The sequence below is a fragment of the Bradyrhizobium sp. in8p8 genome (assembly GCF_000426845.1).
GTDB classification, from domain to species: Bacteria; Pseudomonadota; Alphaproteobacteria; order Rhizobiales; family Xanthobacteraceae; genus Bradyrhizobium; species Bradyrhizobium japonicum_C.
Window position 1 is genome coordinate 1 of sequence record NZ_AUGD01000014.1, and the last position, 114,807, is coordinate 114,807.

107 protein-coding genes and 10 pseudogenes are annotated in these 114,807 nt (G+C 61.1%); 72 read left to right on the top strand and 45 right to left on the bottom strand.

All coding sequences use genetic code 11. From position 1 onward, the window contains the following. Positions 1-920: pseudogene (locus K408_RS0129040) on the bottom strand (IS3 family transposase); the annotation flags it as partial. Between K408_RS0129040 and K408_RS42915 the strand changes: the two are divergent. The 9 genes from K408_RS42915 (at position 828) to K408_RS0129080 (ending at position 8,378) form a co-directional block, all read left to right on the top strand. Beyond that, entirely contained in the window at positions 828-1,385 is a 558-nt protein-coding gene (locus K408_RS42915; protein ID WP_196232422.1) for a hypothetical protein, read from the top strand. The pseudogene K408_RS0129040 and the gene K408_RS42915 overlap by 93 nt on opposite strands. Before the next feature lie 429 nt (positions 1,386-1,814). Then, positions 1,815-2,462, top strand: coding sequence for a LuxR C-terminal-related transcriptional regulator (locus K408_RS0129055; RefSeq protein ID WP_080655030.1), 648 nt, complete (start codon positions 1,815-1,817; stop codon positions 2,460-2,462). A 568-nt stretch (positions 2,463-3,030) separates the two neighbouring features. Beyond that, entirely contained in the window at positions 3,031-3,306 is a 276-nt protein-coding gene (locus K408_RS44365) for a circadian clock KaiB family protein (RefSeq protein WP_433994154.1), read from the top strand. Next, positions 3,303-4,769 carry a circadian clock protein KaiC gene (kaiC, locus tag K408_RS38990; protein WP_024343451.1) on the top strand — a complete coding sequence of 489 codons (1,467 nt, stop codon included), beginning with the start codon at positions 3,303-3,305 and terminating at the stop codon, positions 4,767-4,769. Before K408_RS44365 ends, kaiC begins: the two co-directional genes overlap by 4 nt. A 50-nt stretch (positions 4,770-4,819) precedes the next feature. Continuing rightward, complete coding sequence (locus tag K408_RS41330; protein WP_080655032.1) at positions 4,820-5,272, top strand: PAS domain S-box protein; 453 nt, start codon at positions 4,820-4,822, stop codon at positions 5,270-5,272. After that, positions 5,253-5,411 (top strand): hypothetical protein, encoded by a 159-nt coding sequence (locus K408_RS44370; protein ID WP_433994149.1) that lies wholly within the window; start codon positions 5,253-5,255, stop codon positions 5,409-5,411. The genes K408_RS41330 and K408_RS44370 overlap by 20 nt, the downstream gene beginning before the upstream one ends. 172 nt (positions 5,412-5,583) lie before the next feature. Beyond that, entirely contained in the window at positions 5,584-7,104 is a 1,521-nt protein-coding gene (locus K408_RS0129070; RefSeq protein WP_024343452.1) for a PAS domain S-box protein, read from the top strand. A gap of 96 nt (positions 7,105-7,200) precedes the next feature. Then, the gene (locus K408_RS0129075; protein WP_024343453.1) at positions 7,201-7,380 is read left to right on the top strand and encodes a CsbD family protein; all 180 of its coding nucleotides are present in this window, start codon (positions 7,201-7,203) and stop codon (positions 7,378-7,380) included. Positions 7,381-8,003: 623 nt separating this feature from the next. Next, the gene (locus K408_RS0129080) at positions 8,004-8,378 is read left to right on the top strand and encodes a CHASE3 domain-containing protein (RefSeq protein ID WP_080655034.1); all 375 of its coding nucleotides are present in this window, start codon (positions 8,004-8,006) and stop codon (positions 8,376-8,378) included. Between the two features lie 635 nt (positions 8,379-9,013). Here K408_RS0129080 and K408_RS0129085 read toward each other — a convergent pair. The 3 genes from K408_RS0129085 to K408_RS38995 all read right to left on the bottom strand — a co-directional run bounded on the left by K408_RS0129085 (position 9,014) and on the right by K408_RS38995 (position 10,319). Further along, positions 9,014-9,217, bottom strand: coding sequence for a hypothetical protein (locus K408_RS0129085; RefSeq protein WP_024343400.1), 204 nt, complete (start codon positions 9,215-9,217; stop codon positions 9,014-9,016). Between the two features lie 212 nt (positions 9,218-9,429). After that, on the bottom strand, positions 9,430-10,005 hold the full coding sequence (locus tag K408_RS0129090; RefSeq protein ID WP_024343399.1) for a hypothetical protein: 576 nt from the start codon (positions 10,003-10,005) through the stop codon (positions 9,430-9,432). Then, positions 10,005-10,319, bottom strand: a complete 315-nt coding sequence (locus K408_RS38995; protein WP_063828498.1) for an HNH endonuclease — start codon at positions 10,317-10,319, stop codon at positions 10,005-10,007. The genes K408_RS0129090 and K408_RS38995 overlap by 1 nt, the downstream gene beginning before the upstream one ends. Positions 10,320-10,441: 122 nt before the next feature. On the opposite strand from K408_RS38995, the gene K408_RS0129100 reads away from it, so the two are divergent. Then, positions 10,442-10,714: a helix-turn-helix domain-containing protein gene (locus tag K408_RS0129100; protein WP_080655021.1), complete on the top strand. Its 273-nt coding sequence runs from the start codon at positions 10,442-10,444 to the stop codon at positions 10,712-10,714. Positions 10,715-10,950: 236 nt separating this feature from the next. On the opposite strand, the gene K408_RS0129105 is transcribed toward K408_RS0129100, so the two are convergent. Then, positions 10,951-12,816, bottom strand: a complete 1,866-nt coding sequence (locus K408_RS0129105; protein WP_024343396.1) for a multicopper oxidase domain-containing protein — start codon at positions 12,814-12,816, stop codon at positions 10,951-10,953. A gap of 184 nt (positions 12,817-13,000) precedes the next feature. Here K408_RS0129105 and K408_RS39000 point away from each other — a divergent pair, with 184 nt between their 5' ends. Next, positions 13,001-14,191, top strand: coding sequence for a type II restriction enzyme NmeDI-related protein (locus tag K408_RS39000; protein WP_491018467.1), 1,191 nt, complete (start codon positions 13,001-13,003; stop codon positions 14,189-14,191). A 231-nt stretch (positions 14,192-14,422) separates the two neighbouring features. Here the strand turns inward: K408_RS39000 and K408_RS0129115 are convergent, their stop codons facing one another. Continuing rightward, positions 14,423-14,614 carry a hypothetical protein gene (locus tag K408_RS0129115; RefSeq protein WP_024343395.1) on the bottom strand — a complete coding sequence of 64 codons (192 nt, stop codon included), beginning with the start codon at positions 14,612-14,614 and terminating at the stop codon, positions 14,423-14,425. Between the two features lie 243 nt (positions 14,615-14,857). On the opposite strand from K408_RS0129115, the gene K408_RS0129120 reads away from it, so the two are divergent. Next, positions 14,858-15,199 (top strand): hypothetical protein, encoded by a 342-nt coding sequence (locus tag K408_RS0129120; protein WP_155248808.1) that lies wholly within the window; start codon positions 14,858-14,860, stop codon positions 15,197-15,199. A 46-nt stretch (positions 15,200-15,245) separates the two neighbouring features. On the opposite strand, the gene K408_RS0129125 is transcribed toward K408_RS0129120, so the two are convergent. Further along, complete coding sequence (locus K408_RS0129125) at positions 15,246-17,660, bottom strand: heavy metal translocating P-type ATPase (RefSeq protein WP_433994150.1); 2,415 nt, start codon at positions 17,658-17,660, stop codon at positions 15,246-15,248. A gap of 38 nt (positions 17,661-17,698) precedes the next feature. On the opposite strand from K408_RS0129125, the gene K408_RS0129130 reads away from it, so the two are divergent. The 12 genes and pseudogenes from K408_RS0129130 to K408_RS43570 all read left to right on the top strand — a co-directional run bounded on the left by K408_RS0129130 (position 17,699) and on the right by K408_RS43570 (position 28,391). Then, positions 17,699-17,974 (top strand): metal-sensitive transcriptional regulator, encoded by a 276-nt coding sequence (locus tag K408_RS0129130; protein ID WP_024343392.1) that lies wholly within the window; start codon positions 17,699-17,701, stop codon positions 17,972-17,974. Between the two features lie 128 nt (positions 17,975-18,102). Further along, positions 18,103-18,468 carry a hypothetical protein gene (locus K408_RS0129135; RefSeq protein ID WP_024343391.1) on the top strand — a complete coding sequence of 122 codons (366 nt, stop codon included), beginning with the start codon at positions 18,103-18,105 and terminating at the stop codon, positions 18,466-18,468. 104 nt (positions 18,469-18,572) lie between these two features. Beyond that, on the top strand, positions 18,573-18,968 hold the full coding sequence (locus tag K408_RS0129140) for a FixH family protein (RefSeq protein ID WP_024343390.1): 396 nt from the start codon (positions 18,573-18,575) through the stop codon (positions 18,966-18,968). Positions 18,969-19,047: 79 nt separating this feature from the next. After that, positions 19,048-20,481, top strand: a complete 1,434-nt coding sequence (locus tag K408_RS0129145) for an efflux RND transporter periplasmic adaptor subunit (protein WP_024343389.1) — start codon at positions 19,048-19,050, stop codon at positions 20,479-20,481. Then, the gene (locus tag K408_RS39005) at positions 20,478-23,678 is read left to right on the top strand and encodes an efflux RND transporter permease subunit (protein WP_024343388.1); all 3,201 of its coding nucleotides are present in this window, start codon (positions 20,478-20,480) and stop codon (positions 23,676-23,678) included. Before K408_RS0129145 ends, K408_RS39005 begins: the two co-directional genes overlap by 4 nt. Before the next feature lie 126 nt (positions 23,679-23,804). Beyond that, entirely contained in the window at positions 23,805-25,160 is a 1,356-nt protein-coding gene (locus K408_RS0129155; RefSeq protein WP_051160794.1) for a TolC family outer membrane protein, read from the top strand. Positions 25,161-25,208: 48 nt separating this feature from the next. After that, positions 25,209-25,764 (top strand): annotated as a pseudogene (locus K408_RS39010) (sigma-70 family RNA polymerase sigma factor). Then, positions 25,761-26,401, top strand: a pseudogene (locus K408_RS39015) (NrsF family protein). Before K408_RS39010 ends, K408_RS39015 begins: the two co-directional pseudogenes overlap by 4 nt. A gap of 557 nt (positions 26,402-26,958) precedes the next feature. Further along, on the top strand, positions 26,959-27,213 hold the full coding sequence (locus K408_RS0129170; protein ID WP_024343386.1) for a DUF2933 domain-containing protein: 255 nt from the start codon (positions 26,959-26,961) through the stop codon (positions 27,211-27,213). Then, positions 27,213-27,890, top strand: coding sequence for a methyltransferase family protein (locus tag K408_RS0129175; protein ID WP_029674795.1), 678 nt, complete (start codon positions 27,213-27,215; stop codon positions 27,888-27,890). Before K408_RS0129170 ends, K408_RS0129175 begins: the two co-directional genes overlap by 1 nt. 13 nt (positions 27,891-27,903) lie before the next feature. Next, complete coding sequence (locus K408_RS39020; RefSeq protein WP_245265989.1) at positions 27,904-28,230, top strand: hypothetical protein; 327 nt, start codon at positions 27,904-27,906, stop codon at positions 28,228-28,230. Next, on the top strand, positions 28,230-28,391 hold the full coding sequence (locus K408_RS43570; RefSeq protein ID WP_230646703.1) for a hypothetical protein: 162 nt from the start codon (positions 28,230-28,232) through the stop codon (positions 28,389-28,391). Before K408_RS39020 ends, K408_RS43570 begins: the two co-directional genes overlap by 1 nt. A 56-nt stretch (positions 28,392-28,447) precedes the next feature. Here the strand turns inward: K408_RS43570 and K408_RS39025 are convergent, their stop codons facing one another. Beyond that, complete coding sequence (locus K408_RS39025) at positions 28,448-29,284, bottom strand: LOG family protein (RefSeq protein ID WP_024343384.1); 837 nt, start codon at positions 29,282-29,284, stop codon at positions 28,448-28,450. A gap of 318 nt (positions 29,285-29,602) precedes the next feature. On the opposite strand from K408_RS39025, the gene K408_RS39030 reads away from it, so the two are divergent. The 7 genes from K408_RS39030 to K408_RS0129220 all read left to right on the top strand — a co-directional run bounded on the left by K408_RS39030 (position 29,603) and on the right by K408_RS0129220 (position 35,435). Next, a complete protein-coding gene (locus K408_RS39030) occupies positions 29,603-31,027 on the top strand; it encodes an MBL fold metallo-hydrolase RNA specificity domain-containing protein (RefSeq protein ID WP_024343383.1) in 1,425 nt (474 codons plus the stop codon). 451 nt (positions 31,028-31,478) lie between these two features. Then, positions 31,479-31,697 carry a hypothetical protein gene (locus K408_RS0129195; protein ID WP_024343382.1) on the top strand — a complete coding sequence of 73 codons (219 nt, stop codon included), beginning with the start codon at positions 31,479-31,481 and terminating at the stop codon, positions 31,695-31,697. 130 nt (positions 31,698-31,827) lie between these two features. Continuing rightward, positions 31,828-32,022, top strand: coding sequence for a hypothetical protein (locus K408_RS0129200; RefSeq protein ID WP_024343381.1), 195 nt, complete (start codon positions 31,828-31,830; stop codon positions 32,020-32,022). Positions 32,023-32,403: 381 nt separating this feature from the next. Next, a complete protein-coding gene (locus K408_RS0129205) occupies positions 32,404-32,745 on the top strand; it encodes a hypothetical protein (protein ID WP_028146033.1) in 342 nt (113 codons plus the stop codon). 303 nt (positions 32,746-33,048) lie between these two features. Then, on the top strand, positions 33,049-33,702 hold the full coding sequence (locus K408_RS39035; protein ID WP_162250072.1) for a YqaA family protein: 654 nt from the start codon (positions 33,049-33,051) through the stop codon (positions 33,700-33,702). Between the two features lie 99 nt (positions 33,703-33,801). Then, positions 33,802-34,971 carry an OpgC domain-containing protein gene (locus K408_RS0129215; protein ID WP_433994151.1) on the top strand — a complete coding sequence of 390 codons (1,170 nt, stop codon included), beginning with the start codon at positions 33,802-33,804 and terminating at the stop codon, positions 34,969-34,971. 50 nt (positions 34,972-35,021) lie between these two features. Further along, entirely contained in the window at positions 35,022-35,435 is a 414-nt protein-coding gene (locus K408_RS0129220; protein WP_024343377.1) for a DUF1622 domain-containing protein, read from the top strand. 8 nt (positions 35,436-35,443) lie between these two features. Here K408_RS0129220 and K408_RS0129225 read toward each other — a convergent pair whose 3' ends face one another. Next, positions 35,444-37,198: a DUF3141 domain-containing protein gene (locus tag K408_RS0129225; protein WP_024343376.1), complete on the bottom strand. Its 1,755-nt coding sequence runs from the start codon at positions 37,196-37,198 to the stop codon at positions 35,444-35,446. Between the two features lie 223 nt (positions 37,199-37,421). Between K408_RS0129225 and K408_RS0129230 the strand changes: the two genes are divergently transcribed. From K408_RS0129230 to K408_RS0129255, 6 genes are all read left to right on the top strand, one after another. Next, a complete protein-coding gene (locus tag K408_RS0129230) occupies positions 37,422-38,144 on the top strand; it encodes a Spy/CpxP family protein refolding chaperone (protein WP_024343375.1) in 723 nt (240 codons plus the stop codon). 25 nt (positions 38,145-38,169) lie between these two features. Then, positions 38,170-40,233 (top strand): 2Fe-2S iron-sulfur cluster-binding protein, encoded by a 2,064-nt coding sequence (locus tag K408_RS0129235; RefSeq protein ID WP_024343374.1) that lies wholly within the window; start codon positions 38,170-38,172, stop codon positions 40,231-40,233. A gap of 1 nt (position 40,234) precedes the next feature. Continuing rightward, positions 40,235-40,939 carry an iron reductase gene (locus tag K408_RS0129240; protein ID WP_024343373.1) on the top strand — a complete coding sequence of 235 codons (705 nt, stop codon included), beginning with the start codon at positions 40,235-40,237 and terminating at the stop codon, positions 40,937-40,939. Next, positions 40,936-41,712: a cytochrome c3 family protein gene (locus K408_RS0129245; protein ID WP_024343372.1), complete on the top strand. Its 777-nt coding sequence runs from the start codon at positions 40,936-40,938 to the stop codon at positions 41,710-41,712. Before K408_RS0129240 ends, K408_RS0129245 begins: the two co-directional genes overlap by 4 nt. 11 nt (positions 41,713-41,723) lie before the next feature. After that, the gene (locus tag K408_RS0129250; protein ID WP_028146037.1) at positions 41,724-42,203 is read left to right on the top strand and encodes a DUF411 domain-containing protein; all 480 of its coding nucleotides are present in this window, start codon (positions 41,724-41,726) and stop codon (positions 42,201-42,203) included. Positions 42,204-42,424: 221 nt separating this feature from the next. Continuing rightward, a complete protein-coding gene (locus K408_RS0129255) occupies positions 42,425-42,688 on the top strand; it encodes a hypothetical protein (protein ID WP_155248807.1) in 264 nt (87 codons plus the stop codon). A gap of 165 nt (positions 42,689-42,853) precedes the next feature. On the opposite strand, the gene K408_RS44545 is transcribed toward K408_RS0129255, so the two are convergent. The 3 genes from K408_RS44545 to K408_RS0129265 form a co-directional block, all read right to left on the bottom strand. Next, positions 42,854-43,234, bottom strand: coding sequence for a hypothetical protein (locus K408_RS44545; RefSeq protein ID WP_491018465.1), 381 nt, complete (start codon positions 43,232-43,234; stop codon positions 42,854-42,856). Beyond that, positions 43,201-44,544: an integrase catalytic domain-containing protein gene (locus tag K408_RS39040; protein WP_063830808.1), complete on the bottom strand. Its 1,344-nt coding sequence runs from the start codon at positions 44,542-44,544 to the stop codon at positions 43,201-43,203. The genes K408_RS44545 and K408_RS39040 overlap by 34 nt, the downstream gene beginning before the upstream one ends. Before the next feature lie 298 nt (positions 44,545-44,842). Next, complete coding sequence (locus K408_RS0129265; RefSeq protein WP_024342056.1) at positions 44,843-45,178, bottom strand: hypothetical protein; 336 nt, start codon at positions 45,176-45,178, stop codon at positions 44,843-44,845. A gap of 238 nt (positions 45,179-45,416) precedes the next feature. Between K408_RS0129265 and K408_RS0129270 the strand changes: the two genes are divergently transcribed. The 9 genes and pseudogenes from K408_RS0129270 to K408_RS0129305 all read left to right on the top strand — a co-directional run bounded on the left by K408_RS0129270 (position 45,417) and on the right by K408_RS0129305 (position 53,298). After that, positions 45,417-45,713 (top strand): hypothetical protein, encoded by a 297-nt coding sequence (locus K408_RS0129270; protein ID WP_024342055.1) that lies wholly within the window; start codon positions 45,417-45,419, stop codon positions 45,711-45,713. A gap of 9 nt (positions 45,714-45,722) precedes the next feature. After that, a complete protein-coding gene (locus K408_RS0129275; protein WP_051160734.1) occupies positions 45,723-47,171 on the top strand; it encodes a TolC family protein in 1,449 nt (482 codons plus the stop codon). A gap of 10 nt (positions 47,172-47,181) precedes the next feature. Continuing rightward, complete coding sequence (locus tag K408_RS0129280; protein ID WP_024342053.1) at positions 47,182-48,564, top strand: multicopper oxidase family protein; 1,383 nt, start codon at positions 47,182-47,184, stop codon at positions 48,562-48,564. 35 nt (positions 48,565-48,599) lie between these two features. Continuing rightward, the gene (locus K408_RS0129285; protein ID WP_024342052.1) at positions 48,600-49,091 is read left to right on the top strand and encodes a cupredoxin domain-containing protein; all 492 of its coding nucleotides are present in this window, start codon (positions 48,600-48,602) and stop codon (positions 49,089-49,091) included. Between the two features lie 26 nt (positions 49,092-49,117). Then, positions 49,118-49,423, top strand: a complete 306-nt coding sequence (locus K408_RS0129290; protein ID WP_024342051.1) for a copper-binding protein — start codon at positions 49,118-49,120, stop codon at positions 49,421-49,423. 121 nt (positions 49,424-49,544) lie between these two features. Further along, on the top strand, positions 49,545-50,135 hold the full coding sequence (locus K408_RS41345; RefSeq protein ID WP_230646702.1) for an RNA polymerase sigma factor: 591 nt from the start codon (positions 49,545-49,547) through the stop codon (positions 50,133-50,135). Between the two features lie 172 nt (positions 50,136-50,307). Continuing rightward, positions 50,308-50,586, top strand: a pseudogene (locus tag K408_RS43955) (glycoside hydrolase family 15 protein); the annotation flags it as partial. A 103-nt stretch (positions 50,587-50,689) separates the two neighbouring features. Next, positions 50,690-52,693, top strand: coding sequence for a glycoside hydrolase family 15 protein (locus K408_RS43585; protein WP_245265931.1), 2,004 nt, complete (start codon positions 50,690-50,692; stop codon positions 52,691-52,693). Positions 52,694-52,824: 131 nt separating this feature from the next. Next, the gene (locus tag K408_RS0129305) at positions 52,825-53,298 is read left to right on the top strand and encodes a c-type cytochrome (RefSeq protein WP_230646700.1); all 474 of its coding nucleotides are present in this window, start codon (positions 52,825-52,827) and stop codon (positions 53,296-53,298) included. Between the two features lie 780 nt (positions 53,299-54,078). On the opposite strand, the gene K408_RS0129315 is transcribed toward K408_RS0129305, so the two are convergent. The 7 genes and pseudogenes from K408_RS0129315 to K408_RS0129345 all read right to left on the bottom strand — a co-directional run bounded on the left by K408_RS0129315 (position 54,079) and on the right by K408_RS0129345 (position 62,247). Continuing rightward, the gene (locus K408_RS0129315; RefSeq protein ID WP_024342048.1) at positions 54,079-55,260 is read right to left on the bottom strand and encodes an acyltransferase family protein; all 1,182 of its coding nucleotides are present in this window, start codon (positions 55,258-55,260) and stop codon (positions 54,079-54,081) included. A gap of 292 nt (positions 55,261-55,552) precedes the next feature. Further along, positions 55,553-56,338, bottom strand: a complete 786-nt coding sequence (locus tag K408_RS0129320) for a copper resistance protein B (RefSeq protein WP_024342047.1) — start codon at positions 56,336-56,338, stop codon at positions 55,553-55,555. 9 nt (positions 56,339-56,347) lie between these two features. Then, complete coding sequence (locus K408_RS39050; RefSeq protein ID WP_063828478.1) at positions 56,348-58,393, bottom strand: copper resistance system multicopper oxidase; 2,046 nt, start codon at positions 58,391-58,393, stop codon at positions 56,348-56,350. 35 nt (positions 58,394-58,428) lie between these two features. Continuing rightward, positions 58,429-59,874, bottom strand: coding sequence for a glycogen synthase GlgA (glgA, locus tag K408_RS39055; RefSeq protein WP_035698636.1), 1,446 nt, complete (start codon positions 59,872-59,874; stop codon positions 58,429-58,431). A 269-nt stretch (positions 59,875-60,143) separates the two neighbouring features. Then, positions 60,144-60,763 (bottom strand): annotated as a pseudogene (locus K408_RS39060) (transposase); the annotation flags it as partial. 324 nt (positions 60,764-61,087) lie between these two features. Next, entirely contained in the window at positions 61,088-61,216 is a 129-nt protein-coding gene (locus K408_RS43960; RefSeq protein ID WP_283805288.1) for a hypothetical protein, read from the bottom strand. 455 nt (positions 61,217-61,671) lie between these two features. Further along, complete coding sequence (locus K408_RS0129345; protein WP_230646699.1) at positions 61,672-62,247, bottom strand: MarR family winged helix-turn-helix transcriptional regulator; 576 nt, start codon at positions 62,245-62,247, stop codon at positions 61,672-61,674. Positions 62,248-63,508: 1,261 nt separating this feature from the next. Here K408_RS0129345 and K408_RS39070 point away from each other — a divergent pair. Continuing rightward, entirely contained in the window at positions 63,509-64,810 is a 1,302-nt protein-coding gene (locus K408_RS39070; RefSeq protein ID WP_245269078.1) for a calcium-binding protein, read from the top strand. On the opposite strand, the gene K408_RS0129360 is transcribed toward K408_RS39070, so the two are convergent. Then, a complete protein-coding gene (locus K408_RS0129360; RefSeq protein ID WP_024342041.1) occupies positions 64,811-64,996 on the bottom strand; it encodes a hypothetical protein in 186 nt (61 codons plus the stop codon). A 443-nt stretch (positions 64,997-65,439) separates the two neighbouring features. Here K408_RS0129360 and K408_RS44375 point away from each other — a divergent pair, with 443 nt between their 5' ends. Continuing rightward, entirely contained in the window at positions 65,440-65,820 is a 381-nt protein-coding gene (locus tag K408_RS44375; RefSeq protein ID WP_433994155.1) for a helix-turn-helix domain-containing transcriptional regulator, read from the top strand. A 1,264-nt stretch (positions 65,821-67,084) separates the two neighbouring features. Here K408_RS44375 and K408_RS0129375 read toward each other — a convergent pair. Further along, positions 67,085-67,345, bottom strand: a complete 261-nt coding sequence (locus K408_RS0129375) for a hypothetical protein (protein WP_155248694.1) — start codon at positions 67,343-67,345, stop codon at positions 67,085-67,087. 634 nt (positions 67,346-67,979) lie between these two features. Here K408_RS0129375 and K408_RS39075 point away from each other — a divergent pair. Continuing rightward, positions 67,980-68,417: a hypothetical protein gene (locus tag K408_RS39075; protein ID WP_024342037.1), complete on the top strand. Its 438-nt coding sequence runs from the start codon at positions 67,980-67,982 to the stop codon at positions 68,415-68,417. 1,428 nt (positions 68,418-69,845) lie between these two features. Here K408_RS39075 and K408_RS0129400 read toward each other — a convergent pair. Beyond that, positions 69,846-70,169, bottom strand: coding sequence for a hypothetical protein (locus K408_RS0129400; RefSeq protein WP_155248693.1), 324 nt, complete (start codon positions 70,167-70,169; stop codon positions 69,846-69,848). A 23-nt stretch (positions 70,170-70,192) separates the two neighbouring features. Then, a pseudogene (locus tag K408_RS44380) lies at positions 70,193-70,555 on the bottom strand (ATP-binding protein). A gap of 65 nt (positions 70,556-70,620) precedes the next feature. On the opposite strand from K408_RS44380, the gene K408_RS44385 reads away from it, so the two are divergent. From K408_RS44385 to K408_RS0129445, 6 genes are all read left to right on the top strand, one after another. Continuing rightward, positions 70,621-71,046, top strand: a complete 426-nt coding sequence (locus tag K408_RS44385) for a hypothetical protein (RefSeq protein WP_024342035.1) — start codon at positions 70,621-70,623, stop codon at positions 71,044-71,046. A 1,759-nt stretch (positions 71,047-72,805) separates the two neighbouring features. Then, the gene (locus tag K408_RS44390) at positions 72,806-72,967 is read left to right on the top strand and encodes a DUF3768 domain-containing protein (RefSeq protein ID WP_422866749.1); all 162 of its coding nucleotides are present in this window, start codon (positions 72,806-72,808) and stop codon (positions 72,965-72,967) included. A gap of 4 nt (positions 72,968-72,971) precedes the next feature. Further along, the gene (locus K408_RS44395; RefSeq protein ID WP_155248696.1) at positions 72,972-73,052 is read left to right on the top strand and encodes a DUF3768 domain-containing protein; all 81 of its coding nucleotides are present in this window, start codon (positions 72,972-72,974) and stop codon (positions 73,050-73,052) included. A 383-nt stretch (positions 73,053-73,435) separates the two neighbouring features. Further along, positions 73,436-74,515, top strand: coding sequence for an alpha/beta fold hydrolase (locus K408_RS43965; protein ID WP_024342032.1), 1,080 nt, complete (start codon positions 73,436-73,438; stop codon positions 74,513-74,515). A 156-nt stretch (positions 74,516-74,671) separates the two neighbouring features. Next, a complete protein-coding gene (locus K408_RS41355; protein WP_162250068.1) occupies positions 74,672-75,478 on the top strand; it encodes a class I SAM-dependent methyltransferase in 807 nt (268 codons plus the stop codon). A gap of 12 nt (positions 75,479-75,490) precedes the next feature. After that, positions 75,491-76,816: an adenylate/guanylate cyclase domain-containing protein gene (locus K408_RS0129445; RefSeq protein WP_024342030.1), complete on the top strand. Its 1,326-nt coding sequence runs from the start codon at positions 75,491-75,493 to the stop codon at positions 76,814-76,816. A 753-nt stretch (positions 76,817-77,569) separates the two neighbouring features. Here K408_RS0129445 and K408_RS41360 read toward each other — a convergent pair. Then, a pseudogene (locus tag K408_RS41360) lies at positions 77,570-77,988 on the bottom strand (sensor histidine kinase). A gap of 19 nt (positions 77,989-78,007) precedes the next feature. Between K408_RS41360 and K408_RS39085 the strand changes: the two are divergent. Continuing rightward, positions 78,008-79,190: pseudogene (locus K408_RS39085) on the top strand (OpgC domain-containing protein). A 1,029-nt stretch (positions 79,191-80,219) separates the two neighbouring features. Here the strand turns inward: K408_RS39085 and K408_RS0129465 are convergent. The 4 genes from K408_RS0129465 to K408_RS0129480 all read right to left on the bottom strand — a co-directional run bounded on the left by K408_RS0129465 (position 80,220) and on the right by K408_RS0129480 (position 84,832). Further along, on the bottom strand, positions 80,220-82,334 hold the full coding sequence (locus K408_RS0129465; RefSeq protein WP_245269079.1) for an ABC transporter permease: 2,115 nt from the start codon (positions 82,332-82,334) through the stop codon (positions 80,220-80,222). Positions 82,335-82,848: 514 nt separating this feature from the next. Beyond that, the gene (locus K408_RS0129470) at positions 82,849-83,538 is read right to left on the bottom strand and encodes an ABC transporter ATP-binding protein (RefSeq protein ID WP_024342028.1); all 690 of its coding nucleotides are present in this window, start codon (positions 83,536-83,538) and stop codon (positions 82,849-82,851) included. After that, positions 83,531-84,193, bottom strand: a complete 663-nt coding sequence (locus K408_RS0129475; protein WP_024342027.1) for an ABC transporter ATP-binding protein — start codon at positions 84,191-84,193, stop codon at positions 83,531-83,533. Before K408_RS0129475 ends, K408_RS0129470 begins: the two co-directional genes overlap by 8 nt. Continuing rightward, positions 84,194-84,832, bottom strand: a complete 639-nt coding sequence (locus K408_RS0129480) for a hypothetical protein (protein WP_155248691.1) — start codon at positions 84,830-84,832, stop codon at positions 84,194-84,196. It lies immediately after the preceding gene. Between the two features lie 153 nt (positions 84,833-84,985). Here K408_RS0129480 and K408_RS44405 point away from each other — a divergent pair, with 153 nt between their 5' ends. Then, positions 84,986-85,234, top strand: a complete 249-nt coding sequence (locus tag K408_RS44405; RefSeq protein WP_080654946.1) for a DUF1344 domain-containing protein — start codon at positions 84,986-84,988, stop codon at positions 85,232-85,234. 457 nt (positions 85,235-85,691) lie between these two features. Here K408_RS44405 and K408_RS0129485 read toward each other — a convergent pair whose 3' ends face one another. Beyond that, the gene (locus K408_RS0129485; RefSeq protein ID WP_051160731.1) at positions 85,692-86,297 is read right to left on the bottom strand and encodes a tyrosine-protein phosphatase; all 606 of its coding nucleotides are present in this window, start codon (positions 86,295-86,297) and stop codon (positions 85,692-85,694) included. 440 nt (positions 86,298-86,737) lie between these two features. On the opposite strand from K408_RS0129485, the gene K408_RS0129490 reads away from it, so the two are divergent. From K408_RS0129490 to K408_RS0129500, 4 genes are all read left to right on the top strand, one after another. Next, on the top strand, positions 86,738-87,511 hold the full coding sequence (locus tag K408_RS0129490; RefSeq protein ID WP_028146045.1) for a COG4280 domain-containing protein: 774 nt from the start codon (positions 86,738-86,740) through the stop codon (positions 87,509-87,511). Positions 87,512-87,800: 289 nt separating this feature from the next. Beyond that, entirely contained in the window at positions 87,801-87,965 is a 165-nt protein-coding gene (locus tag K408_RS43150) for a hypothetical protein (RefSeq protein WP_210163714.1), read from the top strand. Between the two features lie 23 nt (positions 87,966-87,988). After that, complete coding sequence (locus tag K408_RS43155) at positions 87,989-88,294, top strand: DUF2127 domain-containing protein (protein WP_210163713.1); 306 nt, start codon at positions 87,989-87,991, stop codon at positions 88,292-88,294. Between the two features lie 192 nt (positions 88,295-88,486). Beyond that, positions 88,487-88,702 carry a hypothetical protein gene (locus K408_RS0129500; protein ID WP_024342023.1) on the top strand — a complete coding sequence of 72 codons (216 nt, stop codon included), beginning with the start codon at positions 88,487-88,489 and terminating at the stop codon, positions 88,700-88,702. 337 nt (positions 88,703-89,039) lie between these two features. Here the strand turns inward: K408_RS0129500 and K408_RS0129505 are convergent, their stop codons facing one another. Genes K408_RS0129505 through K408_RS0129515 form a run of 3 tightly spaced genes read right to left on the bottom strand, consistent with a single transcriptional unit; the run spans position 89,040 to position 93,794 of the window. Next, positions 89,040-92,279 carry an efflux RND transporter permease subunit gene (locus tag K408_RS0129505; RefSeq protein WP_024342022.1) on the bottom strand — a complete coding sequence of 1,080 codons (3,240 nt, stop codon included), beginning with the start codon at positions 92,277-92,279 and terminating at the stop codon, positions 89,040-89,042. Position 92,280: 1 nt separating this feature from the next. Further along, complete coding sequence (locus K408_RS0129510) at positions 92,281-93,498, bottom strand: efflux RND transporter periplasmic adaptor subunit (protein WP_024342021.1); 1,218 nt, start codon at positions 93,496-93,498, stop codon at positions 92,281-92,283. Between the two features lie 14 nt (positions 93,499-93,512). Continuing rightward, positions 93,513-93,794: a metal-sensing transcriptional repressor gene (locus K408_RS0129515; protein ID WP_024342020.1), complete on the bottom strand. Its 282-nt coding sequence runs from the start codon at positions 93,792-93,794 to the stop codon at positions 93,513-93,515. A 106-nt stretch (positions 93,795-93,900) separates the two neighbouring features. On the opposite strand from K408_RS0129515, the gene K408_RS0129520 reads away from it, so the two are divergent. Together K408_RS0129520 and K408_RS39095 are read left to right on the top strand one after the other, a co-directional pair. Next, positions 93,901-94,179, top strand: coding sequence for a metal/formaldehyde-sensitive transcriptional repressor (locus tag K408_RS0129520; protein ID WP_024342019.1), 279 nt, complete (start codon positions 93,901-93,903; stop codon positions 94,177-94,179). Positions 94,180-94,186: 7 nt separating this feature from the next. After that, positions 94,187-95,246 (top strand): annotated as a pseudogene (locus K408_RS39095) (HoxN/HupN/NixA family nickel/cobalt transporter). Positions 95,247-95,681: 435 nt separating this feature from the next. Here K408_RS39095 and K408_RS39100 read toward each other — a convergent pair. The 6 genes from K408_RS39100 to K408_RS0129565 all read right to left on the bottom strand — a co-directional run bounded on the left by K408_RS39100 (position 95,682) and on the right by K408_RS0129565 (position 100,112). Continuing rightward, complete coding sequence (locus K408_RS39100) at positions 95,682-97,106, bottom strand: HAMP domain-containing sensor histidine kinase (protein WP_155248690.1); 1,425 nt, start codon at positions 97,104-97,106, stop codon at positions 95,682-95,684. Continuing rightward, a complete protein-coding gene (locus tag K408_RS0129545; RefSeq protein WP_024342016.1) occupies positions 97,093-97,770 on the bottom strand; it encodes a winged helix-turn-helix domain-containing protein in 678 nt (225 codons plus the stop codon). The genes K408_RS39100 and K408_RS0129545 overlap by 14 nt, the downstream gene beginning before the upstream one ends. Before the next feature lie 70 nt (positions 97,771-97,840). Continuing rightward, positions 97,841-98,629, bottom strand: coding sequence for a COG4705 family protein (locus tag K408_RS39105; protein ID WP_024342015.1), 789 nt, complete (start codon positions 98,627-98,629; stop codon positions 97,841-97,843). Positions 98,630-98,773: 144 nt separating this feature from the next. Then, positions 98,774-99,133, bottom strand: a complete 360-nt coding sequence (locus tag K408_RS0129555; RefSeq protein WP_028146047.1) for a PepSY domain-containing protein — start codon at positions 99,131-99,133, stop codon at positions 98,774-98,776. A 167-nt stretch (positions 99,134-99,300) separates the two neighbouring features. Continuing rightward, positions 99,301-99,855, bottom strand: a complete 555-nt coding sequence (locus K408_RS39110; protein WP_051160729.1) for a phosphatase PAP2 family protein — start codon at positions 99,853-99,855, stop codon at positions 99,301-99,303. Between the two features lie 8 nt (positions 99,856-99,863). Continuing rightward, the gene (locus K408_RS0129565) at positions 99,864-100,112 is read right to left on the bottom strand and encodes a PilZ domain-containing protein (RefSeq protein WP_024342012.1); all 249 of its coding nucleotides are present in this window, start codon (positions 100,110-100,112) and stop codon (positions 99,864-99,866) included. 436 nt (positions 100,113-100,548) lie between these two features. Between K408_RS0129565 and K408_RS0129570 the strand changes: the two genes are divergently transcribed. Together K408_RS0129570 and K408_RS0129575 are read left to right on the top strand one after the other, a co-directional pair. Beyond that, on the top strand, positions 100,549-101,271 hold the full coding sequence (locus K408_RS0129570) for a COG4705 family protein (protein ID WP_245265929.1): 723 nt from the start codon (positions 100,549-100,551) through the stop codon (positions 101,269-101,271). Positions 101,272-101,344: 73 nt separating this feature from the next. Continuing rightward, a complete protein-coding gene (locus K408_RS0129575; protein WP_024342010.1) occupies positions 101,345-101,878 on the top strand; it encodes a cytochrome b in 534 nt (177 codons plus the stop codon). 216 nt (positions 101,879-102,094) lie between these two features. Here the strand turns inward: K408_RS0129575 and K408_RS39115 are convergent. The 3 genes and pseudogenes from K408_RS39115 to K408_RS39120 all read right to left on the bottom strand — a co-directional run bounded on the left by K408_RS39115 (position 102,095) and on the right by K408_RS39120 (position 103,802). Next, positions 102,095-102,873 (bottom strand): annotated as a pseudogene (locus tag K408_RS39115) (sulfite exporter TauE/SafE family protein). A 119-nt stretch (positions 102,874-102,992) separates the two neighbouring features. Then, positions 102,993-103,439, bottom strand: coding sequence for a rhodanese-like domain-containing protein (locus tag K408_RS41370; RefSeq protein ID WP_245265928.1), 447 nt, complete (start codon positions 103,437-103,439; stop codon positions 102,993-102,995). A gap of 18 nt (positions 103,440-103,457) precedes the next feature. Next, the gene (locus K408_RS39120) at positions 103,458-103,802 is read right to left on the bottom strand and encodes an ArsR/SmtB family transcription factor (protein WP_024342008.1); all 345 of its coding nucleotides are present in this window, start codon (positions 103,800-103,802) and stop codon (positions 103,458-103,460) included. Between the two features lie 75 nt (positions 103,803-103,877). On the opposite strand from K408_RS39120, the gene K408_RS39125 reads away from it, so the two are divergent. After that, positions 103,878-104,762 carry an MBL fold metallo-hydrolase gene (locus K408_RS39125; RefSeq protein ID WP_024342007.1) on the top strand — a complete coding sequence of 295 codons (885 nt, stop codon included), beginning with the start codon at positions 103,878-103,880 and terminating at the stop codon, positions 104,760-104,762. A 43-nt stretch (positions 104,763-104,805) separates the two neighbouring features. On the opposite strand, the gene K408_RS0129600 is transcribed toward K408_RS39125, so the two are convergent. After that, the gene (locus tag K408_RS0129600; RefSeq protein ID WP_024342006.1) at positions 104,806-106,119 is read right to left on the bottom strand and encodes an ATP-binding protein; all 1,314 of its coding nucleotides are present in this window, start codon (positions 106,117-106,119) and stop codon (positions 104,806-104,808) included. Continuing rightward, on the bottom strand, positions 106,116-106,778 hold the full coding sequence (locus K408_RS0129605; RefSeq protein ID WP_024342005.1) for a response regulator: 663 nt from the start codon (positions 106,776-106,778) through the stop codon (positions 106,116-106,118). The genes K408_RS0129600 and K408_RS0129605 overlap by 4 nt, the downstream gene beginning before the upstream one ends. Before the next feature lie 104 nt (positions 106,779-106,882). On the opposite strand from K408_RS0129605, the gene dsbD reads away from it, so the two are divergent. From dsbD to K408_RS0129625, 4 genes are all read left to right on the top strand, one after another. Next, the gene (dsbD, locus tag K408_RS39130; RefSeq protein WP_029674426.1) at positions 106,883-108,706 is read left to right on the top strand and encodes a protein-disulfide reductase DsbD; all 1,824 of its coding nucleotides are present in this window, start codon (positions 106,883-106,885) and stop codon (positions 108,704-108,706) included. 29 nt (positions 108,707-108,735) lie between these two features. After that, positions 108,736-109,380: a DsbA family protein gene (locus K408_RS0129615; RefSeq protein WP_024342003.1), complete on the top strand. Its 645-nt coding sequence runs from the start codon at positions 108,736-108,738 to the stop codon at positions 109,378-109,380. Positions 109,381-109,694: 314 nt separating this feature from the next. Further along, a complete protein-coding gene (locus K408_RS40445; protein WP_024342002.1) occupies positions 109,695-109,922 on the top strand; it encodes a hypothetical protein in 228 nt (75 codons plus the stop codon). Then, positions 109,919-110,614 carry a L,D-transpeptidase gene (locus K408_RS0129625; RefSeq protein ID WP_028146050.1) on the top strand — a complete coding sequence of 232 codons (696 nt, stop codon included), beginning with the start codon at positions 109,919-109,921 and terminating at the stop codon, positions 110,612-110,614. Before K408_RS40445 ends, K408_RS0129625 begins: the two co-directional genes overlap by 4 nt. 150 nt (positions 110,615-110,764) lie before the next feature. On the opposite strand, the gene K408_RS0129630 is transcribed toward K408_RS0129625, so the two are convergent. After that, positions 110,765-111,148 (bottom strand): DUF302 domain-containing protein, encoded by a 384-nt coding sequence (locus K408_RS0129630; RefSeq protein WP_024342001.1) that lies wholly within the window; start codon positions 111,146-111,148, stop codon positions 110,765-110,767. A gap of 30 nt (positions 111,149-111,178) precedes the next feature. Then, positions 111,179-111,637: a DUF2892 domain-containing protein gene (locus tag K408_RS0129635; RefSeq protein WP_024342000.1), complete on the bottom strand. Its 459-nt coding sequence runs from the start codon at positions 111,635-111,637 to the stop codon at positions 111,179-111,181. 401 nt (positions 111,638-112,038) lie between these two features. On the opposite strand from K408_RS0129635, the gene K408_RS43610 reads away from it, so the two are divergent. Both K408_RS43610 and K408_RS0129645 read left to right on the top strand, forming a co-directional pair. Next, positions 112,039-112,365 carry a hypothetical protein gene (locus K408_RS43610; protein WP_024341999.1) on the top strand — a complete coding sequence of 109 codons (327 nt, stop codon included), beginning with the start codon at positions 112,039-112,041 and terminating at the stop codon, positions 112,363-112,365. Between the two features lie 384 nt (positions 112,366-112,749). Beyond that, on the top strand, positions 112,750-114,267 hold the full coding sequence (locus K408_RS0129645) for a multicopper oxidase family protein (RefSeq protein WP_024341998.1): 1,518 nt from the start codon (positions 112,750-112,752) through the stop codon (positions 114,265-114,267). The last annotated feature ends 540 nt before the right edge of the window (positions 114,268-114,807 follow it).

The following is a 114,807-nucleotide window of genomic DNA, read 5'->3' on the forward strand; positions in this document are numbered from 1 at the left end:
AAGCTCTCGATGAAGGCGTTCTGCGTTGGCTTGCCGGGCGCAATGTAGTGCCACTCGATCCGGATCTCCTGGCACCAGCGCAGAACCGCCATACCGGTGAACTCGGTGCCGTTGTCTGAGACACACATGGCCGGACGGCCACGCCGGGCGACGATCGCCTCGAGCTCGCGCACGACACGCAAGCCGGGTAAGGAAGTGTCGGCGACCAGCGCCAGGCATTCGCGGGTAAAGTCGTCGACGACCGAGAGAATGCGGAAGCGCCGACCATCGACGAAGGCATCCGACAGAAAGTCGAGGCTCCAGCGCTGGTTCGGCCGCTGCGGGATCGTCAGCGGCGCCCGTGTGCCAAGTGCCCGTTTACGTCCGCCTCGTCGGCGCACCTGCAGCCGTTCCTCACGATAGAGGCGGCGGAACTTCTTGTGGTTCATGGTCAGACCCTCGCGACGCATCAGCACGAGCAGGCGGCGATAGCCGAACCGTCGGCGGACTGCCGCCAGCTCGCGAAGGCGGGCACGCACGGCGGCATCGGCCGGCCGGCTGCTTCGATAACGGAACGAGGTGCGATCCACCCCGAGCACCGCACACGCCCGTCGCTCGCTCACCTCGAACGCACTCTGCAGGTGAGCGACGGCCTCTCGCCTGGCGGCGGGCGTCACCATTTTTTTGAAGCGACGTCCTTGAGCATGGCATTGTCGAGCATCGCTTCAGCCAAAAGCTTCTTTAGCTTCGCATTCTCGTCCTCCAGCGCCTTCAGCCGCTTGGCGTCGGACACTTCCAGGCCGCCGTACTTCGCCTTCCACTTGTAGAAAGGTCGCACTGCTGATCCCATGCTTGCGGCAGACGTCAGCCGTCGCAGCCCCTGCCTCCTGCTCTCGCAAAATCCCGATGATTTGTTCTTCGGTGAACCGGCTCTTCTTCATCGTCCATCCCCCAATCCGGGTTATGGACTCTACCCATTTTTGGAGGAAATGCCGGGGCTCAGGTCAGCACCTTTGAGGTGCGCCTGGACCGGCGCGATCGAGAAGGAGTGGACGGAGGCGCTGTTGCGCGAGCAGCCGCTTCTGGGTGGTCCGGACAGCGACGTCGACCTCGCGGTCGTTCTCAAGTCCATCAGGGAGGACCGCAACCGGCTCGCCGACATCGCTTACGAAGCCATCGTCGCAACAAGCAGCGACCTGCACGCCGCTGGCGGTCTCCGAGGACTAATGGGGGCGATCCCAGCACACCGGAATGCCGCCCTGATCCAAGCGATCAGGCGCAACGGCAAAAACTCTTTGGCAGAGCCCGTGAGGAGCAACTTGGGCAACAGGCAAATTGATCGTCTCGCATCTTGCACGTCTGCGGATCAAATTGTGGCTCGCACACGGTCACAGGTCGCCGCTTGAGAGATTTCGAAAGAAGACAGGGTGCCGCGACCGGCCTTCACAAGGTGCGCCGGCTCGGCGGCAGCATTGTCCACGACATACCGCCCGGCACGTTGGCCGAGATGCTCGGCCGCATTTCGGTGCTGTGGGCTTGCGCAAGAACGAACTGTTGAAACAATGCGCGCCGGCATTCCGCGCCGGCAGATCTTCAGTTGCGAACCCTCCGCTGTTCCAAGAGCAAGCTCAGCCTGTGGACGTTCGCTGGGCGCGGACTGCTCGGAACGTCCACTCAGAGGGTTCCGCTGATAAAATATCTTAACGGGCAACAAATCTTCCTCGGCGGTTGGTTGCGCCGCACTACTGAATTAGTATTTCGGAACCAGTACGCGCGGTTCCGCGTTGTTCCGACATCTCGAAGTTAGTCATTCACGCCAACACAGGGAGCCAGCAATGGACCAACTTGTGAGCGATGATGCTCGGCAAAGCGATCGATGGAGACGGTTGATATCTGCTCTAAAGGGCGGACTGATTGTCGTGGATAGTGATGGAAAGATCGTATGGGCGGACGACAATGTGCGACGGCGGATGAATGGAAGGCTGAGCGAGCTAAAGCTCCCGCCTCCCGACGAGGAATCGTGCAGTGCCGATTGTCGGATCTGCGTTGAAACGATCACCGTTCAGGGCCACCCGTTCGGCGTCTGCACAATTCGGGAGATCGACGGGCATGACCGCGAGACTATGTCCACGATTGATTCGGTGTTAGCCGAGACCTCTTCGTTCGCTCGGACGATCATGGACCGTCTAAAGGGGCTGCGTATTGCTCAGTTCAACCCGCCGACCTCTGACCTGGATATTCTCACCGAGCGGGAACGTGAAATCCTGGGCCTCATTTGCCGCGGGAAAAGCGATCTACAGATGAGTGAGGAGCTCAAATTGTCGCACAACACGGTTCGCAATCACGTGGCGTCCCTGTACCGCAAACTAGGCGTCAATCGGCGGAGCGCCGCGATTATTTGGGCGCGCGAGCGCGGGCTTACGGATGATGACATGGGTATCCGCCGTCGACGCCGGCGCTCCGCGTCGAATGCCAACCGTTGAGCGTTTGCGGATCGGTACTTCTTATCATCAAGTGGTTCTGCATGTGCCCCAGGAGCCTGCTCCTGGGGCGCCTCCATCAAAGTGAACCGTTGGATCGCAGGCGGTGCTTAGTGTCTCGGGTTCACCGCCAAGATCCTTGCCGTGCAATCACCGTGGATTCCAGGCGATCAGCCAATTGCCCGATTAGCGCCGAACGAAATGGAGGAGAGACATATAGCTGATCTTCGCCACGGCTGAGCTGCACTGGTACGCGGCGGCGTGGGATCGCAGGAATGGGCAGCTATGCTCCCCTCACAAGCGGCAACGCCAGAATCGCCGGCGGAGCGGACCTCCGCCTTCCGACGGGAAACGTGCGAGCGAGCGGAAATCCATGTTCTGGCCCGGAATTAGTAATTTCGTCGGGGAAGGTTGGTAGTTTTATCTCTCTTGCACACGCAGGAACCTTGTTGTTCCTTTGGGGGAGGCTCGCCCGCGTCGAGGGCCCTAAATCCAATCGCCTAGGGGCGCGAACTTCCGATGGTGCTCGGCCGTCGGCAATGAAATCAAGGCAACGCCGGTGGTCCCGTTCGTGCTTCGACTTTACATCGCCGGGAATTCACCCAGTTCGCGCCGTGCGGAGCAGAACCTTGAACGGCTACGCACGTCCCTCACCAGCAAGGGATGGGATATCGATATTATCGACGTGCTTACGCGGCCGGATCTCGCTGAGAGTGCCGGCATCATAGCCACCCCGACGCTCTCATATGAGCATGGGGAGCACCGTCGGCGGATTGTCGGTGATCTCGGCGATACAAAGCGCGTTCTTGAGTTTCTCGGAATCGAGGCGGAAGGAAATAAGGCATGACCGCAGAGGAAGTAGGCACTCCCAGCGTTTTGGATCGCGTGAAAACGGGGGTGGAGGCCTTCGATGAACTCGTGATGGGCGGTCTTCCGCGCGCCCGCACGACCGTTGTTGGTGGCACGCCTGGTAGCGGCAAAACAGTGTTTGCTACGCAGTTTCTAGCGCACGGCATTACCAATTTCGATGAGAACGGAGTCTTGGTAACATTTGAGGAGCCTCCCGCGGATATTGAATCCAATATGGAGGGCTTCGGGTGGGAGCTCGCGAAATGGCGGAAGGAGGGACGGTTGGCATTCGTCGATGCCAGTCCAGCCATCACTGATGAACTAGTCCTTGGCGATTTCGATCTTGCGGGACTGCTGTCCCGGATTCAGCATGCCGTAAAGGGCGTGAATGCCAAGCGAGTTGTCTTGGATTCGTTGACGCAGCTGTTTGATCATTTTATCGGTGATCCCAAAGTGTTGCGTCGCGAATTGTTTCGTATCAGCACCGCGCTAAAAAAGGCGGGTCTCACTGTTTTGATGACAGCGGAGCGAAACAGCGAATATGGCGAAATTACTCGTCATCGGCTGGAGGAGTTTGTCGCAGACAACGTAGTCATTTTGAGAAACGTCCTGTTCCGTGAGAAACGCCGACGCACAATCGAAGTACTTAAGATGCGTGGCAGTCACCACGCAGAGGGTGAAGCCCCGTTTACGATGATGGCCGGGCAGGGCGTGGTCGCCATTCCGTTGTCGTCGCTCCGGCTCGAACAACACTCCAGCACGGTACGGGTCACGAGCGGAAACTCGGACATCGACGATATGTGCGGAGGTGGCTTCTTTCGCGACAGCGTGACTCTCGTGAGCGGCGCCACGGGGACCGGCAAAACCCTCCTGGTGACCAACTTCCTTGCCGGCGGCGTAGCTGCCGGAGAGAAGGCCATCATGTTCGGCTATGAGGAGAGCAGGGGACAATTGTTCCGCAATGCAGCAGGTTGGGGAGCCGATTTTTCGCGCATGGAGGCCGACGGCAAGCTCAAGGTCGTGGCCCTCTATCCCGAGGCACAGGGACTCCCCGACCACTTACTGACCATTCAAGGGCTGGTGGATGAGTTCAGGCCCAATCGAATCGCTGTCGATAGCCTCTCCGCCTTAGAACGAATCGCACCGGACACTGGATTTCGGGAATTCCTCATCAGTCTGACTTCGTTCATCAAGAAGCGGGAGATTGCCGGTCTTTGTACGGCTACCAGCAAATCACTCGTCGGCGGTGAAAGCGCGAGCGAGCAGCACATTTCAACGATGACCGACTCGATCATTCTGTTGCGCTACATCCAGCAGAAGGAGATCATGAATCGCGGGTTAATGGTCCTGAAAATGCGCGGCAGCGAGCACGCGAAGGATATCAGGCGGTTCACGATCGACGGTTCCGGAATGCACCTCGGCAGCGCATTCGAAGATCCCCCAAATGTATTCGAGGAATAAGTGGCCCGAGCGGACCTTTGCGATCAGGCTTCAAGACGTGTGAGCGCAGCATGACCGGCGCCTCTATCGAAGCAAACATAGACCAGTCTGAAACGAGATTTCTGATCGAGAAGAATGCCGATGGCATTATCGTGGTCGACGATCTTGGCACGGTTTTGTTTGCAAATCCGGCTGCAGAACGGATTTTTGGTAGATCAGCAGAGGCTTTGACCAACTCGCCTTTAGGGCTGCCGTTCATCACTGGTGACATGACCGAAATAGCCATTCCCCAACCCAGCGGCGACTTAGTCGAGGCCGAAATTCGGACGGTTGAGACGACATGGGGCCATCGATCCGCACGTCTCGTGAGTATTCGGGATGTCTCAGCTCGTCGAGCCATCGAAGAAAAGCTAAGGCACACGGCTAAAATGGAAGCGGTCGGAAGGCTTGCCCGACAGACCGGGCGACGAACTCATTGGAGAGCTGAGGTCGCATCATCCGGACTTGCCAATCGTGCTCGCTAGCGGCTATTCAGACGAGGACTTGCGCAGCAGGGTTGCGACGCTGGATCGCCTTCATATTCTCACCAAGCCGTTCAGTCCCGAGGAGCTAACATCTGCCCTTCGAAAGGCCGGAGTGAAAGCTCAACCTGGAAAAGAATAGGTGCGGTGCCTGTCGAATGCATTCTTACGATATTGCGTCGGGAAATCGGCGCCATGGCTCGGGTTAGCGACCGCAAAAGCGGGCTCCAATCCCTATTGAAAGGCAGTGAGAAGTGACGTCGGTAACCGCCCGCGCGCCCAAGGTGGCCGCCTGCAATGTCTAGGATTGACTAATGCAGGGCCTCTTGAAAAAGCCGAGCCGCGATTACAAGCACCTGCAACAGATTATAGTCGGGCTTGTCGACGGCGTTATCCTGATCGGCACGGATCAGAAGATCCTGTGGGCAAATGATGCTGCACTCGCAATGCACGGCGTGCGAGAAATCGCGGAGCTCGGAGCGACAGTCAGCGAATATCGAACTCGATTTCAGCTTCGATATCGCAACAATCAGCCGATCGATCGGGGCAAGACGCCTATCGAACGGGTCGTTGCTGGCGAGAGCTTTAGCGATGTAGTGGTGGAAGTTAGTAGCTCGTCCAATCCGGACCAGACGTGGATCCACTCGATCCGAAGCCTCGTTCTCACGGACGATGCAAATGAGCCAGACTACCTCGTTCTCATTATCAAGGATGAAACTGAACGATTCAAGGCGGAGGAGCGGTTCGAGAGCGCATTCAATGCGAATCCTGCGCCTGCGATCATCTGCAGGGTAGCCGAGCTTGACTACGTCAGGGTCAATCAAGGTTTCCTGGAAATGACAGGATACAATCGACGGGATTTGATTGGAGCGTCATTCCGTGATGTTGATGTTCTGACGGATGCGTCTCGTCGCGAACTTGCGCTAGCCAGGCTGAAGGAAGGCGAAACCATTCCGCAGATGGAGGCGTTCGTACCCCTACCAGACGGTAGCTCGAAGTTTGTCATCGTCGCCGGCGAGCCCATCGAAATTGCGGAAGCACATTGCATCCTTTTCACCTTCGCCGATCTGGAGCCGAGACTTAAAGCCGAGAGGGCGTTGCGGGAGAGCGAAGAAAGGTTCGTAAAGTCGTTTCGCCGTTCACCCGTGCCACTCATGATCTGCATTCGAAATGACTTCAGGTTGGTGGAAGTCAACGAGGCATTCAAGGCATTGACCGGCTATTCAGAGGAGGAATTGATAGGGCGAAGCCCGACAGATGTGCGACTTTGGAATGATAAATCCGCGCAGCAAGGTCTGGAACACATCCTCGAGCAGGGTGGCGGCGTTCGCAGCATCGATATTCGGCTGCGCGCGAAAGACGACACATTCTTTGACTGCCTCGTCTCGGCGGACACTGTGACGATAAGCAACGAGCCCTGCGTGCTTTGTGTGATTCAGGACATCACTGAACGCAAGCGCTCGGAAGATGAACTGATCGTGGCGATCGAAAGTGTCATGGCCGATACCTCATGGTTCAGTCGGAGCATCGTCGAAAAGCTCGCGGCTCTGCGGCAGACGTCGCGTCCGACAAATGTCGGGGCGCATCTGGAAGATTTAACTGACCGCGAGCGGGAAGTCCTTGGGCTAATCTGCGAAGGCCAGAGTGATAAGGAAATGAGCCGCGCCTTGAAGCTTTCGCCTAACACCATCCGGAACCATGTGTTTTCTCTTTACCAAAAGATCGGAGTTAACCGGCGCGCCGCTGCAATCATTTGGGCACGAGAGCGGGGGGTCACCGGTAAACAGTTGGGAGTGTCCAAGCGACCGAGATCATATCCTCGGAGGAACGGATAGCACGTCTTTCCGTTTGTCCGTGGGGCCACCTTTAGGAGGGTTCCCGGGCCGGTTTTCACGCCGGCTATCGTCGCACGGCATGCTGAGAGGTGAGCGATGGACAATGATCGGGTCCGAGGCACCGCGAAACAGATCAAAGGTTCGGTTAAGGAAGCTATCGGGAAGATTACCGGAAATCGAAAACTGGAAGCTGAAGGGGCCGCCGAACAGCAACTGGATAAGCATCAGGCGGCATCTGCCGACAATAGTTCCGAGCGGGATATGCTTCAGAACTAGGCGATTCACGGCCGCGGAGTAGCGCTGACCTGCAGCGCACAACGTCTACGGCAGCAATGTGCAGTGGTCCACGAGGGGCGGCTATTCGCGCAAAATAGGCTCGCTAGCCTGAAGTAGGAAAAACTCCGCCAGCGACCGAGGCGTTTTTCGGCTGGATGACCATCTGCTCGGACCCTGTCTCAATCCATCCTCTGCGAGCGCCGCTTCATCCTCTCCGACGCCGTTGCCGTTCAGCATTCTGCGGTTCGGCTGAGCCCACCGATCCGTTCGCCTGTCTTTCCCGGGTTGAGGACGAGACGCTGGTCTCGGCGATTCGCCTGCTAGGCTTGTCGGCGAGGCGCCGCCTGAGCAAAGCAGAAACTCTGCCTATTGGTGCAGCCCTCCATTCCCTGCTTCAGCGCAACCCGCCTGTCGATCGACTAGAATAAATATACCAGACGTCTGGTATGAGTGAGTAGCTACCTTGCAACTTTCGTTGTCATACTCGTTCTGTGCGTCGCAAGGTACCGATCAAAAGGCACCTGGTCACATGAGACAACCTGTCAGAAGTGTCAGTTGGGGAGAGCACGGCCGCGGTTGATGACCATCCTTTTGTTCATCCCCACTCGTCTGCAAACATATCAATGAAAATTGCATCAAAAACCAGCGAATCGGCGGCCGACCGAAGCTCTCGCTTTGAACTCGTCATGCTAGGAGCAGGATTTGCGGCTCTTCTCATGATGGTCATGATCGCGGCTTGGATCTCCCGACGAGCCGAAGCGGAGGCTCGGTGGGTAAATCAAACGCTTGAGGTCACAAACAAGCTCTCTGAATTGAAGGCACTGCCCGCTCGTGCAGAAGCTGGACAGCGTGGCTATCTCCTTACGGCCGGCGAAGCGGGGTATTTGGCCAACTATAGCGCCGCTGTTGCCCAGCTGCCGATCACCTTTGGACAGCTTGAAGCCACTACTCGCGATAGCCCGGTGCGCCAGGAGGGCTGGCCGAACTCAAGCCGTTGATCAATGACAGGTTAATCGTCACCGAATTGGTGCTCAATGCTCTGAAATACGCTTATCTGGACGGGAATGGCCCGATCAGAATCAAGCTAAGCGAGAGCAATGAATCGCAGCTGCTCCGTCGAAGATGATGGCGTTGGTCAGCCTAATGCCGATTCTGGAATGGAGGGATTAGGCACGCAAATAATAAGAGCAATGACGTCCAAACTTGGTGCCAAGCTGACCTACGATAAGTCACATCGAGGGACGCGGGTGTCCTTAGAGTGTAAGCCCCCGGTGACCGCCGCCTTGCGTCAGCAGTGAGGCTTCGCGAATGTCATTCGGCCTGCAATACTGACCCCCCGTATTGCCTCACTTGCAGATGTTACCCGAGTGGCGCCGGAGCCGATGACGATCCGACGTCGACTGATGGGCCGCGCCAAGTAGCTTTCCCGCTTGCTCGGCGAGAGGGGCTGTGGGCGGGTCGGGCCCTACATAGCCCGAGCCGTCCACAACCCCGGGCAACGGAGTAACAGTCGCGGCGTCGCCAAGCAGCTTCTCCGCGATCAACTGCTTAGCAGTCTTCCGTCGAAGCACCCTCAGCAGACGCTGCACAATAGAATGCTGTCTCGGCCCGAACTTCTCAGGGCATTTATCGCTCAGCCGCCGTCGGCGGCGTCGCGCCACGTCGGCTCACCCGGGATGAACACGTTTGCGATGGAAGCGCGCAGGGCCCCGGCGGCGGCCACGTTGAAGTGGTCCGCGCGAATGGTGCGCCACCACAACAGGGGTCCAATCGGTGGCGGCTCGCATCGCCGGCGACCGCGTCCGACGGGAGCCTTCTTGGTCTTGTGGGTCTTCATCTCTTTCTGCCTCGTAACGACAATGCTCCGCCGTCGCGCGGAAGCTGTCGCGCGGCCGAAGCTTCATCTGTTGGAGATTGTGGAGACGTCGGTTCAGCCGACGTCTCCACGGCCTGGAAACGACGACCAGCGCCGTCGTTTCACCCCTACCTCACCTCGCCAGACCGGGCCGTGCCATGCCTCACCGGACCACGCCCCAGCACGGGAGCTCGCTATTCTATCTGCTTCACTTCGAACGTGCCGTTCTGCGGCCGCCAGTCGCCCAAGCCGCGACGCACACCCGCCTGCGCGAGCGCCTGGATCACGTGCTCGCGGTCGATGACGGAGGGAAGGTAGCTCGCCGTGAATTCGGCGGACCAATCCTTGAAGCACGGGCGGGTGCGCATGGTCTTCGCGTTCGCTCCGACCTTCACTCCGCAGCGGAAGAGGAAGTCGCCGTTCTCCCAAAGCTCGTCGACGTCGGTGGGGCCGTCGTAGACGAGGACGGCATCCTCCTCGATCGCGAGGCCGGCGGCGGCCTGGGGGCCGCGCTTCAGCACCTTCGCACCGCCGATCGCGCACGCCAGGAGCGCTTCGGCCGGAAGGCAAGGCGCTCCGTCATGCAGCCAGAGGCTTCCGAACCACTCCACCTTGCTGATCATCTTGTGGTCGGCGATCGTCTTCGGCCTCTTCGAGGTGAGCCGCGCCAGATCCTGCGTGATCGGATCGAGCGGATCCGCCAGACGCCCGCAGTGCATCAGCAGGCGTTTGGTGCCGACGATGCGGAAACGGATGGTCTCGCGCTGCATCAGTAGCCTCCCGCGGTCGGATCGCCGAGGAGAATGCGGGCGTCGTGAAGGCGCTCGACGTCCGCGCGCTTCGGCTTGACCGCCGCATAACGACGCTCGCGCAGGATGCTCGTCACGTCGCGATGGCAGTCGGAGCACAGCGCGATCAGATCATTGTCGCGTTCGCGTCCGAGACGCTTGTAGGTCGAGTGATGAACTTCCAGACTTCCGTCAGCGTGGCACAGGCGGCAGTGTCCATCGGCGTCGGACAGCGCCTTCAGGCGCGCGGGATTCCGCCGCCATGCGTCGCTTCCCATGTAACTTGCGTAGTGCATCGATAGCTCCGTTGAATTCGTGCTACCATAGCATAAAAGCCCGAACTGGCAACAACATTCGTGCTGCCGTAGCCCGATCTCTGTGTTAACCTTAACTGGAACTGAAGGGGCGAATCGGGCGGATGACAACGGAGACGGACGAGATGCTGACGCCTGCGCTCATCCGCGCGGCAAGAGGCCTGCTGGGTCTCGATCAGGCCGAGGTGGCCGAACGGGCCGGCCTGAAACAAAGGACGATTTCGAAGCTGGAGGGGGAGACCGATTTCTCTCTGAAGGATCTTCGCCGCAGGAAGGCCCTGAAAGCGATCAGGGACGCCTTCGAGAAGGCAGGCATAGAGTTCATGTTTCCAAGCGAGACGTCGGGCGAAGGGGTACGGAAGAAGAGCCCTGGTTGACGCGCGCTTCGGCGCTTGCTGCAGCGGTGGCAAGCGCCCCTCGGCGTCAACGACGCTGGCTTGAGAACAGGGAGGTCGGCAATTGAGCGATCTCGGCGAACTTCAGCAGTTCGACGGGGGCTCGAATCGCTAACCGGCTGGAGCGAAATCGTTTGCCGCGCCTAACGGATTCGATCCGTCGTCGATGCGTGGTCGGGGAGAGCTCATCCGCTAAGACAAGCCGATTCTACCGCTGATCATTGAACGTTCAGGACCAACATCAGTCCGCCTCCGCCGTCTTGCTCGACGTTGTTGTTGGCCGTGTGGTGTGGAATATGGCAATGCACCAGCCATTTCCCGGGTTTGCGAGCGGTCCAGATCACGTCGTATCTTTGTCCCGGGCCCACGTTGACTGTATCCGCCTGATAGCGTGCGCGTTCGGCGAGAGTGATGCCGTCCACCGCGACGACCTCGAAAGGCCCGCCGTGCACGTGCATCGGATGAACGAAATTGTTGTGGGTCCCAATGAACCGCAGCATTATGGCCTGCCCCACCTTCATCGGCACGACGTCTGTCGCGGGGAAGGCTTTCCCGTTGATGGTGAAGTAATTGGGGAGGGCGCCCTCCATCAGCATCGCGGGATAGGTAAGCCACTCGCGTTTCAGCCATTCCTGGAGCTGAATCGTGTAGTCGAGATCGGCGTTCAATTCCGCCGCCGGATCCTTCGGCGCGATGATCAGCGCGCCGTATAGGCCCAGCGCCTGCTGACGGTCGGGATGGTCATGGCTGTGGTAGAAGTACGTCCCGTGCTGTCCGACCGTATACTCGTAGATGTAGGAACCACCGGGCGGAATCGGCTGTTGCGTCACCTTTGCCGGGCCATCCATCTCGTTGGGCACGATCAATCCGTGCCAATGAACGGTCGTGCTCTCGGGCAGGGCGTTGTGAAAGTTGATCCTGACATGATCGCCTTCGGTCAATACCAGGCGCGGACCGGGAATTTGACGATTGTATGCGTAAGCGTCAACGCTCACGTCTGGTAGTATATTCCAGCGGATTGCGGACACTTCGATCTCGAAAACCTTCACGCCACCTTCGACGCGCGGCTGCAGCACTTGGTCGCCGCGTGCGGTAATCGGCGCTACATAGCTAACCTGTCGCGGCTTCACCGCTGCCATTTCCCGCATCGCGGCGCCCGGAAGATCGAACGTATTGATCATGCCTGGCGGCATGATCGCTCCCTCGACGTCCCGCGCACTGAGCCGCAGATTGACGTAAAAGCCAGGCCAGATCATGCCGGTCATGAGTATAAAACCCGTGACGCCAGCCATGGCAGCAAGCTGAGGCCCCGTCGCCTGGCTCTTCATCCCGTGCCCGCCACCGTGTCCATTACCGCCGCCATGGCTCGCGTGCCGCTGCCCCTTTTTGTCGTGCTCGCTGGCTTGCGAGCTTCCGGTGCGCCTTTCCGTCATCAGTCCGTGTTTGATGCCGGCACCGACCATCCACACGTTGAACGGATAGGCCGCGGTGAATCCGACCATCACCCCCAACGACATCACGCCCCAGAACACCAGTTCAAGGGGGTCCATCGCCCGCATGTCACGCCCCATCATCAGGAGGCTCATTGTCGGGGCCATTCCGGCCATCATGGCGTTCATGCTGATGAATTCCGGCATGAAGCTCATCTTGACGTTCTGCCAATACGAGCCGCCCATCATGCGCATCATGAAGAGGGACTGGAATATTAGGAGACCAAACGAGAATCCCGCTAGGTAATCTACGACGAGATCGATCCACATCGGTAACCCAAGCAGGGCGGTCGTCGCCGCAGCCAGGATGATGCCGGTAGCGTCTCCGGCGACGCAGTGGATGGTGCTGCCGACCCCCTGCTTCCAAAGTGGGGAGGTGAACCGCTCGTGCTCTCCAGGCCGCGGCTCTTTGTCGGCAAGCACGTAGAGCAGGAGACCCACTGGTCCCATGTACAGCGTGACCAGGATGAAAGCCCACTTCATCACGGTCGGCTCAGGATTGCCAGCGAACTGGTCATAGGCCACATAGGCCGTCGAGATCAGCGCGATTGCAAACCACGCAATCAGGAAATAGTCGTAAGGCAGGGCAATCACGGCCGCTCCAACCGGTTGTTTGTCACGCAACAGTCGCGCGGGGCCTTTGTTCCGGTTTGATGACGATCTGGCAGAGTGAGATTCCGGTGCCTGGCTGTAATATTCGCGACCCCAGCCGTCGCACGGCGCGTTGACGTGTGCCAAAATCTGGGCGGGAAATGCACATGATGAGGGGAGGCTGAGTTTGACTGATCTGCTGCGCGTGTTGATTGAACGATGGCGCGAGGACTCAGGATCGACCTATCGCACATGGTTCTTGTGGGACGAGCGGCTCAAGAATTTCCGGTCCATTCGTCGCGGCATTGCTCAGGTAGTCGAGGAGATCGAAGCAGGAACGTTCGGCAACGTCTACAAGGGCTCTTCCCTCGAAACGATCGTGGGATCGATCGCGGAGCAGAGGCAGATCTTCAAAGGTGCCGATCACGCCTTCCTGTGGAAGCCGAAGCTTCGGATCCCCGACATTTACGAGAATCCCGAGAATCAGCGAGCGTTCGGCAGACTCCTGCATCACTGTTCCTGCTGCAGCACCGAGCAGGAGCTGGTCGAAGGAATCGAGTCCATCGATCGCCTGTCCATCAAGGGTCTCGGGCCCGCTGTCGCCAATCTCCTGTACTTCCTGCACCCGACCCTGATGCCGCCGTTCAATACAGCGATCGTCAACGGCTTCAATGCGATCACGGGCGCCAAGGTGAAACTCGGTCGCTGGGATCAGTATCTTGGGATGCGACGGGGCATCCTGGAGCTGAACCGCAGCTATCGCGATCTCCTCTCCAACGATCTCGGCGCAATCGCAGGATTTCTGTTCGATGTCGGTACCGGACGCTTCAGTGCGCCTCCCGTCGGCAGTGGCGACACCGCAAGAGACGCGTGGCTATCCGAGCTCTCGAAGGCGCGAGAGACCGCGAAACGGCTCGAAGGTCCCATCGCTGCCGCGCGCGAGAACGATCTTACCCATACGGAAGTCCAAGCTTGGCTCCGCGACTTGGGCTTGGCGCTCGGCTATCGGATCTGGATCGCTTCGAACGATCGAGGACGCCCGTATAACGGTGCGATGTTGGCGGCCGGCTGCCTCGACCGTCTACCCTCATCCATCGAAAACGCCGCCGGCGCAGAATCGATCCGGCTCATCGACGTCCTTTGGATAGACTCCGCGAGCGATTGTGTTGCCGCGGCTTTCGATGTCGAGCACACGACGTCGATCTACTCCGGCATCGTTCGTATGCTCGATCTCGCGCTGAGCAGCGATTTGCACGCGACGGGCGGACTGTTTCTGGTCGCTCCGGACGGCAGGGAGGACGAGGTGCGCAGCCAGCTTCGTCGACCCCGCCTTCAGTCGCGTAGCGGACCTCAAGGTGCGTTTCTTGCCTTACGGTGAACTGGAGTGCAACAAGGAAGCGATCGCCCGGTTCGGGACAGGAATGAAGGGCATTCAGGCGATCGCGCGCCTGCTCTGAACGGCGCGTGTGTACGACGTCACGGCGTCCGGCGCGGCTACTGCCACGGCATCAGGTTCTCGCAACCGCCGAAGATCTATTGGCTATCCGGACTGTCGTGTTGGAGTGCTCACGAGCCTGATCCGTTTAACCGTGTAGATTTCCGCCGAGAATCACGCCCCCTTGGCATCGTCTTCGATTGCTATCTCATCGAGCGCCCTAACAATCTGGTGCATTCTCTCCACATCTGTGATCTGCAATCGGATTAGCTCATTTATGTAAGTCTCAACCTGTTTTCCTTCGCGCGATGCCGCTGCGGCCGCGCGTGCGTACAGGTCGGCGTCAATTTGAACCGGCTTTGGCATAACTAGATCCTCGAGCACACGAAGCGGGAGAAGGCGGCTGCGCCACGTCAGAGAATACCAGACGACAATCCGAGTTGCACGACCGCTGGATCACCACGTTTCCAACACGATAATCCGGATAGCCGATCTATTGACCCTCCGGCAGGTGCGACGCGCACAGCCAAAGCTCTATGGGTAGCGACACCGCGCGGACCGGAGGGCTGCAGCGGCAAGAGCCGTGTGGGAGCTCAGGAACCTCTGGGGGTGGTCCAGCTTTACAAACGATTGTTGCTTTGGGGAGAACAGCAGATGTCGTCAGAGCAATCCGGACCCGACATTCGCGATTTCGAGATAGCGGCGGCCGGCTACACGATCCTCGTGACCTGGCCCGAAGTCCGCGATGGGAAGCACGCACAGGAAGTCTGGTACGTGCACCTCGGCGATCAACTCGAAGCCGTCAAAGCCGTACAGGCAGCCTGCGGAGCGCTAAACGACGCCAAGGTCGAGCTTCTTGGAAGCCTTTCGGAGTCCAGGTTGCTCGCGCACGGCGTCCCCGATGGAAACGCGAAGCGGGCTGCCGATTCGTCGATCACATCGTCGCCTTGACGCGAATTCCGATGGCCAGCGACGATGGCCGGCGATTTCGCGCGCGTCAGACCCGCACTGTTCGTAGCCGCAGCGCGTTGCCGACCACGCTGACGGACGACAGCGCCATTGCGGCCGCGGCGACGATCGGCGACAGCAACAAGCCGAAGGTCGGGTAGAGCAGCCCGGCGGCGATCGGAATGCCGGCCGCGTTGTAGGCGAAGGCAAAGAACAAGTTCTGGCGGATGTTGCGCATCGTTGCGCGCGACAGTCGCCGCGCCCGTACGATACCCGTGAGATCCCCCTTGAGTAGCGTCACACCGGCACTCTCCATCGCTACGTCCGTTCCGGTCCCCATCGCGATACCGACTTCGGCGGCCGCCAACGCCGGCGCGTCATTGACGCCATCGCCAGCCATCGCGACTATTCGACCTTGCTCGTGTAGCTTCGCGACGACCGCACTCTTCTGGTCGGGCAGAACCTCGGCTTCGACGTCCGCGATACCGAGCCTCCGAGCGACGGCCCGGGCCGTCGTACGGTTGTCGCCCGTCAGCATGATCACCCTGACCCCTTCGGCGGCGAGCTCGCGCAGCGCCTCGGGCGTGGACTGCTTCACCGGGTCGGCGATGGCCAAGATGCCGACGAGCGTGCCGTCGACCGCCATGTTGATGACGGTCGCGCCTTCGCCCCGCTGACGTTCGGCTTCGGATTCGAGGGAGGACGTATCGACGCCTTCCGAGCTCAGGAACGTCGCGTTCCCGAGGAGCACCTTCTTGCCCTCGACGGTTCCGAGCGCGCCCTTGCCGACCGGCGAGTCGAAGTCCTGCACGTCGGTAGTCAGTATATCGCGCTCCCTGGCTGCATTAACGATCGCATCCGCCAATGGATGCTCGCTGGCGCGCTCGACGCTGGCGGCGAGCCGAAGCACGTCCGACTCCGAGTACCCGTTCGTCGGGACTACCGCGACGACCTTGGGCTTGCCTTCCGTCAGTGTGCCGGTCTTGTCGACTACGAGCGTATCGACTCTCTCCATGCGCTCAAGCGCCTCGGCGTTCTTGATGAGCACGCCCGCATGTGCTCCGCGTCCGACGCCCACCATGATCGACATCGGCGTCGCGAGGCCGAGCGCGCACGGGCAGGCGATGATGAGAACGCTGACCGCCGCCACCAGCCCGAAAGCGAAGCGCGGCTCGGGCCCGTAAACAGCCCAGGCGGCGAAAGCTGCGATCGCGACCACGATGACCGCCGGAACGAACCACCCCGCGACCTGGTCGGCGAGGCGCTGGATGGGAGCGCGGGACCGCTGCGCCTGCGCGACCATTTGCACGATCTGGGACAGCATCGTGTCGCTACCGACCTTCTCGGCACGCATGACGAAGCCGCCGGACCGGTTCAGGGTGCCTGCGATGACCTTGCTGCCGACCTCCTTACTGACCGGCATGGACTCTCCGGTGACCATCGACTCGTCGAGCGACGAGCGACCCTCGATGATCTCGCCGTCCACGGGTACTTTTTCGCCGGGACGGACGCGCAGGCGGTCCTGCGGCTGCAGCACCGCGATCTGCACCTCCTCGTCGGCGCCGTCCGCACGGATGCGTCGCGCGGTTTTCGGCGCGAGATCCAGCAGTGCCTTGATCGCCCCGGAGGTCGCCTCGCGCGCGCGCAATTCGAGCACCTGCCCCAGAAGCACCAGGACCGTGATGACGGCAGCCGCCTCGAAGTAGACCGCGACCGCGCCGTCGTGGCCGCGGAAAGTGGAAGGAAACGCGGCTGGCAGAACCGTCGCGACGACGCTGTAGATCCAGGCGACGCCGGTACCCATCGCGATCAGGGTGAACATGTTCAGATTGCGCGTCAGCACCGACTGCCAACCGCGGACGAAGAACGGCCAGCCGGCCCAAAGCACCACGGGTGTCGCAAGAACCAGCTGGATCCAGTTCGAGAACGCCTGATCAATCCAGCGATGAGCTCCGACCAAGTGAGCGCCCATCTCGAGGATCACGACCGGGACGGAGAGCGCGAGACCCACCCAAAATCGGCGGGTCATATCGACCAGCTCGGGATTTGGTCCCGCGTCCGCTGTTGCGAATTCCGGTTCGAGCGCCATGCCGCATATCGGACAATTGCCAGGCCCGATCTGCCGGATCTGCGGATGCATTGGACAGGTGTAGACCGTACCTTCGGGTACGTCGGCTCGGGGTTCATGCTGCACCTTGCCGTGAACGTATTTTGCCGGCGCTTCCGCGAATTTGGTCCTGCAACGATCAGAGCAGAAATAGAAGGTCCGGCCGCCATGCTCGACCTTATGGGAGGCCGTCGCCGGATCCACGGTCATTCCGCAGACGGGGTCGACCGCGGTGCCGTGCCCGGAACCATGGTCATGGTGAACGTGGGGCTCGCGCGAGGTGGAGTGAGAGTGTTCGCAGCAGCTTCCGCGCGCCTTTTCGGAATTTGGGGCATCCTTAGACATTATGTGCTCCATCTCTTGCGGAAGGTACCCTAGGGGGGTATATACGGCCCATGAGGACCGACATCAAGGCTTCCTGTCAGAAACGCCTGAACCGCATCGAAGGCCAAGTCCGCGGACTCGCGAAGATGGTGGACGAGGACCGGTACTGCATCGACATCGTCACGCAGATTTCGGCGGTCAGAGTCGCGCTCCGCCGCGTCGAGGAAGAAATCCTCAAGGATCACGTAGCCCATTGCGTGGAACACGCTATTCGTAGCGGGGATAAGGCCGACCAGCGGCGCAAGATCGCGGAACTGATGGAAGTGGTCGGGCGGGCGGACAGGTGAAGAAGGCGGTCACGAATGCTTGACGAGGATCAAAGACGCCGCTCGGAGCAGGACTATGTTATGGAAGGAAACTGCTACCGCGCCGGACCGGTGCGGTAAGCGGGACAAGTATAGGTAGACAAAGCGCGATGCGGCTCGTCCGTACCATTCTGGCATTCGCGATCGCCGCCTCCTTGGCGTTGTTGCCGGTCGGCGCGTCCGCGGCCGGCTTCGGCGTGATGGCCGACGATGCGCAGTCCGGAATGCAGATGGGCACCTCGGCCGACATGTCGATGGACTGTTGCCCGGACGACATGAACGGCGCCCCCTTTCACGCCGCCGGCCATAACTGCAGCATGGGTTTCTGCTGCGCGGGCGGATTCGTCGCGCTGGGCGACGTCCGAAGCATCGGCTTCCGCTTCGTGCCCGCAGCCGAGAGCAAAGTCGCCATCCCTGCGGACCAGTTCGTTCCCGTGCGCGGAGCGAGCCCTCCCTTCCGACCTCCTCGGGTCTGATCTCACCCGGTTCGACGCGCGTAGCACGTGCCCGCGCGCGATGACGACTGCCGTGTGTGCTCCTTCGGAGCCGCGGTCGAGACAGACCCATCGAGGAGAAAATCATGACTTCCAAATTCAGCAGTGCTGCCGCACTGACCGTCGTCGTCACTCTCGTCGCCACGGCTGCGTCGGCGGGGGCAGGCGACTACGTGTTCGAGCCCGTCAATGCGGAGATGAAGAAGGGCGACGACGTCACCGTCGCGGTCCGCTTGACCAACAAGACGACCGGGAAACCGGTCTCCGACGCCGTGATCTTCAGGACGCGCGTGGACATGGCGCCCGACGGAATGGCCGAAATGGAATCCCCGGTGGCTCCGCTGCCGTCCAGCGAGTCCGGCGTGTACGCCTTCAAGACGGATCTTCCGATGGCGGGTCGCTATCAGGTCACGCTCTCCGCAAAGGTCCAGGGCGAGTCTGAGACCATCAACGGCAAGGTCATCGTCAAGGCTAACAAGTGAGCCTGCGGGCGTTCTCAGGGAACGCCCGGCATTCTCAAACCCATATATGCGCGCTGTAGGGCGCGCCCTGGTGCACACCATGAACACCTCGCGCTTGCTTACAATCATCGCGCTCGGCGCCGGAATCGGACTGACCGGCTACTGGTCGGTGGAACGATCTATCTGGCCCGTTCACGCCCGCTTGACCGACGCTGCCGCGGCCGCGGACAAGACACCGCTGTACTACCGCGACCCCGCTGGGGCCCCCCTCTGGTCGGCCGTTCCGAAAAAGGATCAGCAGGGACGCGATTACCTGCCGGTCTACGATGAGGACGAGCCCTCGACCGAGTCCGCGAAGCCGAAGCGGCAACAGGCGGATTCCTCCCGCAGGATCCTGTACTATCGCAATCCGATGGGCCTGCCGGATACCTCGCCGGTCCCCAAGAAGGACCCGATGGGGATGGACTACGTTCCCGTCTACGAAGGGGACGATCAGGAGGACGGGTCGGTCAAGCTCTCGCCCGGCAAGATCCAGAGGACGGGCGTGAAGTCCGAGCCCGTCGAGCGCCGTTCGATCCGGATCTTGGTCAAGTCGCCCGGTACGATCCAACTGGATGAACGCCGCGTCTCGGTCATCGCAATGCGCGCCGTAAGCTTCGTGCAGAAGGTCGCCGACGTGACCACCGGTACGCGCGTGAAGGCAGGCCAGCCGCTGATGCAGATCTACAGTTCGGCTGTGGCGTCCGCCGCCGCGGAGTATTTCTCGACGATCACTTCCAAGACCACCGGCGGGATTGAGGCCTACGGCCGCGGCTCGCGGCAGCGGCTGATCAATCTCGACGTTCCCGAGCAGGTCATCGTGGACATGGAGAAGTCCCACGTCGCGCCCGTCACCGTGCAATGGTCGGCGCCGCGCGACGGAATCGTGCTTGAACGCAACGCCATCGAAGGCATGAGAGCCAATCCGGGCGACGTACTGTTCCGGATTGCCGATATCTCGGTGGTCTGGGCCCTGGTCGACGTCGCCGAACGCGATCTTGGCAACATCGCAGTGGGTCAGCCGGTCACGGTTCGCGCCCGCAGCTATCCGACTCGCACCTTCAGCGGCAGGATCGCCGTCGTCTATCCGCAGGTTAACCGCGAAACTCGGACGGCGCGTGTCCGAATCGAACTCGCCAACCCGGATGTGGCGCTGCTGCCGGATATGTACGTCGATGCGGACATCGACACCGCGGACTCCAAATCCGAATTGGCGGTCCCTGACAGTTCGGTGCTCGACACTGGCAGCCGGCAGGCCGTTCTCGTCGACAAGGGCGAAGGACGCTACGAGCCGCGCGAAGTCAAGCTTGGCCGGCGCGGCGGCGGTTACATCGAGGTGCGGGAGGGCCTTGCGGATGGCGAGGCGGTGGTCACCGCGGCCAATTTCTTGATCGATGCCGAAAGCAACCTGAAGGCGGCGCTCAAAGGCTTCGCGGAGGCTGCGCCCAATCCTTCCGGCACCGGCGCCGCCCACTCGACGGGAGAGCACAAATGATCGCTCGCATCATCGCCTGGTCCGCACGCAATCTACTGCTGGTGCTGTTCGGCACCGGTTTTGCGGCCGCCGCTGGCCTCTACGCACTAGTGCATCTGCCACTCGATGCGATTCCGGATCTCTCCGACACGCAGGTCATCGTCTACACGGAATATCCCGGCCAGGCGCCGCAGGTGATCGAGGACCAAGTTACATATCCCTTGACGACGGCCATGCTGACCGTGCCGAAATCCAAGGTGGTGCGCGGTTTCTCGTTCTTCGGCGTGTCCTTCGTGTACGTGATCTTCGAAGACGGAACCGACATCTACTGGGCCCGCTCGCGCGTCATGGAATTCCTGAATAGCGCGACGTCCAGGTTGCCGGCGGGCGTCACGCCGAGCATCGGGCCGGATGCCACGGGCGTCGGCTGGGTCTACCAATACGCCGTCATCTCGAAGGAATTGAATCTGGCGGACACGCGCACGATCCAGGACTGGAATCTGAGATTCGCGCTGGCCAAGGCCGAAGGAGTGGCCGAGGTCGCGAGCATCGGCGGTTTCGTCAAACAGTACAACGTGGTCCTTGACCCGCAGCGCATGCGCGACCGCGGAATCAGCATGCAGAAGATCCGGGACGCCATCCGCGCATCGAACGCGGACGTCGGCGGCCGGACGGTCGAACTCGCGGAGTTCGAGTACGTGATCCGGGGCAGGGGCTACATCAAGAGCATCAACGATCTCGGCAACATCGTGCTGAAGACGAACAACGGCACGCCCGTGTTGCTGCGTGACGTCGCGCGAGTCGAGCTCGGCCCGGACGAAAGACGGGGTATCGCCGAATTGAACGGCGAGGGGGAGGTCGCAAGCGGCATCGTGCTGCAGCGCTTTGGCGTCAATGCGCTCAGCGTCATCGAGAACGTCAAGAAGCGATTCAAGGAGATTGCGAGCAGTCTGCCGAAATCGGTCGAGATCGTCCCGGTCTACGACCGCTCCAACCTGATCTACGCCGCCATCGACACGCTGAAGCAAACACTTCTCGAGGAGAGCATCGTCGTGGCGCTCGTCTGCATCGTCTTCCTGCTGCACGTGCGCAGCGCGCTGGTCGCGATCCTGATGCTGCCAGTGGGCGTGCTGATGGCGTTCGGAGCCATGAAACTGCTGGGGCTCGGGTCGAACATCATGAGCCTCGGCGGTATTGCGATTGCGATCGGCGCCATGGTGGATGCCGCCATCGTCATGATCGAGAACGCGCACAAGCACCTGGAGCGGGCGAAGCCGGGGCAATCGCGCGTTCAAATCCTGATCGAGGCGGCCTCCGAAGTGGGCCCCGCATTGTTCTTCAGCCTCTTGATCATCACCGTTTCGTTCATGCCGATCTTCACGCTGGAATCGCAGGAGGGGCGGCTGTTCAGCCCGCTGGCGTACACGAAGACCTTCGCGATGGCCGCCGCAGCTCTGCTTTCGGTGACGTTGGTCCCGGCGCTGATGGTGGTCTTCGTGCGCGGGAAGATCGTTCCCGAACACAAGAATTTCATTAATCGCTTCCTGATCTGGGTATATCGCCCCGTCATCAAGGGGGTGCTGCGCGCAAAGACCCTAGTCATCCTCGCCTCCGTGGCGGTCCTCGCGGTCACGATCTGGCCGGCCCGACAGCTTGGAACCGAGTTCATGCCGACGCTGAACGAGGGCACGCTGCTCTATATGCCCACGACCCTGCCCGGCATCTCGGTGACCAAGGCGGCGGAACTGATGCAGATGCAGGATCGCATTATCAAATCCTTCCCGGAGGTCGCTTCCGTCTACGGCAAGGCGGGGCGGGCCGCGACCGCCACCGATCCGGCCCCGACCGAAATGTTCGAAACGGTCGTCAACCTCAAGCCGAAAGCGCAATGGCGTCCCGGAGTGACGATCGACACTTTGATCGCGGAGATGGACAAGGCGCTGCAATTTCCGGGCGTCTCCAATGCTTGGACCATGCCGATCAAGGCACGCATCGACATGCTGTCGACAGGCATCCGCACGCCGATCGGCATCAAGGTCATGGGCACGGATCTCGTGGAGATCGATCGGTTGGCAAAGCAGATCGAACGGGTCATCAAGACAGTCCCCGGTACATCATCGGCCTATGCCGAGCGGGGCATCGGCGGGTACTATCTCGAGATCGCTCCGGACCGGGAGGCGCTCGCCCGTTACGGCGTCCTGATCCAGGACGTCCAGGACACCATCGCGGCCGCATTGGGAGGTCAGACGGTCACCACGACCGTCGAGGGCCGGCAGCGGTTCACGGTGAACATGCGCTACCCGCGCGATCTCCGGGACAATCCCAAGGCCATCACGAGCGATATCCTGGTGCCGATGCCGGCCGGCGGCGCCGTTCCGCTTGGCGAAGTGGCGAAGGTCGAACCCGCCCGCGGGCCGACTTCGATCCGTACCGAGAACGGACAGCTCGCGACCTACATCTATGTCGACATCCGGGACAGGGACATCGGGAGCTACGTCGCCGACGCACAGCGAGCGGTCAGCGAGAGCATACAGTTTCCGGCGGGTTACTATGTCGTCTGGAGCGGCCAGTACGAGTACCTGCAGCGCGCCGCTGCGCGTCTGAAGATCGTGGTACCGGTCACGCTCACGATCATCTTCCTGCTGCTCTACCTGAACTTCAGGTCGATTACGGAGACCTTGATCGTCATGCTCTCGCTGCCCTTCGCGCTGGTCGGCGGCCTCTGGATGATGTGGTGGCTCGGCTTCAACATGTCGGTCGCCGTCGCGGTAGGGTTCATCGCACTCGCCGGCGTCGCCGCCGAGACCGGCGTGGTGATGCTGATCTATCTCGACCACGCGTTGGCGGAAACGAGCGAGCGGATAAAGGCGGAAGGTCGCGCGCTGACGCGAAGCGATCTTTACGACGCCATCATGCAAGGCGCCGTCGAGCGGGTCCGGCCCAAGATGATGACGGTGGTTGCCATCATGGCCGGCCTCCTGCCCATCATGTGGAGTTCGGGTACCGGATCCGAAATCATGCAGCGCATCGCTGTGCCGATGATCGGCGGAATGGTCTCCTCCACGCTGCTGACGCTCATCGTCATTCCGGCGATCTTCGGACTGATCAAGGGCTTCCGGTTGCCTTCGACGTCCCATCGAGGCGACCGCGATCCACAGTCTCCCGCACATCAAGAAGCGCCTGCAAAGAGGCCGCGCATTATGGAGCCGGCCCAATGAGCCGGAAGAGGGGCCAGCTGTGAGCACATCCGTGTGCGACGCTTCGCGAAGGACGAGGAAGAGATGGCTAAGTACGGACCGAGAGTCGATGCTTCTGGTTCGATCGTCGGGAGGTGGGCCGGACCCATGTTCGGGTCGGTGTTGTTGCTTCACGGCGGAGCGCCCGCCAGGGCGGAGACCCTCGTGGAAGCCATAGTGAAAGCCTATCAGTCAAATCCGCAGCTGAGCGCGGCACGGGCGCGCCAACGGGCGACCGACGAAAACGTGCCGCAGGCGTTGTCGGGCTATCGCCCGCAGATTGTGGCAAGCCTGAGCGCCGGCCTGCAGCAGGTTCGCAACCTGTTGCCGGACAACGTCGTCCAGACGGTCACGCTAAAGCCGTGGACCGTTGGGCTCACGGTGACCCAGACGCTGTTCAACGGCTTCAAGACCGCCAACAATGTCCGGGTGGCGGAGGCGCAGGTCAGGTCCGGCCGCGAAGCCCTGCGCAACGTAGGGCAGGGGACCCTGCTCAATGCCGTCACCGTGTACATGAACGTACTTGCCAATGGAGCGCTGGTCGACGCGCAGCGCGCCAATATCGCCTTCCTACGGCAGACGCTCTCCAACACTCGCAGTCGTCTCAATGCCGGCGACGTCACGCCCACCGACGCGGCCCAGGCCGAAGCGCGCCTGAACCGCGGCCTTGCCGACCTCAACGCCGCAGAAGTGGCCCTTGCCGTGAGCAAGGCGACCTACACCCAAGTGGTGGGCGGGCCTCCCGCGCAGCTCGTGGCGGCGACGCCGGCGGACCGGTTCTCGCCGCCTACTCTTGCGGATGCGACGAATGTGGCGCGTCAAGAGAACCCGGCCGTCCTTGCCGCGCAGCTCGATGTGGATGTCGCCCAATCTTCGATCGCAGTGGCGGAAAGCGGGCTGCTTCCGACCGTTTCCGTGCAGGCCAGCGTCAGCCGCGCCGTGCAGAATGATCCTACCCTCGCGACTTCGCGCATGGATCAGACTTCGGTTTTGGGCCAGGTCGGCGTTCCCCTCTACGATGCAGGCATGGCCGCCGCCCAGACCCGCCAGGCCAAGGAGGTCACTTCGCAAAGCCGGCTAGTCCTGGAGCAGGTGCGCAATCAGACGCGCACTGCGGCAACCGGCGCTTGGGTCGCCAATGAAGGAGCAAAAGTCGCGGTCACTGCCGCAGAATCCGAGGTGCGTGCCGCGAACGTGGCACTATTGGGGGTGCAGCGGGAGGCGCAGGCAGGACAGCGCACGACGGTCGACGTACTCAACGCCCTGCAGGATCTGACCAATGCCCGAGCTCGGCTGATCCTCGCTCAGCGCGACCGCGTGATCGCATCCTACACGCTCCTCGGCGCCGTAGGGCGCCTCGACGTGAAGACGCTCGGGTTGAACACGCCCGACTATCTGCCAGAGGTCCACTACTACCAAGTCCGGGATGCCTGGCATGGTTTGCGGACGCCTGCAGGACAATAAGTTCATCGAGATCTTCCCTGATCGAGAGAGGTAGTCGGGACCGCGAACATGACGACCTCGGAAGCGGATCTGAAGAAACTCATGCTCGCAAGCCTGGACGGCGATGCGGCTTCGCATCGGGCATTGCTTGAAGCGCTGAGCAGGCGATTACGTGCGTACTACAAAAGAAAACTCGCAAGCACTGGCCGTAGCGCGTCGGAGGCCGAAGACCTAGTTCAGGAAGCGGTCTTGGCCATTCACATCAAGAGACATACCTACGACGCCACCGACCTGCTGACACCATGGGTCCATGCGATCGCGCGCCACAAATTGATCGACTTTCTGCGTCGGACCCGCGCGTCGTTGGCCGATGTGCCTCCGGATGAGGCTGACGAGGCCATGGCATCGGACGAACATGTCGGTGCGGAGAGTTCCTACGACGTCGGGCGGCTCTTGCGACGGCTGCCGCCAAACGTCAAATGTTCCATGGAAGCCGTGAAACTCGACGGGTTGAGCATCGCCGAAGCGGCGCAGCGGTGCGGACTTTCGGAATCCGGGATTAAGGTGAATTCACCGCGGGCTAAAAACCCTGGCCGCGCTGATTGCCCGGGAAGCGAGATCATGAAGACGGATGATTTGATCGCGGCACTCAGTGCCCACGTCGAGCCGGTCGATGCCGATCGGTCGGTCGGACAGTGGGCCTCGCCCTTGCGGCCGCAACGGTTCTGACGTTGGACGGCATATTGGTCGGCCTGGGTACCCGGTCCGATCTGACGACCGGTCACGCCGTCGTTTCCGTGCTCCTGAAGATTGTGTTCGCGGTCGGAATCGTCGTGTTGGCATCGGCCTACCTGATGCGCCTGGCGCGGCCGGGCGGAGAACGTAGGTCCTCTTCGGGGTGGGCCGTCCTCCCATTCGCAGGCATCTTGTTGCTTGCCGCAATCAGCCTCGGGCTGGCGCCCAGTACGCATTGGGCCAAGATGGTCATGGGTGACGAGTGGCTAGAGTGCATTATCTCGATCCCGATCATCGCGATCGTACCTTTCACCGTCGTTATCGCGGCGGTGCGAACGGCGGCGCCGACCAATCTCGTCCGGACAGGTGCCTTTGCGGGTCTTGTTTCGGGCGGCATCAGCGCCATGGGTTACGCGCTTCATTGCACCGACGATTCCTTGCCATTTGTCGCAATCTGGTACGGCGGGACGATTGTGCTCTGCACCCTGGCAGGGGCGATGCTGGGCCCCAGGTTGCTGCGTTGGTAGCGTGACTGAACCGTTTTCACGTCGGCGTGAGCCCTGTAACCGAACGGCGATTTCTTCCGAACTCATCGATGAGAGGGCCTCAAATCCTTCCTTCAAGTGAGCAGGAGCCGGGTCATGTTCAAGCAGACCTTCAGAACTATGTTGCTGGTGCTGCCGTTGGTTGCAGTGTCGGCGAGTGCCTTTGCAGGGGCCACGATTTCGGATCGGCGGTATTGGCCAAACGAGGCCAGGCGGGGCGCGCAAGTGATGTCGAACCCACAAGGTGGCTGGAGCTCTGCGTTCGGCTCGGTTCCCGCGACACCGGGCCACTACTTCGCGCCACCTGTTGATTCGAGCAGGCGGGTTTGGAGATATCAGGGAGGCCCGAAGTCCCCGATGATACAGAACTAGACCAAGTCGACGCCCTGTCAGTCGGCGAGCGCATCGAGCAACGTGCTTAGGCAGCGGTCGCCGCAAGCGCCTTGTTTGCGGGCGTTTCCGGTCCGATCTGCTTGATCTCGATCAAGAAGAAGGTTTCGGCAAGTTGTTTACTTACTATTGGGTAGCAGGAGTTCACGATGTCGGTGCAAGATCGTTCCGGTCACCAAGGACATGCGCCTGAGGGTTTGTCGCTCAAATCGCGTGCCGGGCTGGTTCTGATCGGATTTCTGATCATCGCAGGTGCCCTGCTGTTCACTGAGCATAGAGCGCACGTGCTCGGATTGCTTGTCTGGCTCCCAATCCTCGCCTGCCCGCTGATGCATTTGTTCATGCATCACGGACACAGGCATCATCACGCCGACAATCAACAGAACGATCCAAGGAGCGTGTGATGCATGATTCTACGCCCGCTTACGGCCTCTGGAGCCTTGTCATCGTCAACTCCGCGGTCTTCATCCTGTTCGCATACAGCTTCTTCAAGCCGCAGACCTCCCGGGACTGGCGTTCGTTCGGCGCATTCAGTGCGTTTCTGGTGGCGCTATTCGTGGAGATGTACGGCTTCCCGCTCACCATTTACTTCCTCTCGGGCTGGCTGCAGTCGCGGTTTCCTGACGTGGACTGGTTCTCGCACGACGCCGGTCATCTGCTCGAGATGGTGTTCGGTTGGAAGGCCAATCCGCACGCCGGACCGTTCCACATCCTGAGCTTCATCTTCATCGCCGCCGGGTTCATTCTGATCTCCGCCGCCTGGAAGGTGTTGTACGACGCGCAGCAGACGCGCAGTCTCGCCACGGCCGGTCCCTACAGCTATGTGCGCCATCCGCAATATGTCGGCTTCATCCTCGTCATGTTCGGCTTCCTGTTGCAGTGGCCGACAATTCTCACGCTCGCAATGTTTCCGGTGCTGACGATCATGTACGTGAAGCTCGCGAGAAACGAGGAGTTGGACGCCGAGTCGGAGTTCGGCGAGGCCTATACGAAATACGCTGCGGAAGTCCCAGGCTTCATACCGCGCCTGAGCCGAATTCTCGGGCAGGGCTCGACCGGCCGCACCTATCGTCACGGTTGATCCGGCTGCCACGATGCGCGACGCACCGTATCGCTGGCGTCTGTCCTCGATGCTGTTGGCGGCCTCCGGTATCCTGTTGATCGGGGTCGGCGTCTACTTCCTCCTCCTTCGGCCTCCCCTGCTGCCGGAGGACATCCGGTACATGAGCCTTACTTCGATCGAATTGCAGTTGATCGGGCCCAGACTGACATCATGGCCCACCCATGTCTTCCGCGTGATGGGCGGCTACGTGACGGCTACGGGAATGCTCGCGCTCACCCTGGCGTTGACGTCCTTCCGAGACCATCGCGCTGTAGCTGCGGTCGGCGCCGGGGTCGCCGGCGGGCTTCGATCGGGTTGATGGCCGCCGTCAACTTCATGATCCATTCCGATTTCAAGTGGGTTCTGCTCGGCATCGCCCTCGTTTGGGGGGTGAGCATTGTCATGTTCGTCCGAGAAGCCGTCGTTTCTCCGAAGGCGGCCGAGCCGGCCGGTTCGAAGCACCAGCGCCGAGCGCGATAACGGCAAGCGGACGTCTGTCACGCTCATTCAGACATGTTGCGGATAGAGTGAGAGGTCTAACTCGCGTTCGAGGACGTAGTGCGGCTGAATTGCGAGGCCGGACAGGAGAGACCGGGTGCGCCGAGACCGCACGAAAGTAGTTCGGACCAAATATCTTCCGACGTTTCCGCGAACCGGAAGAGATCGCAGTCGGATCGATCGATCGTGCCGCTGTCGATCAGCGCCTCGAAGTTGACGGCAGACCGCCAGTATTGTTCGTCAAACAGAACGATCGGAATGGCCGGCGCCTTCTTCGTCTGCCGCAGCGTCAGGATTTCGAACAACTCGTCGAAAGTCCCGAAGCCTCCCGGGAACGCAACGAGCGCATTGGCGCGCATGGCCAAGTGCATTTTCCGCATTGCGAAATAGTGGAATTGAAAGGTCAGCGCTGGCGTGGAGTAAGGGTTTGGTTGTTGCTCCTCCGGAAGCGTGATGTTGAAGCCGATGGAAGGCGCTCCCGCGTCGCCGGCTCCTCGGTTTGCAGCTTCCATGATTCCCGGGCCACCGCCGGTCGCGATGACGTTGTCTCGAAGGCCGCCGTTCGAAGTCAGGGCGCCACCGCGTTCGGAGGCCAAGCGCGCGAACGCGCGTGCTTCCCGATACCATCGGGAGTGCGATTCAGGCCCATCCTCCCGAACTCGTGCCGACCCGAAAACGACGATAGTGGATCGGACGCCCCACGATCTCAGGCATTCCTCGGCCTTTGCGTACTCCAGCAGGAATCGTACCCCACGCATGGAATCGCCAAGCAGAAAGCCTTGATCGAGGGCAGCTAAAGTGTAGGCGGGCGAGTCCAGTTGCTCGATGTTCGAGGGACGAAAGGTCTCCTTGGACGTCTGTGGGGTGTCGTCCATTACAACTTCCGCATCAAAATATATCGCCTTTACTATTCCTTCTGCCAACTACACTGTCTCACTAGATCAATAAAGCGCAACCGAAATCTAGCTTCTGCTTGACCGGTTGCCGAAGCCTCCGATCTTCCGATCTCCGTTCGGCCACTCGCCAGCGGAGCGAACGGTCTGGTCCGCAATTCAGAGGGACTGAATGAGTTTGAAGTTGTCTTTCTTGGGGGGGCGGGGACGGTTACGGGCTCCAAATATCTTCTCGAATCCCCGTCCCATCGGATTCTCATCGATTGCGGTCTCTTTCAAGGCGGTCGGTCTCTTCGCTAGATGAATTGGGAGAGATTCCCGGTCCAGCCGGCCGGCATCTCCGCTGTCGTCCTAACCCACGCCCATCTCGATCATTCCGGCGGGCTTCCCCTTCTGGTGAAGCAGGGATTCGCCGGAGCGATCATCTGTTCCGAAGCGACAGCCGCCCTATGCGAGGTGCTGCTGCGCGACTCTGGGCATCTGCAGGAGCAGGATGCGCGATTTGCCAACAAGCGCGGCTTCTCCAAACATAAGCCTGCTCTTCCGCTCTACACGGTAAAGGATGCCGAAGCGGCCCTGCGTCTGCTGAAGCCAACATCTTTTCACGATGACCACAGCCTGCCGGGCGGCGCAAATCTGGTGCTCCGACGCGCCGGCCACATCCTGGGGGCTTCCTGGATTGAGATCGGGTGGGAGCGAACCTCGATCGCATTTTCCGGCGACCTTGGTCGGCACGACGATCCGATCATGCTGCAGCCCGAGCCGTTGGCAAAAACCGATTACCTCGTCGTCGAATCGAACTATGGCGACCGCTCGCACCCGAAGATCGATCCTCAACGTACGATCGAGGAGATCGTCGGCACGACGGCGAAACGCGGCGGCACGGTGGTCATTCCGGCGTTTGCGGTTGGCCGTGTTCAGGCGCTGCTTTACTACTTCGCACGCATCAAATTGGCCGGTGGCCTGCGCAACGTGCCGATCTTCCTCGACAGTCCGATGGCCGTCGATGCGAGCGAAATCTTCTGCAAATTCAGGTCCGATCAAAAGTTGTCGCACGAGGAATGCAAGAGAACGTGCGCTGTCGCGACTTATATCCGTTCCGTCGAGGATTCGAAGCGCCTGAGCGACAGCCCAGTTCCGAAGGTCATTATTTCCGCGAGCGGAATGGCGACCGGCGGCCGGGTGCTCCATCATCTGAAACGCTTCGCGTCGGATCAGAAGAGTACGGTCTTGTTTGCAGGCTATCAGGCCGAGGGGACGCGAGGGGCGGCGATGATATCAGGTGCAAGGACGATCCGGATCCACGGCGAGGATGTCCCGGTCGCCGCCGAGGTTCGCAACATCGATGCCCTTTCTGCACACGCGGATGCCGACGAAACAATCGAATGGCTCAAGAGCGCCGGGGCAGCGCCGAGGAGGACGTTCGTTACTCATGGCGAGCCGCGAGCCGCCCGGGCGCTGCAGACTCGCATCGCGAAGGAACTGGGATGGACCTGCATCCTGCCTGAACGAACTCAGGAGACTCGGTTGAACGAAGCAGTGATCCCACAAGCCAGTTCGTGGATCACCGCGCTCCGATCATTGATCCTTCTTAGGCCCGATATGATGCGGCAAATCGGACTTGGGTCCGCCGCCATAGTGATGGCTGCCGCCGGAGGACTTCTTCTTCGGGGCCGTACTCTCTTTCTTTCCCATGTGGTGCGGCTCGGCCCTTGGTCCACCTGAATAGTGATGTCCGCCATCGCTCGGGGAAGGGGCGGTCTGCGCGATTGCCGGCAGCGTAACGAAGGAGGCAATGGTTGCGGCCAAAAACAACTTGCGGGCGTTCATTTTCTTTCTCCTGTTTCGACGAAGTTCTTTCAAGGGCAATCAAACCAGATGTCTGATTCAGAAACAATCAAGCTGAACCTCGAGCGGAACAGTTGAGCCAGATCAAGAGTCGCTCCCATCGAAGCAGTCTGCAATGCACAAATTGGGGGCAGCGATTCGCGACGCGCGAGCCTCGGATTTCTTACAGGCTCATTAGATTTATTTTTGAGTCAGTTCGGGTCACCAACAACTAACAGAGTAGGATCCTTCGGCCACCGCGGTTACGGCTTGGGCTGTCGCCTAATCGGTTCGGTCAACGCGCACCGCGAAATCGTCGCGCGCCTGAAATGAGGACGCGACATTCGCTATGCCGTTCTGCGATGCCTACTGGAGTAGGCTCCTCAACCGCAGCTACGACTACGAAGAAGAGATCAACGCTCTCCCGCACTGCGGGCGCGATGAGAGGTATGAGTTCGTCGATTGCTGCGCAAACTTCGGATACTGGTCGGTCCTCGCCTCGAGCAAGCCCTTCGGCGCGCAACACGCGCTTGCGATCGAGGTGGGTGGCTTGAACGTGAACGTCTGAATCGGAATGCTGAGCTTAATGGGAATCGCTTCCGTTGCCGTCACGCCGCGATCGCAGGTGCAGCCGGCGAGGCGCGGGGACAAGTCACGAGAAGCTCGAAACCGTGCCTGGCTCCGATAGGAAGCATTCCGTGTCGCGCTATCTCATGGAAGAGAACTCGCTTTCGCTGATGGTGTTCGATCCTGCCGTCCGGAGGTTCGTCAGGCTCGACGATCTTCGCCTGCTCGACCGCATGAAGCGACACCGATGGGTCGGATACAACGTCTTCGCCAGGTCCGGTCGTTCCTGGAAGGAGCGCCTACTTTCGGCTTGCAGCCACCAATGAACGTTGACGTCGTGGAATGGGCGAGAAGGCAGAGCTAACAGGAGCCGGTCGAGGCCTTCGGTTTTGGCACATGCGGGAGAGGCGCGCTCGGCTCCAACCGACTCCGCCACAATCCGATGGTCAACGGCCTGGGCGATCGGCCCTTCTTTCAATGCCGGCTGCAGTTGCTATCGAGGTCCCCCGCTGTTGAAAGCTGGAAAACTAACAGCCACCAATTAGTGACGACGGGCGCCTCGATCTATTACACCGAACTGACGCAAAAAGATTGCTTGGCCGCACGGCTTCCATTTGACATTGGTCAATGTGAGCTCGGCGAGCGGCCATAGCGTCCCGACACCAGTGCCGAAACTGGCCGCCAAAAATCACGAATTGGAGATCACGATGAAGTTCATCAGTCAAGGAAGGCTTGCGGCAGCTATCGCGCTCGCAGCGATCTTGGGCGTGTCCGGGGCTGCGTCTGCCCAGCAGCAGACGCCGGACAATCAGAATCAGCAGAATGCCCCGCAACAGAATCCGTCCACTCAGCCGAGGTCCGGCATGGGCCACGAGATGATGCGGGATGGGATGGGCAAGATGGGGGACCAAATGCACCGAAAAGGAATGGAAGGCGACCATGGTCGGATGGGGTCGGGAATGAAGCAGGACGGCTCAGCTCCGTCGAGAGATTCTACCGGGACCACCGGCGCGAATCCTTCCGCTGCGCCGTCGACTGGCTCCAAGTAGTCTACCAAGGGAACGGTTGCCCGACAGATCAGAATAGCCCCGGACTGTCGGGCACACTCTGTTGTCGCCACAGGGAGACTTCCCTCAAGCGGCAACAGAGTTCGAAGATGGATCGAACTGCTATCATCGCCTCGACGATCATAAGACGATGATGCGCCTTGAAGGCCGGTGCAGGTCGACCATTGGGCGAGTTTCGAACCAGAAAATGGCGAACCTACACCGATCGATCTCGGCGGGTCGACTGAGGCTTTCAAGACAGAACGACAGTGAGAACGGCTGCGAATGGCGGGCAACGGAGAGCCAATGATCGGTCACGCCACGACGCACAAATTCTTCGAGATAGTCCTCGGTCAGGCCGAGCGCAGCTCGTTTCCGCCGTTGGTTGGAGCGATCGCCTTCCTTTCCACGCTGACGATGAGCGTTCCCGTGGAGTGGTTGGTAGTCGTGGCGTCCCTGGCCTGCCGACGCCGATGGACGATGATCGCCTTGATGGCGGCCGTCGGAAGCGCGACCGCGTCCCTCGGCCTGTACCTCACCTTTCACCATTTCGGCTGGAGCATATTGCTTGCGCGTTACCCCGAGCTTGCGGACTCGCAAGCTTGGTCGCAGGCGACGGATTGGCTGTCGAAATACGGTATCCTCGCCATATTCGCAATGATGGCCTTGCCGCTGCCCGTTCCCAAAGTGCCGATGCTCGCGGTAGCTGGAATCTATCGACTGCAGACCGCTGACGTCTTCGTCGCCATTCTTGCCGGGAAGATCATCAAGTACTTGGCATATGCATATCTAGCCGTTCGCTTTCCCGAGGCCCTGCGCTTCCTCACCCAACGCGGTTCGCGCGCCCACCGCGTTCCTTATCGAGTGCGAAGCCTGATGGTTGCCCGTATGACAACGAGCCGTAAGATACGAACTTTCGTCACCCCTGCCGGTGGCGCGGAAACCCATCATCAGGAATGAAGGGGAGCAGGCTTGCCTCACGAAACGACTGGCCGCGGGACCGGCCGGACGCTGAAGATAGCGATCTTCGTACGAGAGCGGCTTTGGGACACGATCACCGTGAGATCTGTGCTGCCGAAGTCTCAGCGCGATCTCCGCCTCGATCTATTTCGCGGACTGGCGAACTGGCTGATCTTCCTGGGTCACATCCCGGACTCGGCGCTCGCCTGGTTCACCACCCGGAACTACGGCTTCAGCGATGGAGCCGACCTGTTCGTGTTGATCTCCGGATACACCGCGACCCTCGTATTCGGTAAGATTATGATGGATCGCGGCTTTGTAGTCGGAGCGACGAGGCTGTTACGCCGAGTGTGGCAACTCTATGCCGCCCATTTGCTGCTTTTCTTGTTTTACCTCACTTCGGTGCATTACCTTTCGCACAGGTTCGATGATCCGCATCTTATGGATCAATTCAACGTCGCGCACCTTATGAATTTTCCCGTCGAGACGCTTTCGCAGGGATTGGCGCTGAAATTCAAGCCGCTCAATCTCGACGTCCTGCCACTCTACATCGTGTTGATGGCGGCATTCCCGATCGTACTTTGGTTCATGCTGCGATGGCGCAACGCCGTCGTGGTCGGATCGATCGGGCTATACCTGGCCGCTCGCCACTACGGCTGGAACTTCCAATCCTATCCTGCGGGAGTGTGGTACTTCAATCCCTATGCCTGGCAGTTGCTCTTCGTTCTTGGAGCCTGGCTCGCGCTCGGGGGCGCCGAGGCCAGTCGAAGGCTGCTCCGTTTTCGGATTCTCTATGCGCTTAGTGCCGGCGTCTTGCTGTTTGCTCTCGTGATCACCCTGGCGGAGCGGATTCCGGAGCTACGACAGCTCATTCCCGATTCGATCGATGAAATGTTCATCCCCAACGACAAGACCAATCTCGCGCCTTACCGAGTGATCCATTTGGCCAGCCTGGTATTCATCGTCGTCGCTCTCATTCCCATCGACTGGCCCGGATTGCAGTGGCCCATCTTCAAGCCGCTGATCAGGTGCGGCCAGCAATCGTTGCCGGTCTTTTGCGTGGGTCTCTTTCTTTCTTTCGTGGTCCATTTTGTGCTGGAATTCGGTTCGAAGGGGATTTTGGTCCAGCTCCTGGTCGGCGCCGCCGGCCTGTGCATCCTGACGATCATCGCTTACTATCGCACTTGGTCGAAGCAGCTCGACAAGAGTTTGTCTTCCGGGGGAAATAGATCGACGCCGGCAGGCGCAGGTGGCGAGCCGCAAATCTAGCCGACGGACCAAGATCGTCCGTCGGGTGGGGGAGCGTATGGTGGACGCGGATGATAACCTCGGAGCGGATCTTCAACGAGCAAACGCAAGGCGCGATTCTGCACGGACTTCACTGGACCGCGTCGGCCATCGAACTGCTCGGTGTGGTGGTGATCGTCTGCGGCGTGGTAGCCGCAACCGTCTGGTCGCTTCGCGAATTGCGGCACGGGGGATTTGCCGATGCATTTCGCTCTTATCGGGCGAACCTCGGTCGAGGCATTTTGCTCGGGTTGGAGTTCCTGATTGCCGCCGATATCATCGGTATGGTCGCGATAGTGCCGTCATTCGATCGACTGGGAATCCTTGCCCTTATTATCGTGATCCGCACCTTCTTGAGCTTCTCGCTTCAGATTGAAATCGAGGGCCGGTTGCCTTGGCAGCGGCGCACGTCGCTTGCCGACGAGGCTGATCGCGCCGAACTCTAAACGGGCGATCAGACCCCGCGAGAGGACGTACGGCCGTACAGGAACTCGAACATGCGTTCCAGCGCGGCGTCGCGATTTATTCGGGTCGCCTCGATCAGCGAGGCGGTCAGGCCGATGAACGTCCGTTCGGCGCCAAGGTACGGATTGTCTCCTGCAAGCGGGACATGGGTATCGCGGATCGAGCTGGCAAGTTCCGGGAGTCCGCGGAGCCACGGCGAAAAGGATGACGAGAGCAGATAACGGCTCATCCGCATCGGGTGAAACCATTTGGCTGCTTCCGCCGTCAAGGGATTCGAGGTGGCCTGGACGAAGGGACTGAACAAGGTCCTGTAGATGGCTTCAGCCGCCTCCGAAAAATCCCTAATTCGCTCGAAAGCAGGATCCGGCGGCAGGAATTTGAGCTCTTCGACACGTCGGGATTCGAACCGAACCGCAAAAGGCAGATTGGACGCGCCCGAAGAGTCTGCCTCTTCGATCTTCATCTCGTATAGGCCCGGTGCCAGCCCTTCGATTTCCGAGAGGCTGGCAAGAATGGCCCGGTGCTCGCGTTGGGCAATCTTAGCAGAGACGAAAATTCCCAAATGGCCTACGTGGGGGTTCGTCAAATAGACGATGCGTTGGCCAGCCTGGATCAGCTGTTCCGTGGTCTTGTACACGACGGGAATCCAGCCGAGCGCCTGGTGCGGCGGCGTGATGTTGTCGCCGTAGGAGGCAAATATCACGAGCGGGTTGCTGATGCGGCGAAGGTCGGCGAAGCAGTGTTCACAGATTCGGAAGCGGCCGCCCTCGAGCTGATTGCCGATGAACAGGTTCTCGACGATCGCCAGGATTTCCTCACGGCTGAGGAAGAAGAAGCTCCCCCACCAGCGCTCGAAGTCCAGAAAGCGTTCGCGTTCCCGATCGATATGCGTGAACAGATCGGCGTATTTCTCCCACTGTGCCTCGGGCTTGAGATTCTCGAAGTTCTGGGCGAGCCAGGCGCCATCGAACCGGCCGTCGCTGAGATCGGACACGAGGTGTACAAGCCAGGCTCCCCCGTTGAACCCGGCGGCGAGGCGCATGGGGTTGATCCCTGCTTCTCCCGACCAATAGGAGAGGGGCGACCCGTTGAGTACCGCCGGACCGACGAGGCCACTGCAATCCGCCGAAAGCAGGGTGACCGCCCAACCGGCCTGACAATTGCCGTAAAGGATAGGCGGTCGATCTGGGTGGCGGTGGGCTACGGCTTCCACGAAGCGCCGGAGCGCGTGCAACACATCGGCGAGGGTTTGTCCATGACAAGGTTGCGGAAAAAACGAGACGAAATAGACCGGATTGCCGTTGGCGAGGGCGATGCCCACTTCGGAGTCCTGCTTGAATCCGCCGATGCCCGGCCCATGTCCCGCCCGCGGGTCCAGGATCAATATCGGCGGCTTCTTCTCGCTGCCTGGACCGCTGGCAGATTCGTGCTCGGGTAGGATGCGCAGCAAGACGTAATTGACCGGACGCTCGAACTGGCGCGCGTCGAGAATCGTCTCGAAGCGGAAGTCCAGGAGAGGCGGCAGCCCCCGGCGCTCATGCTCGATCAGATCGTCGGCTCGTTGTCGAAGCGTGTCCCAGAAGAGGATCGAACGTTCCCAAAAATCGCGACTGTATGCCCATAATGCGCCCTGATCCGTTGCCGGGTTCAGGAGGCGGTCGCGTGCCTCTTCGAAGCCGCCGTCAGCACGACCGTCACGATTGGTTTCTTGCGGCACGCATTGCGTGCAGGTGGAAGCTTGCATTGGGCCTGCCTCATGCCTCACCGCTGTCGGAAGAGGAAGCTGGTAGCGAAACTGGCGGCGCGAGACCACTGTAATTTTTCAGCGGACTCTCCGTCTATATTAATTGGTGCGCCCAATCTGCCGTCTGGCTCGACTTGCGCTGTTGATCTGGCTCAACTTGATCCGGTCCTGAGTTGGTAGGCAAGCTGGGGGCATCCATCAGCGTCACGATAGGAGATAGGCCATGGATAATATCAAGAGGTTCGTTGCGATAACGGCGGTTGCCGTCCTGGGCCTGGCTGCTGGGTCGCCGGCGGGCAAGCTTGTGGCGGCGGAACGCGCGCAGCTTGCCATGATGGACGAGATGAAGAAGAAACCCGATTCGTCCAGCGGCACCACGAACAACATGGGGAACATGGGGCAGCCCGGCAGCCAGTCGCAGAGCACTGGCGGCGGTCGCATGGACGACAAGATGAAGATGCCCATGCCGGGTCAGATGCAGGACTGTCAGGGCGCCGGCTGTCAGCCGCGCGACTCCAACATGATGCCGATGATGCAAATGATGGAGCGAATGCATGGCCGCATGAATCAGCAGATGAACGGCATGGGTTCCGGTGCCGGTGCAAGCGCGAGCGGCCCCGCCGACGTCACCGAGCGACTGGAGGGGCGCATCGCGTTCCTCAAGACCGAGTTGCAGATCACCGACAAGCAGACGGCCGATTGGAACGTTCTGGCGGACGCGCTGCGCTCCAGCCGTCAGCACCTGCTGGAAGCGCGCAAGCTGCTGGTGATGGATGACAAAGCGGCCGGCCCCGAGCGCCTTGACCGCTACGAGCATCATTTGGGTGAGCGCTTGGAAGCGATCAAATCGGCGCGCTCTGCATTCGCTCGGTTGTACGGGACCCTTAGCGACGGGCAGAAGCAGACGGCTGATGCCATCCTGCTGCCTTTAATCGCGACGTTCTGACGACCTCTTCGTGAAGGCAGAGGCCATGTCGATATTCGAGCTGGTGTTTCGAAATCGCGGTGGTCTTTGGGTGGCGGGCCTCTGCACCCTATTTCTCGCAGGGGCCTCCATCGCTGCAACCGCGCAGCTCTCGGCAGAGCAGCTACGGGATCGCGATAGCCCCAAGCGTCTCGATGCGGAGTTCGGATGGCCGGCCGATTTGCGGTTGGCGCAGGCCGAGGACAATCACTCGGCGCATCATCCCGGCGCTCCCGGCTCCGGAGGCGCGAGCGCTCCTCAATCGAACAGTCCGGCAGCTCCAAGTGGCGGCTCGCCGGCACCTTCGTCGAGCGGCTCCAATCCGGGCATGATGGGCGAAACCGGGATTATGGGCGAGATGATGGGCCGCCCACGCAAGGAGTTCTATCCATCGTTGATGGAAATGCCTGCCCTCTCCGCTGAGCGGCGGCGCGACCTTGAATCCGAGGCCCGTGCCCGCATCAACTCCGGAATCGATGGTCTTTCTGCCGCGGAAGCGAACCTGCGCCATGCCATGGCGGGAGGCGACATCGCCGCCGCCGATCAGGCTTCCGGTCGAATTCGCGGGTCTCTCGATCAGGTGCAAAGCGGCGTGACCGTGCTGCGTTCGTTGAGCGAAGGAAAATCTCCGCAGCAGATCGCGCAAAATTGGTTCAAGGCGCAGATGAATCTCCTGCCGCCGCCGGCGACCTTCACTGCCGAGGGAGTCCTGGGCATTTCCTGGTTTCATGTCGTAACGATGGGACTGCTCGCGGCCTTCTCGTCGGGGATGCTTGCGGTCTATGTGGCGCGAATGCGCCGAGCCAACGCTCTGGTCGATAGGCTGACAAAGGCGCCGGCGCTCGCACCGACGCCACCGGTTGCCTCGCCGGCGTTTCAGCGGCAGGGCGGGTCGAGCGATGGCCCTGCGGTCAAGCCATCGTTTACGCGCAGCGACTCTCCGGAAGGAACTGCGACGGTTTCGACGATGCGCGCAACCGGCGGTTCGACGACGCCGGGGCAGCTCTGGAAAGGCAAACTCAAGGTCTGCGCAATCTTCAAGGAAACTCCGAGCGTGAAGACGTTTCGTCTCCGGGATCCGGAAGGCGGCTCGATTCCTTTCACGTTTCTTCCCGGCCAGTTTCTGACCTACTCCGCCCAGATCGACGGGAAGACCGTCAGGCGATCCTACACTATCGCGTCATCCGCCGCCCAGACGGCTTACGTCGAGACCACCATCAAGCGCGAGGACGGCGGAGTCTTCTCCGACTACATGCACGACAAGATCAAAGAAGGAGACCTGCTCGACGTGATGGCTCCCTCCGGCGCCTTCACTTTCAGTGGAAAGGAGGCCGACAGCGTCGTGTTGATCGGCGGGGGGGTCGGTATCACGCCGTTGATGGCTGCGATAAGGTATCTGTTCGACATCGCTTGGCCGGGCCAAGTCCACCTGGTGTACGGTGCGCAGACGACCGAACAGTTCATCTTCAGGGACGACCTGGAATACCTGCAGCGGCGGATGAACAATCTCCACGTCGCAGCCACTATGGCGCGCGCGGCCGGCACGTCGTGGATGGGAAGCGAGGGCCAGATCACGGCCGATTTCCTGACGCGGGCCGTCCCCGATCTGGCCCGACGCCGTGTGCATCTGTGCGGCCCTCCCGGAATGATGCAGGCGATCAAGAAGACCCTCGGCGAGCTTGGAGTCCCGTCCGAACAGATCAAGACTGAGGCGTTCGGCCCCGCGCTCGGGGCCGTTCCGCCTCCCGGCAGGACCGTCACCGAGAGCACGAAATCCGAGAACGGTGGCGCCGCAGCCATCGGTCCGGCCACGGCGTCCGTCCGCTTCGCCAGATCAGGCAAGGTCGCGCAGTTGCCTCCGGACAAGAGCGTGCTCGAAGTCGCCGAGTCTGTCGGCGTGCCGATCGACTATTCCTGCCGCGCGGGCATCTGCGGCATCTGCAAGACGCACCTGCTGGAAGGCAGCGTCACGATGGAAGTCCAGGATGCGCTCACCGAGGAGGACAGAGCCAAGGGCATGATCCTGGCTTGCCAGGCGAAATCCATCGGAAACCTGGTCGTCGAGGCCTGAGATGGGTGACAGAGAGCGGCTGATCGTCGATGTCGTCCTCGCCAGCCTGCTGTTGCTGATTCCGGCATTCTTGCTTCATTCCGATGAGAGGTTCGCCGGAAGCCTCGCTGGATTTGCTCTCGGCGCGTCGGCCGCCGGCCTGATGCTTCTCCTCCTCGTCTATCCACTCGCGAAGTACGGCCGAAACTTCAAGACCATCGTCACCAGCGTCGTCTCGATGCGCGCGCTACTTGGTTTTCACGTCTACGCCGGCATTGCGGCATCGTTTCTCGCGCTCCTGCATACCGGACACAAATATCAAAGCCCGCTTGGAATCGCGCTCGTAGCCAGCCTGCTGGTTGTTGTCGTCACCGGATTCGTGGGGCGGTACTACTTGCCGCAGACCGCCGCCGAAATACGGGAGCGGCAGTCTCGCCTTGCAACGTTGCGGTCTACCTACGACCGGACCGCGCTCATCCTGTCCGCGCGCGAAGCATCCGCTGACGACGATCCTCCCACGAGTGCTTCAGCGCTGCAGGAAGTGCCGATCCTGCAGCTCGTCGAGGGCATTTCGGATCTCGAGTATGCGATCGGATCCCAAGAGGCCGTCAAGAAGGTCTTCACGCAGTGGATCGGATTCCACGTGCTTGCGGCGATCGCGATGTACGCGCTGTTGGCGCTCCATATCGCAGGCGAGGTCTATTACGGGCTTCGGTGGCTCACGTGAGCGTTCGGGCGCTCATCTACGCGATCTTCGCGACGCTTGCCATCGCGGGCGTGGCGGCGGTATCCGCCGGATTGTACAGGGATGGTTCTATGGCTGTCTCGGGTTGGACGGACGCAGTGCTTCCCGGGCCGCTCTCGGAGAAGCATGCCTTCCTATCCAATAAATGCGAAAGTTGTCATACGCCGACCAAAGGCGTTGAAGCCGCGGCCTGTGTCGCCTGTCACACGACGGCCGCTGCGGATCTCGGGAAGCAAGCGACGGCATTCCACGCGACGAGCAAGGAGTGCCGCGGCTGCCATCTCGAGCATGCGGGCGGCGTGCGGCCGACGAGGATGGATCACGCCGCGCTATTGCGCATTGGGGCGTTTCCACATGAAGCAAACACGTCTGCGCGCGCAATCACGGGACAGATGGTCGCCGATCTGAAGAAATTCCTGCGCGTACCGAATTCCGACGAAGCGGAGAAGGCCAGCCTCGACTGTGTCAGCTGTCACAGCAATCGAGAACCGCACCGCGGACTGTTCGGGCGCGAATGCGCGAGCTGTCACGCAATCGATACATGGAGAATTGCGAAGTTCCTCCATCCTTCGCCCACCTCCAAGGAATGTGCGCAATGCCACCAGGCGCCGCCGAGCCACTACATGCACCACTTCGTGATGATGGACCAGATGATCACGGGGCAACACCATGCGCGTGTAAACCAGTGCTTTCTTTGTCACCGCACCGATTCTTTCAACGACATAAAGGATATCGGTTGGTTCAAACACCATTGAGGGATAGGGACATGACGCCAAATTCGTCTGCGAAGCTTCGACTTTCACGCCGGATGGTTTGCGGTTGCATTCTAGGGATCGCGCTGGCGCCCCTTCCGCTCCGCGCGGCCGCGGCCGTCTTGGTCCACAAGGACCCCAGCTGCGGCTGCTGCGGCGCTTGGGCGAAGCACCTCGACGAGGCGGGGTTCTCCGTCAAGGTTGAAGAAACGAGCGGTCTGAACGCGATCCGCAACCGTCTGGGCGTCCCCTCGGACCTGGCTGCCTGTCATACGGCTGAAATCGTAGGCTACGTCGTGGAAGGGCATGTGCCTGTGGCCGCGATAAACAGGCTGCTTGCTGAACGACCCGAGGCCGCGGGCATCGCAGTGCCCGGGATGCCCCAGGGATCTCCGGGCATGAGCGGCAAACCTCAGAAGTATTCGGTCGTTTTGTTCGGCCCGCACGGACGCCGCACCTACATGGAGTTCATCGGCTCCGACGAAGTCGGCTGAAAACGATGATGGGCAGCAAGAACCCGGGATGTCCGAGCCGGCGCAACCGCGCAAACGAGCCGGCCTATGTGCTCTTTGCAAGCACATTCGCGCGCGAGTTCTACGCGGTCGTGCCGACCTACAATCCGATTCCAAATCTGCTGCTGAGCCCGGGTTGGCGCTTCGTGCGCATCTTGAAGGGCAGGAACGCGCGTCAGCCGTGTCTGCGGGGAAAGTCCGCGATGACGGCTTTCGCCCGGGACGGCTACTACCTGTTTACGAACCGGCAGTTTGCTCCCAAGCTTCCCAAGCCTGCCTCTGGAAGTCCCGAAAACCCTGGCGCGAGCTCGTCGGCGGCCGGCCACATGCTTGATCGCAGCGAACTGTCGGCAGCGTCGCCCGATGAAGGCGCCCTGCGTGGCAGTGTGATCAGCGGCGACGATAACAGGCCGGATGCCGGGGGCACCTGCGGCCCGCGGCACACGTTTGACCTCGATCAACAATGACGAGCCCGTTCGCTCCTATGATAAAATTGAACATGAGCACCCGCTGCGCTGAGAGCTTGAGGCGAGGCATGTCGACGAGGACAAGACTCCTATGTCTTCTGGTCCCGGTGCTCGCCTCAATCTCCACGTTCGACGCCCAGGCGGGCGTGACCATCTCGTATTGCCTCACTTGCAGATGTTACCCGAGTGGCGCCGGAGCCGATGACGATCCGACGTCGACTGATGGGCCGCGCCAAGTAGCTTTCCCGCTTGCTCGGCGAGAGGGGCTGTGGGCGGGTCGGGCCCTACATAGCCCGAGCCGTCCACAACCCCGGGCAACGGAGTAACAGTCGCGGCGTCGCCAAGCAGCTTCTCCGCGATCAACTGCTTAGCAGTCTTCCGTCGAAGCACCCTCAGCAGACGCTGCACAATAGAATGCTGTCTCGGCCCGAACTTCTCAGGGCATTTATCGCTCAGCCGGCCGACAATGGCGAGCGCAGTTAGCTGCGGCTCCTCAGCGAGCCAACCCTCGATCACAGCAACATGCCGGTCGAGCTTGGACGGCATGCGCACCCTGGTTTTATAGGGCCGACGGGTGCGACGGTGCGTGGCTCGCCAACCGACGCCGTCCTGCCAAGCGTCTTCGCAAAAGTCGCTGCGGTCGCCGACGCGGTGCTCGTGTAAGCGGGTTGCGGGCCGCGCGCCTGTCCGGGGCGACGATCGACGCGATTGCCGAGTTCGTCCTGGGTCGCGCGAATCTCGGACAACAGCGCGACTGGATCGAGCGAGCGATACTGATCGCGCAGCCGCTTCTTCACGGCCGCGGTCACCTTGGGATGCGCCAATGCACGCTCATAGGGCGTCGATGGAAGATGATAGCGTTTGATCACTTTAGCCCCTTCGCGACGCTTCTCCTTCAGCTTGAATGACGGCTGGAAGAAGTTGACGTAGAGCCGTGCCGCCGCATAGAGGCGGCCCATCACACGGGCCGTATCGACGCCATCGAAGCGCCCGTAGCCCATCAGGCGACGGACGACCGCACCATTCTTCTGCTCGACGAACGCCTGATCGTTCTTCTTGTAGGCGCGCGAGCGTGTGACTTCGAGCTTTTGTTCGCGACACCATGGCACGACGACATCGTTCATGAAGGCGCTGTCGTTGTCGAAGTCCACGCCGCGCAACAGCCAGGGGAACAGGCTCTGTGCGCGGTTGATCGCCTCGACGACCAGCGAACCTTCCCGCGTCAGCAATGGCAGGCACTCCGTCCAGCCGGTGGCAACATCGACCATGGTCAGGGTCTGGATGAACGAGCCAGCCACCGACGTGCCGCCATGGGCGACCATGTCGACCTCGCAGAAGCCGGGCACCGGGCTGTTCCAGTCATTGAACGTGCGGATCGGGACCTCGCGCCGGATCGCCGAATAGAATCCGGCACGGCGCCGCCTGCCTCCGCTCGCCGCGATCTTCACATCGACGAGCAGGCGATCGATGGTGGCGGCGCTGATAGCCAGGACACGATCACGATCCGACTGGCCAAGCTGCAATCGGCCATGTTGCTCAAGGGCAGGTAGCAAGGTCGGGATCATCACCTTGAGCCGCTTGCCGCACACCCGATCCGACGCCTCCCACAGCGCCGTCAGCGCGTCCTTGATCGTCGCGCCATATCTGCGTCTTCGCTTTCTTGTTGCCTCGACCTCGCCCGGTCCAACCGTCTCGCGTCGCCGGAGCGCGCGCACCGCATGCTTGCGATGCCAGCCCGTCGTCGCGCACAGCTCGTCGAGAATCCGCCCCTTCTCCGCTCGTTTGGCCGACCGGTAGCGCTCCGTTACCGCCCACACCACCTCGCGCCGCGCGCCCATGCTGATCTTTCCCGCCATAGACGCCACCGAACCAATTCGATGGCACCGACCCAATCATCGGCGAGAAGTTGTCCAGTAACATTCTGGATGAGGCAATGCGCATCTCCGACCGGCGCTACTGGCCTAACGAGGCTCGAAGTAGCCCAGGGCAGGCGATCGAAATCCTGCCCCCTTCATACGCGTATCCTGGGGCCGGCCCCGACGCCAAGCCGATGGTGGTTCCGCGACGGAAGGCAAAGCGGGCTCGTTGAGCGCCCAAAAGGGTAGTTGACCGGGCGTTTCTTCTATTGGCGTCGTGCCCAACAGTGGCTATATTTTAGTCTTCGGAATGGCGGTAAATGGGATGATTGGCTTCAGAAAGCCTGCGCGCAGATGGTGGGGGTGGATCGTCGCGATCACGTATCTGCTCGGGTCGTTGACGCCGTCCATCGCCGCGCCGTTTCCGGCCGGCCTCGCCGAAGTAGTGGCTCAGCGCGCCCACGAAACCCTGCCGGCTCATGAGCACGCCCAGAAGCATCAGCACAGCCACGACCACCAGCATAGCCATGACGGGCATAAGCACAGTCACGGCGATGCCAAGGTCGCGGTTCACTCGCATGATGGGACCTCGCCCGCGGCGGGTCATGCTGACCAGGACCGCCCCGACCAGCATGGCAATTGCTGCGGGTCGGTGCTGTGCCTTAACGCCGTGTCCCCTCAAGGGCCTTCGCTCCTGCAGTTCGCACCTCTGCCGTCGCGGTGCGACGCCCGGCCGGATTTGGTTCTTGCCGGCAGAGCGCTGGGTCCGCTGTACCGACCCCCGATAGCCTGAAAGCACGTGAATTGATGGGCTGCCGCGCTCCGGCTTGGGGCGCGAGTACTCGTACGTCGGTGCTTTTCAGGGGATTTACATGCTGGCGCAAATGGCGGCGAACGACGCCGCCGCATTCAATGCATTCACGAGAACGGGATCCAGACGCGCGGTCATCCGGCGCACGATTCTGATTGTTCTGGTCGGCCCGTTTCTTGCCGGCTGTTCGACGACCGTGCCTTTGGTGGGTGCCGATCCCGCAGATCCGGGAGTAAAGGTCCGGCGGGTCGGATACAGGCCCACGGTCGCCCCCTACGTCAGCCTGCGCCCGATCTCGCCGGCCGGATGGCGCGAACAGAATCAGCGCGTGGCGCCCACGCCGAAGAACGAGCGGTAGGGGATGGACATGACGCTCACGGCTCGAAACACGATTTCGCTCACGACCGCTTCGAGAACAGGCATCCTTGCGCTGTCGGTCTCGGTCCTGCTCGGCGGTTGTGCCGCCTTCTCTCCCGATGCCGGGATGTCCGGCGTCGCGGACGTCGCGGCGAACACCATAAGGAAAGATGTGATCGCGATCCGATCGGCCGACGATGCCGATCTGGCCAATACGCTGATCGCCCAGCTCCTGCGCCGAACCCTGACGGTCGACACCGCGGTGCAGATCGCGCTGCTGAACAACCGTGGACTTCAGGCCGCCTACAGCGAACTCGCGTTGGCTGAAGCGGACGCGATCGAGCAGAGCCTGCCTCCGAACCCGACCTTTTCCATTTCCCGGATCTCCGGAAACGGCGGATACGAACTCGAACGTCAGGTCGTCGGCGACATCCTTGCACTGGCAACGCTTCCCTTTCGTTCCGACATCGCGCGACGACGATTTCGCGAAGCCCAGCTGCGGGCAGCCTTGGAGACGCTGCGCCTCGCTGCCGACGTGAGACGGGCGTACTACCAGGCGGTCGGCGCCAACGAGCTGGTCGTACTTCTGACGGAGACGAAGACCACGGCCGAGACGATCGCTCAGCTCGCGGAAAAGCTCGGCCACAGCGGTTCGATGAACAAACTCGATCAGGCGCGCGAGCAGGTCTTCTACGCGGAGATCACGGCCGATCTCGCGTCCGTGCGGCAGCAGGCAACGTCCTTGCGGGAGCGCCTCGCAAGACTGCTCGGCGTATGGGATGGCCGGCTCGACTTCAAGCTTCCCAAAGCGCTGCCGTCTCTGCCGCGCGCCCCGAAGTCGCTGCCCAACATCGAAGTGGAGGCCGTCAGCCACCGCATCGATCTTCAGATAGCCCGCATCGAGCTGGAAGTTCTGGCGAAGGCTCTGAACCTGACCGAGGCGACCCGCTTCGTCACCTTGCTCGATCTCGCGGGGATCTATCGAAAGACCAAAGACCCCGAAAGCCCGCCGTTCCGCGAACGCGGCTTCGACCTTCAGTTTCAGGTCCCGATATTCGACGGGGGCGAGGTCCGCGTCCGTCAGGCGACGGAAAGCTACAACATTGCCTTCAACAGGCTGACGGAAAAGGCCGTCAACGTGCGCTCGGAGGCGCGCGACGCATATCGCGTCTATCGCTCGAGCTACGATATCGCCGGTCACTACCAGCGTGAGGTCGTGCCGCTGCGCAACATCATCTCGGATGAAGCTCAACTGCGCTACGGCAGCATGCAGATCGACGTGTTCGCGTTGCTGGCGGAAGCGAAGCTGCGGATTGCGGCCCAGCGCGCGTCGATCGACGCCAGACGCGATTTCTGGCTGGCGCAGTCGGAGCTGCAGACGGCAGTCAACGGCGGAGGCCGTGCCGATAGTCAACAGGAGAGCCGTTCACCGACCAACTCATTGGCGAGCGGCGGATAAGGAGATGGAAATGTTGTCTCGACGAAGTTTTCTCGGTACCGCGACCGCGCTTGCGAGCGCCAGCCTCGTTTCTGGACGGGTTCAGGCCGCGGGCATTCCCGAAGCGCCTACCATGGACAAGGTGGCCACCCAGCCGCCGCTGCACCCGAGCAGCGGACCCGAATATCGGCCGGTGGTCACTCTCAACGGCTGGTCCCTGCCTTGGCGCATGAACGGCGATTGGAAGGAATTCCATCTGGTTGCCGAACCCGTGGTGCGCGAATTCGCCGAAGGCATGAAGGCCCACCTGTGGGGCTACAACGGACAAACGCCGGGCCCCACGATCGAGGCGGTCGAAGGTGACAAGGTGCGCATCTTCGTCACCAACAAGCTGCCGGAGTACACCACCGTCCACTGGCACGGCATGATCCTGCCTAGCGGCATGGACGGCGTCGGTGGCCTGACGCAGCCTCACATCAATCCGGGCAAGACCTTCGTCTACGAATTCCAAGTCAAGCACAGCGGCACCTTCATGTACCACCCCCACGCGGACGAAATGGTCCAGATGGCGATGGGAATGATGGGAATGTTCGTGGTGCATCCCAAGGACCCCGGCTTTCGTCCCGTCGATCGCGACTTTGTCTTCGTGATGAGCAGTTATGACATGGATCCGGGGACCTACCTGCCGAAGGTCACGGAGATGACCAACTTCAACATGTGGTCCTGGAACGCGCGCGTCTTTCCCGGCATCGATCCGCTGCCCGTAAGACTGGGCGACCGCGTGCGCGTGCGGATCGGCAATCTGACGATGACCAATCACCCGATTCATCTCCACGGGCATAGCTTTTCGGTCAGCGGCACGGACGGCGGCTGGGTGCCGGAGAGCGCGCAGTGGCCAGAGACTACGATCGACGTTCCGGTCGGAGCGATCCGTGCCTTCGACGTGTTGGCCGACAATCCGGGTGACTGGGCGTTTCACTGTCACAAATCGCATCACACGATGAATGCGATGGGGCACGACCTCAGAACCTTGATCGGGGTCTCGAAGAAGGACATCGCCAAGGCGGTGAAGCGGCTGGCGCCGGACTCGATGGCGATGGGTTCGACCGGCATGGCGATGGGCGAAATGGAGATGCCGCTGCCGGACAACACGCTGCCGATGATGACGGGCTCGGGGCAATTCGGCCCGATCGAAATGGGCGGCATGTTCACCGTGATGAAGATCCGCGAGGGACTAGGTCGCGACGATTACAGCGATCCGGGGCCTTACAGGTTTCCGAAGGGAACGGTTGCTTATGAGATCGAAACACCTGCTGCGGAGCCGCCGCGCCAGGACACTCAGCCGAATGCGGGGGAACGCAAGGGAGCGAAGGGAACTAAGGGAATGAAAGGCATGAAGATGAAGGGAGCATGATCGTGAGACTGCAATCGAGGAAAGGAAGATACGAGATGAACTACACCAGCGCGCTCGCCGCTGCCGCGATGGCTTGGTCCCTTTCGACCGTGACATGGGCTGATCCTGGCCACCATCAAGGAGGGCACCACAACAAGGATGAGACGTATTCCGCGGGTGAACCGGGAGATCCAAAGAAGCCCGCCCGAGTCGTTCAGGTCACGATGAACGAGACCGACGGCAAAATGGTGTTCGTTCCGGAAAAAGTCGACGTGAAGAAGGGCGAGCAGGTCAAGTTCGTGCTTCGCAACAACGGCGAGCTGGACCACGAATTTATCCTCGCGACCACGGCTGAGAATCTCAAGCACGCCGAGGCGATGAAGAAGAATCCCGACATGGAGCACGACGATCCGAACGGCAAGCGGCTGGCACCGAAGAAGACGGGGGAAATCCTCTGGAAGTTCGATACGGCCGGCGAGTTTGAATATGCGTGTCTTATCCCGGGTCACCGTGAGGGTGGCATGGTCGGGAAGGTCGTCGTGAAGTAAGCCGCAAAATCAATGAGGAAATCAAAATGATGAAGTCTGCTGTCAAATCCGCGCTGTTCGCCATCGCACTCGCCGTCGCTCCGAGCGTCGCCTTCGCCCAAGGGAACCTCGCTGCCGGGGAAGTAAAGAAGGTCGACGAAAGCGCCGGCAAGATCACGCTCAAGCACGGTCCCATCAAGAACCTGAACATGGACGAGGAGGAGATGACCATGGTGTTCCGGGTCTCCGATCCCTCCATGCTCAAGCAGGTCAAGGTGGGAGACAAGGTTCAGTTCGAGGCCGAGCGGCAGACGGGCGGAATCACGATCACCAAGATTCAGAAGTCGAGGTAGAGCGTCGGCGGGGCGCTCTCGCGAGAGGCGCCCCGCCGCGAGCCGAAGAGCAACCCGTCAGCATAGTGTCGAGACAAGCGTCATGAGGTCGTCGCGGAATATGGGAGCCAGTCCGGCAAGGATGCGCGCAGTACGGCCATCCGCGGCTTCTGACGGCGCGGTTCGGGCGGCGATCGTAGGAAGCTACGAGCGTCTACGGAATTATCTGCAGAAGCGCTTCAGCTCGCCGTCGGACGCGGAAGAGGTATTGCAGGCGTTCGTATTGAGGGCTCTTGAGCGTTCTTCCGACATTCGAGATGCGGATTCGGTCCGCGGGTGGCTCAGCAAGGTTCTGGCCACGACGGTCGCCGATTTCCATCGTCAGACCACGAAGAACAAGACGAGGGAAGTCCCGCTGCCCGCCGAACTGAGCGACCGCGTTGCCGCGGATCAAGACGCCGATTTTGAGAATGCGGTCTGCGAATGTTTGTATGCTCATCTGCCTTTGCTGAAGACGGAACACGCCGAGGTCATTCGGCGAATAGACCTTGCGGGCGAGCCGAGGGAAACGGTCGCAGCCGATCTCGGTGTGACGGTCAATAATCTCACAGTGCGACTGTTCCGCGCCCGTCAGGCCCTGAAAGATCGCCTCGAAGACAAATGCGTGATTTGTCGTGAGGATAGTTTTTTGGAGTGCCGATGCGGCGAAGCCCGAGGAAGGGGCCCTTCCTGACGCGCCAACCGGCGCCGGCGGGGGGCTCGTGGCCATGAGGTCTCTTGCGGGACAATCGGACAGAAGTCGGCATGCCGCGACGTGGAGCAGGTGAGCGACCATGAAGCTGATGACACGGTTCGCCCAGACCGAGGCCTTGTTTGCCGCAGACCGGCAAGAGGACCAATCGAACATGTCCGAGCTAAACGATGCTCCGGGGGTGCCGGGCATCGCACCTACCTGGACCAGCAGCGCGAAGGACGCGGTAGGCTGTTCGTTGGGGCCGGCGCGTCTTTGGTTCACGATCGGCTACGGCATTCTGAACGAGGTGTACTGGCCGCGCGTCGATCTCCCGCAGATCAGGGACCTCGGTTTCGTCGTGTCCGACGGCAAAGGCTTCTGGTCGGAGGTGAAGCGCTGCGGCAAGTACTCGCTTCGGTCGCTCGCATCCGGAACGCCGGCCTATGAGATCGTCCATCCGCACGACCGATATCGTCTCACCCTGAGGATCTCGCCCGATCCGCGCCGGGACGTGCTGGCTTGTCGAGGTCGTGCTGGAGAGCAGCGCGCCGGAAATGCAGGTATATGCCCTACTTGCCCCGCACCTCGGGGCGAGCGGAAACAACAACCGAGCCGGCATCGCGAAGCACAACGAACGAACCGTGCTTTGGGCCGATCGGGCGCCGTTTTCCCTCGCACTCGTCGCCGTCGATCAGGCCCAAAAGGATGCGGTGCTGCGCGCGAGCGCCGGTTACGTTGGCTTCAGCGACGGTTGGCAGGATTTTGCGCGCAACGGCGCAATGACGTGGTCATATCCGTCGGCCGGACCTGGTAATGTCGCTCTTATGGCCGAACTCGGCAGACGCTGCGTGCTGGCGCTCGGCTTCGGCAGCAATGTGGAAGCCGCCGCCACGCTTGCGCTGTCCAGTCTGATGCAGCCATTCGATCGGCTGCTGGACGGGCAATTGTCCGATTGGGCGAGGTGGCATCGGTGCTGCGACGAACGTTGCGACTGCGTGCTTGCCGTGCCGGCCGATCTCCGCAACCAGCTCGCGGTGTCGAAAGCCGTGCTGCGCAGCCATCTGGACAAGACTTACCCGGGAGCCATGGTGGCGAGCCTCAGCGTGCCGTGGGGGGACTGCGGGGAAGAGCGCGGCGGCTACTTTCTGGTGTGGCCGCGGGACCTCGTCCAATGCGCCACCGCATTGCTTGCGATCGGCGGCGAAGCCGAGGCGCGCGACACGCTTCGTTACCTGATCGCCACGCAGAACGCCGATGGACACTGGAATCAGAACCAGTGGCTGGACGGGCGCTCGTTCTGGCGCGGCGTCCAGCTCGATGAGGCCGCCCTTCCGGTACTTCTGGCTGCCGCGCTTGCCGAACGAAACGCATTGGCGGGCACCGAAGTCGCGGACATGGTGGGCCGGGCCCTTGCCTTCGTAGCGCGTCAAGGGCCCGCCACCGACCAGGACCGGTGGGAGGAAAACGCGGGTATCAATGCGTTCACGCTTGCGGTCTGCATCGCGGCCCTCGTCTCCGGCAGCGCCTTTCTGAACATGAAGGCGGCCGATTGGGCACTGGAGCTCGCCGATTTCTGGAACGAAAACGTCGAACGGTGGACCTCCGCGCGAGCCACGGAAATCGGTCGCCGGGCCGGCGCTGCAAGCCATTACATCCGAACGGCGCCTCCCAGCGTGCTACGATCGGGCCAAGCTGCCATGGACCAACCCGTCGCGATCCGCAATCGGGCCGATGGTCTCCAACTCGCCGCCCGAGAGCAGGTCAGCACCGACTTTCTCCAGTTGGTCCGGTTCGGCTTGCGCCGGCCGCGGGACCCGCTGATCCAGTCCACGATTGCCGTGATCGATCGTCTGTTGAAGGTGGAAACTCCGGCTGGAGCGGTATGGCGACGTTACAACGAGGATGGCTACGGTGAACACGAGAACGGTGGTCCCTACGACGGGACCGGTTGCGGACGACCCTGGCCGTTGCTGACCGGTGAGCGGGGACATATCGAATTGACCGCCGGCCGCGACGCTCTGCCTTTCCTGCGTACCATGGCGTCGTGCGCCAGTCCCGGCGGCATGATTCCCGAGCAGGTCTGGGATGCCGCCCCCATTCCCCAACGTCGTCTTGCTCCGGGGCGACCGACCGGCTCGGCGATGCCCTTGGCCTGGGCGCATGCCGAGTTCGTCAAGCTCCTGATGTCGCGCGCACTAGGCCAGCCGTTCGACCGGCCGCACTTGGTCTGGAATCGGTATCAGGGCATTCGACCTCTCGCCCGCAGCGCATTCTGGTGGCCGCACGCCCAGATCGGAAGCATCCGCGAGGGGGCGGAACTGGTCGTCGCATCGAGGGACGAGGCGGCCATTCGCGTCGGGATAGATGGCTGGCGCCTGGTGGATGAAGTGCCGGCCAAGGACACGGGTCTCGGCTTCTTCGCGGCGAGGCTCGATACGGCCGGGCTGAAGGCCGGGCAGCAGCTGGAATTCACGATCCGATGGAATACCGGAGAGTGGATCGGACGAAATTTCTCGGTTGCGATCGAGCCGCCTGCGCCCCGCGAGCCAGTCTCATAGCGGCGCGTAAGCTGCCAGGTACGGCACCGGCGCGTCCGGTCATCGCGGTTTCATGATCGCGAGCCAGCCGCCGGCGATCGCCGACGAATTGCGCTGCAAGCCGATGGCTCGTCGATTTTCTGGACCCGTAGGTGGAGAAGTTCATGGCGGACTCGAACAAAAGCAAGTACCCGACCGGTGGCGGCTACGGCCGATTCTTCCTGGGCGCTGTGGCAGTGTTCGCGGCAGCGGCTCTGTTCTGGATGACATTCTCCTCTGGACCCGCACCGCGATCGCTCTCCGCGGAGGTCGCTGAGCCGGAACTGTCGTCGTTGGCCGCGACGGGCAAGGTTCTGTACGAAGCGAATTGTGCGATTTGTCATGGTATCCGTGCCTCGGGCACGGATACCGGGCCTCCGCTCGTTCACGACATCTACAATCCGGGACACCACGCCGATCACGCCTTCTTTGCAGCGGCCAAGTTTGGCGTAAGGCAACATCACTGGCGTTACGGCAATATGCCGCCGCAACCGCAGGCCCGTGAGGATCAGGTCGCGGCGATTGTGCGCTACGTTCGAGAGCTCCAGATCGCAAACGGCATCCGGTATAAACCGCGTCGCATGTAGGAATATCCATCGGAAAAGCGGAACGTCGCGCGGGCGATTCAAATTGTGCGGCGAAGCGTCCGTGAGAACGGTCGCCGCCCTTATTTATCGTGCTCGAGATCGCCTGTGCGATAATCCGCGCCGAGCCTGCCGAGCGAGAGCGTATAATCTCGCACCTTACCTTCGACATCGCTACCTCTCCGGTGGCATCAAGCCTCTTCCTTTCAGGCAAACGCGGGCAATTTGCGCAGCGCCGGCCTTCCCGCCGGATCCGTGGCCCCAGGGGCGGTATTTCCCTCGAACTGACCAGCTCTTGACGCTTGCGTCCCACTGCCGATGTTTCGGCTCGCCTGTCCGATCGACAAGGAGCTTATCGATCTCATGATGATCCATTTCGTCGCGCGGGCGCGTCGTCAGAAAACGGTTTGTCAATGACTTTCGGGACTGGCAATCGGCGCCCACCGAACGGATTCAAGAATGCCCTTCAATGCGGTTCTGTCTAAACCATCGCGTAAGCTGCAGCATCGCCGCCCCACCTACCGTGGTCTTGCGAGTGTGAGGCGGCACCAAAGGCGATTAGCGCCCGGATAGGTGAAATCAGCATGACAGCGACCGCGTACCCGAGCAACTCGCTTCGTGTAGCGCCAGCCTCATCGATCGGCGAAACGCCGGGCAAGCTCTTCCATCGAGATCAACGGCGACGAAGAAACGCTAACATTGCGACACGGCGGGGCGCCGCGCTTCGAGGCTCGGGCCAAAGTCCCTTCCGACCAGGGCGGCCAGGCATCGAAAGCGGGATGGCTACAGTACCCGCGCAGCGCCCGGGATAGCACGCAATGCCGCCGCCGCGCCCCAGCTGAACAGAACGGTGAGCACGAACGTTATCAGCGCTTTGGTAAAGGCGGGTGCGTCGAAATCATACAGCCAGTATTGAATCCAGAGCGCGATCGGATAGTGCACTAGAAACATGCCGTAGCCATCTGTTCGGATAGTATCGAGCAGGGTGAAGCCAGATCGGTTGAACCTCAGAAAATAGCCGAGAATGGCAAGCATAGTGGCCGCGCTGAAGGCGACAAAGAACAATCCGTAGCTCGCTTCATACCAGTTCGGCAGCCATACCGGATTGCCGAGCATCTCGCGCTTGACGTAAATCAGCATCCACAGCAGGCAATAGGAAAGCAGGGCGACGACCACCCAATGCCAGCGGCTTTTGGCTAGATGTCCATCCGTACCGAGCAGGCCGCGATCGAAATTCGCCATACCCACGCCCGCGCCGACGAAGAAGTACGTCGGATAGAGCAGTACGCGGCTCGCCTGTAGCGAAAAGGGGCCGAACTCGAACCAACGACCCGCGCCGAAATAGACCCGTGCCGGAACGTACAGGAGCGCGGTGGCGAGAAGCAGGAACAGGAAGAATATGGCCGGCCGCGAGTGGCTGCTTAGCGAGATCCGGTTGATTGGATCGAGGAGGAGAGGCGTGAATCGATAGAAAAGGAAGGCGGTAAGATCTAGCGCCAACAAAACCCAGACAAACCAGACGGGTCCGCTCGGCCACGGACCCACCGTGACCATCTTCCACCAGAACACGGCAAGATTGGTGTTCGGCGACTGCCGCAGTTCGATCGCGTAATAGGCGAGCGGAATGATGGTGAGAGTAGCGATTGCGAAGGGAAGTCCTAGCCGGAGCAAACGATCGCACAAAAAGACCCCCGGCTTCTTGTGAGCCAGGCTGGGCCAGACAAACAGCCCCGATAGAAAGAAGAACATCGCCATGAAGAAGCTGTCATTGGCGAGCACCATCATGTCGAAGCCGATCCACCCCTCGGGGTCGGTATGGCCGAAATAAGTATACGGAATAATGGCGTGATGCAGGAGCACGACCAGCATCAAGAATGTGCGCGCGCGGTCGACCGCGGCGTTGCGTGCGATGCTTGGTGCGGCTTCGATATTCTCGGATACGACCGATTGCGAGATCGTTGTCATTTATTGGGTGCCGACCGATGATGCTCAACAAGTTCCCGCGCTGTCCCGTGGGGCGGCGCCAGGGCCAATTCGGCGTTCCTCAAACTGTGGCTCAACAAATCAGCCCGCTCCGATTGCTTACGAGCGCTGCGGCACGCCCATCCATCACGGCGTCCGCCACCGGAGCTCTTCGTTGAAGGTTTCGAAACAAGCCCTCGCCGCGATCGAGTGCAAAGCTCTGCCGAATCGAGCTGCGACTGCTGATCTCGATAGGGGGCCGATCGGGTGGTCGAACAAGATGCGCTCACCGATGCTACCAAAACAGCCGCGCACCCGCGACAAAGGATACGGCAGATACGGACTCCCTGTTATTCTTGGCGATGGTCGCCGTCTGGCCGACCTTGCGATCCCAATTCACACCGACATAGGGCGCAAAGTTGCGCGTGAACTCGTAGCGCAAACGCGCACCTAGCTCGAAATCGGTGAGGCCGGCACCGAGCTCCAGGTCGGGTACCGACTGCATCTGAAACTTGACGTCGATGCGCGGTTGCAGGATCAGCCGATTCGTGATCAGCAGGTCGTGGAATGCCGTCACCTGGGCCGAAACTTCCCCTTTCTGACTGACGTACGCGGCGGCGTCGATTTCGATGAAGCCGGGTGCGAGCCCTTCGATGCCGATCACCGCATAGGTTCGATGCGACTTCTTCGAGAAGTCCTGCCGGACGCCGAACTGAGCGTCGAAGTAATAGCTGATCAGTCGCGAGTAGAGCACTTGCAGTTGGCCTTCCTCGGTGGTCCTGGTCTTTCCGTCGTAGAGGCCTTCCGACTTGAAGAACAGTTTGTCGTAGTCGGTTCCGACGAAAGTCTCCATGTCCCAGCGCGCGCTCCTGCTCATCTCAGGGCCGACCCATTCGAGCTTGTCGAAGCGCAGGGCGCTGAAGGCCTGCTGATCGGGGAAGTTCCCTGGCCCTGGCCTGCGCAGATTCCACCATTGCGTTTCCTCGACATAGGGCGGCGCAGTCTGGGCTCGAGCGGTACCCAGGCAAACGCTTGCAAGAATGCAAATCGCGAGCCTCGCAAGGCGAGAGGTCCCTGTCATGTTCGCCTCCTATCGAACCGAAGCCGTCTGTCTGACGACTTCGATCTTGCGCATCATGCCGGTTTCCATGTGATAGAGCTGGTGGCAATGGAATGCCCAAGGACCCTCGGCGTCGGCCGGCACGTCCACATCTACGGTGCTGCCGGGCTTGACGTTGACGGTATGCTTCTTGGGATTGCGAGCGCCGTTGCCGACGTCGGGCAGCAACCATGTCCCGTGTATGTGCATCGGGTGATTCATCATCGTCTCGTTGATGATGCGGAATCGGACGCGTTCGCCGTATCGCAGCACGATCGGCTCCGCTTCGCTGAACTTTCGGCCGTTGATCGACCAGAAGTATCTTTGCATGTTGCCCGTCAGGCGCATCTCGACGATGCGGTCGTACGGCTTGTAGGGATAAGGGCGGAGCGCCCTGAGATCGCGATACGAAAGGACTTTTGTGCCTACAGGTGCTCCCGTATCGTTCAGGAGCGGGTCGGGCGCTCCATGTCCGCCCGCCAGCGGAACGCTCTCCATGTCTTCGCCCCCTTGGAGGACGTACGCCTGCGGTCCTTCCTGAACGCGCTCGGGCTGCACGATCGGAGCGGACCGGCGGCCACCACCCATTCCAGGCATGGCGGTATGGCCTGGCGCCTGTTGCATTTGGGCAAATGAATCCGACCTCTCGGGGAGAGCGTCGCTCATGCCGGGCATCTTTCCGTGGTCCACTCCGGGCATGCCCGGGCTCTTGCTGCGTGGGGTCGGTTTCGGCGGCTGCTTCGACTGTTTCGGCGTCATCGACATTCCGGACATCGGCTGCTTCGTCCCACCGCCGTGTTGCATTCCGGGCATCTTGGAGCTGCCCTCGCCCGACATTCCGCTCGTGTCGCCCATCCCGATCGCCATTGCGACAGGATCCTCGGGCGCGACATGGCCCGGCATGTCCCGCTCCGGATGCGGAGTTCCGCGGTCGCCGCCCTTCGGGCCGAGATTCATGCCCATCTCCGCCATCGAAACGAGGGGCCGTAGGCGATGGGGCGGCAGTTCGCCGACCATTCCGGGTCTGGTCGCGAGCGTGGCGCGAGCGAAGCCCGTGCGGTCGAGCGACTCTCCGACGATCGTGTAGGCCCGGTCTTCGGTGGGCTGCACGATCACGTCGTAGGTTTCGGCGTTGGCGATCCGGAATTCATCCACCACGACCGGCTGAACGTTGTTGCCGTCGGCCTGAACGACCCTCATCTTCAGTCCGGGAATCCGCACGTCGAAATACGTCATCGCGGATCCGTTGATGAAGCGCAGACGGATGCGCTCGCCCGGTCTAAAGAGAGCGGTGAAGTTCTGCTCCGGTGTCCGGCCGTTGACCAGGAAGGTATAGGCCGACACGTCCGAGATGTCGGTAGGGTCCATCCGCATCAGCGACCACGCGATACGGTCGTTGATGATGGCCCGGCGAGCCTCCTCGGAAGGCGCCTTGTTCAGCTCCTGGAAGAGGCTCACCAGCGTGCGCCTGTTGAAATTGTACCAGCTGCTGTCGGCCTTCAGGTTCTTGATGACGCTTTTCGCGTCGTCGCTCCAGTCCGACAGCATGATGATGTAGTCGCGGTCGTACCTAAACGGCTCGTGGTCGCGAGGTTCGACGATCATAGGACCGTAGATGCCCAACTGCTCCTGCTCTCCGGAAGAATGACTGTGATACCAGTAGGTGCCGGATTGCTTTAACTTGAAACGATAGGTGAAGGTCTGGCCCGGCGGTATGCCGTCGCCATAGCCTGGGGAGATACCGGGCACCCCGTCCATCTCGGGCGGGACGATCAAACCGTGCCAATGGATGGAGGCGTTTTCGTCGAGGCGGTTGGTCACGTTGATCACCACGCTCTCGCCTTCCCTGAACCGGAGAACGGGGCCAGGCAGCTGTCCGTTGATCAGAAGTGCCTCGGTGTTGCGCCCCGTGATGTTGACCGCATGCCGCTCGAGCACGAGATCGTACGCACCTGCGTAGGCCGGAGCTGCAATCGAACACGCCAGCCAGACGGCGACCGTGATCGGCAATAACGTATCCCGGAATTCCCGTCTCATGCGATCCCCCTCGCTATCGTCCCGAGCCACGGCCTTCAGTGACTGCGCGCGGCATGCTCGTAGACTTCGGTGTATTTCTTCGCTGATCGTTGCCAGCCGAAATGTCGCTTCATGGCTGCCCGCCGCATGGCGCCGAGTCGCCTGGCTGAGCTGAACACGTCGAAGGACCGATAGATCGCGTTGAGCATCGGCGCCAACGACGCGTCCTGAAAGAGAAAACCGGTCACGCCGTCCTGGATGGTGTCGGCCAAACCTCCGGTTTGATGGGCGATCGGAAGCGACCCGAAGCGCTGCGCGTACATCTGCGTGAGGCCGCAAGGCTCGAATCGCGACGGCATCAGTAGGAAATCGCTTCCGGCATACATGCGGCGGGCCAGCCCGTCTTCATAACCGATTTTGACGCCCACCTTGCCGCGGTACTTCACGGCAAGCTTCGCGAGTTCGGATTCCAGACCCGGATCTCCGCGACCTGCGACGACGATCTGTCCGCCCTGCCGGACGATGCTCTCCGTGGCCTGGATCGTGAGATCGACGCCCTTCTGATGAACGAGCCGGGAGATGACGGCGAACAACGGTCCTTCAGAAACGGCCAGACCGAATGCCTTGCGCAGGGCCTTGGCGTTCGCCTGTCGGCTACCCCAATCGCCGATTTCGAAAGGTCTATCCAGGTGCGGATCGCGTCGGGGGTCCCAGCTCCGGTCGATCCCATTGACGATGCCGGTAAGCCGACCGTCCTCGGCTTTGAGCCTCAGAACGCCGTCGAGACCGCAACCGAACTCTGGTCTCGTGATCTCGTCCGCATAAGTGGAGCTCACGGTCGTCACGTGCGAGCAATAGGAAATCCCAGCCTTCAGAAAGGACGCCCGGCCATAGAATTCCATGCCGTCGACCGTAAAGGCGCTCTCCGGCACGCCGAGTGGTCCCAGTCGTTCCCGATCGAAGACGCCGGCATAGGCGGCATTATGGATCGTCAAGATGCTTGGAATGGAGCACCCGCGCCAAGCGAGGTAGGCCGGCGCAAGCGCCGAGGTCCAGTCGTTCACATGGATGAGATCGGGACGCCATCCCGGATCGGCGCCGCCAATAGCGATCTCGGCGGCCGCCGACGCGAGGCGCCCGAACCGGATGTCGTTGTCTTTCCAATCTGCACCACTTGGATCGCAGTAAGGCGTTCCATCGCGTTCGTAGAGGCTGGGACAGACAAGTGCATATACCGTCAGGCCATCGATCGTCTCGAACTGGCCGATTTCGCAGTAAGGAAGGCCGGCGAAAGCGTCAAGTCGTCCAACGATCCGCAGCTGCGGAGCCGCTTGGAGCAGCTCGCTGTAGCCAGGAACGAGCACCCTGACGTCGTGAAATCGCTTGAGAGCACGTGGTAGAGCGGCGGAAACGTCCCCGAGCCCCCCAACTTTTGCATAGTCGCCGAACTCGGAACTAACGAACAAAATCCGCTTTCGCGAACTGTTGACTGTGACGCGCATGCGATCCCCGCAGATGCTCCCAATACATAGACGTCTACCTCGTCAAATTATTACGGGTGCAACGCCAAGCTCGTTTCGTTTTGAACGCCAGCGCTTCCAGGTCGCGCCCGATGCTGAACAGAATTTGGTATGGATCGTTTGATATGCATCAAGCATTCAGGTCTTCTTCGCAGGTGGATTCGGAAGAAGAAACCGAGCGGGTCGTGTCCCTTGGCGTGATGTAGCTGAGCGCGGGTCACCGCATTCGCTGGCATTGGCCGGATCGGTGGGCTGGCGACTGCCGGGAAGCTGACGGCGGGATCATCGCCCAACGGGCGATGGTTTCCTGCGTCATGTCGCGACCGCGCTGAACGGCCCACTCGTCGTTCTGCTCGAGCAGGATGGCGCCGACCAAGCGGGTGATGGCGTCTTCGTTGGGGAGATGCCGACCGCTTCGGTTCGCCGCTTGACCTGACCGTTGAGGCGTTCGAGCGGATTGGTCGAGTACAGTTTGGCCCGATGCGCGGCGGGAAAGCTCATGTAGCCCAGCGCGTCGGTCTCGGCCTCATCGAGGAAGACCGCGAGCTTGGGCACTTTGGGGCGCAGCTGATCGGCGATGCGCCGCCATTGCGTCCGTGCCGCGTCGGTGTCGTCCTGGGTATAGGCGGTGGCGATGAAGGCGGCGACGACGCGCCGCCCACTCTTGCCGGCATGCGCCAGAGCGTCGCGCATAAGTGCAGGGGGCAGCGCTGACAGGAGGCCTTGAGAACCTTTGCGACCGTAGCCTTGATCCCTTCATGCGCGTCAGAGACGACGAGCTTGACGCAGCGCAGGCCGCGCTTGCGTAGGAACGCCGTCCAGAACGTCTCGGACCAATATCCGTGCCGAGAACCTCGCGCCGGCCATCGCGTTGTCTGAGACGGCGCAGCCAGAAGAGCTGACGCATGAGCTGGCCGGAGTTCGAGACCCTGACGGAACGCTTCCGGCTGCCAACTCCACGCATCACTCGCACTGGGCGCAGGCGCGGACATGTCGCGGGTTACCCTCAGGAAGAATCGGATGCGGGAAAGCCGCCTGCCCGGATCTGTGAGGGCGAAAGCCGAATGGCTGAGCTACTCGACCACGACTGGCGAGTGCAGCTTAGCTGTTCAATATGACGGCCAAAACGGTTGCCAAATGGTCCAGCGGCTCGGCGCAGAAGGTGTGAATGGGTGCTCGACCGAGGGTCGCGACCTCATTCATCGCCGAGCCAAACCCCGCCAGCCACGTGCATCGCCATCGAGGCCTTACGCCGGCAGCGCCACACCAGGAAGCAGATCGCGGCCGAGGTCGAGGTGTCACCCGCCACCGTCAGCCCCGTCATTCGCCGCCTGGAATTGAACCGGATACGGGACGTTAGCCCGGCCGAGCCGGAGCCGCCATGAACGGGAGCGCCCAAGCGAGATCATCCCCAAATCGACATCAAGAAGCACGGGCGTTTCCAGCCTGTAGGACCCGTATCACCAGCGACCCCAGTACTCCGAACAGGAGCCCCGGCGCTGGTTGGGAGTTCGTCCAAGTCTGCATTGATGATCATTCCGGCGGCGCCGCGATGCTACGGTGGGTGATCTCCATCGAGGAGGCAAATGAAGGTCACGACTGAGGTGCTGGCGTGTCGTCGGCGTGTTCGGCGAGGCCCCCGGGACATTGTATCTGGATCACACATGGGATTTGCCCAAGGTACCAGGCCTGGGTGAGGAGGAGCTTTGAGCGGTGCGTCGAAGCCGCCGCCGCTCACGCGCGCCTAGAAATCACATCACAGGCGGTTGCCCGATGGATCTAAAGATCAGCGGCGAATTTCACGCAGGCCCTTTCCAATCGCCTCTTAAGGGCGGCGAGGTCGTCGATCAGATCATCCAGCTTGCGCGCACCGAATTCAGCGGAGATATACTCGTTCAGGCGTTCCTGCCGAAGCGCCAAAGTTGCTAAATGCTTGCGGGTCATGTCCGTCAGCGACATCCGCACTATCCGACGGTCTTCTGGCGAAGGCTTTCGCTGCACGAATCCCCTTTTCTCGAGCAGTTTCGATTGGGTCGTGACAAATGACGGATCAACATGCAGCATTTTGGAAACTGCGTTGACTGGCACCCCGGCACCGCGGTCGAGGTCATACAAGGCTGCAATCATCCTCCATTGCGGGACGCTGATGCTGAGCGACTTCGCCCAAAGATAATGGATTTCCTGCAGGTGCACGCTGATCGAATTGATCTCCCAGGCGAAGCGCTGAATGGTGTCCTGCTTCCTCTTGCCGGACGCCTTCATTTGCACGGTGCTGGGCTTTCCGCCATGCTGGAAAGGGGATTCGCCATCATCCCTGGCCGCGTCACAACGTGCGCCCGAGCGCAACCCGGCCAATCCAGCGGCCCTCCGACGATGCAGCAGGCGGACTTCGAAAACGACGAGCGATCTCCGCCTTCACTGTCAACTCACCGCGAGCCATATGGCCAAGACCTCTGCAAGACAATCCTTTTAATAGACGTATTGCCGCCAAAATATTACTTCTTGTTGGCTTCGTTTATGTGAATCATGGCCGGCCAACCCAGCTTCGCGAATGGTTGTCTCTCTCGTCTCCAGAGGGGGAGGGGTTAGCTATAAGCTTGGCCTTCGTTCGACGCGCCGCTGGGAGGAGATGCTCCACGCGCGCAGGCGTAAAGCTGCACCCTACGGTTGACTGAACGACCCCTGCGGATGTCAATGCCGCTTGTAGAGCGTGACGACGCTGGTGCCGCCAGGGGACAACCCGAAATCAGGCTGTTTGGGCCTGCCCGTTAAGCCATCCAAGCAACAGAACCGCCATGGAATGATCGCGGCTGCGGTGCACCGCGACTCAACGCGAGGTGATACAAACCGCTCGGTCAACCGTTTGAGGCTGGGCGGCTGTGGTCGGTGACGCTGACCCGCATGATCGACGCGAGCCTACACATCAGAATTCCACTCGAGTCGCCAGCAGCCGTCTCTAGATCGATCCGGAAACTAGGGCCGCAACCCGATTAAAATCATTGCAGTATCCGATCGAGATTTACTGCCGTTCTTCGTATCGGTCGCAGTCGATGATCGCCACGTCGCACCCGGACAATTTCCCGAAACGGTGGATCACAACGAAGAACCGTGTATTCGTCCTGGGAAAAGGGCGGTGGGACGCGCCAGCAAAGGGTCTCCCCCGCAGGCACTGCGTAGGTATGCCCATCCTTCAGCTCGTAACGGCACGAATCGGCTCTCTTGATGTTGTCTTGAGCGTGAGCATGGGCCAAGGCAGCCAACGCAAGAACCACCGTGAGAAGCGCGCGCATACTCTATTCTCCCTGGAGTCACGAACGGGCCTGCAGCTAAAGGGGGAGAGAATGCAGCGCGCCGTCTGCGAGATAGACGGGGCAGGGTTCGGAATATTACGCGGTCGCAATCCAGCATTTTTCCGAGCGATCTAGGAACGCAGGGAAAGGCGAGAGATTAGCGCGCGGGTGGGCGATCAAACCGACCACCTTTCAATCGGGAGCGAGCGATGCACAAGCAAGACCATTCAGGTTCTCCGCACGGAAGTATTTCTCCATTCGGATTCGGCGACTACTTCTTCTTCATGGGCGATAGGGCGAACAACGGCTACCCCGGCTCTGACGGCATGGACGTCGCATTCGGCAGAGGAGGAAATGATCGTCTCACCGGCGGGCCGGCCGACGACGATCTGATCGGCGGAATTGGAAATGATCGTTTGTCCGGCGGATCGGGAGCTGATCATCTGGACGGGGGCGCAGGAAACGACGTCCTTGCCGGCGGCGATGCCGACGACATGCTGGTGGGTGGCACCGGCAACGACTACCTGAACGAGGGAGCGGGACACGGCGATCTCGAAGGAGGGCCTGGCAACGACATTCTCGTGGGTGGGCCCGGTGCGGACGCCTTCGTGGTCGAACCCGACAGCGGACACGATGTCATCAAGGATTTCCGGGCAGGGCCCGGTATGTTCGATCACCTGGCTCTTCAGGACATCAGCCCGAACGAGCTCTCGTTCCAGGACACCCCGGACGGCGTCCTGATCAGCTGGAACCGGGGAACGAGTTCGGTCTTACTCGAAGGTGTCGCGAAAAGCGAGCTCGCCCAAGATGACTTCATGTTTGCCGACAGCAAGGAGCTTCTTCCCGTCGGTGTTCCTGAAAGCGCATCGGTCGCGGCGTCTTCAAACGCATTTTGGTGGTCTTCTCACGGTTCGCAGGCCGCGACGGAGACGTTTCAATTCGACGACGTCAATCTGAAGACCGGCACGTCCGCAGACGACGTATTCCAGGCAACAGCGGATCGCGACTTCTATTTCGGCGGAGGTGGCAACGACCGCCTCTCTGGAGGTGCAGGGGCCGATCATCTCGCCGGAGACGCCGGAAACGATGCCTTGTACGGCGGCAACGGCGAAAACGACCTTCGCGGCGGCGACGGAAATGATCAGCTGTTCGGCGGAAAGGATGCCGATATGCTGATGGGCGGGAACGGCAGCGACAGGCTGAGCGCCGGAGCCGGGCACGATATGCTCGACGGAGGTCCGGGCGACGACATCTTGGACGGCGGGCCCGGTGCGGACGCCTTCGTGGTCACGCCGACGAGCGGAAACGACGTCATCGTCGGCGGATTCACTCCGGGCCCGGGTGCGTTCGACCACATCGCGTTCGAGGACATCCTGCCGAATCAGGTGAGCGTGAACGATACGCTCCAAGGCGTTCTGGTGAGCTGGGGATCCGGATCCATTCTGCTCGAGGGGATTCAGAAAGATCAGCTGGCGCAGGACGACTTCATGTTCGACAGCGTGGAAGGCGGCGCCTTCGTGCCGGATCCCTCGATCACATCGGAAGGGTCCGCGCTGCTGTTCCCCGAGAACGAGCAGGACTTGGTCCATGCGAATCCAGTGAGCGACAACTGGACCATCATCGCCTGATCAGGCATCGGACCGGCCGAGTTTGCACAAGAGGGCCGGCACGATCCAAGGTGCGGCGGCGAGCCGGAGCAGCTGCTGTTTGTCATCGACGACCGCAAGGAGAATGTTCGATGTCGCTTCTATCTCGCCGTCGCCATAAAATCCATCGGGTGAACGAGGCGATGGCGGCTGCGCACCGCTATCCATCTGAATATCGACGGCGAAAAGGCAGGTTATTACAGCGGCTTGCGCATACCAGTATCCACACCCGATCGCTGCAGATGCTTGCCGTGCGCCGACGCCGATGTGATATCGAAAAGGTCCTTCTGGTTCGGCTACAGGACGTCGATAGACAGGTCGGGAAGCTTTGAATATGGAAGGCGCATCTGATGGGTGCTCACGGAGTTGGGATACGACGATCTAGGAAGGCCGGCGGCGTTCTTAGGATTTCCTGACTCGATGTTCGGGGGACTGCAAGCAAATCTCTCCGCATACAAGACGCCCGTGGAGCTACTCCTTGTCCGTGCCCGCGGCCAGCAATGTGCATTGGGCGAGCGACATTGGATCGGCTCGCCGATACCTTCCTGACCAACCCGATGGCGGCGACGGAGGTTGGCGCGCCCATTGTGAGCATGTACATGTTGACCCCGATGCCTTTGACAGCATCGTCCAAGCGGACCAACCAAGCCGCTCTCGCTGCGGCGTTCGCGATGAGTGATTTGCGCTCGATCTGCAGGGCGGTCGACGCGGCGGTGGTCGCAGGCGGGATCGCCAAGGTTGCTCGAGCTGCGAAGGTAGACAGAACGACTGTGTACTGCGCCTTTCGCTGCGAGAGCGGACCCGCGTTGGACACGATGGTCAGAGTGCTACGCGTTTTGGGATTGCGTCTGATCGTGAAGATCGAGCCATACCTCCCCGGAGGCATCTCGGCTGGTCCCGAAGACGACGGCTCGGTCGCTCGCGGCGGCATTCAGAGGCGACGATTTGGACCTGGCCATCGAAGCGTTGGCGCAAGCCGTACGCTCTCATGACAATGTTTCGGAACTGGCGCGAGCGACGACTCTCTCGCGCGAGAATCTCTATCACTCGTTCGCTTTTCCTCGCATACCGCGATTTCCTGAACGCGCTGGTACTGCGGTTGGAAATTGAGCGGCTGCCTTCGAAAGAGAGCGGCGCCGCATCGTAACCATCGGCCGGGCGGCAAGTTCCGCGGAAAGGTCGCCGACCCACGCGAAGGACCGTCTCGGTCTCGGAAGCAAAGCTTCTCGTAGGAGGCTCAAGCATTGCGCGCCCTAGGCCCCAGCCGAAGGTCGGTTCACCGAAGGACATGGAACATGCGCCGACGTTCGGACAAGTTCGCACTGGTCCTACCTCGCATCTTGTGCGCCGCTGGAGCGGTCCTGTTCGGATGAATTTCAGGTCGAGCTGGTTCGGGTACTCGAGCGGGGAATTTTTAATGCCAGCACCGGAAACCGGCCGATCGCTCAAAGTAGCCTTGGCGCGGTCGCAAACGTCCGGAACGCCTCTCTCGTTCAGAGCACGACCACCATTCCTGCGCGCAAGTCACTACGATTCGGGCTGCGGTATCTGATCGAGGGCGCTCCCGCCTGCGCGCGCGTGGAGTATACCATTCGCGGCACGATCGGCGCTCAGGCCTACCGCGAGTTCATCTTTGACCACACGTAGGAGATCGTAGCCGGTGAGTGGGTCTTCGAATTTTTGGCAAGACGGTCGAAAGGTCGGAAGCGAGACGTTTTGCGTGTTGGACGCGGATTCCGCGCCCCATCGGTCGGACCCGTCGAAGGCAAATTGCGGCTTCTTGATCGGACGAATGGAGTTCTGGAGACGGGCCGTTGCGGTAGGTCCGGGAAGTAGCTCATGAGAGGTCGCGCGCCTTCGGTTCGCGGCGATGATTCCAATACCGTCTATAGCGGCCTGCATCGCTCCGCAGCGGCCGCGTGAAGGCCGAATTCGCAGCGCCGCGAACGTGAGCTGTGGCCCCACTGCCGCCGGTCGACCCGGTGCGACGCGCAATCGCGAGGCTGGACCGGATCCCTAGGGAGGCTTCGTGAACTTATGCCACTTCAATGAGGATTGCTGCCCAATGCCCCAAGCGACGATTTGCTCGCCGGATCGGCTGGTCTGGCTGGACGGCTTCTCCGCATTCCGTGGATAAATCTGGAGGCGATGGGGCTCAGCCGAAGTCGAGGCTTCGAATGCTACCGGCACGCTCGGCAATGAACCGGGAAAGGAACTCTGCCGCGTTCTGCGGCCAGAACTCGTATCCCACCTTGGTCAGAAGCTGGAGATGGGCGCGTTCATCTCACGTCCGACCCAAAGCTCATGAAAGGCCGCAACGAGATCGGCGTCTGTGATATCGATCGTGCCGATCAACATCTTGAAACGGATTGCCGCTTCGCGGCTTCGAATGTCGCTGCCGTCGATCAGCATCTCGGCATTGCTCCGGATCGCAGCATTCTCGAAGATTTCCTTCAAGACCGCGCGAATATGGCTGACGTCCGATCCCGTGCCCACTCGGCCAACTATCCCGGTCATCTCGTTTCCAGCCCTTTCGATCAGCAATTGAGCCAACCGGCATCAGGGGATGTCATTCGCCTTGTGCGGACATCGAACGGGCGATCCTGCCTCGTGTCAAGGAACGCTTCGCCCGTGTCGTTTACACCGCTGCTCGCGCGCGACGGTCGCCAAGCGACGCGATGGCGCGGGCATACAACCAGCTTTCTACAGACGCTGAGCTCGGCGAAAAATTACAGCGAGTGGCATAGCTGATCACCGGAGTCCGCCCTTGGAGACATATGGATCGCACACCCCGGCGGCGACATGATATCGGAATTGCGGTCGCTTGCGGTTCACCGACGCCCTATGCGGTGCAAGCTCGGCGACCCCACACTATCGACCGGAAAAGCGAATGCCACGAACATCTCCGGCGGCGAGCCGATGCTCCGACGCGGCGACTTCAAGCGACAATTCTCCCATTCGGTGCGAGCGTTCCGCGGGAGCGCCCCGCGACCCGACACGTTTCGCCGTTCCTGACCGCGGTGCGTTTCCGGATCGTATGACTGTTTGGCTTTGTCTCATCGGAGCTGGCGCCGGACTCGCGCTTCTCGATGTTAATACGTCGGCCGCTTGTCGTGGCGAGGCGATCTTTTCGGGAGTTCCCGGGTGGGCGATGGCCGCCGCCGCAGGCTCCTCCCTGCGCCTACACATTCAACGCCGATTGAGGCCGTTCTTCGGTCCGTACCCGTTGCTGATGATGGTCACTTGGGCAGATAAGATCGGCTTAATCAAAGGAAATGGAGAAGCGCTCGCGCTCCTCGAAAGGCTGCGTCGAGCGGCGATCGAGGGAGAGCTCGAGTTCTATGGACAACTGGTCACGACGACGGGCGTGGAGCGCGAATTGACCAAAGTGCCTCCTGGCCACCTCCAGGTGTGCGCGATAGGTCTGGGCACCTCGCGTGCGCAGGGGAGGAACGAGGATGCATTCACCTACGATCCGAAGCGACCGGCTTCAAAGGCCTCGCGGCAGGTGGGTCACTTCCGCAATCTCCATGTGAGCAGGAGCGTGCTGGGGATCATCCGGCGGATCTGGGAAGACGCGCACGGGTGAGTCGGCCGCCGACAGGGACCGGCGCACTGGCCGGCAAAGTGACGAACCGGAAAATGGTTCGGTTACGATCTCGTCGAGGGTGGAGCCCATGCCGACCGAGGGAACCGGTCTTTCGCGAACAATCCGGCAGCGCCCGCGCGACGTCAACGCGACGGCGGTGGAAAGCGTTTACCACCTGGAGCAATCCGGTGTGAGCCGGGTGCCGGTACACGCAACCCACCGCGGTAGTAGTCCGGAAACGCCGATTTCCCACAGTTTTCGACGCATTGGGATCCTGGCAGAGAATCCCATGCTCGCCGACTCCCTCAACGTCAACCTCGCTTCTCCGCCATAATCCAGCCTCGGCACAGCGCGTTTCCGATCAATTCGCCGCCATCGCGACTCTGACCGCCGGCGAGTTTCTTCTATGGAAGCGACGAGGAGATATCCTTGGGAAGCGAAGGGGTCGATAGGTATACAGGTCGTTCGGGCTCCGTCCGGACCTACAAGCTTGCTATTGGACGGGCGGCGCCCAATCGTTCCATGTGCCTGGCGACGTATAAGGCATGGAGCCCGGCTCGAACCTCGTGTGACGGCAGAAGCATGGAGACAAAATAGTGCTTCTGGTGAGCGCGTGCCAATTAAGATCGCGACAGCGTCCACGTCGTCCGCAGACACCGACCGAGCTCGATCCCGAAGATCACGTGCTGAGCCCGGTCGGCAACGAGGAGTGGCTGCGTTCCTACTGGAATGGGATCGCCGGCCGGCTGACCCGGGGCATGCTGGCTGCCGATGCGTCGCCGGGACATCGGTGATTATCTTGGACTGACGCTGAGAACCATTCACCGCGCGGTCTCAACTCGACACCCAAAGGTGCTCCAGGGGACAGATCCTGTGCAGTCCCAAGCCGGAATTCCCAGCGCGAGCGCCACCCATCCCTCAATGAAGGCGCTTCGCGACGATCTGACGGAGATCGTTCGCATACTCCTCAAAGATCCAGAGCGCCTCGTCCTGCCGCCCCGCTATGGGCTTTGATGCGGACTTTGGCATCTTGTCCGGCTTCGAATGAAAAATCTGTTCTGACCGATTCATGCCCCGACCATTGGTCGATGGCGACGCAGGGGAGTTGATCCAAGTCAACGGATCCAGTCCCATCCGGATTTTCTTAAGCGTGCTCCTCCTCTTTGTATTGCCTAGACTAGGAGCAGGCACTAAAAGATGGTCGTTTACTCGCGCTTCCGACCCTTTACCCGGAGAGGAGACGCCCAGTATCTCTCCTCTGAGAGAGCGACACCGTACAGCCTCACCAACATCAAGATTTCTTTGAGCCCCCTAGGAGGCTTGAGCGTGCTCGCGACACAGCCTCGGAGGTCAATGAGCGGCGCTCTATCCATAACGTGCTTCTCGGCAGGAGCTCCAAAGCCTGGGGGCGACGTTCACACGCTACTCTCACATCGTCTCTGCATTTTGCGAGGGAAGACGCCGGCTAAGTTGGAACTGGAGGATTAAAGCCCCTGCGGCTCGCTGTTCTGCACCTTCATTGACAAGCAATAGTGGACATTCGAAGTGGGGGCTGGATTGACGCTTGTTGGCAACGCCGCTCATCAGGACAGGCTGTTGAAGCCCGTCCGCTATCGGGTTGCGCGACAGCTTCCTTTGCTGCAATGCATCAAGATCGCCAAGGTGCTGCAGCACCAGATCGCCCAGCGCTGTTCGCACTGTGGGCGGGAGGACAGCCGCAAGAGTATTGCACCACTCGATACGGAGCCGCAAGACTTCGCTCCGGCTCATCGGAGTCAAGCCCCAGCCAGCGCATTCCGACGAGTGGGCCGTGGATTCCGAGCCAAGTCGGCCGCCTGTACCGATTGAAGCCGGCCAAGGATTGCGATGATCCCGACCGTCTCCGACGACGTCATCAGGTCAGTTGGCGGGCTCGTCGTCAAGCGTCTGACGTTTGGCGGCGGCTTTGCGTAGGCACTCGCCCTTGTGAGCCTGTGGGCGTTGTGCACGAGGCGATCGAGGATAGCGTCGGCAATGGTTGGGTTGCCGATGAGTTCGTGCCAATGCTCGACCGGGAGCTAGCTTGTCACGACCGTCGAGCCGCGGCTATGGCGATCCTCCGTCATCTCCAACAGGTCGCGTTGCTGCTCGGCAGTCATCGGGGCAAGTCCCCAGTCGTCGAGGACCAGAAGCTCGACGCGCGCCAGGTCCTGAGGAGGCGAACATGGCGGCCGTCGCCCCGCGCGAGGGTGAGCGCCTCGAACAGCCGAAGCAGCAGTTGATAGAGCACGGAGCGGTTGTCTCGGCAGACCTTGCTGCCCAAGGCGCAAGCAATTCAGCTCTTGCCGTCGCCGGTCGGGCCGATGATGAGCAGATTCTGATGCCTGTCGATCCACTCGTCGGCGACGAGTTTTTGGAACAGCGGCTTGTCGAGCCACGCGGTGCCTTCACGTCGATATCCTGGCGACGGCGTTCTGCCGGAGGCTGGCGAACCGCAATCCGAGCGACCAGCCGCTTGTTCTCGCGCTCGGTCGCCTCTTGGTCGACCAGCAGTGCGAGGCGCTCGTCGCGAACCACGTTATTGCGAGACCAAGGCTTGCGAGAGCACAATCGCCAGCAGTCCGACCGCTGCGGCTTCGGTCTCGGCTAAGACCAACCTGCAACAAGGACGCCCCACGTATCCGGAGCAATGCCTGCTCCTGGCGGCGGCGATCAGAGCCGGACGCCGTGGCCGCAAGCGTAACCAGGAGAGCAAGGACGATGCCGGGAACTCCGAGAAAGAGAAACAGCACCCGGGCATAGAGCGCGCCAGGACGCACGCCGTCGAGCCGTGTGGTAAGATTGTTGGCGATGACGGCGCTGCGGCAACTCTGGCTTTGAGATTATTTGCCATCCGAAGTGCGGTAAGCCGATGATTGGTTGCTTGCGCCGGATGGGGAAGCGCCAATCGAACCAACGCGTCTCGATTGCGACAAGATCGATCCTCTGCGCTCGCCCGAGCTGGATAGATGGACGCACAGTCAATCGCTCAAACCAGCGACCAACGAGAACGCCCGGGACTAAAATCGACGCCCTTGGTGAGCATCACGCAAGAACAATGACGTACGACGCGCCCGCCGCGAGAAGAAGAAAACCAGACAATAGACAAATTAAATATAGTTGGTCGCGGGTCATCGCTGCGCCTCGTATCTCCTAAATAAGGAGCGCGGACTTGACTACCTTGACCTATGTCAAGCCGAGAAGGGTAGCGGGCCGACGCTTATCTACACCAGCTTGAACCGCACGTGCGCTATGCGGTTCTGGGCAATGCGGCAGCCACTATCGCCTTCCGAGTAGGCAATAAGGACGCGCCATACCTTGCTCGCGAATTTCATGGGAGGTTCGACGAGATTGGTCTTCTGCAGCTGCCGAATTACCGCATTTATCTCAAGCTAATGATCGATGGAACGCCGTCAACGCCGTCACGCTTGATCCGCACGCCTATCAGACGCCGCCTATTTTGCTGATTGCGGAGATGGGTGTGGATTTGGCGTTCGGTTGGAAGCGGTGGCTTGCCAATCGTCGCGCACAGCTCTGAGCAGAACCACCATCGCTTGTTTCCATCTCGCGTCCAAACGACGAGCCGTCCGTTGACGACAATCCATTGATCCTATGGCAACACTGACACTTGTGAGTGAGATGCGGAGGAAGGAGGTGGCGATCGAGCCACATGACATTTTCCCTAGGCCGTTCCAGGAGAGGGCGCCAATAGGCCTTGTCAATTTGCCACAATCTCACGCCTCCTTCTTTCACGACCCCAAGGCAATATTGCGGTCGGGCCTGTACCTTCTCCGGATTCCGGGTCGGTAGCGAGGCGGAGTTATTCTGCAGCTGCGCGAGCCATGCGCGCAGTAGCTCCGCTTTGATATCTCGGGCGGTCGGCAGTGAGGAGAAACGAGACGTCCACCATTGCTCATTCTACGAGGCTATAAAGCCGGTGAAACTTTGTGACGTTGAGGGATTCGATAGCCTCGATGATCTGCTCATCGCAGAAATCACCGACGCCGTGCGTCCTGCCATCTGCATGACGGAAAGATGCGACCACACGGCAAGGATAGAGCCCGACCAGGACCAGGGATACTGCGAAGCGTGTGGCGGTAACACCTTCGTATCAGTGCTCGTGCTCGCCGACCTAATCTAAGAGGCCGGCCATGCAAATCCGAAACTTCTAGCACTGCGCGAACGCGGCCGTGAGTGGACCGATGTGTGGTCTGCACAGTATGACGTGATTGTCCCTACTGCGGGGCCCGCCACATGTCTCCTTACAAGAGCGGGACGCTGATGACGCAGAGGAGAGCGATGACGAATAGGATCGCTCTTCTCATGAAGTCTTCATAAGCGCATTCCGCGGCGGCAAGGTGATGCTGCCGATGGCGGGGGTGCGACACTGCCTGACTGCGAAGGCACAGCCGCTGCTTTTGGTGACGAGCTTCTCGGAATTTTCCACCGAGAATGACTCGCATGGCGAGCACGACTTAGGCCGCTTTAGCTTGGTGGGCCGCACGTTCTTCTGGAAGATAGACAATCGATAAGGGCATGCGGCACGACTCCGAATACCCGAGCGATCCCGAACGGACGCTGCGTGTGCTCACGTTGATGCTCGCCAGTGAGTACTGAACAGAGCAAGAAGTGACCGCCTCCCATCTAGACGCGAGGGGCGAATGCTCCAGCAGGAGGAGCACAGTTGTGGGGACCATCGGATGGCCTGCCAGACCCTACGGGTTCGGTGCCCGATCAGGGCGGATTTTCCCTGGACATTCTTGTCCACCAACCCTTGCTTCAACGCGAGGGTCTTTTTTTCTCGATCGAAATGACCCCTTCCAATTCAATGGCAGGGAAAGGCGCATTTAATCATACTGCTGACATTGCATCACTTTAGTCATTGAAATATCTTCAAAAAATCGGCCAGTGCAGCGGTGATAGGGTAACGGGCACCGGCGGCTTGGTCGAGCTGCCTCCCTTGAACCTTACAATGACCTAGACCATTCGAAACCTTTGACATGACTCAGATCCGGTTCTGCAAATCCTCAGACGGCGTCCGTATCGCTTATACTCAGGGCGGCCAAGGTCCGGCGATGATCGAGGTAGCGACTTGGCTCAATCATGTGGAATACGATTGGAAGAGCCCAATCTGGAATGCGCGACTTGCCGAGCTGACAAGGAACTACACGCTTACGCGCTATGATGGTCGCGGCTGCGGACTCTCCGAACAAAATCCCCCGCACCTGACATTCGATGATCTTGTTGCCGACCTCGAGGCGGTCGTCGACGCGTCAGGGCTGAAGCGATTCATACTCCTCGGCTGCTGCCAGGGAGCGCCGGTGGCGATGGCTTACGCGGCACGTCATCCGGAGCGCGTGAGCCACTTGGTTCTTTATGGCGCCTATGCACGCGGAAAGCTCACTCACAATCCGTTGCCGCAGGACGTTGACGAAGCCGAGACGATGCTCAAGCTGGTCGAACTCGGGTGGGGGCGTGACAATCCGGCGTTCCGCCAGGTGTTTTCTGCCCTCCTGATACCCGATAGCAGGCCGGAGCAATACAGCTGGTTCATGGATATGCAGCGCATGACGATCTCGCCACAAAACGTGGTGCATCTGATGCGGACGCATAACCGCATCGATGTTAGCGACATGCTGTCCGATATCCGCAGTCCGACGCTTGTCATGCACGCGCGCAATGACAGGCGAGTGCCGTTCGCCGACGGCCATATGGTCGCCCATTCAATCCCGAATGCCGAATTCGTGCCCTTGGAAAGCAATAACCATCTTCTGCTCGAACATCAGCCTGCGTGGCGTCAGTTCCTTGACGAGACGGCACGATTTGTCCGCGCTGATCGGCGCGCGGAATCCGGAGAAACCCCGTTTCTCGAGCTGACTGCACGCGAACGCGAGGTGCTCGACCTGATCGCCCGCGGTTTAGGCAATTTGCAGATCGCTAAGTCGTTGACGCTGAGCGAGAAAACCGTCCGCAATCACATCAACAGCATTTTCGGCAAGCTCGGCACGCTAAACCGCGCGCAGGCGATCGTCCGTGCGCGCGAGGCGGGGCTTGGATCTCGGGGCTTCTCCAGGAACTGACCGAATCTGGGTCCTGGGCCCCAAACTCTTTCATTGATCTCGTCAAAATTGTGCAGCCGTCTGGGTCCGGCGGCTCATGACGAATGCTCAGTATTCTTGATGAATTGGCAAACCTGGAGCGATCGCGCCACCAGCCAAGTTTGGAGGGAGAAGGCAATGACCGTGACAAAAACCGCACCTGCTGGATCTGCTTCGGTGCAAGGGGACTTGTGGGGCTCGCGTCCCCGTGACTATGCCGAGGTACAGGAGCCGACGTTCCTTCCCCTTTATGAGAGCGTGCTGGCGCGTCCGGAAGTCGCGAAGGCTGGGTCAATCCTCGATATTGGGTGTGGAGCTGGGCTCGCAGCGCAGGTTTTCTCAAGAGCAATCGGCCGTGTTGCAGGCGTCGATGCTACTGCGCCCTTCATCGAGATTGCGCTGCGTCGCGTCCCCGGTGGAGAGTTCCACGTCGTCGAAATGGAAGCCCTCCCCTACGAGGACGACTCTTTCGACGTCGTGACAGGCTTCAACGCATTTCAGTATGCCGCTTCACCGGTGAACGCCCTGCGTGAGGCGCGACGCGTCGTGAAGACCAACGGCATCATCATCATCGCAGTCTGGGGCTTGCCGGAGACCTGCGAGGCTGCCGGGCACCTGAAGGCTTTGGGATCGCTGATGCCGCCACCACCCCACGGCGCTCCAGGCCCGTTTGCGCTCTCGGATGAAAGCAAGCTCAAAACGCTCGCGAGCGAAGCGGGCCTGACACCGGGCGTAGTCGTGGATGTCTCATGTCCCTGGATTTATCCCGATTTGGAGACCGCACTCAGGGGCATGCTGTCCGCGGGACCAGCCGAGCGCGCGGTCCGGGCCTCCAGCTTTGAACGCGCCCGCGACGCAGTCGCCGCTGCGATCGAGCGCTACCGCACTGCGTCCAGCGGCTATCGTCTGAACAACACGTTCCGATACCTAGTCGCTCGCTCATAGAGACGAGACTCAATGTCCGACATAGATTTGCCCCCGACGCATTACGCGCTTTCAGGTGAGGTCAGTATTGCCTACCAGGTGATGGGCAACGGAGCGATCGACATCATCATGGTCCCTGGCCTGTTTTCGCACGTCGAGTTCATGCATGAGCTCCCAGGCTACACGGCGTTCTTGCGGCGGCTATCCCGATTTGCCCGGATTGTGAGCTTCGACAAACGAGGCCAGGGGTTGTCGGACAGAATGTCCGGCGCGCCCTCACTCGAGCAACGCATGGACGATGTCCGCGCCGTCATGGACGAGATTGGATCCCGCTGCGCCATTATTTTCGGCTTCTCTGAGGGTTGTCCTATGAGCATTTTGTTCGCGGCAACCTATCCCGACCGGGTCTCGCACCTTATTCTCGTGGGAGGGTTTTCCCGCGCTGCGGATCGGATGTCTGACGACTTGTGGCAGCCTCGTTTGGAACAGATCATCAAGTCGTTCGGTAGCGGAGCCATGATCAAAACGGTCATCCCGAGTCAATTGCACAGCGCCGCCGCCGTTAGCCAGTTCGCTAAGCTAGAGCGGTTATCCAGCAGTCCCGGCGCGTTGCGGACGCTCTTGGCACTCAACCGGCAGATCGACGTCTCCTCGATCCTCCCCACATTGCAGATCCCCACTTTAGTGGTGCACCGCAAAACAGATGCTCAGGTCCCCGTCGCCCTGGGTCGAAAACTGGGTCAGAAAATTCCGGGGGCAAAGTACGTCGAATATGCCGAGGGCGATCACTGTTACTGGCTCGGTGAAGTTGAGGCGCTCTATGGAGACATTGAGGAGTTTGTTACCGGCCGACGGGAAGCTGCATCAATGGACCTGGAGCGAGTATTGGCGACCGTGCTTTTCACGGACATCGTCGGTTCGACCCGGAATGCCGCCGAGATGGGCGACCAAACGTGGCGTCGATTGCTGGATTGTCACGATGAATTGGCGAAGCAGATGGTCGCAAAGCATCGCGGCACTTTGATCAAGAACACTGGCGATGGTATTCTCGCGACATTCGACGGACCTGGTCGGGCAGTTCGATGCGCGATTGCCGTCGTGTCCGCTTCAAAGAGAATCGGTTTAACATTGCGCGCCGGCCTTCACACTGGCGAGATCGAAATCAGAGGGCGGGATGTCGGCGGTATTGCCGTGCACGTCGCGGCTCGCGTCATGGCCAATTCCAAAGCTGATGAGGTACTTGTTTCAAGAGTCGTGACCGATCTCGTGGCCGGAGCAGGTTTGAAATTCTCCGATCGCGGGTCGCACGAGCTTAAGGGCATTCCGGACCGGTGGGATCTCTTTGCTGCAAGCATCTAGTCTCTGGTCCACGACGTCATCTGTTGCGGTTTGCACAAGAGAGGTCGTTATCGGAGCGAAGCGCCCGTCGCTGAAGTTTATGAGTGTGCGCCCTAATAGCCTTCGGCCTCCCCTATCTGAACGGCCGCGACATTCGGAAGCTACCCCACCTCGAGCGAAAGGCCGAGCTCAAGAAGATCATCGCGGGAACGGACGACGTACAGTATAGCAAAAGCTTCGAGAGCGAAGGGCAGCTTTAGCGACTTCACCATCTTCTCCACGGTCGTCTTGTACTTTTAAATGATCCGATCCGAGATGAGCGTCGTAGCGCTCCTATCCCGGTAGATCTCGAAGACTTCTAGCGCTGCCGTTGGCCGTCGGTGTTTCATCGTTCTGGATGCACCCGCGACCCTTCGCAATCTTACATACCCGAAACTTCCTCAATCACGCTCCGGATAGTTCTTTCCCAAGCGATGACAGCGCCATACTCTTCCGATGGGTTTGGTCCTCTGGGTGTCCGCCTCAACGCCGGCACGTCGTGCCGGGGCCCTAGCCGCCGCCCTCGGGCTCTGCGTAGGCTGGGCCCGGGTCTACCTCGCCGCCCATTTCCCTTTGGACATTGTCGGCCGATAGACGCCCCGGGTCCTTACAACCCGGTACTTTTTGCGGTGATAACCGATGAAGAGTCGCAGACAGTCGCCTGTGCACTCGATAAGTTCGCCAATTACGCTTGGGACTTGATGTCCGGGACCGCGGGTAAGCTGGCGCTGGCAATTAGCCGTGCTCGCCGGGCGGCCTCGTGTTCTCGAGTCGGATCGAACCGTGACACCGTTCGGCTACACGACGCACAATCGAAAGGCCGAGGCCGGTTCCATCACCTCGCGAGCGACTTCCACGAAAGAACGGTTCGAGATGCGGTCGATTTCCGAAGCAGGGATGCCCGGGCCGGTATCGGCGACCTCCAGGATGACAGCATCGTTTTGCCGCAACAGGCTTAGGTCCACCCGACCGCCTGGCGGGGTGTGCCGAAGTGCGTTATCGATCAGGTTTCGAGAAGTATCGCAAAGGCGACGGGTTCGCCACGCACCCGGTTCGTCTCGATCCGCGCGAAACCCAGGTCGATCGAGCGGTTCTGGGCCGCCGGGCGCAGATCGGCGACCCTTGAGGATGCGATCGAGTGCGCTTAGCGGCATTTCTACTCATCATTAAGAAATGGAGAAAGAGACGTTGGTTGATGAGACCTTTGCCGGTACGGCCGGTTGGGCCATAAGGCCTGTATGGCGCCGGATTCGAGATGTAATCGCCGTCCGATCCGTGCTGCCCAAGTCCCAGCGCGACGCCCGCCTGGACCTATTTCGAGGCCTGGCAAATTGGCTGATCTTCCTAGGGCACATTCCGGACAGCGTACTCGCATGGTTCACAATGCGGAACTACGGCTTTAGCGATGGAGCCGATCTCTTCGTGCTGATTTCCGGCTACACGGCGACGCTTGTTTTCGGCAAGATGATGATGGAACGGGGCTTCTTCATCGGTGCTACGAGGGTGTTGCGCCGGGTCTGGCAGCTCTACGTTGCCCATTTGCTGATCTTCATTTTTTACCTCACTTCGGTTCACTATCTTTCGCATAAGTTCGACGATCCGCATCTGATGGATCAATTCAAGTCACGTCCCTCCGTCGAGACTCTCTTGCAAGGTCTCATGCTCAAGTTCAAGCCTTTGGTTCATGTTGCGATGGCACAATGCGGTGATGATCGGATCTATCGGCCTGTATCTGGCAGCTCGCCATTACGGCTGGAATTTTGCCTCCTATCCTGCGGGCGTTTGGTACTTCAATCCGCTTACCTGGCAGTTGCTCTTTGTTTTCGGAGCTTGGCTGGCACTCGGGGGAGCTGCGGCGAATCGAGGGCTTCTGCAATTTCGCAGCCTTTACGTCCTGAGTATCGGCTTCGTCCTGTTTGCTGTCGCCATCACGCTGGCTGAGCGGATTCCCGAATTGCGGCAGACCGTTCTCGACGCGATCGCAGAGACATTCATTCCGAACGACAAGACGAATCTGGCGCCTTACCGGGTGATCCATTTGGTGAGCCTGATGTTCATCGTCGTCTCGCTCATTCCGGTCGATTGGCCAGGGCTGAAATGGCCGATCTTCAGGCCGATGATTAGATGCGGTCAGCAGTCGCTGCCTGTATTTTGCGTTGGCCTGTTCCTGTCCTTCATCGCGCACTTCGTGCTGGAGTTCGCGTCAGTGGGAGTAGCGGCCCAGCTCCTGGTCGGTGCCGCAGGTCTTTGGATCATGACCATGGTCGCGTACTATCGGGCTTGGTCGAAGGAGGTCGACAAGGGTCTGCCTTCGGGCGGCAAGTTGCCGAAAGGAGAGGCTGGGGCTGAGCCATAAGCCATTCTGAAGTATGGAAGCGTTCCCACATCGAGCCAAGATTTCGGAGCTTCAGCACGAGATTGTCCAGCGCTGTTCGCACTGTGCGTGGCGGGAGGGAAGCGGCAAGAGTAGCGCACCACTCGACGCGGCGCCGCAACACTTCGCTCACGCTCATCGGAGGCACCTCCCGTTGATTTCGAGCTGTTGCACCTGCAGAACTTTTCTGGATTCCTAGCCAACACGGTTTGCGGAATGCGAACAATTACTACAGGACCGCTACAGGAGAGGAAGGACGGCTTCAGCCGCTTGCCGCGGCTGAGGCCGCTTTCGTGCCGAAGCCGCTACCTTGTAGCACGTGCCATGCTCGTTATGGTCCAGCGAGCAAAGACATGGCAGATTTGGTGTGTCTGGATCTCTCTTCGGCCGGAGCGGTGGTCCTGCAGCTGGGCCGCCTTGGTGAAAATCCCATTCCTCCATTGCATATGGCTTTGATGTCTGGGCGCGCGGTCAGTACAGCGCATTCTTTTGTCGACGCCCCTGTCAACGCGCAGGACAGTCGCCGCCCAACTCGAGTTCGATGATTCCAGCCCTTGCATGCTGCGCGGGCGGGAAACGCCGATGTGGCGCGTCGCCCGAGATCGGAGCCGCCAGTGTGATCTCGACGCGAACGAGAGCTGGCACGCGAATCTCCGCCCAATCGACCCCGGCGGGCTCAGTGAACCGCAGGCTGTGAGCCGCTCCGTGCCGACGCGACGCAGCAAACCCTCTTACCAGTCGTAACTCCACGCCGCCAGCGCTCGGTGCCCGACACATGACCTGCGTTCGCTACGTAACCTTAAAGCTAGACTTAAAGTCAAATCCTCAGGCCGCCTATCAAGCTATGCAAGGCGGCCGACGAAGGATCCAGCGGAATCGCGGATACCGACGCAATTCCATCTAGCCAGAAGAGAAATGGCTGCGCCAACGTGCCGGAAAAGCGTCCGAACGGTCAGCTCTGAGAAGGTGAGGTCGATGGGCGCTGATGCTCCTTCAAGCCTGACCTCAGCCTCAGCCGCCACGCAGGGCTTCAAGGTCGGGCTTCCTGGAGAGTGCCTGCGCGCCGCCTATGGCGGCGGCACCGCAGGCGAGTGCCATCGCAACAGCGAGCGCCAAGTAAAGCCAGGGAATGGAAAGAGCTTCCGGAGCCGGATCGAATACGCCGGTCAGGATCGTGACCAGCGCCTCGGCAAGGCCAAAACCGGCCACGATGCCTAATATCGCGCCTCCGATGACGACCAAGAGCCCTTCGCTCCATAGAAAGACGCCAAGCTGACCCGGCCGCGCACCCAGCGCCGAGAGAATCGTAAAATTACGTCGCCGCTCAGCGAGACCCAGCGCCATGATCAGCCCCGTGACGCCCACGATCATCAAGACAGAAAATCCGAGCTCGAGGGTGGTGAGGCCCTGAAGATTGATTGCCGTCAGGCTCGAACTGATGAGGGCCTGGGTCTCTCGGAGGGTTGTGACCTTCATGCCCGGCAGTGACGCAGCGGTCTGGCGCGCTGCCGCCGCAACACTCTCGGCATTCGCTGAGGTCCGGATTAGGACCACTTCGGCAACATCTGATCCGGTCTTCTCTGCGATGTAGTTCGCGTTGGCCACGAGAAACGAGTCCTTCGGGGCCGTCGGAAACTCCCGGGCTACGCCGATAAACCGGAATGGCATGACGTGATATTGATGATCGGCGGCACTTTGCAGCCTCAGGTTCAATCGATCTCCGGGCTGCAGTTGGAAATCGTTGACGGTCTCCTGCGAGACGAGGACGCCATCGGGCGTCCCGGCCAAAAGGGCGAGAGTCTCGGCGGCGTTTCCGCCCGCAAAATATGCGTTCGAAATCGTGGTCGCCTTCCCGATATGGGCGGGGTTGATTCCGAATAGGTCCTGCAGGTCGGAGCCGACATAGGCAAAGCGGTGCATCATCGGCTCGGCCGTGACGACTCGGGGAATGGCTTGCAGTTCCTTCAGCAAGGTGCCGGCCGGATGTGTCGACGTTCCGGTAACCGTGACGTCGGCGCCATTGGTCAGTTCCGCATCGACGCGCGATTGGGCGTTATAGGTGGTGTTGAAAATCGCGGTGGCCGTGGCGAACGCGAATGCAAGCGCGACCAGTGCGCTTCCGCGCGCAATGCGCAGGCGCTGGCGGGATAACGAGGCAGCGACCAGCGGAGAGAGGTCGTACGACATTGACGCTATCGCAACTGCAACAGCACGCCGGCCGGGTCCAAGCATCAGCCTGTATAATCGTACCGACAAGAGACCGAGGCCGAGCCACAAGCACAGTGGCGCGAGAAACGCCTCGTAGTGCACCGAGGTCTGCGCAACACCTTCAGGCGCCAAGACGATCTCATAGCCGCTCTTCGCCGTGCTCCAGAAGGCGATGGCACCCAGCATGATGAAGGCAAGGTCCAGATAAAGTCGCTGCCAGAGCGGGAACTGTTGATTAGCGTCGACGCGCGCCGCCGATACCGTCAAGAGCTTCGCGTCGCGCCAAGCGGGCACCAGAAAGGCTGCCATGGCGAGAACAAAGCCAACGCCAGCGGCCAACGCGAACCACGGGATTGCGAGACGAAGGTCTGCGAGATGCAACCAGGCAATTGCCGTTGTGCCGGCAAGAGCAAGACCTAGCACGATCGCCAGCAGTCCGATCGCTGCGGCTTCGGTCCCGGCTAAGCCCAAGACCTGCAACAAGGATGCCCCACGTATCCGGAGCAATGCCTGCTCGCGGCGGCGGCGATCCGAGCCGGACGCCGCGACCGCAAGCGTAACCAGGAGAGCAAGGACGATGCCGGGAACTCCGAGAAAGAGAAACAGCACCCGGGCATAGAGCGCGTCAGCACGCACGCCGTCGAGCCGTGCGGCAAGATTGTTGGCGATGACCGCGCTGCCGGCGACTCTGGCTTCAAGATTATTGGCCAGCCGCTGTGCCTGGATGAACGCCGCGCTCGGGTCGGGTGGCAAAGCATTGCGTGCGAGCTGAACATGAATTTCGGTCTTCACCGTGTCCGGCCGAGCCGCCTTTTGTGGATCAAAGATGGCCTGCCACTCGGCCATGGGCATGAGCAGGACGTTATCCGGCGGCGCCTGAGGAGCAATGCCCTTGGGAAGGCCGATCGCCTGGAACATCGAGTCGGCGTTCGGTAGTGCGACGACGCCGGCGATCTTGACGTCGACCGGCGCCGCACCGATCCGGTCGATCGTGACGGTATCGCCAGGAGCGACGTGAAGATTGGCGGCGGTTTGTGAGGCGATCAGCACGCCGTCCGCTGAGCCGAGAATGGAACGAATTTGATCTGGAAAATGATTGCGATAGCCCGCCTCAAGACCGAGCACCTTGCCCGGTCCCGTCATTTGCGAGGTATCGCCGGTCGTGGCCGCGAAGCCGGCGCTGTCGGCATAGCCGACAGGTGCGAGCGCCGTTGTGGTCGCAGCCTCGCCGACCGCCTTGGTGACGGCTGCGACGTCGGCTCCCGGAGCGATCAGGACCTGCCAATCGACGGGCACGCCGGCCACCGCACGCCGCGCCATGCTCTCCGAGGAGGCGACGATGAACGCCCCCAGCGCGCCCAGCAGCCCCACGGTCAGCGCCACTCCCGCAACCGCTGCCACAAGACGGCCCGATCGCGCGGCGACAAGCCCCTTAAGCCACAGCTTGATCATTTGCACACCCTATTTGCGGTGCCCGAAGGGTCCCGTGGTCCATGAGCCAGGTGACTTTCATCCGTTCCGCAACCATGGGATCGTGGGTTGCGATGACTAATGCGGCATCGCTCCCATCGATTGAATTGAGCAAGGTCTCGATGGTTTGGCGTGCGGTCGGCTGATCCAATTGGCCGGTCGGCTCGTCGGCCAGGACGAGCCGAGGTTTGAGGACGACCGCCCTCGCAAGTGCCGCGCGCTGCGCCTGGCCACCCGACAATTCGTCGGGCAGCTTGTCGGCGACTGCTGCAAGTCCAAGCACCTCCAGTATGTGCATGGCCACCTCCCTTGGTCTCGATACGCCTCCGACCAGACGCAAGGGGACCTCGACATTCTCAGCCGCACTCAGGGTCGGGATGAGACTCGGGGCCTGGAAAACCATGCCGATATGCTTGGGGCGCAGTGCACCACTTGGGCCGAGGGCCGGCCACGCCAGTTGGCCGGTGCTCGGGCGATCGAGGTCCGCCATGAGGTGAAGGAGGGTGGATTTTCCGCTTCCCGAAGGCCCCAGAAGCGCAATCCGATCGCCTGAACGAACCTGGAAGGATGCGGGCCGTAGGGCGTAGACATCCATATCTCCTTGCTGGAAGCGACGCGTCACGGCGGCCCCTTCGATCAGAAGGTCAGGCATCGACGACCCTCCCATCCCGAAGTTGGACAATTCGATCGGCGCGGTCGGCGAGCGGTCGGCTGTGCGTTGCGACCAGAATGCCTGTCCCCGCCTGTCGTTGTTCGTTCAAGAAATCGAGAATGAACCCTTCGGTGGCGGCATCGACCTCTCCCGTCGGTTCGTCCGCCAGGAGCATGCGCGGGCGAGCTGCCAGGGCGACGGCAAGGCCGGCGCGCGCCAGTTCGCCCCCCGATAATTGCCCGGGACGCGCGCCTCGTCGCTCCGCGATGCCAACACTCCGCAACAGCGTTTCTGCCCACGCAGGATCTTTCCTGCGTGCCAGCAGCATCGGCAATTTGACATTGTCGCCAATGGACAGGGTTGGGAACAGGTTACCTGACTGCATCAACACGCCAACACTTGCGGCTCGTCGCTTCGCTCGCTCTGCTTCGGGAAGCCGCGTCAGACGCTCACCGAGCAGCTCGACGTGACCGCCATCAGGTTCATCGAGGCCCGCGAGGCAAGCAAGCAGGGTCGATTTGCCGCTGCCCGACGGCCCCATCAGCGCCACCATCTCGCCGGCATCAACCCACAGGCTGACACCGCGCAGAGCGAGGGTCTCGGACTCGCGGGTATGGAAGAAGCGGTAGAGGTCGATGGCTTCGAGAACAGTCATCTAGCGCCACCTGAAGCTCTTGGCCATGAGCAGCCACTGATCGGCATTGTCCGCTCCGAAAGGAGCCGACAGCGTCAAGGTGACGAGCTTGCCGTCCTTCCAGAAGAAGTAGCGCTCGTTCTCAAGGCGGACCGCCTTGTTGGTCACCGCGTTCGGCTCGGAATTCGACCCGTAGGAAACGACGATCGCACTGCCTGATGGCAGTGAGGTCGGCTTGACGCTCGAGACACGAACCGCCTTGCCGGATCGCTCCAGGTCCGCGACCTCCTTCTGCTTCACATTGTTCAAATCGATCGATCCGGCGCGCTGTGCGACGGTGAGTTCAATGGTGTTGTATTTGTCGCTGAAAACAACGCTATCGGATGCTTCACGCCGCGCCCACCCTTCCGGAACCTTGATCGTGAACCCAAGCGGTGACTGATAGTCGATGAAGACTTGATTGTCGGGAATGTCGCCTGGTGGGTTCTTCTCCGGCTTAATCGGGTTCTCGCGTGCCGGCAGGGGCGTCGCTCCCTGCGCCAATCCCGGCATGGGTGCAACTCCGATGGGACTCGAAACCAAGCCTATCGCGAGCCACGCAGCTACCTTCTTCATTGATATCTCCCGCCGACCATCGGTTGGTAAGCCATGATCGAGCATAGAGAACGCGAGCTCTCCGGGATTTCGCCGGGACTATACGAATTTGTAATCTCAGATCGCTACCCGGGTGAGGTTCGGTCGTGTGAACGAGCACAAATCTGTCTTATTCTGGTTCGTGTGTTGATCGGGGGCGACGCAACGGAGTGACGCGCTATGCGTAAATTTCTCTTGGCAACGGCAATCGCAGCCGTCGCGGCGACGAATGCCCAAGCGGCCGAAACTACTGGAACTGTCCGCAGCGTGAATACGAGATCGGATTCCGTCACATTGAGTGACGGGACGACCTATTCGTTGCCCGAAGGCACCGAGACTGAATCTGTGAAAGTTGGAGAGAAGGTCAGGATCAAATTTTCTTCTAGTCACAATCAGAATCGAGCCTCTTCCTTGGTCAAGGCGAAGTAACCTGCCCGTTAGTGGACAGAGCGATCACGCTGCGAATGCCAAAAGGGTCAGCGCTGTGAGTCCGAAGGCCCAGCAGTAATAGGCAAAAGGATTTAGCGCCTGGGAATCGTGTGACACGAAAACCGCATCAATACCCAGTCCGAAAGTGAGGCAATCGCGCCGGCGAGTGCTTCCGACGCGATTACCAGTCCGGTGATGCCGCCCGCGTTTTGATGTCCCATCTTTCGGACTTCGAGTACAGCAGCGCCGAAGATGATCGGGGTAGCGATGAGGGAATGAGAATGGGACGCGGCTCATGCTGGGGCTCGACCCTCAGAGAATGCGATGACAAATGCAGAAACGGCGACACGAACAACCCCGGTCGACGAACGCAACAAGACCGCAAGAGCGATAGCAAGCTGACCACGGCCCGTCAGTTTCAACGGGCCGGTCCTGCCGCTTCCGTAAGCTGGCGCGACTACCGGGATGAGCGATGCGCTTCAACATACTCCCAAAAGCTCTTGTCCATCGCATTTGTCTTGCTCAGGAGATAGGGAAAATGCCCGTAGACCAGCGAAAGCTGTTGAGCAGCTTCATCGGCCGATTTGCCTTCCACTTCGGCGACGTAAAGAGCCGCCACCAGACCCGATCGGTCAGCGCCGCCTTGGCAGTGAATGAGGAGTGGCTTGGGGGCGTCGCGAACGATTTTGAGAATTGCACGGATCTGCTGTGATGTGACAAGACGGCGCGCTCCAATGCCGTAATCAAAGTGCGTTACGCTCATGCTTCGCGAGATAGCGATTTCGTCGTCGTACCAGGATGTACCAGAATTATCCCCTCGTAGGTTTAAGATCGACCTTATCGAGTACTCGTTGATTACCCGCTCAAACTGGTTCTTGTTAAGTTGCGCCGAGCGGTAAAGTTGTCCGTCTTCTACGACATGAACGTTGCCCAACAGCTGGATGATACCGCAATAGGACGCGATAGACGTCACGATGAGCAGGGTGGTGAGGGCTGCGATATTCGCGGTACGACGGCAAGCCCGCCAGAGATTTGAGGTGATGATGGCGTCTGATTCAGTCATGAAATTTTTTTGGGTGGCAACTGGAATCCCTCGACTTGTCATCCGGGAGAGCCCGACTCGCATGAAAACAGGCGCGATCGCGGGCTGGGTTGTGACGTAAAAGGCGATGATCGTCGGCGACGAGCCAAGCCGATAGGCACCCCCGGGAGCCGCCTTGGCCCGGATGTAAATTCGGCGGGCTCGACCAAACCAAGGCAAGCCGCGCGCTTCCCTTGTTCATTGGTGTTCAGCCGGCTACCGGTGATTCGCCATGGCCGAGCATACGGGCCCCAAGCTCTCCAAGATTTTACCGAAACTATACGAATCCGTAATCTGATTCGAACTGCCGCGTCGGGACTTGCGCTGGAGCTGGCGTGTATATGTTGAGAGCCAAGCATCGTAGGCTGAGCAGGCTGGTCGGGCGCGGCAGAGGCCGAGCTCACAATCACGCGTAACGTTCCATGCCCGTCGCCGCCACCTTACATACCTGGACCCATTCGGCTCCCTCTTTCTTGGCGGCATTCCTCGCCTCGCTTGTCGAATTCGTGGAAGCGCTGACCATCGTGCTGGCGGTCGGAATTGTGCGCGGATGGCGCCCTGCACTTGTTGGCACGGCAGCCGGCACCGTGCTTCTCGCCGCGATGATTGCCCTGCTCGGGCCATTACTGGGACAGATACGAATCGAGCTTCTTCAGTTGGTAATCGGATTCTTGTTGCTGCTATTCGGGATGCGGTGGCTGCGCAAGGCAATCCTCAGAGCGGCAGGCATTATCCCGCTCCACGACGAAATCGCCGCTTTCTCCTCGGAAGTCATCCAACTCCGCTCCGCCGGGCCGATGGCCACCATCATGCTCGACCCGATTGCGGTCGGGACGACTTTCAAGGCCGTCGTGCTCGAAGGCACCGAAGTGGTCTTCATCGTCCTTGCAGTCGGTGCTCCCGGCAATGCGCTGATACCGGCGAGCGTTGGAGCCGCCGCTGCGGGCGTTCTGGTCATCGCTCTCGGTATCGTCTTGCATCGGCCGCTATCTCGTGTCCCGGAGAACGCCCTCAAATTTGCCGTTGGCATTTTGATCTCCGGGTTCGGAATTTTCTGGGTCGGCGAAGGACTCGGCTTTGAATGGCCGGGTCGCGATCTTGCGCTGATCCCGATGTTCGCGTTGCTCCTCACGACATCGCTGGTCGGGGCGCAACTCGCTCGGCGGGCGACCGTGCCATCCGGAGCCAACAAATGAGTTCTCTTTCTGGCGTGCTGCGCCAGCTTTGGCGGTTGTTCGTCGATGATGGCAGCCTCGCTGGTACGCTTGTGATCTGGTGTGTGGGCGCCGGGTCCGTTCTTCCGCATTGGATAACATTCGGCGGCTGGAACGCCCCAATCCTGTTCGTCGGATGCATTGCGATACTGCTCACAAATATTATGTTGGCGGCGCGACACCATCGCTCACGGAGACGAAACGAATTTCAATGCTGAGTGAGCAATCGCCTTCGAGGTAAGTAGATCGATGCAATTGGGCTTACCGGTTCATGAGCAATCCATTTCAGGAAAAGAACCTTCGTCTCGCATTTCGGATTAGCCTCACGATCAAGGGCGTCTTCGCTCTACTGGAGATATTCGCTGGCATCACCGCGCATTTCGTCAGCCAGCAGTTCCTTTTGAGCGCCATCCTTGCAATAACCGCGAAGAGCTGACCGAAGATCCTGGCGACGTCGTCGTGCGCTATCTGCTCCAGACGGCACACAGCTTCTCGCTGGACACCCAAAATTTCGCGTCGATATGTCTGCTCAGCCACGGAATAACCAAAGCCTTACTCATTGCCGGACTGCTGCGCCAAAAGCTGTGGTATTACCCAGCGGCAATTGTCGTATTTGTGTCCTTCATTCTCTATCAGCTCTACAGATTTAGCCATACCCATTCGGTCTGGCTCTTGCTGATCACGCTATTGGATGTAGTCGTGATTTGGTTGACATGGCACGAGTACCGCCATTTGCAAAAGCATCATGCAGCGATCGGCCCATAGCCCCGGACAATTCATGCAGTCGCCGGCCTTGCCGTTGCCAGGCGCCTCAGTGATTCAGGGCAATCAATCGCCGCGCATCGCCCTAGCTGCTGTCTCACCGCCAAAGGTATCCTTTGAGTCCTATTTCGCCGGCGCGGGGATCGTCGAGGCAGGCACAGGAAATATCGCCCATCGGAGTGTCGGTTTCCGACATTGGTGGCGGTCGGCGAACCGCGCTTCAAGATCGACGATTTAGGGCAAGGACCACTCCTGCCGGCCCTCGCCAGAGTGAAAGTGGCACAGGCAAGTCTTGCGACGACAAAGAACCTGCTCAAAGCTGGCAAAGGATTGAGCGTCGCAGGCTCTATCAGCACCATCGACGTGGACAACAGCCGGTATGACGGGAGGCTTTCAATGACCCACATCTAGCCGAGTGCGCTTGGGCTGTGCCGACATCTGCGACCCTCCAGACGGCCTCCGACGAGGAGATGATCTGCAGGATGCTCGACATATGTGCCGCGACGTGCCGGCTCATGGCCGACGAAGGGCAGGGCACGCCCAAAATGCATGAGCATTCCCGGATCTGCAGCCGATGCCGGCGTACACGAGCGCTTGCGGGGAAGTCGGGCGCGGCAGAATTCACTAGTCGCCTGCCCACGAAGGGCCCTAGAGGGTGTGCGCGTGACTACCGAACTGAGTGCGGCCGCGGAGGCCACTAAGATGCCCTCCGATGTGGGACCAAGGCCGAAGAAATTGGCCTGTCCGATCATTCAGCCGCCCGAGGCATTCCACTTCGTTCAAGAACAGAACTGATCTGCTGTCGCCTCGTGAACCTTGCGTAGAGTGCTGGTAGTACCACGAGCGTGAGTACTGTCGCCGTCAGCAATCCGCCGATGACGACCGTGGCAAGCGGCTTCTGCACTTCCGCGCCCGTCCCTGTTGCCAGCGCCATCGGCACGAAGCCGAGCGAGGCCACGAGAGCTGTCATGACGACGGGGCGAAAGCGTGTCAGGGCTCCGTCGCGGATCGCCCGGACAGGCGCCACCCCTCGCTCGATCAGCGACCGGATCTGGGTCAACATCACCAGACCGTTGAGCACGGCTACACCGGACAATGCGATGAAGCCGACAGCTGCCGATATGGAAAACGGCATGCCGCGCAGCCACAAAGCGGCAATTCCGCCGGTCAGGGCGAGCGGCACGGCGCTGAAAACCAGTAGCGCATCGCGTGCCGACCCGAGCGCCCCAAAGAGCAGCAGGAAGATCATCGCGAAGCATCCGGGGACGACGATGGCGAGCCGCTGGCGCGCGACCGAGAAGTTCTCGAACTGTCCGCCCCAGGCCAAGTAGCTTCCTGGGGACAGCTTCACCCCTTCCGCGACCTTTTCCTGCGCTTCGGTGACTAGCGATCCGATATCCCGCCCGCGGACCTCTGCGGTGGCGACGACGCGCCGTTTGCCGTTCTCTCGGCTGATCTGGTTGGCCCCTTCGGTCTGCTCGAACGACGCGACCGCACGCAGGGGTACGGTCGCCGCCGGTGCGATCGGATTCGAATGCGGCAACGGAACCGGGAGGTTCTCAAGCGCGGAAATGTCGCCGCGCAGCGCGTCGTTCAGCCGAACCACGATCTGGAAGCGCCGATCCCCCTCGAACACTAGCCCCGCTGCGCGCCCGCCGATAGCAGTCTCGACCAGGTCTTGGACGTCTGCGAGATTGAGGCCGCGCCTTGCGATTTCGGCCTTGTCGATCTTGATGTCAAGGAACGGCAGTCCGGTGGTCTGCTCGACCTTCACGTTTTCGGCGCCATCGATCTTCCGCAGGACGTCCGCAATGCGGGCTGCCGTACGCTGCATGTCCGCGAAGTCGTCGCCGAACACCTTGACGCCGAGATCCTCACGGACCCCCGCGATCAATTCGTTAAAGCGCATCTCGATCGGTTGCGAGAAGCCGACCTTGTTGCCGGGAAGCTTGGTCGCCTCCACCTCGATGGCCTGGATGAGATCGTCCTTCGTCATCGAGGGGTCGGGCCATTCCCTTTGCGGCTTGACGATGATGTAGGTGTCGGACGCGCTCGGCGGCATCGGATCGGCCGCCAGATCCGGCGTGCCGGTGCGGGAGAACACGAAGGCGACCTGCGGGAACTTGCTGATCACCTTTTCGATCTCGAGCTGCATGGCCTGCGACTGGGCCAAGGCCGTGCTCGGCACGCGCTTCACCTCCATGACGATGTTCTTTTCGTCGAGCGTCGGCGTGAATTCCTGTCCCAGACGTGAGAACAAGGCGAGCGAGGCGGCGCAGAGCACAGCCGCCGACGCGACGACCACGCCCGGACTTGCGATGCTTCGCGACAGGATCGGCTCATAAGCCTCCTTCAGTCGGCGGACGAGGAAGTTCTCGGTCTCCCTTACGGACTTTGTCAGGGTGATCGCCGTCGCCGCCGGGACGAAGGTCAGGGAGACCACGAAGGCCATCGCCAGTGCGATCATCACCGTCAGGGCCATCGGTTCGAACGTCTTGCCCTCCACGCCGGTGAAGGCGAGCAGCGGGACGTAGACGAGGATGATGATGAGCTGGCCGTAGACGGTCGGCCGGATCATCTCGACCGCGGAATCGGAGATCGTCCTGAGCCGTTCGTCGCGCGTCAGAGTCCGTCCCAGGGCGACCTGCCGCTCGGCGAGGTGCCTGAGGCTGTTCTCGCAGATGATCACCGCGCCGTCAACGATCAGACCGAAGTCGAGCGCGCCAAGGCTCATCAGGTTCGCGCTGATGTGCCCCCGCAGCATGCCCGTCGCGGTCAGCAACATGGTGATGGGAATGACGCACGCAGTGATAAGGGCCGCCCGGAAATTGCCGAGCATCAGGAGCAGCACGGCGATCACCAGCAGCGCTCCTTCCGCCAGGTTAGTCGCGACCGTGAGGATCGTGGCGTCGACGAGCTGAGTGCGATTGAGCACTGTCCGGGCGTGTATGCCCGGCGGCAGCGCCCGACTGATATCCTTAATCTTGGAGTCCGCCGCGGCAGCAACGGTGCGGCTGTTCCCGCCGATCAGCATCAGCGCTGTTCCGAGGACCACCTCGCGTCCGTTGACGCTGGCGCTTCCGGTTCTCAGCTCCTTCCCGATGGTGACGTCGGCGACGTCTTTGATCCGCACCGGCACCCCATTGCGGGTCGAGGCCACGATCTGTCTGATGTCCTCGACGTTCGCGACGCGCCCGGCGGCGCGGACCACGTACCCTTCACCGTTCTGCTCGATGTAGTTGGCGCCTCTGCTGGCATTGTTGGCTTCGATTGCATCGATGACTTGCTTGAATGAAAGGCCGTACGCGATCAGCTTCGCTGGATCCGGCTGCACCTGATACTGCTTCACGAATCCGCCAATCGCGTCGGCGCCGGCCACGCCCGGTACCGTCTTCATCTGCGGCCGGACGATCCAGTCCTGCACGGTCCGCAAGTAGACCGTCCGTCGAAAGTCGTCAGTCAATCTCTCGCCTTCCGGCGTGAGATAGCTGCCATCGCTCTGCCAGCCCGGCTTGCCATCACGCACGGGCGCCGTGGCGCCAGGCTTTTCGTATTCGACCGCCCACCAATAGATCTCGCCGAGGCCGGTCGAGACCGGCCCCATCTTCACTTCCACCCCCGGGGGCAACGAGGATTTGGCGTCGTTGATGCGCTCGGCGACGAGCTGCCGCGCGAAGTAGATGTTCGTGCCGTCCACGAAGACGACGGTTACCTGAGCAAAGCCGTTCCGGGAGAACGATCGCGTCGACTCCAGGCCAGGAATGCCGGCCAGCGCCGTCTCCAGCGCGACCGTGACCTGCTTCTCGATCTCGACCGGCGTCAGCGCCGGCGCCACCGCGTTCACCTGCACCTGGACGTTGGTCACGTCCGGCACGGCGTCGATCGGCAGCTTTGTCAGCGACCAGAGGCCGGTCGCCGCAGCGACCAGCACTACCAGCAGAACCAGCCAGCGGCGCCGGACGGAGAATTCGACGATACGCGCGATCATCTCAGTCCTCGTCGCCAGGCTTGGAGAGCTCGGCCTTCAGTGGAAAGGTATTCGATGACGCGATTGTTTCGCCGGCGGCGAGTCCGGACGTCACTTCGACCATCCCATCGTCGCGGCCGCCGAGCACGACGTCCCGCTTCTCGAATCCCTCCGACATCCGCACGAACACGACCTTCCGTCCATCCACGGTCTGCACGGCGGTCGCCGGCACCACCACAGGGACCTGGCGCGATTCCACGGCGATCGCCGCCGTCACGAAGGATCCGGGACGCCAGAGCCGATCCGGATTGTCCAGGGTGGCGACGACGCGCGAGGCCCGCGTTTCCTTGTCCAGCAACGGGCTGACGAAGATGACTTTGCCCGTCCCTACGCTGCTTCCACCTCGGACGGAGACCGCAACCTCCTGCCCTTCTCGGACCGCGGGGAGGTCGGACGAGTTGACCGTCATCTCGACCCAGACCCTGCTGAGGTCGATGATGACAAAGAGCTCGGTCTCGAGGCTGTCTCTTCCGACGGCGGCTCCGCGCTCCACCTTGCGTTCGACCACTTGCCCGGAAATCGGCGCCCGGATGTTCTGCAGCCGCAGCGCCCCCTCGGGCGCGTGAGAGATCGAGGCGATCTCGCTTTCCTCGATACCGAGCGCAAGCAGCTTTTGCCGTGCGATGTCGAGGCGCATCGCCGTCTGCGCGGCAGCGTTGCGCGATTTGATGTACTGCTGCTCTGGCACCGCCCGGCCTTCCCAAAGGGACTTGTCGCGGGCCGTCAGATCCTGCTGCAGATCGTTGGACAGGCGGGCCGCCATGAACTCGCTCTTGGCGTCGGCGACCTCCCGGCTTTCCAACGCGCCCAGAACCTCGCCCTTCGCGATCTCGTCGCCGATGTTCTTGCGGAGTTCGGCGACCGTTCCCGACAGCTTCACCGATACGTGGGCCACCCGGTCGGCGTCCGGCGCGATGACGGCCGGGACGGACAGCCTCGTCGCAATCGTGGCCGGACCGGCCTTGGTCTGTTCGATTTTGGCCAAGGCAATCCGCTCTTCGTCCATCCGGATGATGGGTTTGCGCTCCTCCGCCTGCGGGCGGGGTGGCTGCGGCGGCCCGGCTGCGGCTACGCCCACCGTCTTGCGTAGCGCCGGCGCGCCCGGCTCCCAGGCCGCGAACGCGCCCGCCGCGACGATGGCGGCCAGACCGAGAACCCATAGGGAGTTTCGAGAGGACATCGGGCGACTCCCGGTCATAGATAGCGCGAGATCGCCTTGAACTCGGCGAGTACGGTCTTGGTCGGCTTCGAGGAGCCGCCGTTGGCCGCGACGTCGAGGCAGTTGTCGACGTGATCGTGGATCAGCGTCCGCTTCGCTTCTGTGATCGCCTTCTCGACTGCGTGAAGCTGCTGGGCCAGGTCCAGGCAGGAGCGCCCGTCGTCGAACATCTCGATGACGCGGCGAAGGTGACCCTCCGCGCGCTTCAGGCGCTTGACGATCCGGACGTGGCTTTCATGGGCGTGCTGCTTCGTCATCCCTATATCCTATCCTCGTGGAGGGGATATTCCTAATCTGGAAGGGGCAGAACTGACTGCGGTATCGTAGTTGACTATCATAGGATACCCCCCTATCTTATGGTGCATGTCGCACACCATCACACACAAGTCAAAGCTCCTTGCCCGCGTCCGGCGCATTAAGGGACAACTTGACGCGGTCGAGCGGGCTCTGGAGGCGGAACTGGGCTGCGCCGACGTACTCATGCTCGTCGCATCGGTCCGGGGCGCCGTCGGCGGTCTGACCACGGAACTGCTCGAGGATCACATCCGCCATCACGTCGTCGATCCCGCGCACGAAAAGGATCCGGAAAAAGCCAAGGGCGCAGCTGACCTGATCGAGGTCGTCCGAACGTACTTGAAGTGAGCCGGAGATGCCTGACCTGTCTCAACTGCTCCAGCAGAGCAGCGCAAACGCATGGCTGTTCGTGCCTAGCGCGATCCTCCTCGGCGCGCTGCATGGTCTCGAGCCCGGTCATTCCAAAACCATTATGGCGGCGTTCATCGTCGCCGTCAGGGGCACCGTGCTTCAGGCCGCGCTCCTTGGTCTGTCCGCGACCATCTCCCACACGGCGATCGTTTGGGCGATTGCGCTCGCGGGCCTCTACTTCGGCCAAGAACTCTCCGGCGAACGCAGCGAGGCCTACCTGCAACTCGCGTCCGCCGTCATCATCATCGGCATAGCCGGCTGGATGGTCTGGCGCACCCGGAGCGAGCAGAACGAGGAGCACGACCACCACCATCACGACGAGCCGCACTCCGTCTCGCTGGCCGGACAGTCGCTCTCGCTGCAGATCAACGAAGACGACGCGCCGCCGCGCTGGCGAATGCGGAACGACACCGGCGCGCTCCCGCCAGCCGGCGGCATCCGGGTGACGACGATCCGTGAGGACGGCGCCGAGCAATCGTTCGGGTTCGTCGCCAAGTACGGATACTTAGAGAGCCTTGATGAAATTCCGGAGCCGCACGCGTTCAAGGCGCGCGTCGCACTCGCCGGCGACACCGCCGAGGTTCTGTTCGATGAACACGATCACGACCACATCGATCTGGGCGACGAGGACGACGCTCACGCGCGCCAATGCGGCCGACATCCGGACGCGCTTCGCGGGCCGCACGGCTACGACCGCGCAGATCCTTCTCTTCGGTCTTACCGGCGGGCTGATTCCCTGTCCGGCCGCGATCACCGTTCTGCTGCTCTGCATCCAGTTGAAGCAGTTCACTCTCGGCTTCCTCCTGGTGCTATGCTTCGGCATCGGCCTGGCAATCACCATGGTATCGGCCGGCGTCCTTGCGGCCCTCAGCCTGCGACACGTCGAGCGGAACTGGCGCGGCTTCAGCCGCTTCGCCCACGGGGCCCCCTATGTGTCTGCAGCCTTGATCGTCCTCGTCGGGCTCTACACGGGGTGGATGGGCGTGCACGAACTCGTCTTGTAGGATGCGCGGAGAAAGAGGCCTGGTGTCAAGCAGGAGACCAGGGATGGGCGCACGCTTGCTCTCGATTGCTGTGGTCGTCGCACCCCGCCTAGCGCCGTAGCCGCTCAGATCGCCGCCGATCCGCCGTGGAATCCACATCACATCGGCTCCATACGTCAGGCTGTCCTTGCCAAATGCCCATCGAAACCCAGCGCGGCCCACTCCTTCGTGACCTACCTTCGCAGCGAAGTGCACCTGCAGTACCTTCACTGCGAGGGCGTTACCTTTCTGCGACACGGCGGGATGTCTGAGTGGAGGCCATTACCGCCAGCTTCGACGTTTTCGTGCGCTCGCCAACGATCGATGCAAACAGAATCCGTACTGGCTCGACCGGCGACTTTTCGCCAGCCTCCTTCGCAATCTGGCCGAAGGTCGCGTCAGGCGCGTCGACCTCGCTTATTCACTGTGAGAGACGCAAGATACGGCCAAGCCGTTCTCGCGTCCGGCACCCGTTCCAGAGCTCGCATCCGGAAATCGCAGCGTGATCTTGAGACCTGGTTTGTTGTCGGACAGTTCAATCACGGCTTGATGGAGATCGGTAACGGCAGCAACCAGACTAAGTCCAAGGCCGTTTCCCGCCGTGGTGCGGCTCCGCTCCAGGCGGTAAAATCGCCGGAACACGCGATCTCGCTCGGGTTCCGGGATGCCGGGACCGTCGTCGCTCACCTCCGCGATGACTGTGCCGCGCGAGTGAAATCCGCGCAAGACGATGCGCGTCTTCGTCGGTGTATGCCGCAGCGCGTTTTCCATCAGGTTGGAAAAGAGTTGGATCAGAAGCTCGCGGTCGCCATTGATCGGAAGCTCGTCGGCAAGTTGCAACTCCAAAGCTCGGCCGCCGTCCTCGATTGTCGGCTCGTAAGCATCCGCAACCGTCCGCATGACCTCCTCCAGATCGACCAAACGGAACGACGCGCGTCGAGCCCCGGCCTCGATTTGCGCGATTCTCAAGAGTGCCGAAAATGTCTCGAGGAGCTGGTCTGCGTTCTCGATGGCCTGATCGATGGCACGTTGATAATCGACTGGCGAGCACGCCCGCGCTTTGGCGGACTCGAGGCGCTGGCGCAGGTGAGTGAGCGGTGTCCGGAGATCGTGGGCAATATCGCTGGAGACCTGTCGCAGGCTCTCAAGCAAATCCGCGATGCGATCGAGCATCGTGTTCAAGGTCGCGGAAAGCCGATCGAAGTCGTCGCCCGAGCCCGTCAGGGCGATGCGCTGAGACAAGTCGCCGGCAATGATTGCTTCCGCAGTCCGGCTGACGTGGTCAACCCGCTTGAGCAGCGAGCGGGTGAAGAGGATCCCAGCCGCCAGACCGAGCACGAGTGCAAGGCCGAGCGCGATGAAAAACCCATTCAGGACCACATCTTCGACGTCCTCGACGCTTTCGAGATTGTCGGCAACGACGAGCGTCAAGCCGTTTGCCAATGCAGTCGACTCCACCAGGATCTGGTCGGTTGCGTCTTCGCCATGGGACCGAGGCACGATCTTCGGTCGTGCGGTCGACGTTGCGGCAAATTCAGCCAGATAGCTTTCACCGATCAGGACGTGGCCTTCGGCATTGACAATGGCATAATGCAGACGCCGCTTGGCGGCCGAAGATCGCTCCTCGATCGTAGAGCGCAAGCCCTCCATGCCGTGGCGCCGATATTCGGCCAGCAGCGACGAAGACTCCGCGTCCATGCGGTCCCGCGCCTGATGCTCAAGAGCGGACGTCACCGTGATTTCGGCAACCCAGGCGATGACAGAGACGGACAGTACGAAGACGACCGTGTGAAGCAGAGCGAAGCGGAACCCCGTGCTTCTAAAAAGTCTAGGGGCGGGCACGGAGAATGTATCCTGAACCGCGAACCGTCTCGATCAGCTCAGTGTCGAAACCGCGATCGATTTTTGACCGCAGCCGGCTAATGTGAGTTTCTACGATGTTCGTTTTCGGATCGAAATGGAAATCCCAGACACTCTCCAAGAGCATCGTGCGCGTTACGACCCGACCGGCATTGCGCACCAAATACTCCAACAGACGGAATTCGCGGGGTTGTAAGTCGATGTCCAGACCGGCGCGGCGCACTTCTCGGCTGATCAGGTCCATCTCCAGGTCCGCGACTTTCAACACGGTCTCGACTTGGGCCATTGGCGGCCGTCGGGCCAGGGCATTGATCCGGGCCGACAGCTCGGCAAACGCGAACGGCTTGACGAGGTAGTCGTCCGCGCCGGCCTCGAGGCCTTCGACGCGATCACCGACGCCAGACATCGTTGTCAGAAAGAGCACTGGGGTCTTGAGTCCCGTCGCACGGGCCGTCTTGACCACCGAGAGGCCGTCGAGATGGGGAAGCATCCGGTCGACGATCAGGATATCGTAGGCCTCGCTGGTCGCCATGAACAACCCGTCACGACCATTTGTCGCGATGTCCACCACGTGACCCTGTTCCCGCAAGCCCCGCCTGAGATAGGACCCCGTCTCGGCGTCGTCCTCGATTACAAGAACACGCATCGCCTGCATCTCCCATCGCATGAGCCCGCCGCCTCGCGATCAGGTACGATCCTACAATGCCGGCGCGTCGTCAAACGCGCCGCTCGACCGGAACGGCCTCCTCGCCCTCGTGGCTGAGCGTCATATAGACTATCACGCCGGCAATAACGGTCAGGAACACCGCGCTCGTGATCACGGTGCCAAGTCCCAAGCCGCCATTTCCGATCGGTTGCGACAGGAGATCGCCGAAGGATGCGCCCATCGGGCGCGTCACAATATAAGCGAGCCAGAATGCGAGGATGGAGTTCATCTTCAGCCCGAAATAGCCGAATGCAATAACGGCGATGACTGCGCCGTACACCAGCCCGGCCTGCAGATAGCCCAGGTTCAGGCCTTCAGCGGCGAGGTCTCCGGCGGCCGTGCCGAGGGCGAACGTCAACAAGATGGCCAGCCAGTAAAACAGTTCGCGCCGGGTGGTGTAGATGGTATGAATGGAAAGGGTCCTTTCCACCAGATACCATACGGCGAAGGTTGCCGCGAGCGCGATGGCGAAGCCGATGCTGGCGGCCTCTTGGCTGACGCCGAGGTGATCGACAAGGCTGTCGGTGAGCAGGGTGCCGACAATGCTGACCAGAACCACGGTCACCCAGTAGATCCAGGGTACATATCTCTTCTGCGCAAACTGCACCATCAGCGCGGCGAGCAAGAGCCCGCTCATCAGCAAGGATGTCTTCGAGAGGCCGAGACCCAGATTTGCGTTGAGGAAGTCTGCCGCCGTCTCGCCGACGGTCACAGCCATCAGTTTGATCAACCAGAAGTCGACTGTTACCTTCGGTACGCGATTGTAGATGGCGCTTAGGGGCGGCTGGGTTGCATGCATCGGATCGGCTCCTATTCGAGAACTGCTGCCAATTGCGTACGGCTCCCGCGCGTTCGACGCGCAAGCCGAGGGTCAAAAAACATTCGAGAAGATGCGCGAGAGGAAGGAACTGGGGCCGCCGTGTAGCGGCCCCAGTCGTCGAGATCAGTCGTCGTCGCCTTCGTGACCGTTCTCGTTCTGCTCGTTGTGGGCAGTGACGGTTTTCACCACCTTGCCCGATTGGGGGGCGATCAGCACCTTGTGGCGGGTGCCGCCCTTGAGGACCTGCACTTCGAGATAGACCGTACCATCTTGATCCTCGATGCCCGAGCCGACGGCCTTGCCGCCGACCGCTTGTTCTGCGGTTGCCATGGCCTCTGCCATACTGACCTTGGCGTTGGCCATGACCGCCGCTTCGTCGGTCGGAGCATCGCGGTTTTTGGCGTAAGCCGCGACCGAGCCGCCGATCGCGCCCGAGGCAAGAGTACCGGCCAGGATAGCGGTCATAAGTTTGGTGCTGAGCATTGGTGCCTCCTTTCGTCCGCCGCGAAGCGAAGGCTTCGCTGATAGGCCGAACCATGACCGGGAGAGCATTGCCTGAATTCGACCGACGCTATACGTTTTGGTAATGATCGCCCGGATATCGCGACGGGCGCCGCGACTTGCGGTCCGCCTCGGGACCCAAAAATCCATTATGGAAAACGGATGATCACCTCGATGATCGGCTGACGCAAGGCGACTGTCGCGCGCATCACGATGGCCGCCAATAGCGCCGTGCCCATGCCGCCGACTACGTCCGAAACGTAGTGCGTTCCGACGTAGATGCGCGAGACCATCAGCAGCGCCGCCGGAATCGCCAAGATCAGCGCGCGGAGCCGGCGATGCTGCAGCAGTGTCGCGGCGACGATCGCTATCGCGGCCGTGGCATGATCTGAAGGAAAGGAGGGGTCGGAGCTGGGTGCGACGATGAGATGGGTTATACCTAGCTCGTAGGGGCGGAGACGACTTACAAACAACAGGATAAACTGGTTGATGAGGAGACCGAAAAGAAAGGTCAGTCCGGCGTCGACCGCGAGCATCCTCTCGTTTGCCCTGTCCTCACGTTGCCACCACCGCACCGCGACCGCCAGAACCATGACCGGAACCGTGTAATCCGTCACCCCGATCATGAACCAATCGAGCATAGGACGATGTCCGGCCGAGCTGTTGAGCCACTGAGTAAGCGCGATATCGAGACCTTGTCGCATGCGTGGTGCTAAGCCTCCAGGAAAGCAACGCCAATCTGGGTTTGCGTTCTCCAGGCGGCCCGGCAGGCCTTTTGCGCGTTGTCGGCGTTTACAAGAAGGATGAACTCGTCCGGAATTCCGCAGGTGTTTTCGACATTCAGCGCAGCGCCACCTCGCGACAGGTTCTTGATGGTGCAGTCGATGATTGAGCGCCCGTGGTTGAAAACAATCTTGCCACCCTTGAAGGTGCGCCGTCTCTCCGCTTGCCGCTTCTCCATGACTGCCCCAACTCGGCGCGATCCATCCGACGAGAACAGGAGCCTAGCAGTCAACACCTGACTGGGCCCTCACCAAAACTATACCGATTTGTAATGTCGGCTCGACGAGTTCTGGCGAGTAGGGGGCGCTTTAATGCATGCGACGCTCGCAGTCCTCACCTTCCGGATGAGGCGATAGCATTCGACTTGCGGTTTGCAAGTCTGCCCTCGCGCCGCCTTGCAGTCCGCAGAATACGAAATTGTATAGAGCCCGTAACCTCGCGGAAGGAGAACAGATTGCACTCTGCGCGTTGTCGCGTCGTTCAAATCAGGAGGTGCTCACATGCAAGAGAGAAATGCAGGTCGCCATGCAGGGCAGGACTTCTCATCACCGTCTGCTTCAATCGAGCTGCAGGATTTTGCCACCAAAGTACCGGCGGTTACTCTCTCGTTCTGGGTGATCAAGATCGCCGCCACCACGCTGGGCGAGACCGGCGGCGATACCGTTAGCATGACGTTGCATTGGGGGTACCTCGCCAGCACCGCGCTGTTTCTCTCGATCCTTGCGGTCTTGGTCGTGATGCAGACCGCAGCGAAGAGGTTCCACCCGTTCCTTTACTGGGCCACCATCATCGCATCGACCACGGCCGGCACGACCATGGCTGATTTTGCCGATCGCTCGCTCGGTATCGGCTATGCTGGCGGCTCCTCGATCCTATTTGCTTGCGTCATCTTTACCCTGTGTTTGTGGTACTGGTCGCAGGGCTCGATCTCCGTCGACACCGTGAACACGCCAAAGGTCGAGGCGTTCTATTGGGCGGCGATCACCTTCTCGCAAACCCTGGGCACCGCTCTGGGCGACTGGACGGCCGATTCGACCGGGCTTGGGTACGAAGGCGGGGCGATCGTCTTTGCGGCAGGACTTGCCGTCCTCGCCGCACTGTATTATCGGACCACAGTTTCGCGGGTTCTGCTGTTCTGGGCAGCGTTTATCCTGACACGACCATTGGGCGCAACCGTGGGCGACTTCTTCGACAAGCCGGTCAGCCAGGGCGGCCTGCACCTGAGCCGCCCAATCGCCTCGGCCGTGATTGCCGTCTTCATCGTCGCCTGCCTCCTGATTTTCCCGCAGCGGGCTGGCAGACATCCGGCAGGGCGCCTCGCCAGCGATGCAGTCTAGACCCTACGCCCACCTGGCGAGGCGCGGCCTAGCATCAGGTGAAGACAGCTCCCAAAGGAAGCCTGTGCAGGATATGCGAACAGCGACCCCATTGCAGTATGGCACCACCGCGAGAGTTCTTCACTGGCTCGTTGTCGTACTGCTGCTCGCGCAATATTCGATTGGATGGCTGATGCCGGACATTCACCGAGGCGAGCAGCCGGGCATCGCCATGACCCTCCACGCCAGCCTTGGGGTCTTGATCCTGGCCGTAATGCTGCTGCGGTTCGCATGGCGGCTTACCCATCCTGTCGCGCCAGAGAGCTCGCTGTCCACCTGGCAGCGCTTGAGCTCGGAAATGGTGCACTGGTCGCTTTACGCGCTGGTGCTCGCGACGACGCTCACAGGATGGCTGTTCGCCTCTTTTCGTGGCTGGTCGGTCTCCTTCTTGTTCCTGACGCCGCTGCCGATGCTGGGCTCTGTCGATGCGACCGCCGCTCGAGCCATTGATGGCCTCCACCAAGCCATGGAATGGACCCTGCTGGCGTTCATCGTTATCCATGTGTCGGCAGCCCTATTGCACATCCTGCTGTACCGCGATGGGGTCGTGCAGCGGATGCTACGATAGAGCCCTTTCGTCGCGCGCGTTCGCGGGCGGCGTGGAGCATTGCAGCTTCATCCGCGGGATCTCGGAATCAGATAGATTTCCATGCCGGGCGCGTCATCGAGTGACCAGCTGGAAGGCCACCCGTTCAGGAGCCCGGCCCCTCCTTGAGGGGTCGGCCACGCCTCTCATGGCTTTCGCGCCCGGTCACGTTCGGAACAGCCGGCCTGCCCAGGTCCATCACAACAGACCCAGGCTGCGGACCAGCATGTAGATTGCGACTGCGAATATGAGCGCCGCAAACACGGTGTTCAACGCGCCTTTGCGGCCAGCGAGGGAGGTCGCGGAGCGGGCGCCGAGAAGCCCGCCGAGAACGCCGCCGACGATGAACAACCCGGCGAGAGACCAATCCACAAGGCCGGACAACGCGTAGTTCGCCGCAGTTGTCAGCCCGAACGCGGTGACCGCCAGGAGCGAGGAACCCACCGCGTACAAGATCGGCATGCCGGTGGCTGCGATCAGGGCGGGCACGATGAGGAAGCCACCGCCGATCCCGAAGAAGCCGGATAGGGCTCCCGTGGTGAGGCCGAAGGCCACAAGCTTCGGCAGATTTTCCCGGTTGAGCCTCACCGACGGCTCGCCCTCTCCGGAGCGGCCCCTCAGCATCAGCGCGCCCACCACCAGCATGACCATGGCGAAGAGGGCGATCAGCTTCTGTCCATCGATGATCTTGCCGAGAGTGGAGCCGAGAAAGGCGCCGGCTACGCCTGCGAGCGCGAACACCGAGGCGCAGCGCCACTTCACGTTACCGGCGCGGACGTGGTTCGCCAAGTTGGCGGCAGCGTTCGTCGCGACGGCGATGGCGCTGGTCCCGATCGCGACATGCGGGTCCGATACCCCGACCAAATAGATCAGCAGTGGAACGGCCAGAATGGAGCCGCCGCCTCCGACTAGGCCAGCGAGAAGCCTACCAGCGCGCCGGAGGCGAGACCGAGCGCGCCTTGGGTGAGCGATAACATAGCGAAAGCTCCCAAATTCACGCGTCACGCAGCTCGCGCCGGCGCGCCGTAAACCGCGCGATTCCAGGGCGCTCGCATCCGAATGCGGGCCATGCCACAGCCGGTGACCGCAGCGGTGATCAGTCCAACACGGACGAAAGCCGGCACGGCGAAGAACCAGGGCGACACCAGAAGGCCGAGCAGCGTGCCAAAGAAGGCAAGACTTCCGGCCCGATCTGCACCTTACGTTGGAGTTCGATGGGCTGACGTCGGTCTATCGCGACCGACAGACCAGCCTTGCGCCAAGCGTCGAGCCCGCCATCAACGACGAAGGCCTCGCAAGCGGCATCGAGTTTTGCAGCGAGCCGCGGCGCATTGGCTTGGGTAAAGGCGCCGCTCCTGCAATGGAAGATGATCGGCTTGTGATGCGCCGCAAGATCAGCCTCGTCGAGTTTCGACAACGGCAGGTTTCGAGCACCCGGTATCTTCTCGCGCGCGTGCTCGTCACTTTCGCGGATGTCGATGAGGGTGGCGCCCCCATCGTGAGGACGGCTGGCGTCCGTCGGGTTGATAGTCGGTAGCGACATTCCTGGTTCCTTCTTGGCTTATCTGCTCTTGGCTTTGACGGGCGCGCAGTACAGCTTGTGCAGCGTGGCGAAGAGCTGCTCGATGCGCGGATCGGTGATGCGATACCAGAGCGTCTGGCTTTCCCGCCGGAAAGTGACGAGATCCTCGTCGCGCATCTTCGCGAGATGCTGCGAGAGCGCCGATTGCGACAGGCCGACGGCCTCGGCGAGGGAACTCACGCTGTCCTCCCCGCATTCAAAGAGCCTGCACAGGATCATCAGCCGACGCTCATTGGCGAGAGCGCGCAGGATGGAGGCAACCTCACCGCCTGCTTTTCGAAAGTTTCCGGATCGACGTTGCTGAGGCCACCGCCCTGTTCCCATTATTTCAGTCATTGCTCAATTAGGTATTGCTAATATCTCGCCAAGACAAGCGAACATGACATCAGGAGTTCCATTATGTCACGACCAATCATCCGACCGTTCTTCGACGAGCCGACCAACACGGTGAGCTACCTGGTCGCCGACGCGGCGACGAAAAAGGCCGCGATCATCGACCCCGTGTTCGACTACGATCACAATTCCGGCGAGGTGGATACGCGCTCCGTCGAGGCGATGCTGGCAGCCGCCGGACAAGCGGGCAACATCGTCGAATGGGTGCTGGAGACCCACGCGCATGCCGACCACCTCTCGGGCGCACCGTTCATCAAGGCGAAGACCGGCGCGAAGATCGGCATTGGCGAGCACATCAAGGACGTGCAGCGCATCTTCCGCCCCATCTTCAACGCGACCGACTTGAAGACCGACGGCAGCGACTTCGATCATCTGTTCCGCGACGGCGAGCGCTTCAAGATCGGCGAACTCGACGTCGAGGTTCTGTACACGCCGGGGCACACGCCGGCGGACATCTCTTACAAGATCGAGGATGCCGTGTTCGTCGGCGACACATTGTTCATGCCTGACTACGGCACCGCACGCGCCGACTTCCCGGGCGGCGATGCTCACAAGCTCTACCGGTCGATCAAGCGGCTGCTGTCGCTGCCGCAGGAAACTCGGCTGTTCATGTGTCACGACTACAAGGCTCCCGGCCGCGACACTTTCGCGTGGGAGACCACGGTACGCGAGCAGCGCGAGAACAACGTCCACGTCAAGGAAGGCGTTTCGGAAGACGAATTCGTCACCATGCGGGAGGCGCGCGACACCAAACTGTCGGCGCCGAGGCTGCTGCTGCCTTCCATTCAGGTCAACATTCGCGCCGGCAAATTCCCGCCGGCCGAAGCCAACGGGGTGCGCTATCTCACGATCCCAGTGAAGCTGAAGGGCGGGGCGCAGACCTGCGTATAGGCCCGAGACAATCGCGCGTCACATGCCGCGGCACCGGTCGGCATCATACGTCGAACGTCAGCTCCGATCTGGTGCCGCTGCGACCCTCGCGGTTCGATAGGGTGAGTTTCGCCCCGACCTTCGCAAGCGCGAGCTTGACGATCGCAAGGCCCAAACCGCTTCCGATAGGACTTCTCAGTCTGCCCCGGAAGAAGCGCTTTCCGATTTGGTCGAGTTCGTCGGCGGGGATCCCCGGCCCCTCGTCCTCGATGACGAGCGCGTGGCCCCGGGCCGTCCACGCGACCCGTCCCTCGCGCGTGTGCTGCACTGCGTTTTCATGCAGGTTCCTAAGCGCGAGTTGAAGACATTCGGCATTCGTGTTGAGCGTCATCGTCCTGACGCTCTCGTCGATCGTCACCGTCGTCCGTTCGTGCCTTGGAGTTGCGGCGACGATCTCCTCCAGGATCGGGCCGACCGCGACCGGCGCCAACGGTGCATCGGCGGTGTCGGAATCCAGCCTTGCGATCGTCAGGAGCTGGCGCACCAGGCGCGCGCTCCTGTCGACAGCGGTGACGATCTGTTCCAACGCCCCGCGCACGACCTTTGGGTCGTCGGCGGCCAAAGCCACCTGGGCTTGCGTCTTCAGGCCCGCCAGCGGTGTGCGCAGTTCGTGTGCCGCGAAGGCTGTCACTTCGCGTTCATGCCGGCGCGCGGCTTCGACCCTGCTGAGAAGCCCGTTCAAGGCGACCGCGAGCGGCCTGACCTCGGTCGGAGCACGTTCGGTCTCGACGTGCCGCATGTCGTCCGGCTCGCGCGCGCCGAGATCCTGAGCCATCCGCCGCAGTGGGCGCAGGCCCTGTCCCACGCTCGCCCAGATCGCGGCGCCGAGCAGCGGTGCGATCAGCAGCGCAGGCCACATCAGCCCCTTGATCAGGTCGGTCACCAGACGCTCCCGCAGCCCGACGCGGTCCCCCACCATCACACGCAGATTGTGATCGGCGTCCTCGACCGAGAACACGCGCCAGGGTTCGCCGTCGATGATCCGGTCCGAGAAGCCGGAGGCGGCGGGCGAGAGCTGCTGGTCGGGCGCGCCGCTCGATTTCGCGACCATGCGACCGTCGAGCGACCAGATCTGGCACGACAGTTGACGTTCGTAGCTGCCGAGCGGCTGTACCGCGGACGGGGTTGAGCTTCCCGGAAGGGTGTCAAAGCCGGACGCGAGAGAGGCCACCATGCGCGCGGCCTCCTGCAGGCGCGTGTCGAGAACGTGCTCCACCTCGTCGCGGCTTCCGACGTAGATCCAGACGACTGCCGCCAACCAGACGATCCCGGTCGCTGCGAGCAGCATCGCGAACAGCCTCAGTCTCAAGGACCTCATCGGGCTGTCCCCATCCGGTAGCCTACGCCGCGCAGCGTCTGGATCGTGTCCTTGCCGATCTTGTTGCGGAGATTGTGGATGTGAACCTCGACCGCGTTGCTCTCGACGTCCTCCTGCCATCCGTAGAGGCGCTCTTCCAGTTCGGCACGCGAACGGACCTGCTCCGGACGCTCCATCAGCGCCGCCAGGATCGCGAACTCGCGGCGCGACAGGTTGATCGGCTCGCCGGCGACGGTTGCCGAGAGATCAGCAGGCGAGAGCACGATGGCGCCGTGGGTCATGGCCGGAGCCGCACGACCGCCTTCCCGGCGGACGATGGCGCGCAAGCGCGCTGCCAGTTCATCGAGATCGAATGGTTTCGCCAGATAGTCGTCAGCTCCGGAATCCAGTCCCGAGACCTTGTCGCCGACGCTGTCGCGCGCCGTCAGGAGCAGGACGGGCGTCGCGTCCCTGCGTCCCCGGAGCTTGCGCAACAGATCCAGACCGCTTCCATCCGGCAGCATGATGTCGAGCACGACCGCCGAGTAGCGCGACGTCGCGAGCGCGGTGTCGGCATCCTCGCAGGTGCCGACCGCGTCGACCGTGGCGCCGGTCAAGGACAGTCCCGTCCGCAGACCATCGGCCAGGATCGGATCGTCTTCGACGACGAGTATGCGCATCAGTACCTCCGAGGTTCCTCTCGGTCCCCAGCCTTAAGGCTGGCTTAAGGTAGCCCATATTCATGTCGCGGTATCCGCTCACAAACACCGGACCGATACCGAACATGCCCCGCTTTGGACTATTATCGATCCTGTTGCTCGTTCTCTTGTCACCGTTCGCACCCGGCCGGGCGGGAACGCCGCCTTCCGCCGACCAGGCGTTCCAATTGAAGGTTTCGCGCGACGACGCGGGGCTGTCGCTCACCTGGGCGATAGGGCCGGGCAGCTACCTCTACCGCGCAATGATCGCCGCCAAGAACGCGGTGCCTCCCGGGGCACCTGTCACAGTCCAAACGCCCCAGGGAGAACCCAAGGACGATCCGGATTTCGGGCCGCAGGAGATCTATCGGAACTCGGCGAAAGCCCAGATCCCATCTGCCGACCTGCGAGGGCTGCGCGAAATCGCAGTGACCTATCAGGGTTGTGCGGAACAGTACCAAATCTGCTACCCCCCGGTCGCCAAGACGATCAATCTGGAAACGCTGGCCCTCAAGGACCGCGACGCCACCGCCCCGTCCTCGTCCGGATCCTCATCGTTCGTGGACGCTCCGGATGCCGCGGTTGGAGCGAGCGACGGCGTCTCGGCGACGATCGCGCCCGCACCTGGCGAAGGCATCTCCCACTGGGTGACGCTCGGCGGCATGCTGGCCTCGTTCTTCGGCTTCGGCATTCTATTGTCGTTCTCACCCTGCACCTTCCCGCTGGTGCCGATCTTCTTCGGTCTGATGGCCCGGTCGCAGGAGCGTCTTTCGTTCGGCCGGGGGCTTGCCCTCGCGGCGACGTTTGTCGGAGCGTCCGCATCGGCCTACGCAACGCTTGGTGCGTTCGCAGCCTGGTCCGGATCCGGAGAGAACCTGCAGATCCTGCTGCAGACGCCGGTTGCGCTTGGCGTAATGAGCGCCGTCCTCGTCACCCTCTCGCTGTCTATGTTCGGCCTGTTCGAGATCCAGCTGCCGGCCGCCTTGGTCGAGCGGATATCGGGCGCGGCCTCCGGAGGCGGTCGCGGACCGCTGGCCGCAGCCGCCGTTCTCGGATTCGGATCGGCACTGATCGCCGGCCCCTGCGTGACACCTCCGCTGGCCACGGCCCTGCTGTACGTCGCTCGCACCGGCGACGTGATGCGCGGCATGGCGGCCCTCTTCCTGTTCGGCGTCGGCATGGGCGTGCCGATTCTGGTCTTCGGAGCGTTGGGACCGCGGTTCCTGCCGAAGCCAGGTCGCTGGCTCGTCCGCGTCAGGCATGCCTTCGGCTTCATCCTGCTCGCCGTCGCGATCTCGATCTTTTCCCGCGTTCTGTCGCAGCAGACCACGCTGCAGCTTTGGGGCGCGCTCGCGACGGGTGTCTCCGTCTATCTCGGAACGCAATTCCTTATGACGCACAGTCGATGGCGCTTTGTGTCCATGGGCCTGGCGAGCATTTCGCTTCTGATTGGCTCGGTCCTGATGATCGGATCGGCAGGTGACGACAGTCTCAACGCGACCCGCATCCTCGATCGGTTCGTGACGCGCGAGACCGGATCCGAAGACCCCGTCCGAACGATCCGATCGGTCGCCGCCTTGGACGACGAACTCGCTACGGCCCGCGCGGACGGCAAGCCCGTCATGCTCGACTTCTCCGCCGAGTGGTGCGTCGAATGCAGGGGCATGGATGCCGTCCTGCGCAAACCTGAAGTCCGTGCACGCCTGCAAGCCTTCAGAATGGTGCGTGCCGACGTGACCGCCGTCGACGACGCGAGCCGAGCCCTGATGAAGCGCTTCGACATCGTCGGGCCGCCGACCATTCTGCTGTTCGGCACGCTCGGAAGCGTCGATCCGACGGTCAAAATCGTCGGCGCGGTCGATGCCGACGCCCTGGTCGGAAAGCTGTCGGCGGCCACCTCGGCCGACTGACCTCAACTCCCAGAACAAGGAAAACTAACATGCTTCAGCACGTCTCCAGACGCACGCTCGCCCAAATGATCGCCGTCGCGGGCGCCCGCTATCTGGTCGGCCCCGCGCGCGCCGACGACGCTCCCAGCGAAGCGGACATATCGCGCGAAGCCATTCTCTACGATCCGGCCGCGCCGACCGCGGGAAACCCGAAGGGCGATCTGACCATCGTCGTCTTCTTCGACTACAACTGCCCCTTCTGCAAACAGGCGGAGCCAGAGCTCGAGCGGCTGGTGAAGACCGACGGCAAGATTCGCCTCGTCTATAAGGATTGGCCGATTCTGACGCCGGATTCCATCAAGGGTGCGCAGTGGGCGCTGGCCGCGAAGTATCAGAACCGCTACGACGCCGCGCACTTCGCGATGATGGGAATTCCCGGGCCGAAGATTCCGGCCGAGCGTATGCGTGAAGCGATCGCGAAGTCCGGCGTCGACATGGATCGTCTCGATGCCGATCTGAAGGCCCACGGCGACGACATCACCAAGCTCCTGCGACGCAATCTTGCCCAGGCCGATTCGCTAGGCCTGATGGGCACGCCCGCCTACATCGTCGGCCAGTACCGGGTGACGCAGGCGTTGAACTACGAAGGCTTCAAGCGCGTCGCCGCCGACGCGCGCGCCCGCGCAAAGAAGTGAGCAACGGGGCCCCTCTTAAGCCTGGCTTAAGCTGCAGATCGAGACTGACCGCCATTGGCGAAGTCACGTTGGGATCGATCGGATGTCGGGGCCGCACTTCTTCTCAGAGGACGGACGCATGGCGGGCACACCAAATCTGGACAGCCTCAAGGCGGAAGACGAAGGTGTCCGCCTCGTTCACAAGGATTGGCCGATCCTGACGAACGCCTCTCTCTATGACGCCCGCCTCGCGTGGGAGTTCGGTATAAAGGCGGGTACGACACGGCACACCACACGCTCATGGCCATCCCTGGGGCCAGGATGCGCAGCAGCAGATGCTGGAGAGCCTCCGCGCATCCGGCATCGACATGGAGGCGCTGCAGGTCGACCTTCGCCGCCACGCCGAAGTCATCGATGCGCTGCTCGTCCGCAAGTCCTTGAGCCTCGCCGAGACGCCATCGTACCTGATCGGAAGTCCTCTCTACAACACGCTCGACTACGCGGGCTTTCGCCGGGCGGTCGCTAACGCGCGCCGGCAGGCGGCACCGAAGGAATCAATATGACGCTTCGAAAGCAATGGGCTGTGTGTGCCGCGGCAGTGCTTCTGCCGGCGGCGCTGGCGGGCTGCGTCTCCGACGCCGACATCATGCCCAAGGCCGCGGCCGCGAGCTACGCGCCGATGTCCGACCCGCGATATGGCGCGGTCTCGGACGGCGCCTATACCGTTGCGGCGGTTCCTGGCGGCGACCTGAAGATCCGTTACATGCGTCAACTCGTCGACGATCCGACCGGGCAGCCTGCCGGGACCGTCGTCGTGGACCCGAAAAACCGTTTCCTCTATCTGGTGCAGGAAGGCGGCAAGGCGCTCCGCTACGGCGTAGGCGTCGGCAAGGAGGGCATGGCCTGGTCGGGTACCGCCAATGTAGCGATGAAACGCGAATGGCCGCGTTGGACGCCGACCACGGAGATGATCGCCCGGGAGCCGGGGAAATACGCCAAGTGGGCTCGGGGCATGGAGGGCGGCACGCAAAACCCGCTCGGCGCCCGCGCTCTCTATCTCTTCAAGAACGGCAAGGACACGCTGTACAGGATTCACGGCACCAACGAGCCATGGTCCATCGGGCAGGCGATGTCGTCCGGCTGCATCCGCATGATGAACCAGGACGTGATCGACCTCTACCGACGCGTGCCGTCGGGAGCCAAGGTCGTGGTCCTGCCGACGGGCGGTGCAGAGACCGCGGCCTCGGGCGGATGAACTTCGATCGGCGCGCGACCTCGACGAAAGCAGGGATGCTCCAACGGGCGGGATCCCGCTCCCTCCGCGGTGCCGAGTGCCCTTGTCGAGACGTCGCCAGGCGACGTGTCGCCGAGCTGGAGCGATGCACCAACACAAAGAACAAGGCCTTTAGATGGCTTCGACCGCCGCCTTCAATTCGCCGCGGACCTTCTCCGCGATCGTCGCCAGTGATTCATTCTGTATGGCCTGCATTGACGCTACCGGATCCACCGCTGCCACTTCGGTCTTCCCATCGAATTCCTGAACCACAACGTTGCACGGAAGCATGGTTCCGATCTTGTCCTCGGCCATCAGCGCCTCATGCGCCATTCTCGGGTTGCACGCACCCAGTATGACGTAAGGCCGAAAGTCGGCGCCGATCTTCTCCTTGAGCGTCGATTGCACGTCGATCCTGGTCAACACGCCGAATCCCCGGGCCTTGAGTGCCGTTATCGTTTTGTCGACGGCCTCCGCAAACGGAAGGTCGAGTGTTTTCGAGAAATAGTACGACATTCCAAACTCCTGTACTGGTGTGCCTCAGCGCTACGCTGGTGCAGTCGCGTTTGGGACACCCCTCGCAGCCCGAAGGGCGCTATCCGCGTTTTCCGCCACGTGCCTGAAATCGCCTCGTAACGCCATCAGGGCTCGACGTTCTTGCTCGATTTCGTAGGAAGTGCGAAAGCCCAGCTTTCTCAAGACAGGCACCGGGGGGCACCACCCCTGGATCGCATGCTGGAACAGAAAGCCGGTCACCAGCGCCGGGAGTGCGAGCCAGCGCTGATTGTGAGCGGCCGCCAGAACGATGCCAGTGAATCCGATTACAGCTGCATTAGCTTCGATGGTTCTCTCGATGTCCCACTCCCGGTCGAGCTCGCGCAACCTGTCGGCAATCTGGTCGCGGTGTTCGGCGAAAAAGGCGACGTTCGCCCGCATCGTGCGCTCGATGCGACGATTATCGCTCTCAGACGAACGTAGGGGCACCCGATTCCGCGTCGTGGTCATCCATCAGCTCCTAGACGTCCTCACTGGATTACGCGCGCTGTCCTGATTTGTTCCTACTGCGCACGCGCTGACGACGGCCGACTGTCGCGCGAAGGTTCAGCGGACAGCTATGCCGACGAGTCGTCGCGACGATCACTGACGGCTGTTTCAAGGCGCAATGTCGAGCCTCGGGCGGTAACGAATCAGGCGCGCTCCACGTCGCGGGCTTCGCGGTTCCGAAATACGAGCTGAAGAACGTTGCCGGCGGCAGGCCCGCTCCGTCGCCCCTTCGTGCTCGAACCGCTTGCTCTTCAACCTTTCTCCAATTTCATCTAACGCCGACGCAATTAAGTTGATTTTGCCGCGCACTCCCTCACACTTCAAATTGCCTCGCGCAACGCTGCAATGTGGGAGCTGTCGTAATGCCGCAATTCGATCCCGAGCTGGTGTCGCGAATGAGGAGCGCTCTTGAAGATGCGATGGCGAGGGTGCCATCAGACGTCGCTACGGTTTCCACAAAAGCGTTTCTCGCCGAATGCATTCTCAAGGCCGCGGCGCAAGGTCACACTAGCTACGCCGATCTCGTCGCAGCCGCCACTGACCACATCCAAGCCCTGATACGATATTGTCGTGAACTGCCGGCCAATCACATCACGAAGCAGGAAGGGACGCGGCCGCCGCTGCCTATGATATTTGACAAAGGCGACGTGAGACCGGGACTGAGATATGAGATCGGCGCAGATGCATGAGCGAGGCCAGCGATGGAGCCGTTCACTCTTTTGAAAAATTGATGGTTCTTCTTCTCGGTCATGCTCAGTGTCCGGCACCGCCGCCCGATCGAGCCGGCTGTGCCGCTGACAGTCGCCACCCCGCGTACGCCCGCGAAAAGATCATCGGCGCGGGCCTACCTGGTCGACTTCCGACGACGAAGGGAGAGGCCGTGCACGTATACATACCGGTAAGCGCTTGGAACTCCGTCCCGTAAGCGTCGTTGCTCACACTAAGAGTTTCACGAAAGCGCAGGACTATGGGCGAACGCTCCCCGATGGCTTGCCGGAGATGACAATGCTGTGGCGTTCGCCTCCGCCAAGGGGAGGCCACTCGAGCCCTCCAATTTGCTGCAGGACGATGTCATGATGTCTCGCCGCGCTCTGCTCACCGGTGCTGCTCTGGCTGGCACCGGCGTCGCCGTGGCCGGTTCACTCTGGCACGATCGTGCAGCCCCCGAGCCGCAGCTACTGCGGATTCCCGATCTGATCGACCTTCGGGGGATGGGGCAATCGGCGTCCCTCAAGGTGCAGCGAGGCACCACCTCGTTCTTTCCAGGTCGAGAGAGCAGAACCCTCGGATACAACGGCAGCTATCTCGGCCCCACACTTCGCGTCCACAGTGGAGACGACGTCGAGGTGGCGGTCACGAATGCGCTTGGCGACGACACAACCGTGCACTGGCACGGGCTCCTTGTCCCGGCGGAAGTGGACGGTGGGCCACATCAACTCATCCGTCCTGGCGCCACATGGCGCCCCGTGCTGCCCGTCCGCCAGCCCGCGGCGACCCTTTTCTATCACTCACACGTCCATGATCGGACGGCTGAACAGGTCTACACTGGTCTTGCCGGTGTACTTCTTGTGACCGACGACGAAGAGAATTTGCTCGGGCTCCCATCAGAATATGGTGTCGATGATCTGCCGCTCGTTCTGCAAGACAGGCAATTCGAGGATGGTCGGCTCGTCATTCCCAACGGAATGATGACGTTGATGGCTGGTAGGAGGGGCGACACAATGCTCGTGAACGGGACAGTGAATCCAATAGCGAGGGTGCCGAGGCAGCTGGTTAGATTGCGTTTTGTGAACGGATCGAATGCTCGCATATTTGATCTTTCCTTTACGGATGGCCGGACGTTTCACTGGATTGCCTCGGAAGGCGGACTGCTGGAGCTTCCTGTCAAGCTGCAGTCGCTGAGCCTTGCGCCCGGCGAGAGGGCGGAGGTCCTTGTGGATTTTTCTGATGGACGATCAGTCGCGCTGCAGACGGCACCCGACCGTAACATGCCCACGATGATGCGCATGGTCGGCGGCCCGCGAAACTTCCTGCGGGATCTCGTCGACCTCGATCATGAGCGCGTGCTCGCGTTCGAACCAACGGAAACAGCGGGCCATCGCACCAAGACAACCGTTCCCGACCGACTCGTCACACGCCCGACTCCAGACTCAAGCAGGGCCGTGAGGCGCCGGCGGTTTGCGCTGAACATGGGTATGGGCGGCATGATGGCCATGATGGCTGGCAGAGGCGGAATGATGGAAGGTGGCAGAGGCAGTGGCATGGCGATGGCTGGCATAAATGGCCGCGCCTTTGACATGGATCGTATCGACGAGAAAGTCCGGCTGGGTGATTTTGAGATTTGGGAAGCGTCGGGCGAGATGATGGCCCATCCACTACACATCCACGGCGTGCACTTCCAAGTGCTAAGTCGGGGCGGAGCCAAACCGTCTGTTCGCGATCAGGGTATCCGTGATACCGTCTTGGTCAAGGAGCCTGTCGAATTGCTGGTTCAGTTCACACAACCCGCTACCAAGGCATCTTTCATGTATCACTGCCACATCCTGGAGCATGAGGACAACGGCATGATGGGGCAGTTCACGACCGACTGATCTTCTCGTGCCGTGCACTTTGCGTGTCCAATTCGGAAGGCTGATCGGAGGAAACCGGCAGTCCGTCGACGGATTGGCCGCCGGGGCGGCATTATTGGCTCGCGCACGTGTTCGGCTAGACCCTTGATGCAGCTAAGGCGAGAACGGCGAAGGCATGTTCGCTCAAACCGCCGGTACCCGGCGGCGAGCCGCAGCAGATACGGATCGCCGTACGCGGACGAAGCGGTGACCGATAAGCAGCGCGTGCCGGCGCCTGACCGCATCGCTGACCTCGTGAAATCACTGATCGAGCGCCAGGCTCCGAAGAGCGAGGCAGCCGACCGCCGAAGATCGCCTGAAGCGGCCTTACCGCTCCATTGAAGACGGCATCATCGAGCTCGATGATATCCTGCGGGAGCGCACCGGCCGCACCGAGAATCCCAACGGGAACGAGCGAAAGCGGCCCTTGACCACGCCCGCGCCCGGTGCGGCACGGCGGGCGCAATTAAGCGGAGAAGATCGACGCGTTCGCACGACTGATGTCCGATAGGGCTGAACACC

Coding starts and splice junctions, on each gene's coding strand:
- K408_RS42915 (WP_196232422.1), top strand. CDS start 828: ATGCTTGCGGCAGACGTCAGCCGTCGCAGCCCCTGCCTCCTGCTCTCG.
- K408_RS0129055 (WP_080655030.1), top strand. CDS start 1,815: ATGGACCAACTTGTGAGCGATGATGCTCGGCAAAGCGATCGATGGAGA.
- kaiC (WP_024343451.1), top strand. CDS start 3,303: ATGACCGCAGAGGAAGTAGGCACTCCCAGCGTTTTGGATCGCGTGAAA.
- K408_RS41330 (WP_080655032.1), top strand. CDS start 4,820: ATGACCGGCGCCTCTATCGAAGCAAACATAGACCAGTCTGAAACGAGA.
- K408_RS0129070 (WP_024343452.1), top strand. CDS start 5,584: ATGCAGGGCCTCTTGAAAAAGCCGAGCCGCGATTACAAGCACCTGCAA.
- K408_RS0129075 (WP_024343453.1), top strand. CDS start 7,201: ATGGACAATGATCGGGTCCGAGGCACCGCGAAACAGATCAAAGGTTCG.
- K408_RS0129080 (WP_080655034.1), top strand. CDS start 8,004: ATGAAAATTGCATCAAAAACCAGCGAATCGGCGGCCGACCGAAGCTCT.
- K408_RS0129085 (WP_024343400.1), bottom strand. CDS start 9,217: ATGAAGACCCACAAGACCAAGAAGGCTCCCGTCGGACGCGGTCGCCGG.
- K408_RS0129090 (WP_024343399.1), bottom strand. CDS start 10,005: ATGCAGCGCGAGACCATCCGTTTCCGCATCGTCGGCACCAAACGCCTG.
- K408_RS38995 (WP_063828498.1), bottom strand. CDS start 10,319: ATGCACTACGCAAGTTACATGGGAAGCGACGCATGGCGGCGGAATCCC.
- K408_RS0129100 (WP_080655021.1), top strand. CDS start 10,442: ATGACAACGGAGACGGACGAGATGCTGACGCCTGCGCTCATCCGCGCG.
- K408_RS0129115 (WP_024343395.1), bottom strand. CDS start 14,614: ATGCCAAAGCCGGTTCAAATTGACGCCGACCTGTACGCACGCGCGGCC.
- K408_RS0129125 (WP_433994150.1), bottom strand. CDS start 17,660: ATGGAGCACATAATGTCTAAGGATGCCCCAAATTCCGAAAAGGCGCGC.
- K408_RS0129130 (WP_024343392.1), top strand. CDS start 17,699: ATGAGGACCGACATCAAGGCTTCCTGTCAGAAACGCCTGAACCGCATC.
- K408_RS0129135 (WP_024343391.1), top strand. CDS start 18,103: ATGCGGCTCGTCCGTACCATTCTGGCATTCGCGATCGCCGCCTCCTTG.
- K408_RS0129140 (WP_024343390.1), top strand. CDS start 18,573: ATGACTTCCAAATTCAGCAGTGCTGCCGCACTGACCGTCGTCGTCACT.
- K408_RS0129145 (WP_024343389.1), top strand. CDS start 19,048: ATGAACACCTCGCGCTTGCTTACAATCATCGCGCTCGGCGCCGGAATC.
- K408_RS39005 (WP_024343388.1), top strand. CDS start 20,478: ATGATCGCTCGCATCATCGCCTGGTCCGCACGCAATCTACTGCTGGTG.
- K408_RS0129155 (WP_051160794.1), top strand. CDS start 23,805: ATGTTCGGGTCGGTGTTGTTGCTTCACGGCGGAGCGCCCGCCAGGGCG.
- K408_RS0129170 (WP_024343386.1), top strand. CDS start 26,959: ATGTCGGTGCAAGATCGTTCCGGTCACCAAGGACATGCGCCTGAGGGT.
- K408_RS0129175 (WP_029674795.1), top strand. CDS start 27,213: ATGCATGATTCTACGCCCGCTTACGGCCTCTGGAGCCTTGTCATCGTC.
- K408_RS39020 (WP_245265989.1), top strand. CDS start 27,904: ATGCGCGACGCACCGTATCGCTGGCGTCTGTCCTCGATGCTGTTGGCG.
- K408_RS43570 (WP_230646703.1), top strand. CDS start 28,230: ATGGCCGCCGTCAACTTCATGATCCATTCCGATTTCAAGTGGGTTCTG.
- K408_RS39025 (WP_024343384.1), bottom strand. CDS start 29,284: ATGGACGACACCCCACAGACGTCCAAGGAGACCTTTCGTCCCTCGAAC.
- K408_RS39030 (WP_024343383.1), top strand. CDS start 29,603: ATGAATTGGGAGAGATTCCCGGTCCAGCCGGCCGGCATCTCCGCTGTC.
- K408_RS0129195 (WP_024343382.1), top strand. CDS start 31,479: ATGCCGTTCTGCGATGCCTACTGGAGTAGGCTCCTCAACCGCAGCTAC.
- K408_RS0129205 (WP_028146033.1), top strand. CDS start 32,404: ATGAAGTTCATCAGTCAAGGAAGGCTTGCGGCAGCTATCGCGCTCGCA.
- K408_RS39035 (WP_162250072.1), top strand. CDS start 33,049: ATGATCGGTCACGCCACGACGCACAAATTCTTCGAGATAGTCCTCGGT.
- K408_RS0129220 (WP_024343377.1), top strand. CDS start 35,022: ATGATAACCTCGGAGCGGATCTTCAACGAGCAAACGCAAGGCGCGATT.
- K408_RS0129225 (WP_024343376.1), bottom strand. CDS start 37,198: ATGCAAGCTTCCACCTGCACGCAATGCGTGCCGCAAGAAACCAATCGT.
- K408_RS0129230 (WP_024343375.1), top strand. CDS start 37,422: ATGGATAATATCAAGAGGTTCGTTGCGATAACGGCGGTTGCCGTCCTG.
- K408_RS0129235 (WP_024343374.1), top strand. CDS start 38,170: ATGTCGATATTCGAGCTGGTGTTTCGAAATCGCGGTGGTCTTTGGGTG.
- K408_RS0129240 (WP_024343373.1), top strand. CDS start 40,235: ATGGGTGACAGAGAGCGGCTGATCGTCGATGTCGTCCTCGCCAGCCTG.
- K408_RS0129250 (WP_028146037.1), top strand. CDS start 41,724: ATGACGCCAAATTCGTCTGCGAAGCTTCGACTTTCACGCCGGATGGTT.
- K408_RS0129255 (WP_155248807.1), top strand. CDS start 42,425: ATGACGGCTTTCGCCCGGGACGGCTACTACCTGTTTACGAACCGGCAG.
- K408_RS44545 (WP_491018465.1), bottom strand. CDS start 43,234: ATGCCGTCCAAGCTCGACCGGCATGTTGCTGTGATCGAGGGTTGGCTC.
- K408_RS39040 (WP_063830808.1), bottom strand. CDS start 44,544: ATGGCGGGAAAGATCAGCATGGGCGCGCGGCGCGAGGTGGTGTGGGCG.
- K408_RS0129265 (WP_024342056.1), bottom strand. CDS start 45,178: ATGCTGGTCGGGGCGGTCCTGGTCAGCATGACCCGCCGCGGGCGAGGT.
- K408_RS0129270 (WP_024342055.1), top strand. CDS start 45,417: ATGCTGGCGCAAATGGCGGCGAACGACGCCGCCGCATTCAATGCATTC.
- K408_RS0129275 (WP_051160734.1), top strand. CDS start 45,723: ATGACGCTCACGGCTCGAAACACGATTTCGCTCACGACCGCTTCGAGA.
- K408_RS0129280 (WP_024342053.1), top strand. CDS start 47,182: ATGTTGTCTCGACGAAGTTTTCTCGGTACCGCGACCGCGCTTGCGAGC.
- K408_RS0129285 (WP_024342052.1), top strand. CDS start 48,600: ATGAACTACACCAGCGCGCTCGCCGCTGCCGCGATGGCTTGGTCCCTT.
- K408_RS0129290 (WP_024342051.1), top strand. CDS start 49,118: ATGATGAAGTCTGCTGTCAAATCCGCGCTGTTCGCCATCGCACTCGCC.
- K408_RS41345 (WP_230646702.1), top strand. CDS start 49,545: ATGCGCGCAGTACGGCCATCCGCGGCTTCTGACGGCGCGGTTCGGGCG.
- K408_RS43585 (WP_245265931.1), top strand. CDS start 50,690: ATGCAGGTATATGCCCTACTTGCCCCGCACCTCGGGGCGAGCGGAAAC.
- K408_RS0129315 (WP_024342048.1), bottom strand. CDS start 55,260: ATGACAACGATCTCGCAATCGGTCGTATCCGAGAATATCGAAGCCGCA.
- K408_RS0129320 (WP_024342047.1), bottom strand. CDS start 56,338: ATGACAGGGACCTCTCGCCTTGCGAGGCTCGCGATTTGCATTCTTGCA.
- K408_RS39050 (WP_063828478.1), bottom strand. CDS start 58,393: ATGAGACGGGAATTCCGGGATACGTTATTGCCGATCACGGTCGCCGTC.
- glgA (WP_035698636.1), bottom strand. CDS start 59,874: ATGCGCGTCACAGTCAACAGTTCGCGAAAGCGGATTTTGTTCGTTAGT.
- K408_RS43960 (WP_283805288.1), bottom strand. CDS start 61,216: ATGACGGGGCTGACGGTGGCGGGTGACACCTCGACCTCGGCCGCGATC.
- K408_RS39070 (WP_245269078.1), top strand. CDS start 63,509: ATGGACGTCGCATTCGGCAGAGGAGGAAATGATCGTCTCACCGGCGGG.
- K408_RS0129360 (WP_024342041.1), bottom strand. CDS start 64,996: ATGGATAGCGGTGCGCAGCCGCCATCGCCTCGTTCACCCGATGGATTT.
- K408_RS44375 (WP_433994155.1), top strand. CDS start 65,440: ATGCCTTTGACAGCATCGTCCAAGCGGACCAACCAAGCCGCTCTCGCT.
- K408_RS0129375 (WP_155248694.1), bottom strand. CDS start 67,345: ATGACCGGGATAGTTGGCCGAGTGGGCACGGGATCGGACGTCAGCCAT.
- K408_RS39075 (WP_024342037.1), top strand. CDS start 67,980: ATGGCCGCCGCCGCAGGCTCCTCCCTGCGCCTACACATTCAACGCCGA.
- K408_RS44385 (WP_024342035.1), top strand. CDS start 70,621: ATGGCGGCCGTCGCCCCGCGCGAGGGTGAGCGCCTCGAACAGCCGAAG.
- K408_RS44390 (WP_422866749.1), top strand. CDS start 72,806: ATGGCGGGGGTGCGACACTGCCTGACTGCGAAGGCACAGCCGCTGCTT.
- K408_RS44395 (WP_155248696.1), top strand. CDS start 72,972: ATGCGGCACGACTCCGAATACCCGAGCGATCCCGAACGGACGCTGCGT.
- K408_RS43965 (WP_024342032.1), top strand. CDS start 73,436: ATGACTCAGATCCGGTTCTGCAAATCCTCAGACGGCGTCCGTATCGCT.
- K408_RS41355 (WP_162250068.1), top strand. CDS start 74,672: ATGACCGTGACAAAAACCGCACCTGCTGGATCTGCTTCGGTGCAAGGG.
- K408_RS0129445 (WP_024342030.1), top strand. CDS start 75,491: ATGTCCGACATAGATTTGCCCCCGACGCATTACGCGCTTTCAGGTGAG.
- K408_RS0129465 (WP_245269079.1), bottom strand. CDS start 82,334: ATGTTCCAGGCGATCGGCCTTCCCAAGGGCATTGCTCCTCAGGCGCCG.
- K408_RS0129470 (WP_024342028.1), bottom strand. CDS start 83,538: ATGCCTGACCTTCTGATCGAAGGGGCCGCCGTGACGCGTCGCTTCCAG.
- K408_RS0129475 (WP_024342027.1), bottom strand. CDS start 84,193: ATGACTGTTCTCGAAGCCATCGACCTCTACCGCTTCTTCCATACCCGC.
- K408_RS0129480 (WP_155248691.1), bottom strand. CDS start 84,832: ATGCTCGATCATGGCTTACCAACCGATGGTCGGCGGGAGATATCAATG.
- K408_RS44405 (WP_080654946.1), top strand. CDS start 84,986: ATGCGTAAATTTCTCTTGGCAACGGCAATCGCAGCCGTCGCGGCGACG.
- K408_RS0129485 (WP_051160731.1), bottom strand. CDS start 86,297: ATGACTGAATCAGACGCCATCATCACCTCAAATCTCTGGCGGGCTTGC.
- K408_RS0129490 (WP_028146045.1), top strand. CDS start 86,738: ATGCCCGTCGCCGCCACCTTACATACCTGGACCCATTCGGCTCCCTCT.
- K408_RS43150 (WP_210163714.1), top strand. CDS start 87,801: ATGAGCAATCCATTTCAGGAAAAGAACCTTCGTCTCGCATTTCGGATT.
- K408_RS0129505 (WP_024342022.1), bottom strand. CDS start 92,279: ATGATCGCGCGTATCGTCGAATTCTCCGTCCGGCGCCGCTGGCTGGTT.
- K408_RS0129510 (WP_024342021.1), bottom strand. CDS start 93,498: ATGTCCTCTCGAAACTCCCTATGGGTTCTCGGTCTGGCCGCCATCGTC.
- K408_RS0129515 (WP_024342020.1), bottom strand. CDS start 93,794: ATGACGAAGCAGCACGCCCATGAAAGCCACGTCCGGATCGTCAAGCGC.
- K408_RS0129520 (WP_024342019.1), top strand. CDS start 93,901: ATGTCGCACACCATCACACACAAGTCAAAGCTCCTTGCCCGCGTCCGG.
- K408_RS0129545 (WP_024342016.1), bottom strand. CDS start 97,770: ATGCGTGTTCTTGTAATCGAGGACGACGCCGAGACGGGGTCCTATCTC.
- K408_RS39105 (WP_024342015.1), bottom strand. CDS start 98,629: ATGCATGCAACCCAGCCGCCCCTAAGCGCCATCTACAATCGCGTACCG.
- K408_RS0129555 (WP_028146047.1), bottom strand. CDS start 99,133: ATGCTCAGCACCAAACTTATGACCGCTATCCTGGCCGGTACTCTTGCC.
- K408_RS39110 (WP_051160729.1), bottom strand. CDS start 99,855: ATGCGACAAGGTCTCGATATCGCGCTTACTCAGTGGCTCAACAGCTCG.
- K408_RS0129565 (WP_024342012.1), bottom strand. CDS start 100,112: ATGGAGAAGCGGCAAGCGGAGAGACGGCGCACCTTCAAGGGTGGCAAG.
- K408_RS0129575 (WP_024342010.1), top strand. CDS start 101,345: ATGCGAACAGCGACCCCATTGCAGTATGGCACCACCGCGAGAGTTCTT.
- K408_RS41370 (WP_245265928.1), bottom strand. CDS start 103,439: ATGTCGCTACCGACTATCAACCCGACGGACGCCAGCCGTCCTCACGAT.
- K408_RS39120 (WP_024342008.1), bottom strand. CDS start 103,802: ATGGGAACAGGGCGGTGGCCTCAGCAACGTCGATCCGGAAACTTTCGA.
- K408_RS39125 (WP_024342007.1), top strand. CDS start 103,878: ATGTCACGACCAATCATCCGACCGTTCTTCGACGAGCCGACCAACACG.
- K408_RS0129600 (WP_024342006.1), bottom strand. CDS start 106,119: ATGAGGTCCTTGAGACTGAGGCTGTTCGCGATGCTGCTCGCAGCGACC.
- K408_RS0129605 (WP_024342005.1), bottom strand. CDS start 106,778: ATGCGCATACTCGTCGTCGAAGACGATCCGATCCTGGCCGATGGTCTG.
- dsbD (WP_029674426.1), top strand. CDS start 106,883: ATGCCCCGCTTTGGACTATTATCGATCCTGTTGCTCGTTCTCTTGTCA.
- K408_RS0129615 (WP_024342003.1), top strand. CDS start 108,736: ATGCTTCAGCACGTCTCCAGACGCACGCTCGCCCAAATGATCGCCGTC.
- K408_RS40445 (WP_024342002.1), top strand. CDS start 109,695: ATGCTGGAGAGCCTCCGCGCATCCGGCATCGACATGGAGGCGCTGCAG.
- K408_RS0129625 (WP_028146050.1), top strand. CDS start 109,919: ATGACGCTTCGAAAGCAATGGGCTGTGTGTGCCGCGGCAGTGCTTCTG.
- K408_RS0129630 (WP_024342001.1), bottom strand. CDS start 111,148: ATGTCGTACTATTTCTCGAAAACACTCGACCTTCCGTTTGCGGAGGCC.
- K408_RS0129635 (WP_024342000.1), bottom strand. CDS start 111,637: ATGACCACGACGCGGAATCGGGTGCCCCTACGTTCGTCTGAGAGCGAT.
- K408_RS43610 (WP_024341999.1), top strand. CDS start 112,039: ATGCCGCAATTCGATCCCGAGCTGGTGTCGCGAATGAGGAGCGCTCTT.
- K408_RS0129645 (WP_024341998.1), top strand. CDS start 112,750: ATGATGTCTCGCCGCGCTCTGCTCACCGGTGCTGCTCTGGCTGGCACC.